Source organism: Ruegeria sp. I1, assembly GCF_056532675.1.
In genome coordinates this window covers 57,672-171,424 of sequence record NZ_JBQFNM010000006.1, presented here as the reverse complement: position 1 = coordinate 171,424, position 113,753 = coordinate 57,672, and the positions used below count along the sequence as shown (strand labels likewise).

Here is a 113,753-nt window from a genome sequence, read left to right as displayed (position 1 = left end):
GCTGACCCTGGAAGGTGAGCTAAACAAGCTTGCCGCTAATATCTCAATCGGGCGCAATATGGCCGGTGTGCATTATTACTCTGACTACTATGACAGCCTGCGCATGGGTGAAGAAATCGCGATTGCCATGCTCGAGGAACAGGCGATCTGCTACCCGACTGATCCCTTTGTCCTGTCGGTTCCCACGTTCGACGGTCCGGTGCGCCGGATTGGAAACCGGTAACCAGAAGAAGGTGCCCCCGTTTTTTTCGGGGGCACTGTTTCATTGGCCGATAAGTTGAAAAAACTCAACAAGTTGGCCGTTTGGGTCAGTGATCTTGAGCAAATGAATGCCAGGTTCTTCAATGATCTCGGGCGCCTCAGCGCCTGTGTTTTGAATGCGGGTACGTAGCGTGCTTAAGTTGCCTGAACGAATATACGGGACCGCGCCGGTGCCTGCTTGGGCGTCAGGCGCGAATCTATTGCGTGACACGATCGCGAACCAACCGCCCGATATATCGAAGGCGACAAACCCCTCTAGTTGGATCATCGGATCCCGCGCGAATAGCGTGCGATAGAACGTTTCGGATTTTTGCATGTCATTGGTGTGCACATAAGCACCCATGGCCAAGAGCGCCACGTCTTGGGCAGCTGAACCACCGCTGCCCGCACAGAGCATTGCAAGTGTCATAGATAGGATGTGCTTCATTCATTTATCTCCTGTTTCAGGTCTGATCTGATATCTACACACCCTCTGCTGACAGCATATTGTCACCATAATGTCAGCATGGATATCTTACCCCACAAGGAGAGTGGAATCAGACGCGGTGATAGGCTGTTTGAGATCATTGAAATTCTGCGACGAGCTAAGGTTCCGATCTCGGGGCAGGCGATTGGCGCTGAGCTTGGAGTGACCAAAAGAACCATCTATCGCGACATCGCTGCCCTGATGGCCCAGGGCGTACCAATTCAGGGCGAAGCCGGTGTTGGCTATGTACTGGAGGCTGGCTTTCACATGCCGCCTCTAATGCTGACTTCGGACGAGATCGAAGCGGCAATTCTTGGCGCGCAATGGGTGCGGACGCGTGGCGAGCCAGAGCTGGCACTGGCTGCGGAAAAGTTGTTGTCAAAGATCGAAACGGTCAGCCCGGCACGGTTCGAGGCGTCGTTTGCGGCCCCCATCCTAAGCGTCGCGCCTGTTGATCCTGTGTCAGAGGTCTTGTCAGCGGCTGACATTCGCCAGGCCATCCGGCAACGTGCGAAGATTTCGCTGACCTATCGTGACAGCAAGAATACTCTGACGGACCGGGTGATCTGGCCGATCCTACTGGGCTATCGGGACGCGGGCCGGATCATTGCAGCTTGGTGCGAACTTCGAGAGAGGTTTCGATACTTCAGAACCGAACTGATCGTTCAAGGACAGATTTTGTCGGACAAAGTCCCTCGTCGGATGGACCTCTTGCGGGCCGAATGGCGCGCAGCGATGGAGGCTGAGCGCAAGCGGTACACCCTGGGGTCAAGCAGTTAGCCACCGGGTGTGCACCAGGTCGAGTATGCTGACATCAATGCCTGCAACTCTTCGGGTCTGGTCGGATACCTGTCGTAGCGATGGACAGAGGGAGTGTTGGACCATTCCAACTTGTCTTCGCGCATAACCTCAAGAAAAGGTTCAAACTTGTCTGCCTCGTCCAACACGGATGTGCGCAGGTTGATCCGGTCTGTTTGGCCGACCTCGGAATAGACAAAGCAAAGGCAGGAACGGCAGTAGAAATGCCGTCGCTCAGCCGAGTGTCGCCCGCCTGTTACCAGCGCGCCGGTGCATTCAAAGCTGTCGCGCGGAAACATCGTGGTCAACGAAAATGCGCTGGCGGTGAGTTTCTGGCAGTCGGCGCAATGGCAAGCCACTGTCAGCAGGGGCGGGGCCGTGATGTTTACACGCACTGCGCCGCAAAGACACTGGCCAGTATATGGGGGTTTTGGAATGCCCATATCAAACGGTTCCTTTTTCTAGGGTGAGGGTGCCCGCTAGCGAATGGGAGAGCTGATATCCACGGCTGTTCCGGTGGGGTCGCGCAACATCAGGCGTCGCTGGCCGTAGAACAGATCGGTCGGGGGCTGGATAATCTCGGCCCCGTTTGCAATGGCTTTGCGATACAACTCCTCGACGTCGTCGACGACGAAGGTGAGGATCGCACCAGCGGGCGGCCACGCCAGAATATCTGGAACCGACTCGTGATCTTTGTCAAGAATGCCCAGCTCGAATCCGGGCAGACCATCATCGGACAAAATGATGAACCATCCAAAATCACCGCTGCGTGTCAGGCCAAGCAGATCTTCGTAGAACGCGGCCGTCGCAGCGACATCATGGGTCAGGATGTTGGTAAAAGCTCGTTTCATCAAAAGGACCTTATGCAAATAGTTCAATCTAAATGGATTTGATCCCACCCATTAAAGGGTGGGACCGTGTATCATTCAAAAGCACTATAGGCCGTCATCACCTGACTGGAACTGGTATCTCGCAGGGCTACGATCTTCTTGTACTCGTCCGAGGTATTCCACCGTTCCAAGGTTTCGATGTCAGGGAAGCTAACAACAACGACCATGTCACCCTCGGTATCCGTACCGTTGAGTGTGGCACTCCGCATCCCTTTGAACAGGGCTTTGGCGCCGTATGGGCGGGCGATCTCTTGAGTCTTGGCCATATAGTCCCGAAATCCGGCAGGATCGGTTACTTTGATGGTCGATATCATTAGTGCAGTCATGTCAGGCGACCTCTCTGGAGCTTAGAACATTGGAAACGGCATGGGTGCGGCGCCAGGCGGGGTCGTCCTGACTGAATTTAGGGATTGCGATCGAAACAAAATCACGGTCATTCGCAACCTGGTCCAGATCGGGTGGCTGGGTGAGCAACATTCTGACAAAGCCGCCCATTGCCGCGATTGTACGTGATGTGCTGCGGAGCAAATCCGGGCGTGCAGCGACTGTTCGCTTTGCGATGGTCAAAAAACTCTCAGGCTCTCGTCCACCTAACCGTGCGACAGCGTCCGTTGGCGCGTTCACAGCAAAAGTTCCTCGCCTGTATTCTTCGCAATAAAGAGCGAGCTGCGAGGCCGCGGCTTCGGAGTAATTTGACGGGGGCATCGCTTTGAGCGCTTTCAGCATCATTCGTTCCGAGATATCCATGTACCGCACGCGACGCCCAAGTGCTTCACCAATGTCATTAGCAATCTGGTTTGGAGAGATCAGCTCGGGCCCCGTGGGTCGATAGGTTTGACCACTATGTGTTTCTGGATCCAACAAGGCAGCAACAGCGACACGCGCAATATCCTCGTTCGAGGGTGGGGCGTTTTTGCAGGTCTCTCCGTCGCCCAACGGCATCGCGAGTATCCCGAGATGGGCTGCCAGCCCAACACCCATAAGATAGTTGTCCGCAAACCAGCCCGGATTGATCGTGGTCACGCTCATTTCTGGGCGCATGCCAATCAGTATGTCGCTGATATACACCTCGCGCGTGAACAGAGATGGATGATCAACGCTTGAAAGCCATTGCCCAAGTGTGACCACATGCTCGATCTTGGCTTCAAAGGCTGCCGCAGTGAAGGCAGCATTGAAGTGTAATCCGTTAGGAGCGGTCGGGGCACATTGATAGGCGCGTTGCACACCTTGCATGGCTGTGCGCAAATCGCTCATATCATACTGATTACCAACGAAAACCTCAGCGCCAGCCGCTTTCAGACGATCTGCGCGATGATCTCTGGAACGCACAAAGGCTCGGACGCGGACACCCTTGGTAAGCAATTGAAGGGCTACGGGCAGGCCGGTTTTTCCAGCAGCACTTGTCACCAAAATCCTGGGCTGTGTTGACATTGCATCGACTCCATTCCATTCGATAGTTAAGGGAATAAAGCTGTTACTTTAAAAAATAAAGTAACGAAATCGTGAGGTGTGCAATGGCTAAGCCACGCTCATATAAACTGCTCTGTCCAATCGCACGCGGTTTGGATCGCGTGGGTGACAGATGGACGTTGTTGATCTTGCGAGACCTGCATGCCGGACCAGCGCGATTTACCGACCTGCAAAGCGGGCTCAGCGGGATCGCTGCAAACCTGCTGACCGATCGGCTTGCAAAGCTGGTCGCAGATGGGCTGGTTGCCAGACGCGATGGCCCCCATGGTGCGATGCTGTATGAACTGACAGATTTAGGGCGCCGGACAGGCAACCTGATTTTTGAGCTGGCGATGTTTGGTGCACTGTTTCCCAATACGGGCGAAATTGTCCGACCCGGAAACCTGCGTACAGTCGCGGTAACGCTCAACGCTGCCGCACAACGTGTTCACACTGGGGATTTGAGTGTGGTGGCAAGCCTTGTCGTGGATGGCGAAGCGTTTGAACTGAAGGCCTCAGACGGATCTGCAAGTGTATCTTATGCAGAAGCAACAAACCCTGATGTCGAGCTGCGTACCAACTATGCCTCTTTGCTGGCGCTGTCAGAAGGTGAAATGACCCGGCAATCCTTTCTAACCGACCATTCCGCGATTGAAGTAAACACAACCGGAAAGGATCAGGCTTTGCTAGAGCTTATGAGTTTGATTCTGGGCGTGTTTCAGCAACATGCTTAGTCCGCTAGTAGATCGTACCCCGCAGTCAGCTGACAGAAGCGAATGCATTCAAGGTGCCGCGCGTTTCTTCATCTGCGGGAAACAACAGCTCGATATTCAGATCGGCGACCACAATGTCTTCTGCGGTGCGAAACTGGGAAAAGGTGGAAAACAGGCTGAGGCGCAAGCCACCAGCTCGATATATTGTGGGGATCACAGGTGGCAAAGGTCCGGTAGGTCGCCAAGCTGCAATGGCCGGATCGGCGGCCAACCGCGCAACAGCTTCGTCCAGTTCGGATACTCCGCCAGCTTGTAAACTCTCGGATCGTAGACGGACCATCGTATGATGGCCAACCTCTCCCCAGTTTTCGATAATACTGGGTCCCCAATTAGGGTCGCAAATTGCTTTAAGCAAGCTATCGCCCTCGGACAGTCCAGCAACCTTCAACAACGCTCTTGCCGCTGTATTGAGATGTCGCAATCGCCAAAGCCCATCCAGAACTATCGCGGGGTAGGGATCGTGTCTGAACAGAAGATGTGTGATTGCATCATTGATGGGTTTCAGCAAGGCGCTGTCGGGGGATTCCTGCCTATAGAGGGCGGCAAATCCGGCCCCGTACAACAGGCGATTTCGCTCGGGTCTGGGGACATCCAGAACCTCGGACAGATGCAGAACCATATCGCGGCTGGGTCGGGCGCGACCGGTTTCCAGAAACGAAATATGACGCGCTGAAACATCCGCAAGACCTGCCAGTTGCAGCTGGCTTAGTCCACGGGTGCCGCGCCAGCCTTTCAGCAGCGAACCGAACTGTGCCAAAAACTGTCCTCCTTCGCTGTTATGCGCCGACTAAATCACAACCCTTACCTAACAGGTAATTGCTTACATTACCTGTGCGGACTTAGATCTCAATCATCGATTTAGAAAGAAAGGACATGCCATGGACCTGCAAGAGAAGCTTTTGAAAACCGGGGCCGGGTTGGTGATTTTGTTCGGCGGCGTCATCTGGATGGGGGCACATCCCGCTATGGATGCTGTGCCAACCTTTTTTGGCGATCTGATCTTTTGGCCGCTCGATGGCGCGCAGAGACTTACGTCCGAGGGGGCAAGACTGCTCAGCGCGATCGGCGGGGGGATCATGGTCGGTTGGGGTATCCTGCTCTGGGCGCTCGCGGGCGAGGGGATGCGCATTGCGCCTGCATTCTCAAAACGGGTCATCCTTCTATCGATCTGGACATGGTTCTGCGTCGACAGCCTGGGGTCTGTGCTGGCGGGCGCGCCGTTCAATCTGATCGGCAACCTGGTGTTCCTGGGGATGTTCACCATTCCGTTTCTGGACCGTTTCGCCTCAAAGGGTGCATCGACAGCAAAAGCCAGCTAAGGGCATTTCCAGCCGAGGGCCTCATGGACGTTCTGTTTCATGGGCCCAGATGCCGGTGGGTGATGTCGATATCAACGACGCACGGCGCAGAAACCCCAAGTTTTTCTGCCAGCCGGCGCGAAAATGAAACGGTCATGACGGCGGTTTGATTGATCCGTGTGTCACTGGCGACAAGGGTCTTAAGCTCAGTGGTGCTGGTTACTGCACCGAACATAGTACGCTCGGTTTCGACCACTGTGCCGTGCCACTGATTTGGGCCTTGTTTGGTCCAGCGCACATCTGCATCCAGCACGCGGTTAAACTGTTTGAAATCAAACGGGGCCTTAAAGGTCATCGAGTCGTGATACAGGATTTCGGTCTGGGGCCCGCTTTTGATCTCTTGCTGAATCTCAGGTGTGCAGCCGTTGACCTGACGAACGGTTGTCGCGCCTTGCCAGACACCATCTTTGGGCCGGATATCAGCAGCTAAGGCCTTTTGCGCCGAGGCGATGCCAAAAGCCAGCAGCATTGCAAGCAACAGCAGCAGGGCTTTTTTGGTGTCCGTATCCAGAACACGACCGGATTTGTAACGTCTTTGAATGAAAATGCGTTTTCTGTGCTTATGTTGCACGTTTCTACTCCTTTGTTTCATGGCCCCTGCGTAATCACGCAGTGGTGGGGAAACGCTAAGCCGAACAACATGTTTTAAGCGTCTCGACCCATCGGCGAGAACAGTTCGGGATGTCCCGTTCGACCGGACGGGACGGCAATCATTCGGATGAAGGATAGTTTGATGCTGCGTCTGATCAGGGCGTTTTGCCGATGCGCCTGCGATGGGGTGCATTTCGAAACGCTTTATCAGTCACAAGCCCGACGGTGCCTGACCGTCATCAAAACAGTAAGAAGATTGAGGAAATTCATGACATTGAATTCTCGTAGTTGCGGAAGGTTTGCCGCAATTGGATTTGGCGTTGTGCTGAGCAGCACGCCACTTTCCGCCCAGGTCGCCAACACTCTATCGGCTTCGGACAAAGACTGGGCATTTTACATCGGCGCAGGCGGTGGATTGGTCCCCGAATATCAAGGATCGGATGAATACGAACTGGCACCGCTGGTCACCTTTGAAGGCGTCTGGCGAGATAGGATTGTAATCTCGGATCAGGGGCTGGGCGCCTTTCTGTACGATCAGAATGGGTTTCGTGTGTCTGCGGCTGTTGGCTATGGCGGCGGACGGGACGAAGACGATAGCAACGATCTGAAAGGATTGGGCGATATCGACAATAGCGCTGTGCTGTCGCTGGGTACTCAGTTCGATCTGGGTCAAAGCCTGACCGCGACGGCGGATGTCAGGAAGTTTCTGGGTGGCTCGGAAGGTACTGTTGTGTCACTGGGTCTGCAAACGCAGGTGCCGTTTGGCGTGATCCGTGGTGCGCTGGCCCCCACAGGCCGACCCTATAGCGACGAAACCAGCCAAAACGGCGTTGTTCTGATCGGCGGGGTCTCTGTCGATTGGGCGGATGAGGACTACAACCAAAGCTTCTTTGGCGTGACCTCAGCGCAATCTGCCCGTTCAAGTCTGCGCCAATACAGGGCGGAGTCTGGTGTAAATGCGCTGAATGTCGAACTTGGCGTCAGCAAACAGATCGGCAGAAGCTGGGGTGTTACCGGCCTATTGGCCTATTCGCGCCTGCTGGGAGACGCGGCGGACAGCCCGATTGTGAAATCCAAAGGAAACTATGCAGCCGTCGTGTCAGTCGCCTACCAGTTCTAAGACCTGATAAACGATACCTCGTCGACTGAGCCAGCGCGGTGATCGTGCTGGTTCAGTTGCTTCCCAGACTAGTTGCGTACGTCAGAAGGCGTTTTCCCAGTCTCGCGCTTAAAAGCCTTGTAAAAGGCTGAGCGCGAATTGAAGCCAACATCATACGCGATGTTCAGAATGGTCTCGTCGGTCGAGGTCAATTGCTCGATTGCGTCATTGATCCGCCATCGGTTGATATAGTCAAAGAATGTGCTGTTCAGTTTGGCATTCAACGTTTGCGAAACATAATGCGATGTGACCCCGATATGTTTGGCCAGATCCCACAGGCTAAGGTTCGGTTCGCGGTACAGCAGGTCCTGGCTCATTGCCGTTTCGATCTTCTTCGCGATCCGCGCGGCGCGTTCTTCGTCAAGGGCTGATTTCTTGTATTTGCGCCCTGATGGCTCGTCGGGGTCGGGTGGGTCTGTCACTGGTGTTCGGGACAGGCCTGGGCGTTGGCGCAACCCCCATATGCCAATGACCCAGAACAGAAACAGCAGGGCAAGGCTTTCCAGGAAATCAAGCAACTCATCTTGTACCTCGAACCCGACAGCCTCGGACACTGTAAGTATGCTGACGGCCGCCGACAGAAACCAAAATGACATGGCTGCGAAAGTAATCACCCAAACCCAAGTCAGCTCTCGGTTCTCGGTGCTTGCAAAGACTTCGCGCAACCGTTTGCGGTAGATCATCAGCATTCGGATGATCAGGATCAGGTAAACGGCCATTATGATCCGGAACAGTACGTCAGCGGTCAAAACCGCCAAGGCGATCAACACAAACCGCAACAACCGGGGATCGTCCTCAGGTAGGTCAACATCGCTCAGATCCGTTGGCAGAAACATCAGCGATGACATGAGCAGCCCGGATATGATGATCGGGGGTAGGTGATACCGCAGCCTAGGCTTGGGCGCTTCATCCGCTTCGCTGGTCAAGGCGCGGACATAAAGCCAGAAAAGAAAGGGGCTTGCGAAATCAAACAGGACGACAAGCACGCTAACGCGCATCACAAGATTGAACTCGTCCTCACTTCCCGACGCGTCGGCGATCAAAGCGCCAATAGAGGACAGGCCTTGTATAAGAAACAGTGCGGCCAGGGGCATGAACACACCGGTATCGCGCTTTCGTAGAAACAGCAGGTTAGCACAAAACAGGCAGAGCCCGATAAAGGCGGTATCAACGAATTGGGTGGCGGATTCCAATATTACTTACTCTCTGAAAATCGACCACGGATGGTCTTGCGCTGCAGCCTCTTCATGCCCTCTAAAGCATGCGATCTGACATCTACCAATTTCATGGGATTTGTCGTCTCTTTTGATCGGACAGGACGTTTGAGACTGCGTTAGACAGGTTTAATCTAAATTCTTGCGCGGCCGTTCGGCGCGCTACGACTTGGCGTGGCGTGCCAGAAACTGCGAGAACCGGGCCAGCCCGGCTTTCAAATCTTCGGTTGGGTTGGTGTATCCAAGCCGCAGCCAGCCCTCCATGTCCATTGCGCTGCCCGGCGTCAGCATCACACCTTCTTCTTGCAACAGCGTCACGCATAGATCGCGCGAAGACATTGGTAGTTCGTATTTCAACAAGGCCGTAGTGCCGGATTTTGGCGGCACCCAGCTAAGCAGCGGTTCGTTTACGATCCAATCCTGAACGATCCGCAAGTTTTGGCGAGTGATCCGGTGCGCCCGCGCCAGTATCTTGTCGCGATGTTCCAGCGCCATGGCGGCTAGCATTTCGTCGATCTTGCCGACCGATATCGTGTTGTAGTCCCGGTGGATCATCACGTCATGCAGCATCTCTTTGGGTCCGGCGATCCAGCCAACCCGTAACCCGGCCAGCGAATAGGCCTTGGACATGCCTGCCGTGCTGATCCCTTTTTCGTACAGGTCTGCGACTGCGGCGGTGAAGCCGTCGCCTGTCTGATCTGTTCCGCGATAGACCTCGTCACAAAGCAACCAGGCATCGACACCACGTGCGATTTCGACGATTTGTTCCAGCAATGTGCGATCCATCAGCGCCCCTGTCGGGTTATTGGGATTGTTGATCACAATCAGGCGCGTATCGGGTCGCACCATCGCCCGCAACTCGTCCAGTTCGGGCAAAAAGGCGTTTTCGGACCGCAGATGCAGCAGTTCGATTTCGGCACCAATGCTTTCGGGAATGGAGTAGTGCTGCTGATAGGTGGGTATCACGGAAACCACGTGATCACCACGCGATACCAGCGTCTGATGCACCAGAGAGTTCGCGCCGATGGTCCCATGCGTTGTTAGGATGTTATCCCGGCCCTGTCTGTCATACAGGCCACAGATCGCATCGCGCAGGCGTTCTGACCCTTCAATTGCGCCATAGGTCATCTTCATGGATGACAGATCGTTCAGAATGCTGTTGTGCTGACCCGCCATGTCGAACAGTTCGCCCAGCGTGATGGACTGGACGCAGGTCTCAGCCAGATTGAGTTCGCAGGTCGTCTCGAACTCATTCATCCACATCTCAACACCAAAGGGTCTGATTTCCATTGGGGCTCTCCTACTTTTAGCATTTGGGGCGATGGCACGTAACGGACGCACGGTTATGAAGATGTCTTATACCGCCAAACCAGCCAAGCGGAAGATTGCGGGTTTGTGCCTGAAATGTATCCCGGGGTTTTACTTCACAAACCCGGATCCGACCCGGACATCGAGATGTCTGTTTTGAAACTGAAAATGTCGCAAGTCTCTCAGCATATGAACTGCGCGACTCTATCCTGTGCATGTGAGGTGCCGCTGTTTGAGTCTCAGACAGCGGAGAATTGGGAAGCCGGTGAAATTCCGGCACTGCCCCCGCAACGGTAAGGAAGGTCAGGTTCGGCAATCAACCACTGGGACGAGGATCCCGGGAAGGTGTCGCAACCGGGCGCAAGCCCCTTTCAAGTCCGGAAACCAGCCTTGCAGATATGTCAAACCGCGGGTGGCGGTGGGGGCACATGTTTCGGACGTGATCCTCGCGCGCCTCCGGACGGTTCCTCCTTGTCATCTGCCCAAGCAATGCCGCGGGGCGCGGCAGGAGAGCCAGAAATGAACAGCATTCAAAGCCTGTTGGCACGTCGCATCCCTGATCACGCGCTCGAGCAGGCGTTTTATACAGACCCCCAGGTATTTCAGGCCGATCTTGAAGCCATCCACTATCGCGATTGGCTGTTTGCCATTCCGGCCTGCGAGCTGGTGAAAGCAGGGGACTACGTAACCTATACTGTGGGTGCCTACCGCGTTGTCATTGTGCGTGGTGCCGACAACCAAATCAGGGCATTTCACAACACCTGCCGCCACCGTGGTTCGATCATCTGCAAGGCTGCAAAAGGCAATGCGCCTAAGCTGGTTTGCCCCTATCACCAATGGACCTACGAGCTCGATGGTTCATTGCTGTGGGCGCGCGATATGGGGCCGGATTTCGATCCGAAACAGCATGGGTTGAAGACCGTCCATTGCCGTGAGCTTGCCGGGTTGGTTTACATCTGTCTTGCGGACAACGCCCCAGATTTCGACATGTTTGCCAATACCGCGCGCCCTTATCTGGAGCCGCATGATCTGGGCAACGCCAAAGTGGCTTTTGAAAGTTCGATTGTTGAGAAAGGCAACTGGAAGCTGGTTTGGGAAAATAACCGCGAGTGTTACCACTGCGGTGGCAACCATCCCGCGCTATGCCGCACATTCCCTGATGATCCTGCAGTCACAGGGATCGAAGGGGGTGAGACGCCGCTGCATATGCAAGCGCATTTTGACAGGTGCGAAGCCGCCGGGATGCCCTCGCAATTCTACCTGCATGATGACGGACAATTCCGTATGGCTCGGATGCCTCTGAAAGAAGGAGCGCAAAGCTATACGATGGATGGAAAATCCGCCGTGCGGCGCTGGCTTGGCCGATCGCCTTTTGCGGATGCAGGTGCGTTGTTGAAATTTCACTATCCAACCACCTGGAACCACTTTCTGGCTGATCATTCCATCGTGTTCCGCGTCACACCAATCAGCCCGACTGAAACCGAGGTCACAACCAAATGGCTGGTTCACAAGGATGCCGTTGAAGGGGTCGATTACGATCTGAAACGTCTGACCGAGGTCTGGATTGCCACCAATGACGAAGACCGTCAGGTGGTCGAGGATAATCAACTGGGTATCAACAGCCCGGCCTATCTGCCTGGCCCGTATTCGCCGACGCAGGAATCTGGTGTGCTGCAATTCGTGGATTGGTATTGCAACACGTTGGCCGGTCGGTTGGCCCCCGAAACAATCGCGGCGGAGTAAAGGTGATGAAAGATCTCAACGCGGTTGCGAATATCTGGCAGGACAGCGAAACACTGGAATGCGTCTCGGTCGTGCCCGAGATGGCCAATACGGCCAGTTTCACCTTTCGCGCTCCGTCTGGGTCGATGTTTGCGTACCATCCAGGGCAGTTTCTGACCCTTGAAATCCCGGCTCCTGGGCAGCCGGGTGGGGTTGTGCATCGCACTTACACGATCTCATCTTCTCCCTCGCGGCCACGGTCGATCACCATCACTGCCAAGGCCCAGCCCGACAGTATTGGAACGCGCTGGATGCTGGACAACCTGCAACCCGGCATGCGGATCAAAGCCATCGGACCAGCCGGGTTGTTTTCGAATGTTGAAAGCACCGCTGGCAAATATCTGTTCATCTCTGCCGGGTCCGGGATCACGCCGATGATGTCGATGACCACCTGCATGTGGGATGAGGGGCGTGATCTGGATATTGTCTTTATCAACTGCGCCAAGCGACCGTCCGAGATCATCTTTCGCCAGCGGCTGGAACACATGGCCAGCCGAACCCCTGGCCTAGATCTGAAATTCGTTGTTGAAGAGCCCGACCGCTATCGCCCTTGGACGGGGTATCAGGGGCAGTTCAACCAGTTGATGCTGGGCCTGATGGCGCCTGACTATTTGGAGCGTGAAGTCTATTGCTGCGGCCCGGAACCTTTCATGCAGGCGGTACGCGATGCTCTGGTCGGGCTGGGCTATGATATGGACAACTATCATCAGGAAAGCTTTGGTGCCCCGGTTGAAACCGAGGCCGATCAGCCAGAGCTGGATGATGTTATCCCAGATGATGACAGCAAGGCTGAGATTGTGTTTGCAAGCTCCGGCGTGACTGCCAAAGTTGCCGAAACCGACACGGTTCTGGTCGCTGCACGGTCGGTTGGGTTGAACATCCCCTCGGGCTGTACGTTCGGCGTTTGCGGGACCTGCAAGGTTAGAAAAACAGCAGGTGAGGTGCATATGGTTCACAATGGTGGGATATCCGAAGACGATATCGAAGCCGGTTACATTCTTGCCTGCTGTTCCAACCCGATCGGTAAGGTAGAAGTAGAGGTTTAGTCTCAAAACCGCCCCGGGATGCGCCCCGGGGCGGTTTGTTTATTCGGTCTATGACACGGTGAACTGCCCCATCATGCCGCAATCTTCATGTTCCAGGATGTGGCAGTGATACATATAGGGCGCGTCAGAAGGCGCATTATGGTCGAACCGCACCAGAACTTCGGACCAGCCATCCTCGACATGGACCATATCTTTCCAGCCTTGCGCATAGGCGGGGGCGGGGCCTCCGTTTTGTGCGAGAATGCGGAAGGAACAACCGTGGATGTGAAAGGGGTGAAGTTGATCATCAACTGAGATACGCCAGATTTCGGTATCGCCTTTTCTGACCGTCTCATCAATCCGGTCCATTTTCATTGGTAGCCCGTTTATGGCCATCGCTCCGGCATCGCCGCAGAAATTGTCCCAAGCCAGCGCAAGTGCGGCAAGATCGGCCCCGACATTCATGTTCAACTCAAAGGATCGCGTGACTGTCGCCTCAGAGGGTTGGGCAGGGGAGAGATTGGCAAGTTTGGTCGGCATTGACCCGGTGAAACCGGTCTTTGCGGTTCTCGCCAACCGCAAAGCAGTCACTGTTTGGTTCCCTCCAAAAAGGTTGGCAAAGAACCCACCACCGTTCCCGTTCAGATTGACATTCAAGGCGTTCGCCTCAAGCGCGCTCATATCCACGAGCACCTCATACCTTTCACCAGGCGACATCAGGATGCTCTCCGCCTCGACCGGTGCGGGCAGAAACCCTCCGTCCGATGCGATCACAGTGATTGGCCCGGTTTCCATCGACAATCCAAGGAAACGCGCGTTACAGGCATTCAGAATGCGAAGCCGTACAAGGCCGGTCGGAACCGCTTGCGCAACGGGTGCGACGGCGCCGTTGACGATAAGGGTTTCGCCTTCAAAGCCATCCTCAAAAACGGCAACAGATACCTTGTAGCTCATGCGCCCTTCTGCATCGAACATCTTATCCTGCAGGATCAGCGTGAAGTCATCGACGCCATAGGTCTGTGGCAAATCGGCTGAAAGGCTGTCGTCATCTTCGACCAACAGGACACCGGCAAGCCCTTGATAGGTCTGGCGTGCGGTTTTGCCATGCATATGCGAATGAAACCAGTTCATCGAAGCGTGCTGAACAATCGGCACATCCGGCGACCAGACGCTGCCATGTGTGATCTCTTGATGCGGCCCGCCATCCACTTCTCCCGGAATATGCAGCCCGTGCCAATGAAGGGTCGAGGTGTCACCTATGTTGTTAACTACGTCAAAGGGCAGGGTTTGGCCTTGTCTAACCTTAAGAACCGGACCGAGGTAGCTGTTATTTATCCCGAAAGTCGCGCTTTGCGCGCCAGTGCCAAAGTCGTGCGTCGATGGGTTCAGCGTCAGCGAAATGCGTTCTTCGATCCCGTTTGTTAGGTCCGTCATTGGAATTAGTGGCAGGGCGCGCAGGACAGATTGGGCCCAGGCCATGCCATCGCCTGCAGCCAAGGCAGTCGCCCCAGACGTTTTCAGAAATGTTCTGCGATCCATTGAAGTCACCAATCAATATCAACTAAGATTGATGAAATAGGTGCGAAGGCAAATTGTCAACCGTGATTGATAAACATGACAATGACTTTCTGGGCCAGAACATCAAAGGCATGATGATGACTTTGATCGCCCATTGGAACGCGCGTATGGATGATGCGCGGGCACAGACAGAGTTTGCCGCGATACGGCCCGCAGATATGCAGGTCTTTGCCCAGCTGCGCGGGCGCACGGTCAAACTCTCTGTCATTCATCGAGAGATGGGGTTTTCCCGTCAGGCTGCACAGCAGGCGGTTGACCGGTTGGTCGTGCAGGGCATGGTTAGGGTTGATGCGGGGCCTGACAGTAAGCGCGACAAAGTAGTAACGATAACTGAAAAAGGTCACCGCTGGCGCAAATGCGCCGCAGATCAGATCAGAGAGATTGAGGCGGAAATCGCCGAGACCTTGGGGGCCGATAGCAAAGAGCATTTGCGCACTTTGCTAAAGGAGCTTGTCGCAACCACCCAAGCTTAGGGGCGGCCATTCCGGGCAATAGCTAGCGCCTTATCTGGTCGCTTCGAACAAGCCTCGGATATCTTGTGCCGTGAGCGGGACTGGATTGCCGCCTACGCTTGGGTCGCGCAAAGCGGCCTCGGTCAGCGCATCGAAATGCGGGTCTTTGACACCCAGTTCGGTCAGCGTAAGCGGAATGTTGAATGACGCATTGAAGTCGTCGACAAAAGCACAGAACCCGTCAAACCCGCCGTCAATCCCCAGATAGGCGGCCGCCTGATCAAACCTCGTGCGGATGGCGTCGGCGTTGAACTTCAAAACAGCGGGCATAAACACGGCATTGGTCGTGCCGTGGTGAGTATGATGAACTGCGCCAACGGGATGGCTGAGCGCGTGGATCGCTCCCAAGCCTTTCTGAAACGCCGTCGCGCCCATAGCCGCCGCGCTCATCATCTGGCCGCGTGCTTCCAGATCGCTACCGTCTGCATAGGCACGGGGCAGATACTCTTTGACCAGACGCATCCCCTCCAGCGCGATGCCTTGGCTCATGGGATGATAGTGCGGGCTGGAATAGGCCTCGACACAATGGGCGAAGGCATCCAGCCCCGTCCCGGCGGTGATGAATTTTGGCATGCCAACGGTCAATTCCGGGTCCATGATGACCTGAGCAGGCAGCATCTTGGGGTGGAAGATGATCTTCTTTTCATGGCTTTCTGAATTGGTGATCACGCTGGCACGCCCAACCTCTGATCCGGTTCCTGCCGTGGTGGGCACAGCCACAACGGGCGCGATCGCATCTTCATCCGCGCGAGTCCACCAATCGCCGATATCTTCGAAATCCCAGATGGGTCGTGTCTGACCTGCCATGAAGGCAACGGTTTTGGCCAGATCAAGGCCGGATCCACCGCCAAAAGCGATCACCCCGTCATAGCCGCCCGCATTATAGGCTGCCACACCGGCTTCGGCATTTAGATCCGTGGGGTTGGCGTCAACTTCGGCGAAAAGCCCAGTGCCCAAACCGGCGCTTTCCATCAGCGTCAGGGTTCGCTTGGTGATCTCATTCTCGGCCAGGCCCCGATCTGTGATCAGCAGGGGTTTCATAATGCCAGCCGCCGCGCAGGCCTCGCCAATCTCGGCGATGCGGCCAGCACCAAAGCGGATGGGATTAGGATAGCTCCAATTGGCGGTTTGGGTCATGATTTCAGCTTCTTCAAGTGGTAGGATTTGGGGCGGGTGACAGCGTGAAAGCCGAGAGCTGACAGGCCTGCACCGCGCCCGGTGTCTTTGCATCCGGTCCAGCACAAAGCAGGGTCCAGATAATCGCAACGGTTCATGAACACGGTGCCGGTTTCCAACTGGCGACCAATCGCCTCTGCTGCGTCGGCATCGCGGGTCCAGAGCGAGCAGGTCAGGCCAAACTGACTGTTATTCATCAGTTCAATGGCTTCGGCGTCATTTTGCACGGGCATGATACCCACTGCAGGTCCAAAGGTCTCATCCCACATGATCCGCATCTCGTGGGTCACGTCCGTTAGGATTTGCGGGGTCAGATAGGCGCCGCCATCATCGGCGGGCATGGTTGGGATATGGGCCGTTGCACCTGCTGCGATTGCCTCATCAATCTGGGCGCGCGCCTCCTGGGCGAACCGTATGTTGGCCATTGGGCCCAGTGTGGTTTCCGGGTTGCGCGGATCACCCAGCACATAGGTTTTCACCAACGCAACCGCCTTTTCGACGAAAGCATCAAACAGGCTGTGATGCACATATATCCGTTCAATCCCGCAGCAGCACTGACCCGAGTTGAACATCGCCCCGTCGATCAGCGTCTCAACCGCTGCATCGAGGTCCGCATCGGCACGCACATATCCGGGGTCCTTGCCGCCGAGTTCAGTTGCAACTGCCGTGAACGTTCCCGCTGCAGCGCGTTCCATGGCGCGGCCCCCGCCGACTGAACCGGTGAAGTTGACCAATCCGAAATGGCCTTCGGCAATCAGGGTCGAGGTTGTATCATGATCCAACACCACATTCGTAAACACGCCTTCGGGCAGACCAGCGACCGCGAAGGCCTCGGACAGATGTTCCCCAACCAAAATGGTTTGCGACGCGTGTTTCAGAACCACCGCATTGCCAGCAATCAGCGCGGGTGCAATCGTGTTGATTGCGGTCATGTAGGGATAGTTCCAAGGGGCCACGACGAAGACAACACCCTGCGGTTCCCGCTCGATCTTGCGCAGGAACTCATCCGAGTCTTCGATCACAACTGGGGCCAGCGCATCTGTTGCAATCGACGCCATGTAATAGGCGCGTTCTTCGAACCCGCCGAACTCACCACCATAGCGTACCGGGCGGCCCATTTGATGCGCAAGCTCAGTCACCATGCGATCGGTGGTTTCACCGATGTAAGCAACGGCTTTGTTCACAAAGGCGATGCGATCCTGCAAAGGCAACGCGGCCCAATCCCGCTGCGCCGCCTTCGCGCGCGCAATGGCATCCCGTGCGGCGTCTGCGGATAAGCATTCCCGTTCAGCATAGACCGAGCCGTCGATGGGAGAAGTACAAGTGATCTTGCTCATCTGTCAGGCCTTCTCAAAACCACGGGCGATTTCCCAGTCGGTGACAATACGGTCAAATTCTTCCTGCTCCCATTCGGCCGCGCGGGTGTAGTGATCGATCACATCATCCCCCATTGACGCGCGTAGCATGGATGAGTTGCGCAGAGTTTCGGTGGCTGCTCGCAAGGTGCGTGGGATTTCGGGAACGCTGTCATCCTCGTACATGTCACCTGTCGCGGCATCGGCTAGGGTCAGCTTGTCCTCGACCCCTTTCAGCCCGGCGGCCAGCAATGCGGCTTGGGTCAGATAGGGGTTAATGTCCGATCCTGGGATGCGACATTCAACCCGAACGGCCTTGGTATCTGCCCCACAGAGCCGGAAACCGGCAGTGCGATTGTCCACGGACCAGGCGGTTTTGGTCGGCGCAAAGGTGCCTTTTGCGAAGCGCTTGTACGAGTTGATGTAGGGCGCGAAGAAATAGGTACAGTCTGGCGCATAGGCGATCAGCCCGGCCATGAACTGCCGCATCAGGTCAGACATCCCATGAGCGCCATCGCCTTGGAACGCGTTCTCCGCGCCTTGCCAAAGCGACATATGCACATGCGAGGCGCTTCCGACGCGATCTTGATGCCATTTGGGCAGGAAACTGGCGGAATGACCCTGTTGCCAGGCGATCTCTTTCGTGGCGTGTTTTGCAATCGTGTGGTGATCAGCGCAGAGCAGCGCCTCGGCATATTTGATGTTCAGTTCTTCTTGACCAACCTCGGCCTCACCTTTGGAGTTTTCGATAGGAATTCCAGCGGCATACAAGTGATTGCGAAGGGGGCGCATCACATGTTCTTCCTTGGTGGTCTGAAGGATATGGTAGTCCTCGTTATACGGCCCCAGAGTGGTCAGGTCGCGGTAGCCTTCGGCGCGCATCTCATCAAGCGGTTTTTTGAAGATAAAAAACTCCAGCTCGGTGGCCATTTTGGGGGTCAGGCCCATACTTTCCGCACGGGCGATTTGTTGTTTCAAAACCTGTCGGGGTGCGTGTGACACTGGTGCGTGGCTGTGGTGATCCAGAATATCACACAGAACCATTGCCGTTCCCTCCAGCCACGGCACAGGCCGTAGAGTCTTCAGGTCAGGCTTCATCACATAATCGCCATACCCCTGGCACCAACTGGTCGAGGCGTAGCCATCCGGTGTCGCCATCTCAAGATCAGTGGCCAGAAGGTAGTTGCAGCAATGTGTTTCCTCATGGCCGCTTTCAAGGAAGTTCGACACATGGAACCGTTTACCCATAAGCCGGCCTTGCATGTCGACAAAGCACACTAGAACAGTGTCAATCGCGCCAGAAGCGGCCTGTTCTTTCAGTGCATCAAAGGTGAGCGGAGAGGTCATTTGGCAATCCTTGAATAGGGCAGGCAGCGCCCCGAACCTGTCGGGGCGCCGGTTGGTTTAGCCGTAACGATAGGGGCGTCCGGCTTTTTGCATATCCGCGTTATACTGGCGGAAAATGTCAACGATCTTGGCCTTGGTGGGGCTTTCGGCGGCAATCTCATCCCAGAATTCGACAGCCGCGTTTTCGACCTGCGCCCATTCCTCATCGGGGATTGAGGTCAGCTCCATCTTGGTGCCGTTGACCCGTAGGTTGGCTTCGCCGCCCCAATACCACCATTGACGGTAATAATGGCTTTGCTCCATGCAGACCGCAAGCAGGGCTTGCAGGTCTTCGGGCAACTCGTTCCAGCGATCCATATTGGCGAAGAAGTGGCCGATCCACGCGCCCGAGATGTTGTTGGTCAGGAAGTAGTTGGTCACATCAGCCCAGCCAACTGTGTAGTCCTCGGTGATGCCGGACCACGCGATACCATCCAACTCACCGGTTTGCACTGCAACTTCGATATCTTCCCAAGGCAGCGTCACGGGGACCACGCCAAACTGGCTTAGGAACCGACCCGCAGTTGGGAAGGTAAAGACCCGCTTGCCCTTGAGATCTTCGAGCGAGCGGATCGGGTCTTTTGTGGCAAAGTGGCACGGATCCCAAGCCCCAGCCGAGATATGTTTGACGCCGACTTTGGAGTATTCCTCGTCCCAGATCTCTTTCAAACCATACTGGTTGAACAGAACCGGCACATCCAGTGAATAGCGCGAGCCAAACGGGAAATAGCCGCCAAACACGGTCACTTCGGTGGGTGACGCCATCGAGTCATCATCGGACTGCACAGCATCGATTGTACCGCGCTGCATCGCCTGGAACAGCTCACCTGTAGGGACCAGCTGATCTGCAAAGAACAGCTCGATCTGCATGCGGTCGCCTGCGATTTTGTTAAAGGTCTCGATTGCCGGAACCACCACCTCGGCCGCCAGTGCAGCGCCCGCATAGGTCTGCATCCGCCATGTGATCGTCGATTGCGCCAGAGCCGGAGCAGCCAGCGCGGCAGGTGCGGCAACGGCGGCACCTTTGATAAACTTGCGTCTTGTGGTCATGTGAACCTCCTTGTTCAGTTGCACTCGATCTTGCAGTGCGCTCTTGTCGGCGCTTAATTTCCGTAAACTGTTTGTGGCAGCCAAAGGGCGATCTGGGGGAAGATCATGATGATCGTTAGCGCCCCCACCATCACCGCCACAAAAGGTATGATGGATCGATAGATATCATTCAGCGTGATGCCCGGGGGCGACATCGCCCGCATCAGGAACAGGTTATAGCCAAAGGGCGGTGTCATATAGGCGATCTGCGTAGTGATCGTGTACAGCACGCCGTACCATATCAGATCGAACCCAAGCGCACCCACCAGCGGGATATACAGTGGCGCTACAATCACCAGCATCGCTGTGTCGTCCAGAAACGTGCCCATCAGAATAAAGCTGAGCTGCATCAGGATCAGGATCATCCACGGGGACAAGCCCAGACGTTCGGTAAACAGGCTTTCGATGGCCTTGACTGCGCCCAACCCGTCGAACACGGCCCCGAAGGCCAGGGCGGCAAGGATGATCCACATGAACATGCAGGTGATCCCAAGCGTGTTACGCACCGAAGTTTCAAACACCGTCCAGTTCATACGCCCTTTCAGAACTGCAGCGACAAAGGCAGTGATTGCCCCAATGGCAGAGCTTTCGACCAGAGAAGTCCAGCCATTCACAAAGGGGATCATCATGGCGAAGAAAATCCCGAACGGTAGAAGACCGGATAGCAACAAGCGATACTTCTCGGCCTGCGGCATCGCACGCTCTTCTTCCGATAGGACCGGTCCAAGATCAGGGTTCATGCGGCACCGCACGGCGATGTAGATCACAAACATTGCGGCCATCATCAGGCCGGGGATCACACCTGCCAGCCAAAGCTGGCCAACCGGCTGCCGTGCGATCATCGCATAAAGGACCAAAACGACCGAAGGCGGTACCAGAATCCCGAGGCTCGAACCAGCCTGAACAACGCCCGTGACCATACGTTTGTCATACCCGCGACGCAAAAGCTCGGGCAGGGCGATGGTGGCTCCGATGGCCATGCCCGCAACCGACAGCCCGTTCATCGCCGAAATCAAAACCATCAGCCCGATGGTTCCGATGGCCAGACCACCGCGCAGACCACCCATCCAGACATGGAACATCCGATACAGATCGTCGGCGATGCGGCTTTCCGACAGGATATAGCCCATGAACACAAACATCGGCACGGTCAAAAGCGGATACCAGCGCATTAGCTTGATGGATTGCGAAAAGGCGATATCGAACCCGCCCCGATCCCCCCACAACATCAACGCGGCAATCACCGCGACAAATCCGATTGCCCCAAAGACACGCTGACCGCTGAACAGCAGCACCATCATCGAGGCGAACATCATCAGGGCAATGAACTCGTAACTCATGCTGTTTCTTCGCCCTTAAGTCGTAAGATATCTTTGGCCAGTTCCGACAGCGCCTGCAGCAGCATCAGGATGATCCCGACACACATCACAGTCTTGATGGGCCACAGATACGGGCGCCAGATCGTGCGGCTGCGTTCAAGTGTTCCAACCTCTTCCGAGCCGGTCACAAGACCCGCGAAGAAAGCGAGGGGTTCGGTGCCCCAATAACCTAGTGAATACGCGGTCGAACTGATCCCACCCCACAGCAGAACCAGCAGATACGCGATCAGGCAAAGCACCATGATCGCATCGGTTGCGGCCTTTCGGCGAAGCGACCAGTTGTCATAAAACAAGTCCATCCGCACATGGCTGCCCATCTGGATGGCGTAAGGCCCGCCCAGAAAAAAATAGGCAATCATGGCGAATTGAGCGACTTCGAGTGTCCAGAGTGATGGCTGGTCAGAAAACTTGCTGATGGTCGACCACAAAAGGACGGCCATCATGGCAAAGATGCCAAACATGATCACACGGCCGATACCGTAGTTCAGCCGGTCGATCACTGCGATATAGGCCTTTAGAAGCTTCATCGCGAGGCACTCTCGACCGAGGATTCCGAGCAGATTTTCATCACTTCGCGCAGCCAATCCGCCAACACATTGCCCATCTGTTCGCATTGTTCAGGTGTTGCGATCAGATCATTTCGGATTTCGATCATGACGTTCAGCAGACCCCGGGGCAATGCATGATGCCGCAGCGTATGTGTGACGCCATCCGCCGGTCCGTAAGGCGCATTGCGCTGAACATCATACCCAGTTGCCACGTCGAGCATCGCATCCGCCAATCGGCTGTCTGTGTCGTGCAGGATTCCGATTTCAACTGATCTGCTCTGGCCCCTGTAGACCGGTGTGAAACTGTGGATGGTCACAATCGCCGTGTGATGATCACGAGCATTCAAGGTTCTGGTCAACAACGCCTCGAAGGGGCGATAGAACTGAGCGGTACGCGCCTGTTTTTGCGCCGCAGTCAATCCCTTGTTCCCTGGTACTAACGTATCTTCGCTACGTTCGGGCATCGCGCTTGCTGCCTCAGGCGGACGATTGCAATCGTAGATCAGTCGCGAGACGGTGCTGTAAACCAAAGACGCGTCCAGACGCTCTGACATTGATCGCGCGGTCTGCAAGGCACCGGGATCCCAGGCGATGTGGCTTTGCAGCGCATTCTTATCCAGCCCGAGGGAGTGAAACTCAGATGGCATGTGCGCGCTGGCATGTTCACACACCAATAGGACAGATGACGACCCTTCGGGTTTTTCGACCCGCGGTGCAAACTCAGCATCTGTGGTGCGCTGTTCCAATCAGAATCCCCCGTTCTTTGTAAAGTTTTCTTCAACAGCGTTTCCTCTGTCAACAAATTTATGTAAATATTCGTACAGGATGAGGATGAGTGGTAATATTTTGACTATGTCGAATGCTGTAGATACGATGGACAGAAGAACCAGTCAGGGTGACCATGCAGACCATCGCTGAACGATTGCAGGATAAAACCGGCGACCTGACCCGGTCGGAGCTTCAATTGAGGGATGTGATCCTCAGAAACTATCCGGCGTCCGGGCTTGGAACTATCACCTCACTGGCGGAGGAGGCCAAGGTTTCCACCCCCACAGTTGCGCGCTTGGTGCAGAAGCTTGGTTTCGCGGGCTTTCCCGAGTTTCAGCGCGGGTTGCGGGATGAGCTGAACGAAAAGATTTCCAGCCCGCTTACTAAGCGTGAAAAATGGGTTGATGACGCGCCTGACGCGCATTTGTTGAACCGGTTCACCAAGGCCATCATCGACAATATCGGCCAATCCATGGCCAAGATTGACCCCGCTGCGTTTGACACCGCCTGCGATATGCTAAGCGATACGAAGCGAAAGGTCTTTATCGTCGGCGGTCGGATTACACGTACACTGGCAGACTACTTCTTTCTGCATTTTCAGGTCATCCGGCCCGATGTGACCCTGATTGCGTCAAACTCAAATGCCTGGCCGCACTATGCGCTGGAATTTGACGAAGATGATGTGGTCGTCATCTTTGATGTGCGGCGATACGAAAACAGCACGCTGAAACTGGCCGAGCTTGCCCGTGAGCGGGGGGCACAGATTATCCTGTTCACGGACCAATGGATGTCACCAATTTCGGACTTGGCACATGTTGCGTTTAGCAATCAGATTGCAGCGCCGTCAGCCTGGGATAGCAACCTGACAACCATGTTGATATCCGAGATCGTGATCGCCGAAGTGCAGGAGCGTAACTGGGACACCACCCGCGCCCGTATGGAAGAGCTCGAGGAAATGTTCGATCGAACAAAGTTCTTCCGTAAGTTTTGAAGGCCAGAGCATTGTGTTGGGCCACTTACAGGCCACATCACGCGTATCAAACGGGCTTTATGTGCGTCTTTTGTGCAAGCCATTGGCAGATTTTCGCCAGAGGGTTTGCAGAGCTCTTTTCTTTACAGCTCGGATCGCCCAGAAATCTTAAGGGATTCTAAACAGGTGATGAAGTTTCGTGCAGGACAACGCCCGGAATATGAATGCGATCTGGCAGTATATTTCCGTTCCCACTCGGGCAATTGCAGCGCTCGGGCTTGTTGTCCTGGTCTCAGCCTGTTCTCAAAACTCACCTTATAGCGGTCTCAATCCTGAACGTCAGTTCATGGCACTCCAAGAAGTCGAACGAAAACAGGCGCTCGGACACAGAGTTTGGTGCGTTCCCTATGCACGAAACCTGAGTGGTATCCAGATTCGCGGCAACGCCAAGGACTGGTGGGGTAAGGCGCACAAGACTTACGATCGGGGTGCAGACCCGACTGTGGGTGCGGTAATGTCATTTCGGGCGACGCGCGGAATGTCTTTGGGCCATGTCGCGGTTGTGTCAGAGATCGTTGATGATCGGCAAGTTATTATAAATCACGCCAATTGGCACCGCAACAAAGTGTCGTTGAAAATGGGTGTGCGGGACGTGTCTAAGAATAACGACTGGACACTGGTCCGTGTCGAAAGCCAGCCCGGTCGCTACGGCAAACCATATCCGGTGAACGGATTCATATATCCGAAAGCTGACGAGTAGTTTAACCTACACTGATTTTGAAACTGCGGGCAGCCTTTGCTGTATTTGCCCTGGGCGTCAGTCGCTCATAGCCAGTCGAAAATCTGAGACGTTGAAATCAATCAATCCGACATCTCGGTGACGTGGGTCATCATGCCGTCTAGGCGCGTATCAAGGCTCTGAGAATGCAATCGCAGCATTTCCAGGCTGGCTTTTAGATCGCCCTTTTCGATATCACGTGCGATCACGACAATGCGGCTTGTCGTGTCGCCTCCGGTCCATGATTTTAGCGGCACCGGAGCGTCGAAAATGTGCTGCACCCCATGAAAAACAAAGGGCCATTCCATGCCTTGAACATGAATGATGCCTTTCATGCGCAGAATGTCTGGGCCTTTGAGTTCGACCAGCGTTTCCAGCCAAAGATCAAAAACACGTGCGGGTATAGGATCGGCGACCTCGATTGAAGCTGAACCTATACGACTGTCATGGTGGAAATGAGTGCCCGAGGGGGGCAGGGGTATGGGCTCAGATGTGATCACCTTTGGTGCAAACCCTGACAACCCAGCCAACGGGTCGGGCTTTGGTTTTTCTGACCCAAGCCAATCCGAAAGATCATCCGGTGTGGCGCTGCCGCGCATCGCAGATAAGCCGAACAGCGCGCCGATCGGAACCTGCCCATGCCGGGCGGTTATGCGTTGGGCGGTTCCGTTGATCCCTCTCAACCTAGCTGTGAACCGTTTGAGGTCGGTCGGGGTTACAAGATCGGTTTTGGTCAGGACGATCAGATCGGCCATCGCGATCTGGCTGACCGCTTCAAACTGCGCATCAAGGGTGCGAGGGCCGGTTGCCGCATCAGCCAAGGAGACGACGCCATCCAAGCGGAAGTTTGGTGCGATTAGGTCGTCGATAACCATTGTATGCAAAATTGGACCCGGATCAGCGATCCCTGTGGTTTCGATGACCACGCGATCAAAGCGAAGTTCGCCTCGTTCTCGGCGGACGAACAGGCGGGCGAACGTATTCGCCAAATCGCCCCGGATCGAACAGCACAGGCAACCGGATTGCATCAACACCACATCCTCGGTCGATTCCTCGATTAGATCATGGTCCAGTCCCGCATCGCCAAACTCATTCATGATCACCGCTATGCGACCGGCTTCTGGGTCGCGTATAAGATGGTTCAACACTGTCGTTTTGCCCGCGCCCAGAAAGCCGGTGAGCAAGGTGACTGGTATGCGATTGTCAGGGGTCGCCATCTGAGATGTTCCAATTGTCAACGGATGCGGATTCTGCAATTGACAGATATGAAATATTATAACGTTCGACAAGCGGCGTGATCATAAAACGCGCCGGTCACATGCGGCTCAAGAGGCTAGAAAACGGGTGGCTAAACAGGGGTGCATACATATCATCTCAATGTCCTGCATAGGCCGACCAGATGCCGAATGCGCCCACTATGATCAGGCTGATCGCCCAGGCAACATCCAGATTAAACCAGCTTTTCGAGATGAATTTGAGGCCGAGCCAATGATAGACGAACACAGCGATCAACGCTCCGGCTGACGTCATGGCAAGGGTATGAACCGCAGCCACTGTGAAGGCCGTAAAGACATCATTGCTCATCAGGGTTTGCGCTGCAGCATGGCCCGTCGTGGCCACATTGCCCGGCTCAAGCAAACCACAAATTCCCAGATATATCGGAACCAGCATCAGCCCTGCGCCGTGTGCCATCGCGGCCAGAAATGACCAAAGCGCCAAACGCGCCGGATGAACACGGGCCAATATCTTGGGGTGTTTTCGATTGATCAACAGGTAAATACCCATAGCAATCACGATCACGCCGGCACCCAGGCGGATTTCGGTTTCGCGCTCGACGAGAATGATCATCAGCGAGAACGGCAGCAGAATACCGATCATCGCCAGGAAATGCCCCAGCGCTAGCATCAAAAGCGCCTTGGCCATGGCCGTGGGCTTACGCTCCATCAACGCAGCGGACACTGCTAAGGGCCAGCCCATGCCGGGGTTTATTCCATGATATAAGCCAGAGAAAATGACGGCCCACCAAAGGGCCGTCAAAGTCAGATCTTCCATCCGAACTTACACGGAAGGATAGCAGAAGCTGTCAGTCGAGCAGTCGCCGCCTTCCAGACGAATCTGGTGCGCGCGCGTGTTCTCGGGGAAGTTGATGTAGAAATCTGGATCCAACGCAAAGCTGCCATCGTCTCCCACGTTGGCCATCACCATCTGGCCGCCTTCCTGATGCGGATAGAACTGGTTATCCCAAGTTGAATAGAGCGAGTTGGTCCAATACACACGTTTGCCGTCCCGGCTGATCTCAACCATTTGCGGGCCGTAGATAAAGTCTTTGCCATTGGGATGCTTGGTCTCGCGCGCGATCCCACCCAGTTCGACCTTGCCGTTTAGAACTGGATTGAACGGATCAGAGACATCGTATTGGTGCATCTCACCCAGACCCCAGCACGCGACATAGAGGTATTTGTCATCCAGGCTGAGGTCGATATCGGTGACCAGAGGCGGCACAGCACTGAACCCTTTCAGTAGTTCGGGCAGATTGTCCGGGTCTTCGGGGCGGGGATCAATGGTGATCACCTTCTTCGAGTTCCAGGTCCCGTCATCTTCGCGCCACCATGTAAAGATCGCCCCTTGCAGATTGGTGGTATCCACCACAACACCGCAGAACCCATAAGACTTTGTCGGATCATGGGCCGGGCGGATTTCCAGAGCCATCTGGTAGTTCTCGCCAAAGTCGATGGTCTGGATGTTCTTGCGTGCCCGCAGGTCCCAGAAATGGATCGAATGCCCGTATTTGTTACTCAGCAAATCCTCGGGTACAACGCCGCCTTCAAACTGTGGCGGCAAGCCCCATTCTGAACTGACCATGTAGTCTTGCGGCAGGTTCCACCAGAAATCATAGTGCTTATCTTGCTTGCCACGATCCATCTCGTAGCGCCCGATGATATCGAAGGTTTCGCAGTCCATGATGAAAATGCCCGGAGGTCCATCTATGCCATCGGGGCCAGCGCCACCCAAGGTTGAGACATAAATCCCCTCAGGACCACAATGGATCGTGTGGGGCCGCGAGTAGCCGGTTTTGGCAAAGACTTCCTCGGGCTCTATGATTTTGTGAATTTTGGCCTTCAGCGGCTCTTTGACGTCGAAGATGTAGATGCGGCTTGATCTGATACCTGGCACGATCAGATAGCGCCGCTCCAGAAAGGCATGACCTGAGAGCGGGGACAAGGACGAAGAACAGGCGTTCCAGCCGAAATGATGAAACTCGTCTCCGGTCGTGGGCGTCATGACCGTATGCACAATTTGTCCATAAGTGTCCGAGCCATTTCGAAGATCGATCACGGCCAGCCCATCGTGATGGCTGGCGTCTTTGCCCAGCATAATGGTGAAGGCAAAATTTTCGACCGGCGCTTCCATCGCCAGTTTGGGTGACGCGTGAAACGTCGGATCTGGTCGTAAGTTCATGGTAGTCCTCCCTTTTGTTTACCCCACCTCACTGGGGTTCGCCTGTAGGTCTTGATGAATCTCTGCTCTAGACACCTCCAACATTGCACAGTTGGATCGCGCCGCTGACCTTTGTGGCTAGGTCTTTGAGTTGCTCCCCAATTTCTTGTCTGTAGTCAGTTCCAAATCGTCGTACCGGCCCAACGGCGCCGACGCTGAATGTGACCCCGATCCGGCCAACAGCCACTGGGGCCGCAACGCTGGCGATGCCAATATCAATTTCCTGGTCGCAATCGGCAAAACCCTGTTGCTGGATCACCTTGAACGCCTCAATCAGCTCTTCGCGCGTCGTTTTGGTATGATCTGTAAAGGCCCTGAGCGCGCCGTTCAGGATGGTGTCCTGAAAACCCGGCTCGGCAAAGGCCGCTATCGCCATCGAGCAGGAACACGCATGCAAAGGGCGTTCCCCGAGGCCAGGATGCACAAATGCACGGGCCGGGTCTTCGGGGGTTTCGACATGGATGATTTCGATCTTGCTGTCTCGAAATCGGGCCAGAAAAACCGTTTCGTTGAAGGTCGTAGCCGCCGCGCGCAATGCCGGGGCGGACACGCGGCGCACATCGATATCGGACTTGCCGAGCAACGCGATGCGGATCAGGCGATCACCAATCACATAGCGCCCATCTCCGATTGGATCCTCAATCAGGCCCTGGTCTAAAAGCGATTGTACCTGCCGGTAGCATGTTGGTTTGGGAAGGCCGCTGGCCATCTGCACCTCAGCAACCGAAACAGGCCGACCGATGACGGCGATAGTTTCTAGCAAGCTGATCAAACGCTCTAGGTGCATATAGTCGGGATACCATCGAATGGTGAGACTCGTTCTCATTTAACGAGACATCACCCACCGAGATCAAGCTTTGTTTGCCATATGATCAAAAACCGGTTTGTGAATGTTCGAACCGAACGCCCTGAAACCGGTTGATGCTAGTTGATACGCAACAAAAGCTTAGGCTTGTCGTAGTCGGCATGCGATATAGCATCTGTCAAAGACCGATGTTGACAACGCGCGCATAGGTAATAATTTTAGTTAATAAAATAATAAGGGGGAGATCGCCGTGTATCTCGGTCTGGACTTGGGCACCTCAGGGCTCAGGGGTGTTCTTATTGAGGAGGCTGGCACCGTCATCGGCAGTGCCGAACACGAGATTGCTACCTCCTATCCGCAATCCGGATGGTCCGAGCAGGCGCCTGAGGATTGGATCGATGCCTGCAGAGCGGTGATTGCCCAGATCAGGGCAGAGCATGAAACTGAGTTTTCCAAGCTGCGCGGGATTGGCCTAAGCGGTCATATGCATGGGGCAACCTTGTTGGATAACGATCTGAATGTGTTGCGCCCCTGTATTATGTGGAACGACACGCGTGCCGCGCAGGAAGCAGCCAAGTTGGACCAGATCGCAGACATGCGGGCCATATCCGGCAACATTGTCTTTCCGGGCTTTACAGCGCCCAAGCTGGACTGGGTGCGGACGCATGAGCCGGATGTCTATGCCAGAGTAGCTAAGGTGCTCCTGCCCAAAGACTATCTAAGGCTTTGGCTGACTGGTGAGTGCATCAGTGACATGTCTGATAGCGCCGGCACGTCATGGCTAGATGTCAGCACCCGCACCTGGTCAGAAACCGCACTGCGGCTAAGCCATATGCGTTTGGACCAGATGCCCCGGCTGGTTGAAGGCAGCGAAGCGGGCGGAGAACTCAGGTCAGAGCTGAGGCAAGACTGGGATCTTTCGGGGCAGGTGGTTATTGCTGGTGGGGCAGGGGACAATGCAGCCGCGGCCTGCGGGATTGGCAGTGTTGAAGATGGGGGAGGTTTTCTGTCGCTTGGCACTTCGGGCGTTTTGTTGGTGGCCCGCGACAGATACGCACCCAAGCCCGAGACGGCGGTCCATTGCTTCTGCCACGCAGTGCCCGGCCGGTGGATTCAGATGGGGGTCATTCTGTCTGCGACCAACTGCATGAACTGGTTATCTCGAAATCTTGGGCAATCCGTCGGTGACTTGGCCGACGCGTTGCCCAGATCCCCCAAAGGGCCATCCGTAACTCGCTTCTTGCCCTATCTGTCCGGAGAACGAACACCGCATAATGATAGCGTCATCCGAGGCGCTTTTCTGGGCCTTGATGTCTCCTCGGGCCCCGTTGATCTGACACAAGCGGTAATGGAAGGCGTCGGTTTTGCCATGCGAGATTGCCTTGAAGTGCTCAGAAGCACGGGAACCGAGCCCAGCAGCCTGATGGCCGTTGGCGGTGGGGCGCAATCCCAGTATTGGCTGGAAACACTGGCGACCGTGTTGCAAATACCCCTGGCTCTGCCAAGAGGCGGCGAATTCGGTGCGGCAACTGGGGCTGCACGCCTTGCAATTTGTGCAGCCAGTGGTGCTGAACCCACCGATGTTATGTCGCCGCCTGAGGTGGGCAGCATTATCGAGCCACGCGCCGATCTATTTGCCGCATACGAGCAGGCGTACCAAAGCTATCGCCAATATTATGCGGCGCTGGCTCCGCTTGCGCAAAGATGACCGGACAAGTGATCCAGCAAGCCACCCTCGAAAGTGGTGAAATGCGCGTGTGCCTGCTGAGCTATGGGGCGATCACCCAAGGCTGGTGGTACAAGGGCATCCCTATGATCCTGGGCTATGATGATCCGATGGATTACCTGCCGGATCGTAATTATCTGGGCGCCATCGTCGGTCGCGTTGCCAACCGCATCGCAGGTGCGTCATTTGCATTGGACAAGGCGCGGTTCGCGCTGGATGCAAATGAAGGCCAGAACATTCTACATGGTGGGCGCTTGGGCCTTTCGCACCAACATTGGACCCTCACTCAGGTTGCCGAGAATGAGGCAGTGTTGCGCCTAAACTCACCGGATGGAGATTGCGGCTTTCCAGGGCAGGTGCAGTTCGAACTGCGCGTCACACTCGAATATCCACGTCTGAACTATTCGATTCTTGCTCATACGGATCGTCCAACACCGATCAGTATCGCGCAGCACAATTACTATTCGTTGGGCGGCACAATGGGCGTTTCCGATCATCTTCTAAAACTGGCCTCAGCCCGATATCTGGACACCGACGATCAGGGAATAGCGTTTGGCCCGGTGTCTAAGACCGCCGGGGGCTCGATGGATTTCAGCTCTGCCAAAGCTATCAAGGAAGCTGGGGCAGATTTGGATCATTTCTTTGTGTTCGGAACGGCCGCCAAACAACCCGTCGCCGAAGTCATCGCGCCGAATGGGTTGAAACTGAAGCTCTGGTCCGATCAGCCCGGTGCTCAGATTTACACCGGCGGAGGTCTGTCTGACCCTTTCGCTCCCAGAGCGGGCCTGTGTATCGAGCCATCGGGATACCCCAATGCGCCGAATGTTACGACCTTTCCGTCAATTATATGTACTCCCAAACGTCCCTATCGCCAGACCCTGACCTTAGAAATCACCGAGGGCGCAGCATGAGATTGATCGCAACACTGGCTGTCGGGGGTTTTGTCTTCGCATCAGCCGCAAACGCAACATCGCTCGATTTGGGTCCGCGCCCAGTATTTGTTGAACCCGGTCTCGAAGCCGTCGAATTGGGCCAACTACTGTTCTACGACCCGATCCTGTCGGGCAATAGAAACATAAGCTGTGCGACCTGTCATCATCCTGACCTCGGAACATCCGATGGTTTGTCGCTGGGGATCGGCGAAGGGGGTGTGGGTCTAGGGCCCGAACGCGCGCTTGATCCGAACAACTTACCCGAACAGCGCATTCCGCGAAATTCGCCCGCGCTTTGGAACCTCGGCGCGGCCGAATTCAAGACGTTCTTTCATGATGGTCGGCTTGAGGCTGATCTGACTCAGCCAAACGGCATCCGCACTCCACTGGGCACGAATATGCGACCCGGGTTCCAATCGGCATTGGCTGCGCAGGCGATGTTTCCTGTGCTGTCACCGGATGAGATGGCAGGTCACTATTCTGAGAATGATGTCAGTCAGGCTGTGCGTCTTGGCCTGATAACTCAGGAAGGCGGGGCGTGGGACCTGATCGCAGCCCGCGTTGCGGCGATACCAGAATATCAGGCGCGGTTTGATCGGGTGTCGCCCGGAGAGGAAATCACCTTCACCGCCATCGCCAATGTGATCGCGAATTTCATCGCCTTCGAATGGCGCGCTGACAACAGCCCCTTTGACCGGGCCATGCGTGGTGAGGAACCTCTGACACCAGATGCGCAACTGGGGGCCGATCTTTTCTACGGTCAGGCAGGATGCAGCACCTGCCACGCGGGCTGGTTTCAAACGGATCACAGCTTTCATGCTATTGCCATGCCTCAGATCGGGCCTGGAAAAAGCGCGCGATTTGAAAGCCATGTCCGCGATGACGGTCGGTTACGTGTCACAGGGGGCGAAAGTGATGCCTTCGCCTTTCGCACGCCGTCGCTGCGCAATGTGACACTGACGGCACCTTATGGTCATAGCGGTGCCTATGCGCGACTCGAAGATGTGGTGCGTCACCACCTTGATCCGGAAAGAGCCTTGCGCAGTTACTCGGCTGATATGGCTCTGCTGCCGACGTTTCCCGGGGCGTCTGATCAAAAGGCTTTGCTGGACCCGGACCACGTAGACGCGATAGCCAGCGCAAATGAATTGGCAGAGGTCAGCCTGACGGATGAGGAGCTCAATGCAATTCTGGCCTTCCTGACCAGTCTTGAGGACCCTGCGGTGCGGCTCGGTATCCCGGATCAGGTACCCAGCGGGTTGCCAGTCGACCGCTGACTAACGTTCGATCCGAATGCTCTGGTTGGCTTCAAACGCTTGCCAGTCTCCGATCTGCCCATCTGGCCAGATAACTCGCGCTTTGACTGTGTTGGTCGCGCCCAGACCAAAGTGATGCGGTCCGGCGATACCGCTGGCATGCCCGCCGCCGACGGTAATTTCACGGGTCTGTAGGCCTGCAGGCGTCTTTATCTCGATAAACCCCCCCACAGCAAACCGGTTTGAACGGTCCTGAGAAACCTCGACCAATAGCCAATTTCCGTTCTGGGTTTGGCTCTCATACAGCTCAAGCGCCGAGCCTCGATTGACAACCACCAGATCTAGCCAGCCGTCCATGTTGAGATCCGCCAAAGCCGCACCGCGCGACTTTGCCATCGAGGCGATGCCTGCCGCCACCGACGCTTCTGCGAACTGACCCTGCGGTTCCTGCAGAAGCAGGTTGTTTGGGTCGTTCAGAGCCGCATCGGGCATCTGTTCCACATTGCCTTTGGCCACGAAAATATCATCCCGTCCGTCGTTGTTGACGTCCCCGAATTGTGCGTGCCATCCGGTTGAAGGGCGACCATCCCCACCCGTATGGGGCCGATGGGCCGTTGTGCCTCGATCATAGGTCGCGTCGCTCCAGGTCGGCCCCTTGGCTTCGGGGTCGAACATCTGCAATTTCTGATCACCCATTGAGGTGAGATAGACTTCTGGGAAGCCGTCTCCGGTCAGATCACGCGACGCGATGCCCATGCCCCAGATTGAATAGGGCAACCACCCATCCTCGGCAGAGTAGAGTGTGGGGTCTGGTTCCATTGCCCATAGCTGCTCCTGACCTCCCTTTACATAGTAGTGGCGATCATTGCTGACACGCAGGTCCGCGCGTCCGGCCCGAGACCAGTCGGAGAACAGAACTGATAGAGAACAATAGCCCGGCTCCAGATGCGCCGGTGGCAGATAGCTGTCGCCCTGTGGTCGGTACAAAACCGTTGGGCCGCAGGCTTCGAACGGACCATCTGGATTGCTGCGGTCGACATATGTGCCAAAGGCAAGGGTTGGTAGGCTTTGCCCATCCTCCCAAGTCGCTGAAAACCCGGTTGTCCAATGATCGTCTGATTGGAACCCAAGCGTGGTGAAAGGGCTGAATCGACAATCCGCCGCGCCCTTCAACAGCAGATCGGGGCCGACTCGCAGTATGGCGAGGTCCAGAATGCCATCGCTGTCGATATCCAGCGGATAGGCGCCAGTTACACCCGTTAGTTTCAGTTCTTCGGGCGTATTGGCATCGTATGAAATGCTGCCTGATGAAATATTTCGAAACAGCTGCGACGGGTTCTCGCCCCCTGCTGCGAACAGCTCAGGAAGTTGATCCCCATCGCAGTCAACGACGGCCACTCCGCCACCTACAAAATGCTCCCACCCGCCATCGTAGATATGGTTTGCAATCTCGACCGGTGTGAAATGCGGGGTTTGCACCTCCGCCTCTAGTGCCGAGGGCAACATCAGAAGGACAAACAGCTCAGGACGCATGTGCAGGGATGTCCTTGACCTTGAGAATCGAGACCTGCTCGATCGCATAGGCCGCTGCGCCCTTGGCCCACATCTGATCACCCCAATGGTGTACTTTGATCTCGGGCAGAGGGGTATCCACATTCACAACGCCGCTGCGGATACGGGCCATCACCTCATCCGAATAGAGATGCTCCAGCCCTTTTTGACCGCCAGACAGAATGATGCATTCGGGGTCAAACAGATTGATCAGATTGGAAATCCCCAGGCCAAACATCTGGCCCGCACGTCCAAGAACCGAAGCGGCCATTACATCACCGCTTCGCGCTTTGTCGTAGATATCGGCAACAGTCTTTGGGCTTTGGTTTTGATCCACAACTGTCATCTCGCGGATCAGTGCGTAGTCGCCTACATAGGCCTCAAGGCACCCGCGCTGGCCGCATTGGCATAGCGCACCGTCTAGCTGCACTTTGGCATGCCCGAATTCCGCCCCGCAGCCCCTTTCTCCGCGATAGAGCTTGCCATCTAGAACGATGCCAAGACCCACACCATGTTCGATGGTTACGACAAGGAAGTTCCTTAAGCCTTTGCCGTAGCCAAAATGCTGTTCGGCCTTGGCGACAAGATTGGCGTCGTTTTCGATAAAGGCTGGGCAGGGGATCTCCTTTGGGAGGATCTGACTGAAATCGATGTTTCTTTCCGTCAGGGATGACGACCAATGGACAAAGTTGTTTTCTGCATCAACAAGCCCAGCAACGCCAATTGAGACCCCGGACAAATCCTCTAGCGTTTTGCCAATTTGTGCGCTGGCTTCTTGCAGTGCGTCGCGAATAGTCCTGACAAAAACCTCGGGCGCCATCTGTGCGTCGGCCAGCGGATGGTTGTACGAAGCCAAAGGCGTGCCCTGAAAATCAACCAGGATCACCGACATCGCATGACGCGCAACCTTGAGCCCCGCCACAAGGTAAGATCCTCCATCCAGTTGCAGCAAAACCCGCGGGCGGCCCCGCTTGGACGATTTCAAGGGTGGATCGCCTGGAACCTCTTTGATCAAACCGGCTGAAATCAAGTCTGCAGTGGCTGATGTAACCGTGGCAGGGCTGGTCTGAAGCGCACTGGCAATATCGATGCGCGAGACTGAATCCCGGCTTCGGATATGGTCGAGAACCCGCATGCGGGTCGTGTTTCGCTGTTCTATCGAAGTTTGAGAAGCTTTGCTTTTCAGCATCTTGCCCATCCGAATCTGATCTTCCTATCAATTTATGGGCATTTTTGAGTTTCGAACAGACTAAATATTTTACTGACTGAAATAAATATGCTACTCCCGATTCTGAAAGCCACGAATCGACTTCGAGATGGCTTGGAAAAACGGGAGGAAATCATGAAAAAACTTCTCAGCCTTTCGGCTGCGGTTGCATTGATGGGATCGGCGGCCTTCGCTGAACCGGTTGTCGGCGTAAGCTGGTCCAACTTTCAAGAAGAACGTTGGAAGACCGACGAAGCTGCCATCAAGTCGGCGTTGGAAGCCGGTGGTGCTGAATACATCTCGGCTGATGCACAATCGTCTTCGGCAAAACAGTTGTCTGATATCGAAAGCCTGATCGCTCAGGGTGTAGACGCTCTGATCATTCTGGCGCAGGACGCACAGGCCATCGGCCCCGCCGTTCAGGCCGCCGCCGATGAAGGTATTCCTGTGATCGCCTATGACCGACTGATCGAAGATGATCGCGCCTTTTATCTAACCTTTGACAATGTCGAAGTGGGTCGGATGCAAGCACGCGCGGTTTTCGAGGCAATGCCCAAGGGCAACTATGTCATGATCAAAGGCTCGCCGACCGATCCAAACGCAGACTTCCTGCGTGGCGGTCAGCAAGAAATCATTGGCGCGGCTGTCGACAGCGGTGACATTGTGATCGTGGGTGAGGCCTATACAGATGGCTGGCTGCCCGCAAACGCGCAGCGGAACATGGAGCAAATCCTGACCGCCAACGAGAACAACGTTGACGCGGTCGTCGCCTCGAATGACGGTACTGCTGGTGGTGTTGTCGCGGCACTGACAGCGCAAGGGATGGAAGGTATCCCTGTCTCAGGTCAAGATGGCGACCACGCTGCGCTAAACCGCGTTGCCTTGGGCACACAAACTGTATCAGTTTGGAAAGACGCCCGTGAGCTGGGTAAAGCAGCCGGTGAAATCGCTGTTGCGCTCAGCAGCGGAACTAGCGCTGGGGATGTCGACGGCGCAGTTAGCTGGACCTCGCCCGGTGGCACCGAAATGACATCTGTCTTTTTGGCCCCGGTTCCGATCACCAAAGACAATCTGAGTGTTGTTGTGGACGCCGGTTGGATCTCGCAGGACGCCCTATGCCAGGGTGTCGAGAACGGACCTGCACCTTGTAACTAAACCTAAATTCCCTGGCCCTTTTGCTTGGGCCAGGGACCTTTGCTGATATTGAAAGATCGGAAATGACCGAAACTTCGTCTCAGCCGGTACCCCAAAAAAACAAGCCCAACCTGTTCCAGCAACTGGAACTGGATATGCGGCTTTTGGGTATGATCGGCGCCTTTGTCATCCTGTGTATCGGGTTCAACATCGTCACGGATGGGCGATTTCTGACACCCCGAAACCTGTTCAACCTGTCGATTCAGACCGTCTCGGTCGCCATCATGGCCTGCGGCATGGTATTCATCATCGTGACCCGCCATATCGATCTATCTGTCGGTGCGCTGCTGGCGACAACTTCGGCTGTAATGGCAATGACCCAGACGGAGCTGTTGCCGCATATGTTGGGGTTGGGGCTGAACAACCCGCTGACATGGGCGATTACGATCGTTGTTGGGCTTCTTGTAGGTACGCTGATCGGTGCTTTTCACGGATGGATGGTTGGCTATCTGACCATACCGGCATTTATCGTAACACTGGGCGGCTTTCTGGTTTGGCGAAACGTGGCTTGGTACATGACCAGTGGCCAGACCATCGGACCGCTGGACAGCACCTTCCTGATGTTTGGCGGAACCAATGGGACCTTGGGCACGACTGTCAGTTGGCTGTTCGGACTGTTTGCAACTGTCATCGCAATTTGGGCCTTGTGGAGCGGGCGTCGCGCCAAAGCAGCGCATGGGTTCCCAGTCAAACCAGTCTGGGCGGAATCAACCCTCGCTGCGATCATTGCCATCGCCATTCTGGGATATGTGTTCATCGTAAACAGCTATGCCATCCCGACCCGCAGGCTGGAGCGTATGTTCGAAGCACGCGGAGAGATCATGCCAGAGGGGCTGGTTGTTGGATATGGCATCCCGATCTCGGTCCTTATTCTGATCATCGTCGCGGTCAGCCTGACCGTGGTGGCGCGCAAAACACGGTTCGGGCGGTACATCTTCGCCACCGGAGGCAACCCGGACGCAGCCGAGCTTTCTGGCATCAACACCCGGTTGCTGACAGTGAAAATCTTTGCCCTCATGGGGTTCCTCTGTGCCGTCTCAGCGGTCGTTGCGTCGGCCCGGCTGGCCAATCACTCGAACGATATCGGCACGTTGGATGAACTGCGCGTCATCGCTGCTGCTGTGATTGGCGGCACGGCACTGTCGGGTGGGATCGGTACGATCTATGGTGCCATTCTTGGAGCCCTGATCATGCAGGCGCTTCAGTCTGGCATGGCCATGGTGGGCGTCGATGCGCCTTTCCAAAACATCGTTGTCGGCAGCGTGTTGGTGCTGGCGGTCTATATCGACATCGTCTATCGCAAGCGATTGGGGGCTAAGTGATGCAAGCTCAGGAAACGCAAAAAACGACCCCGAATACCGGTCGTGGATCCGGTGCCGCACCCTTGGTCGAGATGCGGGATATCTCCATCTCGTTCGGTGGGATCAAGGCTGTCGATCAGGTCTCGGTCGATCTTTATCCCGGAGAAGTTGTTGGACTGTTGGGCCATAACGGGGCCGGAAAATCGACTCTGATCAAGGTTTTGTCTGGTGCTTACCAGATGGACCACGGTGAGATTTTGATTGACGGCAATTCCGTCGAGATCGGCAATCCACGGGACGCGCGGGCCAACAATATCGAGACGATCTACCAGACGCTGGCTTTGGCCGACAACCTGGATGCCACCTCAAACCTGTTCCTTGGGCGTGAAATGGTAACGCCTTTGGGTCTGGTCAATGACGCGGCGATGGAAGCAGAATGCCGCAAGATCATGGCGCAGCTCAACCCGAACTTTCAGAAGTTCAACGATCCGGTTTCGGCTCTGTCCGGTGGGCAGCGTCAATCCGTGGCTATCGCGCGCGCTGTATACTTCAATGCTCGTATTTTGATTATGGACGAGCCGACCGCCGCACTGGGTCCGCATGAGACTCAGATGGTGGCCGATCTGATCCACCAGCTCAAGGCCCAGGGGATCGGGATTTTCCTGATTGACCATGATGTGCATGCAGTCATGGACCTGTGCGACCGCGCATCGGTTATGAAGAACGGCAAGCTGGTCGGAACCGTGGATATTGCGGATGTCACCGATGACGATCTGCTGTCGATGATCATTCTGGGCAAGAAACCCGGCGAAAAGGCAGAATGAGGTGAAGGATATGACAAGCGGATTCTTCGACGGGATCGGGCCGGTTGAGTTTGGTGGTCCGGACAGCACAAACCCGCTGGCCTTCCGTCACTACAATCCAGACGAAATTGTCCTGGGCAAGCGGATGGAAGATCACCTTCGCTTTGCGGTCGCCTGGTGGCATTCCTTTGCTTGGGAGGGCGGTGACCCCTTCGGCAGCGCTACCTTCACACGACCCTGGCACCCGCAGGACGATATGGGCCGAGCCCGCCTGAAAGCGGACATCGCATTTGAGATGTTTGATATCCTTGGTCAGCCCTATTTCTGCTGGCACGATGCAGATGTCAGGCCCGAGCAGGGGAATTTCGCCGATAATCTGAGAACGCTTGAAGAGATCACGGACTATATCGGTGAAAAGATGCAGGCGTCGGGCACGAAGCTGCTGTGGGGGACCGCCAATATGTTCAGCCACCGGCGCTGGATGTCGGGGGCAAGCACGAACCCTGATCCTGAGGTGTTTGCCTTTGCCGCAGCCACAGTGAAATCCTGCATCGATGCAACCCACAAACTGGGCGGAGAGAACTATGTGCTGTGGGGGGGACGCGAAGGGTATGAAACCCTGTTGAACACCGACATGGGCACCGAGTTGGACCATATGGGCCGGTTCCTGAATATGGTGGTCGAGTACAAACATAAGATCGGTTTCAAAGGTGCCATTCTGGTCGAGCCCAAACCTCAGGAGCCCTCAAAACATCAGTATGACTATGATGCGGCCACCTGCATCGGGTTCCTCAGGAAATATGGTCTCGAAGATGAGGTGAAGCTGAACCTGGAACAGGGCCATGCCATCCTCGCCGGTCACAGCTTCGAGCATGAGATCGCAGTTGCCACGGCAGAAGGGATGTTGGGGTCCATCGATATGAACCGGAATGATTATCAGTCAGGCTGGGACACGGATCAGTTCCCCAACAACACGCCCGAAGTTGCGTTGGCCTATTACTACATCCTGAAATCAGGCGGGTTCACTTCGGGTGGTACGAATTTCGACGCTAAAATTCGCCGTCAATCTATCGATGCCGATGACCTGATTGCCGCACATGTAGGGGGGATGGACATCTGTGCCCGCGGCCTGAAGGCCGCAGCTGCGATGCTCGAAGATGGCGGGCTGGAGGCGGCCTTGTCCGAAAGATATGCGGGTTGGGACGCACCCGAAGCCCAAGCCATGCTGACCAGTACTCTGGACGACATCACCGCGCGTGTTTTGTCTGATGGCGTTAATCCGGCCCCAAGGTCCGGGCGTCAGGAGAAGTTGGAAAACTACGTCAATCGGTTCGTTTGAAACCGAAACAGTGCGCGTCACATAAGGCGCGCACCATCGGCATCAAAGCGATAAACTCGACCGGGTTCATATCCGAAGCGGATCGTTTGACCTGCACCAACCTGGTGCTGGCCGAACAGGCGCGCGGTGATCTGGTGGTCTTGCATCATCGCGATGACATTGGTGTCGCCGCCCAAATGCTCGACATGGGTGACATCTGCGGTAACCGGGCCGTCATCTGACAAGAAAAGATCCTCAGGCCGGATACCCGTTGTCACATCCGCGCCCTCGCCGATCAGGCTGGCTGGGAAGAAGTTCATCGACGGCGCGCCGAGGAAACCAGCCACAAACTGGTTCGCCGGATTGTTATACAGTTCCATCGGACTGCCAATCTGTTCAACACGCCCGTCGCGCAGGACCACGATCTTGTCGGCCAGCGTCATCGCCTCGGTCTGGTCATGGGTGACGTAGATCATCGAGGCATCGAGTTGTTGGTGCAGGTTGGCGATTTCCAACCTTGTGTTCATGCGCAGGGCGGCATCCAGATTGGATAGCGGCTCGTCAAACAGGAACAGTTTGGGTTCGCGAACGATGGCGCGACCGATGGCCACCCGTTGGCGTTGACCGCCAGACAGCTCGGACGGGTAGCGGTCGATATAGGGTTCAAGGTTGAGCATCTTGCTGGCTTTGGTGACACGCTCTTCGATGACCTGCTTGCTCTGACCTTCCTGTTTCAAAGCCAAAGACATGTTCTTGCGCACATTCAGGTGGGGGTAGAGCGCGTAGCTTTGGAACACCATCGCGATGCCGCGTTTTGAAGGTGGGGTTAGGTTCATCAGCTCTCCGCCGATGCGCACTTCGCCCGAGGTCACATCCTCCAACCCTGCGATCACGCGCAGCAGGGTGGATTTGCCGCAGCCCGATGGGCCGACGAAAACGACAAATTCGCCGTCTTCCACCTCGATATTGATGTCCTTCAAGACCTCAACAGTGCCGAAGGACTTGTTCACGTTTGTAAGCGTCAGGGCGGTCATGGGCGTGCCTCTTTCAGCGAAATAGGTTGGCCGGTGCGGATGCTTTCATCTGCAGCGAGGCAGATGGCCAGCGATTGCACGGCGTCGTTCATGTGGCGGGTCAGGTCGATGTCTTCAGCAATGGCGCGCAGCATATAGGCTTGTTCCGCATCGCAGAGTTCCTGATGGCCGGGTTCATCGGGCATGTTGATTGTCTGGTCGCCCTCGGGGCGGTGGACCAGAAGGCCGCCCACCTTGGTGTGACCGTCTATATCGGCCGATGCGCCCTTATTGCCATCGGTGATCGAGACCGATCCGTTGGGCGACACTATGTCTTTCACGAAGAACGCCGTTTCCGACATCATTGGACCCCAGCCTGCTTCGTACCAGCCGACTGAGCCGTCCTCGAAGACCACCTGAAACTGGCCGTAGTTATACATGTCTTCGGCGATCTCATCGCTAAGGCGCAGGCCCATGCCATGCACGCGCACGGGATCGGAGTCGGTGATCTGGCACATCACGTCGACATAGTGCACACCGCAATCGACGATGGGTGAGGTTGTCTCCATGAGCGCCTTGTGTGTCTCCCACTCAGCGCCTGACGATTGTTGGTTCAGGTTCAGGCGGAACACATATGGTCCGCCAAGGTCGCGCGCCTCGGAGATCAGGCGCATCCACGACGGGTGGTGACGCAGGATGTAGCCGACGACCAGTTTACGTTTGGTTTCAATGGCTTTCGCGACGACGCGTTTGGCATCAGCCACCGTGGTCGCCAGTGGTTTTTCAACAAAGACATGTGCGCCGGCTTCCATTGCGGCGCAAGCAAAATCGGCATGGCTGTCGGAATAGGTGGCGACAACCACCAGATCCGGGTTTGTATCGGCCAGAGCAGCCTGAAAATCCGAATACGCGGGATAACTCGCAAGATCGGGATGGTCCACGTGACCGGAACGGTTCACCAGACCTACGATCTGCGGGTCCGGGTGGTGGTGATGGGCCAGGGCGTGGCTCAGGCCCATATTGCCGAGACCGGCGACCAGAACCCGGGTCATTTGACAGCTCCTGACGTGATGCCCCGGATCAGCTGGCGCGAGAAGATAACGTAGAGCACCAGCACCGGCAGGATCGCCATGGATAGTGCCGACAAAACCGCGTTCCAGTCGGTGACGAATTGGCCAATGAAGACTTGGCTGCCCAGTGTCAGGGTCTTGGTCTCCTCAGCCGGGGCAAGGATCAACGGGAACCACAGGTCATTCCAGATCGGGATCATGTTGAACACGGCGACCGTCGCCATGGCGGGGCGGACAAGCGGCAGGACCAGCCGGAAGAAGATCGTGTATTCCGACAGTCCGTCGACACGGCCCGCGTTTTTCAGGTCGTCCGAGACCTGCCGCATGAACTCGGATAAGATGAACACGGCCAGCGGCAGGCCTTGTGCGGTGTAGACCAAGATCAGCGCCCAAAGCGTGTTCACCAGCCCAGTCGCCACCATCATCTCGAGGATAGCAACGGTGCCAATGCGGATCGGGATCATGATCCCTAGCGCTAGGTATAGGCCCATCAGGGTGTTGCCCTTGAACTTGTACTCGCTCAGCGCAAAGGCGGCCATGGCCCCAAACAGCAGGACAAAGGCAAGCGATACAACGGTGACGATCAGCGAGTTCTGAAAGTAGAGGAAGAAATCCCCCTGTTTCATCACGGTCTGATAACCGATCAGCGAGAAACTCTCAGCGTCGGGCAGGGCGAGAGGCTCGCGAAAGATCGAGCGGCGGGTTTTGAAGCTGTTGATGATGATCACAAAGACCGGGAACAAGGCGATCAACGTGTAGAGGATCAGCGCCCCGTGCATGGCGGCTGTGTTCAGCGGGTTATGGCGTGCTTTGTTCATCCGTTCGCCCTCACAGCTGATACCGGCGCATCCGGGTCTGGATGCCGAAGAGGTAGATACAGACCCCCACAAGGATGATCGCGAACATGGCCCCAGCGATGGCCGATCCCATGTGCGGATCACCCAGTTGCAGCTGGAAGCCAAAGAAGGTGCGGTACATGAAGGTGCCGAGGATATCGGTCGAGAAATCCGGACCCGCCAGCGCGCCTTGCGACACGTAGATCAGGTCGAACGCGTTGAAGTTGCCCACGAAAGTGAGGATCGAGATGATCCCGATCGAAGGGATGATCAGCGGTAGCTTGATTTTCCAGAAGGCTGAGGCTCCGGTAATGCCGTCGATCTCTCCGGCTTCAAGGATCTCTTCGGGGATCGACAGCAAGGCGGCATAGATCAGCATCATCGGGATGCCAACGAATTGCCAGACTGAGACCAGCGCCAACGTGGTCAGGGCGTATTCTTCCTTGCCCAACCATGGCGCAAACAACGACTTAAGGCCAATAGCGTCCAGCATCGAAGGCGCGATACCCCACAGTGGCGACAGGATCAGTTTCCAGGCAAAGCCCACGATCACAAAGCTGAGGATCGTCGGGATGAAAATCGCAGACCGGTAGAGCGCCGCAAACCGCAGGCGGGGATGCGAAAGTAGTGCTGCCAGAGCGATACCGATGGGGTTCTGAACCAGCATGTGGATCAGGAAGAACCAGAAGTTGTTGCACAAAGCGTTCCAGAACTGCTCGGACCAGATCGGATCGAAGAACAACGTGCGGAAATTCTGCAGGCCTACGTAGACGCGTGTCTGATCAACCTCGGTGAACAGTGCAAGGCGCAATGTATTGAACAAGGGGAAGATCATCACCGCCGTGTAGACCAACACCGCAGGGGCGAGGAAAACGGCGATGTGCCAGCGAAAGCGGCGGGTTTGCATGAGATTCTCCGGGAAAAGGTCCGGACGCGACGCGGGCCGCGCCCGGTTAGAGTGAGTGGCTTAGAGCTTACTGGTGCGGTGCGTACCAGCTGGCCAAACCGTCCTGCAGTTTCTGACCAAGTGCTTCTGGTGTTTCGGCGCCTTTGATAGCGGCCACGGATGCACCCCAGGTCTCGTTTTCCAGGTTCGGCGTGCCGCGCGACAGGATCTGGTAAGTTGAACGGATGGTGCTTTCACATTCCTCACGCCAACCGACAATTTCCTTGGCCAGCGGGTCTTCCAGTTCAACCGGAGTGCTGGAGAGCGGAAAGAAACCGGGCAGGGCGTTTCCGAAGATGCTGGCAAACTCGGGGCTTGCGACCCAGGCCAGGAATGTGCGTGCCGCTTCCTGGTTTTCGCTGGCCGCGTTCATGCCGATGCCGATATCGGTATGGTCCGAAATATAGCAGGTGTCGCCTGCATTCTGGACCGGCGGCTTAAATGCACCCATTTCGAAGTCGGCCTGCGTGTTGAAGCCCGAAATTTCCCAGCTGCCCGCAGGATAAACCGCAGCGCGGCCCAGCGTGAACAGGTTCTGACTGTCGGGATAGGTTTGTGCCTCATACCCATCGCCCAGATAATCGGCCCACTTGGCCAGCGTCGCATAGGGGGCGACCCACTGAGTATCGGTCAGTTTCTGATCACCTTTGATCAGAGCAAGGCGACCTTCTTCACCTTTCCAGTAGTTTGGACCGATGTTGTTGTAGCCCATGGTGGCGGCTTCCCACTGGTCGTTGGTCCCCATCGCCATTGGGATATAGGTGCCATCTTCCTTGATCTTGTCGAGGGCGGCAAAGAACTCGGCCTCGGTGGTGGGCACTTCGATACCCAACTCGTTGAACGCGTCTTTGTTATAGATGAAACCGTGGATCACCGACGCCATCGGAACGCAGAAGCTGGCTGATGCATCATCGGTCTGCCAAGCAGATTTTGCCACGTCCGAGAAATTGCTCATCGCATCCAGATCGGACAGATCAGTCAGATGACCCGCTTCGTAAAGCGCCAGCGATGCATCGAACGGACGGCAGGTGATCAGATCACCGGCAGAGCCGGCTTCGAGCTTCGAGTTCAAAACAGCGTTGTATTCCGCGGGGGCCGACGGGGAAAACACGACTTTGATGCCGGGATTGGCGGCTTCAAAAGCTGGGATGATCTTTTCCTGCCACAGGGCAAGGTCATCGTTGCGCCAGCTTTCAATCGTGATTGTTGCATCTTGTGCATAAGCACCACTTGCGACAAGCGCGGTGCTCATCAGGGCAAGGCTTAGGACATTACGTTTCATTTGGTTTCTCCCAGTTTGATAGTTTCGTTATCTTACTTCAGTCGGTTCATGGCAGGGCGCAAATGGCCTTCTGTCTCTGCCAGCAGCGCCTCAGCCGCCTTGACAGATTTGGCACCTGCAGCAACAAGCGCTGCGCTTTTCAGTACGCCACTGGTGGACCTGAGTGCTGCGTCAGCGGTTTCGGCGGTCACGCCCGCCAACTGGCAGACAATCCCGTTGGCGCGCGCGCGCAGCTTGTCATTATCTGCACGTAGATTGATCATCATGCCGTCCTGAATGTGTCCAAGCTCGACAGCCATAAGCGTCGACAACATGTTCAACGCTATTTTCTGCGCGGTTCCCGCACCCATTCGGGTCGAACCGGAAATCAATTCGGGCGGCGTAGGCAGCAAGACGGCATGATCCGCCAGTTGCAGCAATAGTGATCCCGCATTATTGGCAATCCCGATGACTGGCACGACTTTGGCCAGCGCCATCTTGGCCGCGGCAATCGTATAGGGTGTCGTTCCGCTGGCTGAAACCGCTATCAGAGTGTCATTTTCCTGCAAGTCGGCCAATTCATCTTCAAGCGCATCAACCGCATCCTCGACGTCACCGGGCATTTCAGCCGTTGTCGGCAGGCCGCCGGCCATATGGATGGTGATTTGTGATGCTGGGATTGAGAATGTGCCCCCCAGTTCCAACGCATCTGACGCGGCCATCAGGCCGGAAGACCCCGCCGCAAGATAGCGAAGCTTACCGCCCGACCGGATGGAATTTGCCATCGCCTGTGCGCCACCACACAATGGCGCCAAGGCCTCCAACGGAGCCTTCGCCGCCAATGCCTGCGAAGTTGCCAGCAGGTTTGCCACCTCGATCAGCGGACGGGTATCCAGCCCGTGTGCATCCTGATGCAGTTGTTCCGTTACTGGCGTGTTCACGTGATTCTCCCCCAAGAGTTCCCACGATCATACCTTTTAAATACCATTAGTCTACCATTTATTTCACTACCCTTTATTCGAGTATTATTTGGCCATAATTGCGCGTTTGGTTATAATTGGGACTTTGTTTATGGAAAAAGGTATTATATAGGTCTTTATATGACTCGATCTTTAAAATCACTGATTCTGGCTGCTGACGGGGGTGGAACACGCTGTCGCCTTGCCCTTTGCGACGGGAAAACGCGCCACAAGGTCGAGGTTGGTGCGGCTAATGTGTCTACTGATTTCGACGCCGCCCTCGGTGAATTGCAGCGGGGACTAGGGGCTCTGGTATCTCAGTCCGGCCTCTCCGTTAATGACATCATGCACGCGCCAACCTATCTGGGCCTGGCCGGGATCACGGGGGATGCGATCGCGCAAAAACTGGCGTCGGCTTTGCCTTGCCGCCACGTGCGTATCGAAGATGACCGCGGCGCCGCCTTGCGCGGGGCACTAGGTCCGGCAGACGGGTTTGTTGCGCATTGCGGAACGGGGTCGTTCATCGCGACTCAACAGGCTGGCACAGTCCGATTGGCCGGAGGGTGGGGGCCGGTGCTGGGTGATCAGGCCTCGGCGCAATGGATCGGAAAACGCGCGCTGTCCAAGGCTTTGGATCATGTCGATGGCGTAAGTACATCTTCGCAGCTGGCGCAGGATTTACTATCTCACCACGGGGGCGCACCGGGGTTGGTCAAAGCAGCGGCTCAGATGACGCCAACCGAATTCGGCGCAATCGCCCCTAAGGTGACGGAACTGGCCAGCCACAAGGATGCGCTTGCGGTCGCACTTTTACAGGACGGCGCCGATTATCTGGCAGGCATGATGAGAAAGATGGGCTGGCGCTCGGGTCTGCCAGTTTGTCTGACCGGGGGCATCGGACCGCACTATGCATCCTATCTGCCTCAGGACATGCAAGCCGCGCTGACCCAGCCTTTGGGCGATCCATTGTCTGGCGCATTGGCTTTGGCGCGTGCCTTTCAGGAGGAGATCGAACATGAATGTAGCTGATTTCCTAAGACCCGAAGGATGGCTGGGCCAAAACGCAGGCCCGCGCTATGTGCAGCTACGCCAACGATTGGAACAAGGTATTCAGGATGGTATCCTAGCGCCTAACAGTTCACTTCCGCCCGAACGAGAGATTGCTGAACTGACCGACCTATCGCGCGTGACCGTGCGCAAAGCCATTCAGGAGCTGGTGCGTAAAGGTGCGGTTGAACAGCGGCAAGGTTCGGGCTCATTCGTGCGCGAACCCGTTGCGCGGGTCGAACAGTCCCTGTCTCATCTGACCTCTTTCACCGAAGACATGGAAAGGCGCGGCCTCAAGACCACCTCGACCTGGCTGGAGCGCGGGATTTTCCTGCCATCGCCCGAAGAGATGATGGCCCTTGGCCTGTCAACCAACGAACAGGTTGCCCGCATCCACCGCCTGCGCGCAGCGGGTGGGCGGCCAATGGCGCTGGAGCGCGCGGCGCTGCCGCTGGACATCCTTCCAAATCCGACCGAGGTGACCGGATCGCTCTATGCTGTTCTCGAACAAACCGGGTTTCGACCGGTGCGCGCGATCCAGAAAATCTCGGCTATCAACCTCGAAGCGCCCGAGGCCGAGCTGCTGGATGTTGCCGAAGGCACCGCCGGGCTTCGGATTCAACGTACCTCTTATCTGGAAAGCGGGCGGGTCGCTGAATTGACTCGCTCAATCTATCGCGGCGACGCCTACGACTTTGTAGCCGAATTGCGCCTGTCTAATTGAAAGCCTGGGATCATGTCTGACAAAACCACTCAAATGCGACGGGAAATCAACGAGATACCCGACGCCGTTGATCGCCTTCTGACCGAAGGCGCAAGCCGGATTGCACAATCGGCTGACGAAATCCGGGCCCGTGATCCACGGTTCCTGATCTCAGTCGCGCGGGGGTCTTCGGATCACGCCTGTAGCTATCTGAAATACGCATCCGAGCTGCTGTTGGGCTTGCCCATGGCCTCGGTCGGGCCATCGGTCAAATCGATCTACGGCGTCGATATGCGTTGCGAGGATTCAGTTTGCATTGCGGTCTCACAATCCGGGCAAAGCCCCGACATCGTACAGCTCACACAATCCGTGACATCCGGCGGTGCCTATTCGGTCGCCATCACCAACAACACGGCCTCCGCTCTGGCCGAAGCGTCCACCGCGACGCTACCGATCCATGCGGGTCCCGAGCTGAGTGTTGCTGCAACCAAGACATTCGTCACTTCTTTGGTCGCAGGCCTGTGGCTGATCGCGCAGGTGAAACGCGACGAGCCATTGTTGCGCGCCATTCATGGCCTGCCGGACAGCCTGTCAGCGGCGATTGCATGTGATTGGAGCGCGGTAGCTGATGCGGTGGATGGCCGTTCGCTGTTTACGCTGGGGCGCGGCCTGTCGCTGGCGATCTCGAACGAAGCTGCTTTGAAATTCAAAGAGACCTGCCAGATTCACGCTGAAAGCTATTCGGCAGCCGAAGTTCTGCATGGCCCTGTTTCCATTGTCGATCAGGGCTTTCCGGTGCTGGCCTTGTCCTCAGGGGATGCGGCTGAATCCAATCTGGCAGAGGTTGCGGATAAGCTTGCCGCTAAAGGGGCGGAAGTTTTCGCCACCACCAGCCGCGTAAAGCAAGCAACGGTGCTTCCGCATGTCAGAACTTCGCATTGGATGACTGACCCGATCCCCACAATTGCGTCTTTCTATGGAATGGTCGAAAGCGTGGCCACCCGGCGTGGGGTCGACCCCGATATGCCACGCCACCTGAAGAAAGTTACGGAAACGGTATGACCGACGCTTCGATCACCTTTTCAGGCGGCCCGATCTTCGACGGAAGCGACCTGCATGTCGGTTACGCTGCGCGGTTCCGCAACGGTGTGTTGGACGCATTGATCCCCGAGGCGCACGCCACCGAAGACCAAATCGAGGATTTGGCAGGGCGCATCCTTAGCCCCGGTTATGTGGATCTGCAGGTCAATGGCGGTGACGGTGTCATGTTCAACGACGATCCATCCGTTGACACACTCAGCCGGATCGCAAAGGCGCATCGTGGATTGGGCGCGACCCGTATCCTGCCTACCCTGATCACGGATACGGCCCAGAAAACGCGGGCTGCAATTGAGGCCGCAATCAAAGCCGTTCAGGCGGGTGTTCCGGGTATCGCTGGCCTGCATCTGGAAGGCCCGCATCTGTCGGAACGGCGCAAAGGGGCGCATGACGCAGCCCTGATCCGCCCGATGGAGCAAACTGATCTTGAAGCCATCGTTTATGCGGCAGGACATTTGCCCGCTTTGGTGGTTACGGTTGCCCCAGAAACGACAACGCCTGAACAAGTCAAGGCACTGGCGCAGGCTGGCGTGATTGTCTCGCTCGGCCACAGCGATGCGTCCTTTGACACCAGCATGGCCTATGCCCAATCGGGCGCGCGCTGTGCCACACATCTGTTCAACGCGATGAGCCAACTTGGCAACCGAGAGCCAGGCCTGGTCGGTGCCGCCCTGGCCAGTGGAGCGATGTCAGCGGGGTTAATTGCGGATGGCGTGCATGTTCATCCCGAAACCATGCGCGCCGCCTGGGCTGCCAAGCAGGGGCCGGGCTGTATTTTTCTTGTCAGCGACGCGATGGCTGTTGCAGGGACAGATCTGACAGAATTCCAGTTGGAAGGCCGCCCGATTCAGCGTAGAGATGGCAGGCTGACCTTGCAGGATGGAACTCTGGCCGGGGCCGACCTGTGTCTGACGCAAGCGGTGAAGGTTCTAACTGAACAGGTCGATATCCCATTGCCACAGGCTTTGGCCGCAGCCACCAGCGTGCCGCATCAGTTCATTGCGAAGCAGGGCGACAGGATATCGATGGACCTATCACACATGATCCTGATCGCGCCGGATTTGTCGGCGGCCCAGCCGGTTCTGGCTTGATCGACCCTTTCAGGGGTCGATCACCGACCGACTATCAGCCCATTACCGCACCATCGTGAGCTTATTCCAATCGGCATAATCGGGGGTGCCTTCGCCCTTGATCTCACCCGCGTATCCGAACTCAACCATATGGGTCATCGTTGTGGTCTCGGTTGCAAAGATCACCGCGTAGCTTTCCGGCAGGTCCGAAGACGACAGAAAACGCGTCGCCGAGAAATCAGCCCATCCGGCGTGATTGGTGCCTCGGGGGGCCGAGAAAGGCACACCCAGCAGGGACCCCGTCAGCGGCAAATGGCAATGCCCGTGGAATATATGCCGGATTTTAGCCTTATGCGGCGCGATCGTTTCCGCAAACAAATCTGCATCCAGCAACATGATCTCATCCATCGGCGCAACTTCGATTGGAACCGGGTTATGATGCATGAAAATCCAGATCGGACCTGGCAAGGTTGCCAACTGACGAGAGAGCCAATCCGCTCGTTTCGCGCAGAAATGACCTGCATGCGTGTTCGGGCCCCAGGTGTCCAAAAGCACCGCGTGGCCCAGGCTCAACGGGACAGTGCGATGCACAAATCCGCCTTCCCCTTCCAGTTCAGGGAAACAGCGTAGAAAGGTCGAACGGTCGTCATGGTTGCCGATCAACAGCTCGACCGGAAGTGGGATGCTTCCTATCCGTTCCTTGAGCAAGGCATAATCAGCGGCTTCGCCCCAATCGGACAGATCACCCGTGATAAACAGCGCCTCTGCATCGCTGTGGCTTTGCATCGCGTGATCCAGCGCTTTGTTCAGATTGGCCAATGGATCGCGGCCGCTGATGGTATCGCCCGGCGTTGTCAGGTGGATATCGGTGAACTGAAGCAGCTTCATAGTTGGCGCCTTTTAAGTGATATTGTAAAAAGAAGTGGCCCGCGCCAGCCTATGGCGCGGGCCTTGAGTTTTAGGACCCGGAGGGCAGCAGATCCTGCACTTCTTCAGTCAGGTCTTGCTGCAACTCTTCCATGTCATCATATTCGCCGGTCACGATGCCTTCGATCCCGTCATAGATGACCTGCGTTGCGGCCAGACCGTTGTCGCCCGGATAGGCCTGCCATTCACGCAGCAGGGGCAGCTGACGTACAGCTGTCGCCTTGGCCGGGTTCTCGGCGTAGAAATCGGCCAGAATGATCTCATTGGCGGCCTGGTTCGGTGGCATGTAACCGGTGGTCCGCGCCACATCGGCGGCACCTTCACCCGATGTGATGAATTTCAGCCATTTCCAAGCGGCTTCCAGCTGGGCTGGGTCTTCAGATGTCGACACCAGCAGGGCCGAGTTTCCGCCCGCGGGCAAACCCATTGGCCCCTCGGCTGTGAAACCCGGATACTCGTTCGTTACCAGAGTGAAATCACCCATCGCGCGCTCAACCGCGCCAACGGCTGATGTGGACCAGTACATCATGCCAATCTCACCGGCCGAGAAAGAAGCTAACGCGCCTTTCCATTCCAGGTTCTGCATTTCGCAGCCCTGAAACAGGTCTTTCATCGTGTTCAAGGCTTGCAGGCCTTCGGGTTCGTCCAGAGTGAAGTCGGTGCCCATGACGGTGGGTTTGTCCTGGCTCCACATCATGGCTTGCAGGAACCAGTTGCCGGTGATGTTCCAGCCCCAGAACATGGGGTTTTCGACACCGGCTTCTTTCAGGCGGCCACAGGCTTCGATCACTTCGGCCCAGGTTGTGGGCAGGTTGGTTTCGTCATAGCCAGCCTTGGCCATGGTCTCCATGTTGTAGTAGCCAACCGGCAGCGAGATCGAGAAGGGCAGGCCGTAGACATCTTCGTTGAAAGTGCCAAGGTCCAGCATCGCCTTGTGATAGCCGTCTTTGGCAAAGTCGGCCTCTTGCGCGATGAAAGGCTCTAGCGATTTTGCGATGCCTTTTTCCACCAGGATCGCCTGACGGTTCAGGCCTTGCATGGTCACGTCTGGCAGCGTGCCGGCAACGGCTTCGCGCAGGATCGTGTTGGTGCCGTCTTCATAGCTTTCGTAAGTAGCCCGCATCTTGATTTCGATGTTCGGGTTTTCAGCATAGAATTTCGGCAGGATTTTTTCGTAAGTGACGTCAAAGAGATGGCTATAGGGATAGGCGAACTCGACGACGATCTTGTCTTCAGCGGTGGCTGCCCCTGCGGCAAGTACCAAAGCCATTGCAGTTGTGAGGGTTTTCATTACTCTCTCCAGTTGAACTGAGGGGTCTGACGGTTTGGCGATTGGCAGCCCCTGGTGGGTATCCCGATTTGGGATGTCGTGGTGGGGCGGGAATTTCCCGCCCTACTTCATTCCGGATAGTGTTATCCCTTCGATAAAGCGGCGCTGCGCCAGTAGGAAAACAACGATCAGCGGGGTTACGATAATGCAGGCCGTGGCCATCATCGGGCCAAAGTTGTCGCCATCCGCATCCCCCTTGAATTCTCGCAGGCCCAGCGGTGGCGTGAACAGCTCGCGATTGCCGGTGATTACGATGCGGGGCCAGAAATAATCATTCCAATGCGCGACAACCGAAAAGATGCCAAAGGCCAACAGGGCCGGGATGGCCGTAGGCAGCATGACGTTCCACACGATGGAATATTCGCTCATCCCGTCCATCCGGGCGGCATCGATCAGATCGTCCGGAACGGTCATAAAGAACTGGCGCATCAGAAAGATCCCGAAGACCGAGATGGTCCAGGGCACAATCAGCGCCGCATAGGTGTTCGTCAGTCCCACCTTGGCCAGCATGATGTACAGCGGCAAGGCGATTGCGTGCACAGGGATCAGAAGGCAGAACAGCACCAGCGCAAACACCGCCTCGCGCCCCCAGAACCGTAGCTTGGCCAAAGCATAGGCGCAGGGCAGGGCGACGATAACCTGGATCAGAAAGATCGACAGGGTCACGAAGATTCCATTGGCCAAATAGCGCAGCAAAGGCGCTTTGGCGAAAGCGGTTGTGTAGTTGTAGATGGTTGGATTGACCATGCAATCCGCCGCAGCATTGCCAAGCTTGACGCAGAAATCATCCCGGAACGGTTGCTGGCTACCTAAGAAACCACCCAGGTTCTGCATGATCTCATGCGGCGCTTTGAACGAGTAGCTGACCATCACGTAGAAGGGCAGCAAGACAACGATTGCACCCAGGATCAGGATGACATGTTTGATCGTCTCGGCGGTGGAAAACCGAAACCCGATCTCGGGTAAGGCGGTGGTGGGGGTGGAAGTTGTATCAGACATAATGGGTCCTCCGGTCCACCAGCCAGCGCTGCACCAGCGTCAGGAACATGACAAAAGCCAGGAACACCACGGTGATGGCAGCGCCGATCCCCATCAGGTTTTGCTGGATCGCTTTTTCGTAGATCGCGAACATCATCACATAGACCGATTTCGACGGCCCACCGCCTTGCGGATAGAACGCCTCGACAGTGTCAAAGACCTGAAAGGATCGGATGAATGAGATTGTGACGACAAACACTGTTGTGGGGCCCAGCATCGGCCAGGTCACCAGTCGGAAACGCTCCCACCCAGTGGGTGCGCCATCCATTTCGGCCGCGTCATAAAGCGATGGCGGGATCGAGCTGAGCCCGGCCAGATACAAGACCATGTTAAAGCCGAAACCCTGCCAAACGCCGATGAACGCAACCGTCCAGATCGCATAATCCCGATCAGTCAGCCAAAGCGGGAAGGTCTTGGCGCAGCCTTGCGCGTACCAGCCCCAGGCCTCAAGCCAGGTGCCGCATCCTTTTTCCAGCGTGGCATTCACAATGCCGATGGTCGGGTGCAGGGCAAATTCCCACACGATGGCCATGGCGATCAGCGCGGCCATGACCGGCAGAAAGTAGATCGTCTTATAGAGGTTCCCAAAGCGGGTGAGCGAATGGATTAGGAGAGCTGCACCCAATCCCAGCAGGACTGTCAGTGGTACAACAACAAAGACGTATCGGAACGTAGCCCCGAACATCTTTTCATAGCTACGCCGGGTGAAGATTTTCTCGAAATTCTCCCATCCAACATAGTCCATGCCTGCATTGCCCAACGAGTAATTGGTAACGCTCAGCACACCCGCGATGCCGATAGGCACAATCAGGATCACGATCATCAAGATCAATGCCGGGGCGATGAACCAAAGATAAGCGCGCGAACCGGGCATCAGGCGACCTCGAGCATTGTCTGCTCAGGCAGTCGTGCACCGCTGCCGTCAAACATCATGATTTTGTCCCGGATCGCAGAAAACCGGAGGGTTTGCCCAATCTCAGCGCGCGTGTCCGGAGCGGCCCGTACCACGATCTTTTGCTCTAGCCCGTTGACACCCAGATGGATGAACAGATCAGAGCCTAAGTTTTCCCGATGGGTCACGACCCCAGAGAACGCGCCTGCGGGATCAATGCTTAGGTGTTCAGGCCGGATACCCAGTGTGACTGGACCTGCCTGGGCGTTGGTGCCCAACAAACTGACATCAAGTGCCCGCAATGCACCGGCGCCGTCTATCTCGGCAGGCATGGTGTTGATTGCGGGTGATCCGACAAAGCGGGCAACGGCTAAGGATTGTGGATTGCGGTAGATATCATCTGGTTTGCCAAGCTGCAGAATATGACCATCCATCATGACGGCCATCCGATCCGACATGGTCAGCGCCTCGGCCTGATCATGGGTGACATAGACAAAGGTTGTTTTCAGACGGCGGTGCAGATCAGACAGTTCTGCCCGCATATGAACCCGCAAGGCTGCGTCCAGATTGGACAGTGGTTCATCCATCAAAAAGGCAACCGGATTGCGCACCATGGCCCGTCCCAAAGCCGCGCGCTGACGTTGACCACCCGACAACTGGCCCGGTTTGCGATCCAACAGGTTTTGGATCTGCAAAGTTTCAGCCGTTTCATTGACCTTGGCCCGAAGCCCGCGGTAAGCCGAGCGGGCAATCAAGGGCCCCAGCACAGGCAATCGCCCGGCTGTCCCGATGTCCCGCAGTTTGAGCGGGGTCATCATGTTTTCCGCAACCGTCAAATGCGGATAGAGCGCATAAGATTGGAACACCATCGCCAGATTACGGCTGGCCGGGCGCATCCGGGTTACCTCCTGCCCGTCAATCATCACCTGGCCCGCCGTTGGAGCCTCGAGCCCCGCAAGAATGCGGAGCAAGGTGGATTTACCGCAGCCGGACGGTCCCACAAGGGTCAGGAACTCACCCTCTTCGATTTCGAGATCGACACCCTGAAGCACAGGTGTTTGCCCGAATGTTTTCTGAATACCTTGAAGGCTAATTTGACCCATAGCGCGGCTACCCCAACTGACCGCGCGCAGCTTAAGAAGTTCATGTCTCGATTCTGTGACGACATATAAGTGTTGCTTATGCAGGCTAAACTGCGCGGCGACATGAACATAAATCCGTATCAGTTCAAAGCCTTCGCCTATGTCGTGCGAGAAGGCAGCCTGACCAACGCGGCGCGCGCGCTGGGTGTGTCGCAATCCGCTGTTTCACAGCATATTGCCAAGCTTGAGGCACATGTAGGTGCACGTCTGCTGGTGCGGGCTCGCGATGGGATCGAGTTAACCGCAACAGGGCAAGAGTTCTTTGATCTCGCCGACAGGTTTGCGACGCTGCACACGATCATAGAAGAAAAGGTTCAGGGCTTTTCGGAACTGGAACGCGGCCATCTGAAGATAATCGCAAACGCTCCGCAACCAGCATTGGGTTTGATCGCCCGCTTCGCCGACACATACCCCAATGTCGATATCGACTTTGCGCTATGCGATTGGAGCAGCGCCATTGAGTTGCTACAGAAACGCAAGGTGGATTTTGGCGTCATCACCGAACCTACAATCAGCACGGAGTGGTATCTTCAACCGCTCTGCACATCTCGCTTTGTGCTATATGTAAGGGAAACGCATGACTGGTCGCGGCGCAAAGTGCTAAGCCTCACCCAGATCGTGGATGAAACGCTTTTGTTACCAGAAAGCGGATCGCTAACGCAAAGGGTCGTAACCAGGGCGTTGGACAAACTGCAACTGGCACCGCGCCGGATTGTCAAAACCACCACATTTCCGGTGATGAAAGAGGCGATCATGGCCGGATTGGGCGTTGGCATCTTTCTGGAAAACAGCGCAGGGTCCGAGGCCGGGCTGACTCAGGTCCCGATCCGGGAGTTGGAGAAGTACTACGAAACCAGTCTGGTCGTGCCACGTCATAGAATGGATTTGAAACTGGTGCGAAGTTTCTGTCAGGTTTCCGAAGATCAGCCTTGACCATTTTCAAGCCAAAACCGGTCTTCCCGGTTCAGGTGTTCGTCCATGATGGCGTCGTAAGCGGCAAGTTCCTGATCCGATAGTTGGCCATGCCATTTACCGCTGGAACCGCTGTGAAAAAACTCTGTATCTGACTTGAAGAAGCCTTTTCCCCCGCTGGGGGCATACCGTTCGGCATTCTCTTTCATATGGTCGAATGTCGCGGCCGCGATGAGCTGTTGCATCACCGAGTTTGAATGCGGCGTATTCAGAAGTTCCGAAAGCCGCGCGAACACACCTGCCAAATCTCGTTTCATATCAGAATAGTGAAACAAAGAGACATTTGGCCGACCAGACATGGCCTTTGCCGCTTTGTAGTGTTGCAGGATATGCGCAAGCGGCATGGCGTCTGTATCGAACCCTTCGGCACCACCATCCAGAAACCGGCGGAATGTGATACCGTCGTCATCATGTTCAGGATACCAGTGATCGAACCACGGTATGGGAATGTTCCGAATGTGATTCCGGAATGAAAAATGCGCGTCCAGCGGATGCCGGAACACGCAGAAATAATGCGCGTGATCATCCAGCGGCAGGCCATCCAGTGGAGTATGGCTTTTCATACTGCGGCGGCAGGTCATTGCCTCAAGCCGTGCGGCAATCTCGGGCATTTCGCGCAGGCGGATGTCGACCCAAGGCATCTTGATCGACAGCTCTGTTTCGACCTCGGAATCGCCCGAAAGCAACAAGGCCACGATGGTCTGCATCCAGGTTGTGCCGCATTTCGGGGGTGTCACAACAAACACATCATCAGGTCGAATATTGACCATATCCCAGCGCCTGTTGTCTGTCAGGGGACCTAGATAAAGCTTTCGATGCGTCAAGCGTGCTACCTCCGCCTAATGACTTGGCTAATAGAACCGGTCTGCGACCCATACCGGTGCGATCAAATGGAGCGTACCAAATCTAGAAGCTCCGATAGGTCCCGGCAACACGTTCGCGGTTTGGGCCCGCCAGGGCAACCAAACACAAGTCATGACCTAGATGTTTTTCATCAACAGCAGAACATCCCCAGAATAGTAAGGCGGGCAGGGGTGCAGACGCACGGGCTCGCGCGCCACCAGCGTATATCCCAGCCTGTCATACAGTCGAACCGCGCCCGTGTTCTGGGCGTAAACCTGAATGCTCATCTTGCTGAATCCTTGCCTCTTCGCCTGGTCTTCGGCTGCGGCCATCAGCTGTGTCCCGATGCTCTGGTTTCGTCCTTGAGGGAAAACGGCCAGCGCGTTGATGAACCAGGTATCGATCGACAGCTTTTCAAGTGCCACAAACGGCGCAATCGGGGCAGGCAGGTCGTCTGGGTTGTCGGTTGGCGCCTCGGCAATCGCGTAGCTAAGAACCATGCCTAGGGTCTGTCCCCCACGCTCCGCAACCAGCGCATTTGTATAGGAAAAGCCGCCGGTTTTGCGTTTGGCACGCTCGATACCAACTTCTAGCGGTGTTTGCCCTTCGATGCAGGAACGGGTCCACAGCCAATTCGGGATACCTTCGCCCGCAAAGTTGATCAGCTTGGCGAGGTGTTCCGCATCAGAAATATCCGCTTGGCGGATCAGGGTTTGATTTTGAATATTCATCTTAGCGCTCTTTGTGAAACAATTGATTTGATCGGACCAGCATTCGGCCCGATCGTTCTTTTTGGAAAGGCTAGGTCGATGGGCTCAGGCCGTCGTCAAAGATCGGGCCCACGGGCACGCCCGAGTCCCATTCCAGATGATCCGTTTTATCAATCTGGTCAGTGCCATAGCTGGCGTGATCCGGCCCTGATGCGGGATCAGGCGTGCGGTCTTCAAACACATAGGTCGCACTCAGCCCCCAAAAATCGTTGAAACCAAGCGTTGTCTGGATCAACCCACCATTGATGTTGGCGAATTCACCTGTTGCGCCAGTCACAGGCCGCAGGTTTGGTTGCCCTATATCCGCGATCTCGGTGCCTTGGGTCACGACTGTTGTGCCATCATCGAAGGCAAAGGTTTGGCGACTGATGATCCAGACTCCGGTGGTGGCATTGGCACCTTCGCCAACGAAATACCCGTCACATGTCCAAGTGCCCAGAACCAGATCGGGAAAGGCGGGGCTGCCATCTTCAAGAACTCCAACAGTGCCTTCGGCAAGCGTGCCCGCAGGATAGATATAGCCCTGGCTGACAAAGGCATTGCCATGTGCAGGCATGCCGTTTTCGTGCAAAGGCGCGGTTGCCATATGGATACGTGTGTGATCCTCGGCCACGTCAAAGGCCAAAGGCGCTTCGGCCTTGGCATAGGTGGCCAGTGACAACATCAGCGCGGTCGAAGTTAGAAATGTCTTGAACATTGGTTTTCCTTTCAGGGAGGTAGATTTGAGATAGCTCAGGCCGCAGGACGCGATGGATCATGCCCCGCGATGCAACCCACATGCCGGTGGTCGGTGCCGCAGCAACCGCCCAAAACCCGGATATTCGGAAGATGCGCCAAGAGATCGGCGCTCAGTTGCCCCAGTTCGACCGGATCGCCATCGTCCAGAACCTCCGCCGCGTCGAGTTCCGCGTGACTTTGACGAGAGGCATTGGCGCGAACGCCACCGATCCGAAGCGCCCAGTCTGCACCCGCATCGAGCACGTCGCGAAAATGGTCCGGATGCGCGCAATTAATCATGTAGTAAAGCGGGCCCTCGTTAGTTGCCGCATCCACTTCGGCAATCGCGTCTTGCAGCCTTTGTCCGGATGGCAGCCGGCCATCCGTTTCCAGCGTAAACGCGATGACGACAGGTAGATCGATTTCCTTTGCAGCTTGCACGATCCCGATGGCCTCAGCGGCGTGGGTCAAAGTCATCGCGCTGATCATGTCGACCCCGGCCTTGCCCAAAACCTGAATCTGAGGCGCGTGGATCAGCAGCGCCTCTTGCGCCGAAATCTCGGTATCTGGCGCATAAGCATCGCCTGCTGGCCCAACTAAGCCGTTGATCAGAATGGGGCAACTCTCGGTCTCGTGCCGCGCGCGCAGGTTGGATACGAAGGAAACCGCGCGGGTATTTGTATCCATCACCTGTTTCAGCGTCTGACCCAGCGGTCCGGCCCATGCGGTTCCTGCACGCCAGGTTGGCGCATCCAGAATGAATCCGCGCCCAGTTGATTTCGCAATATCGATGAAACGGGTGAAATATGCGGCCAGATCCGCACGCCCCTGTTCTGTATCCAACAATACGGCAGCAGAAAAACAGGGCAGGTCATAGCCTTTGTCGAAAATCAAAAAAGTCTCCAACCCTCCATCTGAAAGGAAGAAGCGTTGCGTGTCTTTGAAAGCGTTCAGTCGCATCGAAGCAATCCTTGTCCGTTGATGCGAAAGTGGTACTCTTGAACCCGACCGGGCTGATAGTTGCCGCGTGGTTCGGTTGCAGTGGCTAATTTTTTGCTGTCATTTCAGGCAGTAACCCAAAATGTGACCGCCAGGCCAAGCTTGAAGGTCCAGTGAACTGGACTCGCAGTACAGTAGGGAGGGGCGCAATGGATCAAAAACTGGACACACGCAGCCGAATCCTCGACATTGCTGAGGCTTCGGTGCTGGAAAAGGGGTTCGAGGCGACCTCGATCGAAGAAATCGTCGCCGGTGCAGAGATCTCGCGCGGTGGGTTTTTCTATCACTTCAAGGATAAGAACGCTTTGGCGCGGGCCATGCTGGAGCGCTATATCGAAGTCGAGAACAAGCTTTATGATGATCTGTTCGCCCGCGCGCGCGAGTTGAACGACGACCCGCTGCATTGCATGCTGATTGGTCTGAAACTCTTGGCGGAGATGCTGGAAGAAATGCCATCCGGTCACCCTGGATGCGTTATTGCATCAACCGCCTATCAGGATCGACTGTTCGATGAGGGCGTGCGCGAGCTAAACCGTCAGGCCATCCTTGGCTGGCGCAAACGGTTTCGGGCAATGTTCGAAGAGATTGCCGAGATTTACGAGCCGCGTGAAACCGTCAACATGGATGCGCTTGGCGATATGGTCTCTGGCGTGGTCGAGGGAGGGCTTGTGCTGCAACGGGCCTTGCGAGAACACAACAACGCCTCGGAACAAATCATGCTGTTCAGAACTTATCTGAAGCTGCTGTTTGCTCCCAATTAGTGCAGAGGCTAGAGCGTCCAACCTCCGCTCAGCACCATTTGCTCATCCCAGAATTGCTTCGACCTTAGCCAGTGTTGCCGCGTTCACCGCAACACCCTCGGTCTGAGCGACGATACGTTTTGAACCGCGACCGTCCCCTGGCAGATGCGCTCCTTCTTGCGACCGTATCGCCTCGATCAGATTTGAGATCCCGGCATCGAACGCGCCACCTGCGGTTGCGACAGGATCAATCGCTATAAAGAACTGACCGGTTTTTGGCGGGCCGCCTGCGGTTCCTGAAAACGGTGAGGCGTTGATGCCCAGTGTGGCGCCTGTCATTGCGGCGGCCAGAAGCTCGACCATCAGCGCGACGCCAACGCCTTTGTAGCCGCCCGAAGGCGCCATGGACCCCTTGAGGCCGACTTCTGGATCGGTGGTTGGATTGCCGTCGGAATCCAGCGCCCAGCCGACCGGGATCGGCTTGCCTTCGCGTGCGTGTTTCATCACCTCACTTTTGGCGATGGTGCTGGCGCTTTGGTCGATCAATAATGCAGGCTGGCCATCTGGGCCCGGTGCCGCGATTGAGAACGGGTTGGTGCCGACAACGGGTTTTGAGCCTCCTGATGGCGCGATTGATGCCGGGGCGTTGGTAAAGCCCAAACCAACTAGACCAGCCTGAGCCAGACGAAGCGTATGATAGCCCAGAACCCCGCAGTTATAGCTGTTTCGAATGGCCAAGACCGCGACGCCCTGTTCGCGGGCAGCAGGGATCAGCGCCCCGAACCCCGTGTCTATCGCGGAATGCGCAAAGCCGGTGGCGGCATCTACCGCCACAACACCCGGTTTCGGACGCGACAATATCGGCACCGCCATCCCATCGACCTTCCCACATTGCACATGTTCGCAATAGATCGGGATATAGGCCAGCCCGTGACTGGCAACACCATCCGCTTCGGTCGCTGCCGTGGCTTGCGCCAGGGGACGGGCATTCGCCTCAGAGGTCCCGGCTGCCACAAGGGCGCGGAACGACAGGTCTTCGATTTCTGCGAGGGTCAGGGTGCGAGTTTCGGTCACGTGTGTCTCTCTTTAGTCATTGTCGGAAAGCCCGGCACCGGCACCCAGCAAACGGGATTCCTCGGTTGCAGGGGCATAGGTGCGGTGGGCGAAGGTAAGTAGCGTCTCCCAATCCTTTTGGGTCGGAACAGCGCGCGTATGCGGGTCAAGGGGTAAAACCGGTTCTGTGCTGCGTTGAACCATAACGCGTCGTGCCTGGGCCGCAGGCATATCGAGTGCCGATAGAGTAACACCATCCGTGATGGTGTGAACCCGATCAATCTCAACGGCGATGGCACAATTCAGCGCTCGTGCGGCATAAGACGCAAAAGGCAATATCAAGGCAGAGGCTGCGAGATCATGGATCTCAACCGGGCCGTCGCCCAACATGTGAACACAGTCTGAAAGCAAGGGACCGACTGAAAGCGGACAGAGGGCTGCGTCGCCTTCCCAAATTCCTTCAATTTTCTTAGGGCGGTGTAAATCGGGATTGGATGCGTAGCCAAGGCTCAACAACGTTGCCAGCGTTCCGGCCCCATCCAAGCCTTTTTCACAAAGCCATCTTGTTGCTTTGGCCGCTTCCTCGGCTTGGCCCCAAGAATATCCCGCACCACGGGTGGCGCGTTTGGCAGTCGCCTCCATCTCGTTCAATGAAAAGTTCATGCGGGTTCCTGCGGATAAACCCATAGGTCGGCGTTCTCAGCGGTCAGTTCTTCGGGATAAGGCGCGCCGGAATACATGCAGATGCGCACCCACCGATCCGAGCGCGGATCGAAATGCGTCGCGCCAAAGAAAGACAGTTTTGCCCGCAACATATCGATGGGCAACACTGCGTCCCCGATCGTATTGTCGCGGATTTCCCCATACGGTGTGGAACGCGCCAGTTGCGCGCGACGGATCGTGTGGCGGTGTTCGGGGTGGCGCAGCAAAAACTCGGCAATGGTCTGGCTGTCATCCCAATCGTTCAGCGCTCCATAAGCCGCAGCAGCATCGCGCGCTGGGGCAAGGGGTTGTTCATACGCCTCGATAGGTTCTTCGAACCGTTCACCCAGTCGGGGTTCCAGCTTTTCTTCGGACACGTACCAGGCGCGGGCACAGTGTTCCCGAGCCGTCCAATCCAGATCAAGCGCCCATCCATATGTTTCTTGGATTAGACCACAGGCTTGGCCGATGGACATTCTGCCATTGATCACAAAAGCCTCGGTCCGGCTGTCCGCCATGCAGGATGTCAACCCGTCAACAAGACCCGGATAGGGTTCGAGGATAAGCGAAGCCACAAACTCCTGCCCTTCCTCACTCAGCGCGGTTTCAGACCAACTGACGAGTCGATCCCACGGACTAACGCCACTCAGGTCATCATCGTCCAGATAGGCCGCAATCGCCTTAAGATCGGCGTTCAAATGCGCGAGTTTTTTGATCTGTATCGGATGTTCAGACTGCCACCATGAAATCGACAGCTGGCTACGACGGAACAGGTTGCGGAACTGATCTACTTCGTCCCGCGTTGCTGTAGCGACCGAGCGGACACGAGCGATCGCCTCTTCCCGTGCCATGATCCAGTTGTTGAACAGAACCGGGTGGTTGACGATGAAGGGGGCCATGCCCAACCCGGTGGAGTTCCCGATCCCCAGCCAACGCGCGATCTCGGGGTCCAGTTGCGCGGCCTGATCGCCGCCTTTGGCATTGGCCATATGCTGTACCAGATCACGCACAAAGGTACGGGTCAGAAACACGGACAGCATCTCAACCTGAAACGGTGCCTGCGCCTCGGGGCGATTGGCGACCCTTTCCCGATCAGCCGCGCCGAATTTGCCCGATCCGTAGACAGCAGTTGTACGCATCAAGTAACCGACCTGATGTATCTGCGACAAATCGGGTTGCTGCCCAGCTGCCAGGGCATCCACAACATGTTTCCACAGCCGGACAGACCGGTTGGCGCGGGACAGGGACAATTCGCTCTCGCTGACGCGTCCGGCCTCTTGCAAGGGCACGTTTCGAGACAAACGGTCGATATCGGCCTGGGTCGGGATGCCATCAAACAGGGTGAAGGTGGCGTCCCAGGCTTCGGCGATTACGCGGTCGGATCGTTGTTCCGGAGGCAGATCATGGGCAAAGGCCACCAGAGAATAGGCCCGTTCCGGCCCCTGCGCTGTATAGACGGCACGGCCAACCCCATTGGCGTCAATGTCAAAAACCGGACGTGTGAAAGACCAATTCTCCTGCGCCAGACGGCGCGTCAGCTGTCGCATGAAGCTTAATCGGCATTGATGCAGCGACCCCAGCCGCGACAGGCGCATGACCGTTGCTGGGTCTCGTCTTTCGATCTGTGTCTCGGTCTGAGTTTCCATCCCATCACCCCTGAGCGACGAAGTTTTCGGCAAAGAACCGGTACCAGTTGCCTCCCATGATCCCGGCCACTTCGTCGCTATTCAAGCCGGTTGCACGCAACCCGTCCTCGATATTGCCAAAGTCACGGTTGTCGTTGAACCAGTGTGGCATCGGGGGGAAACCTGCATTGCTTGCCGACCCTTCGCCATAGTCAATTTCTTTGGTCCAGCGTCCAACGCGCATCCATTCGACCACGCTGTCGGGCTGATCCTGGCACAGGTCCGTGCCGATCCCCAAATGTTCGGCGCCGAACTTCTCAGCCGTCCGTGCGATCATTTCGCAAAAGCTTTCCAGCGTGCAGTCAGACTTGTCTTTCAGGTGATGAGGATAGACCGAAAACCCGAGCATCCCACCATTTTCTGTCACCGCACGGATCACCTCGTCACGCTTGTTGCGCAAAGCGGGTGACCATTCGTGCGGATTAGCGTGAGTGATGGCGATGGGACGCTCGGACAGGTCGGCAGCCTCGATGGTCGACCGATCCGCAGAATGGCTCATGTCGACAACAAGACCTACACGATTCATCTCTTTGATCACCTGCTTGCCCATGCGGGTAATGCCGGTGTCCTCGGCTTCATAGCAACCCGTCGCGAGCAGGGATTGGTTGTTATAGGTCAGCTGCATGAACCGCGCGCCTAGATCATGCAGGATTTCCACCAGGCCGATATCATCTTCGATGGGTGAGGGGTTCTGGAAGCCAAAGAAAACCGCCGTCCTGCCAGTTTCTCGCGCTATGTCGATATCGCTGGCCCAGCGGCCTTTCATGATCAGTTCCGGGTATTGTTCGAACCAGCGGTTCCACTTTTCAAAGTTCAGAACCGTTTCGCGGAAATTCTCATGATAGGCGATGGTGACATGGATCGCGTCCACGCCACCTTCGCGCAACTGCCGAAAGATCTTTTCGGACCAATTGGCGTATTGCAGCCCGTCGATCCGCATCACATCGGCTTTCCAGCGCTGATATAAGCGGTTTTGACCGTGGTGTAGAACTCGGCCGCGGCCTTGCCCTGCTCGCGGGGGCCATACGAGCTATCACCACGGCCACCGAAGGGCACGTGATAATCTGTGCCTGCGGTGGGCAGGTTCACGGTCACCACGCCAGTGAGCGCGTTGCGGCGGAAATGGGTGGCACGCGCCAGGTTCTGCGTGACGATGCCTGAGGTCAGTCCGAAATTGGTGTCATTGACGGTGGCCAGTGCCTCATCATAGCTACCCACCTTGATGACCGATGTCAGCGGCGCAAACATCTCTTCCCGGTTGATGCGTATGTCATTGGTTGTGTTCAGGAACACGCCGGGTGACATGTAATAGCCGTCATGGGGCATGTCCAAACGTTGGCCGCCACAGGCCAGTTCAGCCCCTTCGGCTTTACCCAGATCGACATAAGCCAGGTTTTCTGAGAGCTGCTGTTCGCTGACAACCGGGCCCATCTGGGTGCCATCTTCGAGCGCATGACCAACCTTCATCGCCTGTGTACCAGCGACCAGTTTTTCAACAAAGACATCGTGAATGGCCGAATGCACAATCAGTCGCGACGATGCAGTGCATTTTTGGCCGGTGCCCCCAAAAGCCCCACCCAAAGCCAGCGAGACGGCAAGGTCGAGATCGGCGTCATCCATCACAGCCAGCGCGTTCTTGGACCCCATCTCCATCTGCACTTTGGTAAGGTTCTGAATGGCTGCCGAGGCGATTCCTTTGCCCACCGGAACCGAACCGGTGAACGAGATGGCGTTGACCTTGGGGCTTTCGACCAACCGCTGACCAATCGACCGACCCGAGCCCATCACGAGGCTGAACAGGCCCTTGGGAATGTCCTGACGGTTGATGATTTCGGCCAGGGCGACGGCCGAGGCCGGGGTGATGTTGGCAGGCTTCCAGACCACAGCGTTGCCATAGCACAGCGCCGGGGCGATCTTCCATGACGCGGTTGCGGTCGGGAAGTTCCAGGGGCTGATCACGGCGACGACGCCAACGGCCTCGCGGCGCACATCAATTTCGATATCCGGGCGCACGGAATCGGCGTTCTCACCAATCTGGCGCAGGCATTCGGCGGCATAGTAGGTAAAGAACTGACCGGCCCGGAATACCTCGCCCTTGCCTTCGGCGAGCGGCTTTCCTTCCTCGCGGCTAAGAAGCGTGCCCAATTCTTCGGCGCGGGCCATCAGTTCATTGCCGATATTCATCAGAACGGTCTGCTTGCGCTCCAGCCCATAGGCGGCCCATTCGGCCTGCGCTACACGCGCCTGGTCCAGCGTCGCTTCCAGCTGATCAGCACTGGCCTGTGCGTAGTGTCCGATCACGTCGGTCAGATCAGACGGGTTGCGGTTTTCGATTTCGCTTTCGCCGGCCAGCCATTCGCCGGCGATCAGGTTCAGATTGGTCACAATGGGCCCCAGCTCAAAGAAAGTTTGATGCAGAATGGACTCGGCGGGCAACATCAGTCAAACTCAAATAAGTTAACCTGACTTCAGAAAAGCTGAAATATGGCCATAAAAATTGAAATGCTGCGCTGTTTCTGTGCCGTTGCGCAAACCGGCAACCTGTCCGAAGCCGCCGACAGGCTGGGGCGCACGCAATCGGCTGTTTCGATGACCCTCAAGCAATTCGAAAGCCATCTGGGCAAGAAGCTGTTTGTCGGTGAACGTAAAAACCACCTGTCCGCACTGGGTGAGCAGGTATTCGAGATTGCCCAGAAACAGGTGCGCCAGTTCGACCAGACCGTGCAGTCGATCGAGGCCGCGGCAGATGCCTCTCACGGGTTGATCCGCATCGCATCGGTCCCTTCGGTTGCGGCGCTGATCTTCCCTTCGGTCCTCGAACACATGACACAGCGGTTTCCGGGCGTGAAGGTCGAGCTGCGGGATACAGACACGCAACAGGTTCTGGACGCGCTATCGGAAGGCAAAGCCGATATTGGCATTGCATCGGGCTTCCACCCGCTTAAGGGCATCAACGCGATCCCCTTGTTCGAAGACCAGTTTGGTCTGGTCTGCGCCTCGGATCATCCTTTGATGGCGCAACCTGAATTGCCGACCGTTGAGGATGTGATTGCCGCCTCATTCGTTCGCAACGCACTGTGCGATCTGATCCAGACGCCAAAATTTGTGACGGCCATTGCCGACGCCGAGGTCACCATTCACAACACCCATTCGCTGATCACCATGGTTCGCACTGGCAAATGGGTCACCATATTGCCCCAAACCGTTGCGCGCTTCATCCCGGAAACCACAGCGTTCCGCTTGCTGTCTGACCTGCCGGACAAGCGACAGGTGTATCTGTACAAAAAAGAAAAATCACGGTTCAAACAGCTGACCAACGAATGCAGCGCCTTCATTCTAAGCCAAAAACTGGGCTGAGACGCTAACACGGCGATCCGACATCAGGTCGCAAAAAGACAAGTCTAGACCGCATTTCATCTAAGCCATCCTCTCTCGAATCGCGCATGTTGTTTTCAAACTGACACGAGTGAGCCATGCAATACTCCGGATTTCGGATCATCAAAGAAGCGTTGACAGGGCACAAAGGCTGGCGACCAGCCTGGCGCGATCCCGAGCCCAAAAGCGAATATGACATCATCGTCGTGGGTGGTGGCGGCCACGGGTTGGCCACAGCTTACTATCTGGCGAAGGAATTCGGCGAGGCGCGGATCGCCGTGCTGGAAAAAGGCTGGATCGGCGGCGGGAACGTTGGGCGAAACACAACCATCATCCGCTCGAATTATCTGCTGGATGGGAATGAGCCTTTCTATGAATTCTCGCTGAAACTGTGGGAAGGGCTGGAACAGGATTTCAATTTCAATGCCATGGTTAGCCAGCGCGGTATTCTGAACCTTGTGCATACCGACGCGCAGGTCGATGCGGCGCGGCGGCGGGGCAATGCGATGATCCTGAACGGATCGGATGCCGAGCTGTTGAACACCGAAGGCGTTCGCGCAATGTACCCGTTCTTGAACTTCAACAACGCGCGGTTCCCGATCAAAGGTGGCCTGTTGCATCGGCGTGGCGGCACAGTGCGTCATGACGCGGTGGCCTGGGGCTATGCGCGCGGCGCAGATATGCGCGGCGTAGATATTATTCAGAACTGTGAAGTGACCGGCTTTCGCATTGAAAACGGCAAGGTAAAGGGGGTTGAGACCTCGCGCGGGTATATCGGGGCCAAGAAAGTCGGCGTGGCCGTTGCGGGCTCGTCCAGTCGGGTGATGCAGAAGGCGGGGATGCGTTTGCCCATCGAAAGTCATGTGCTGCAGGCGTTTGTGTCCGAAGGGCTGAAACCGATAATCCCGGGTGTGATCACCTATGGTGCCGGGCATTTCTACCTGAGCCAATCCGACAAGGGCGGTCTGGTCTTTGGCGGCGATATCGACATGTACAACACCTATGCCCAGCGGGGAAACCTGCCGGTGATCGAGCATGTCGTGGAAAGTGGCATCTCACTGATCCCGGCCCTGGGCCGGGTGCGTCTTTTGCGGGCCTGGGGCGGTGTGATGGACATGTCGATGGATGGTTCACCATTCATTGATCGCACCGGAATCGACGGGCTCTATTTCAATGGCGGCTGGTGCTATGGTGGCTTCAAGGCTACGCCAGCCTCGGGCTGGTGCTTTGCGCATTTGCTATCGACAGACCGCCCGCATGAGGTGGCGACAGCCTATCGTCTGGATCGGTTCCGCACCGGGCACATGATTGATGAACGAGGGGCGGGCGCGCAGCCCAACCTGCACTGAGGGAGCCGACATATGATTATCGAACATCCTCTTCTCGGCCCCCGCGATGCGCAGGAATTCGTGTATCTGGGCGACGCGGCGTTGATCAACCGACCCGACTGGCAGGCCGATAACGCGCACGAAGCGTTTCATGACTATCTCTACTTGCGCGATAACCCGGCGGGTGAGCATCGGGAGCTTTGGTATCATGAACAAGGTGACCGGTCGTGGCTGGTGGTCACGCGCAACACGCTGACTCATGAAATTACCAAAGTTGAACTGGCCCGCGACGTGGCCCGGACACGGGGGCGTGGCAGATGAGCGGACAGATCAATCGACTAAACGGTGGTCTGGTCGACCACGGGAAAAGCCTGAACTTCACCTTTGATGGCAAAAGCTATCAAGGGCTTGCAGGCGATACGCTGGCCTCGGCCTTGCTGGCCAATGGCGTGCGCCTTATGGGCCGATCGTTCAAATACCATCGTCCACGCGGTGTGCTGACCGCTGGGTCTGAAGAACCCAACGCGCTGGTCGAACTGCGCCAGGGCGGGCGGCAGGAGCCAAATACACGCGCGACTGTGGCTGAGCTATATGATGGGCTTGAGGCGCAGTCTCAGAACCGCTGGCCGTCACTTCAGCGCGACGTGATGGCGGTGAATGACCTGTTCAGCAACTTCCTGACGGCGGGCTTTTACTACAAAACCTTCATGTGGCCCAAGGCGTTTTGGGAGAAGCTGTACGAGCCCATCATCCGCCACGCCGCCGGGCTGGGCAGCGTGTCGGGCGAAGATGATCCAGACCTATATGACAAAGGCTTCCTTCATTGCGATCTGCTCGTGATCGGGGCAGGTCCTGCGGGTCTATCTGCCGCCCTGACGGCAGGCCGCGCCGGGGCGCGCGTTATTCTGGCGGATGAAGATTTTGCCCTGGGTGGACGGCTGAACTCCGAGAGTTTTGCCATCAATGACATGGCGGGGTCAGCTTGGGCGGCTCAAACCGTGGCCGAACTCATGTCTATGGACAATGTCCGCCTGTTGCCACGCACCACGGTGATCGGTGCGTTTGATCATGGAATCTACGGCGCGGTCGAGCGGGTGGCCGACCACAAACCGCAACCCGGTGCGGCAGAGCCACGTCAGATCTTCTGGCGGATTTATTCGAAACGGGCGGTTCTGTGCGCAGGTGCTACCGAGCGCCCCATCGCCTTCCCCAACAATGATCGACCAGGCATCATGATGGCGGCTGCTTTGCGCTCGTATGCCAATCGCTGGGCGGTGACGCCGCATGAACGGGTGGCGGTCTTCACCAATAACGATGACGGGCATCGCACCGCTGCGGACCTTATGGCAAAGGGCGTCAAAGTTGCCGCGGTGATCGACACGCGAGCCGATGCGCCAGCGGTCACGGGTGCCGAGCTGTTTGCCGGGGCTCAGGTCATTGGCAGCAAAGGGCGGCTCGGCCTTGAGACCATTACGATCCAAACGCAGCAGGGCTTTACCACGGATGTTATCTGCGGTGCGCTTGCTGTTTCGGGCGGCTGGAATCCGAACGTTCATCTGACGTGCCATCAGCGTGGGCGGCCTGAGTGGAACGAGGCTCTGGCTGCGTTTGTGCCGGGTGAATCTCTTCCGGTTGGCCTGTCTGTGGCTGGTGCAGCCGCAGGCGCACTGTCGACCCATGGCGCGCTGGAAACCGGGGCCGCCCGTGCAGTCGAGGCGCTGGCTGATCTGGGCATTCAGACCACGCCGGGCGATCTGCCGGAAGCTGAGGATGCGCCGGTCAACCTGGAGCCCTTCTGGTATGTGAAAGACGGCAAAGGCCGGGCCTGGATCGACCAGCAGAACGACGTGACCGTCAAGGATGTGAAACTGGCGCATCAAGAGAACTATGTCTCGGTCGAGCATCTGAAACGCTATACGACCCTTGGGATGGCAACCGATCAGGGCAAGACCTCGAATATGGGCGGTCTGGCGGTGATGGCCGAGATGACCGGCAAGTCGATCCCCGAGACCGGGACGACGATTTTCCGACCACCCTATACGCCGGTGGCCATGGGGACGCTAGCCGGACGCGCCATTGGCAAGCATTTCCATCCAACCCGCGAGACCCCAAGCCACAAATGGGCAGTCGAGCAGGGCGCGGTATTCACGGAAGCGGGCGACTGGCTGCGTGCGCAGTGGTATCCGCGCAAGGGCGAAACCCATTGGCGGCAATCGGTGGATCGCGAGGTTCTGGCGACCCGCAACTCGGTCGGCATCTGCGATGTGACCACGCTGGGCAAGATCGACGTGCAAGGTGCGGATGCGGCGGAGTTTCTGAACAAGATCTACTCGAACGGTTTCGCCAAACTGCCTGTCGGCAAGGTGCGTTATGGTCTGATGTTGCGTGAGGATGGTATCGCCTATGACGACGGCACCGCCGCGCGGTTTTCCGAGGATCATTTCGTTGTCACCACAACCACGGCAAACGCAGTTTTGGTCTATCGCCAGATGGAATTTGCGCGGCAATGTCTGTGGCCCGATCTGGATGTTCAACTGATCTCAACCACCGAGGCCTGGGCGCAATATGCTGTTGCCGGGCCAAATTCGCGCAAGCTGCTGCAAAAACTGGTTGATGCCGAGTTCGACATCTCAAACGACGCCTTCCCGTTCATGGCCTGCAGCGAAATCACGGTCTGCGGCGGCTGCCGCGCGCGGCTGTTCCGTATCTCGTTCAGCGGTGAGCTGGCCTATGAGATCGCGGTGCCGACCCGCTATGGTGACGCCCTGATCCGGGCGCTGATGGAGGCAGGAGAAGAGTTTGATGTGACCCCCTATGGCACCGAAGCCCTGGGTGTTATGCGGATCGAAAAAGGTCACGCGACAGGCAATGAGATCAATGGCACGACAACGGCGCTGAACCTCGGCCTTGGGCGGATGGTCAGCAAGAAGAAAGACTGTATCGGCAATACGCTCAGCGAACGGGGCGGGTTGAATGAACCGGACGCGTTGCGATTGGTGGGGCTGAAACCGGTCAATGCCACACAACCCGTCACTGCGGGTGGGCATCTGATGAACAAGGATGGGCCGGTCGATGCAGCTCATGATCAGGGCTATGTCACCTCGGCGGCGTATTCGCCAAACCTGGGTTCCTCGATCGGGCTTGGTTTCCTGAAAAACGGAGCTGACCGGATAGGAGAAGTCATCCGTCTGGTTAATCCTCTGGAAGGGTCCGAGACTGAGGTTGAGGTCGTCAGCGCCCATTTTGTCGATCCGGAAGGGGAGCGTCTTCGTGCATAAACTGAAAGCCATCACCGCACTGGGTGCGCGTGAACCAAAGCTGTCGACCATTGGTGATATCACCCTGAGCGAGGTTGCCGACCGCGCTTTGGCTTCCGTGTCAATGCGATTGGGTCAGGACGCCGAATTCGCCAAACGGGCAAAAGACACGCTGGGTATCGAACTCCCCGACCCTAGTAGTGCAGAGGTCGGGTCGCCGTACTCCGCCTTTTGGGTTGGTCCTGACAGTTGGATGATCGACGCGAGCTATGCTTCACATCACGCCATTGCCGCAGACCTCAAATCTGCCTTGCAGGACACGGCCTCGGTGGTTGAACAAACCGATGGCTGGTGCCGGTTTGATGTAGCAGGCGCCTCTGCCTGCGATCTGTTCGAGCGGCTGTGCAACGTAGATATTCGCGCTATGCAGGCCCAGAAAGCGACCCGTTGCGCCATTCATCACATTGGCTGCTACCTGTGGTGCATCGAAGCCGGAACACGATTTGCGGTTTTGGGGCCAAGGTCCTCGGCAGGTTCGCTGTATCACGCATTGGAAGAGGCGGCGCAGTCGATTGGGGCGCGCTAAACCGCATTCAGTGCGGGAAGCTGTCGCGCGTATGCCGGAACTGATTACGCGCCTGACGATCCTGGCGGGGTGAGGCGCCAAATTGCTCGGCATATTGCCGCGACATTGAGGTCGGATTGGTATACCCAACCGCCTGCGCGATCGATGTGAGCGAATCCTGCGTGTAGATCACCAGTTGCCGCGCTGCTCGCAGGCGTAGCTGCCGATAGTATTCACCTGGGCTTTGACCCACCGCTTGGCGAAAACTGCGCTCCAAATGGCGCGCAGATACACCAACCTGCTGCGCGATTTCGCGCGTTGTCAGCGGAAACTCAAGGTTCTCGGAAAACAGTCGAACCGCATGTGAGACCACGGTTGGCAGATGATCAGCGGTTTCATCGGTCTGAAAGGTCGGGGTTTTCTGGCGGATATTCGGGCTGCGGATCGCGGGATGCTGGAACCAGCACGCAACCTCGGTCATGATTGCATCACCCAAGGTTGTTTCGATCATATGCAACGTGAGATCAAAGGCCGCTGCCGCGCCCGAGGCCGTAAAGCTGCGCTGGTTCACGGCAATCACATCATCGCTAACCTCGATCTGAGGAAAAGCGTGCTCGAACGCGGTACGATATAGCCAATGGACAGAACAGGTTTGCCCGTCTAGGACACCGGACTTGGCGAGTGGAAAGACTCCTCCGCTGATTGCGCATAGCCTGGTGCCGTGGCGCGACAGGTAGCGCAGCTTGGCGGACACGTCATTTGGCGCATTAAACTGTCCGTCGGGTTCGGACAAGACAACAAGAAAATCAACGCTTTCTATAGCGTTCAACGCGCCGCCAGCTTGAAACTGAATGCCTGCACTACAATCAACCGACGCGCCATCCTCGGAATACAGTGTCCAAACAAACAGTTTTCTCTGTGCGATTTCATTGGCCGCGCGCAACGGTTCGATCACTGATGACAGACAGGCCATCGGAAAGCTGGGCAGAAGAAGAAAGCCGACGGAAATCTCTTCGCGCCCTTCCAGGCCCAGGTCTTTCAGGGGTGGCGCTGTTTGGGGCATGTCAGCCTCCGTTACTCGTAGTCTGGGCCTAAACGTCACAAGACTGTGTCGGCTTTATACCTAGATGCAAAAAATATTCCCCTCAAGACCATCTACCCAAGGTAGACCACTATGTGACATGGTTGGGCGTGGCTAACAAATAACATCAATGGAGCGGAAATAACTTTGGCTAAGATAAGCGAAGACAACGCGACCCTTTCGCAGAATCCGCACCGGCTGCGCGACAGCGGTGAGAAGAACCTCGAAACCGCGATTGGCCGCGAAATCAAAGCGCTTCGATTGCAACAGGGAACTACGATATCCGAGTTATCTGCCCTGACAGGCTTGTCGATCAGTATGCTGTCCAAGATTGAAAACGGGGCAACGTCGCCTTCTCTGAGCACATTGCAAGCACTGGCAGATGCGCTGAGTGCCCCGATTACGTCGTTCTTTCGCCGCTACGAGGAAACCAGAAACGCCGTGCACACCAAAGCAGGCGAGGGGGCCGAGACCGAGCGGGCCGGAACGCGGGCCGGGCATCAGTATAACCTGCTGGGACATCTGGGCGCGAATGGCAGCGGCGTTGTGGTTGAACCCTATTTGATTACGCTGACCGAGGAATCAGACCGTTTCCCAACCTTTCAGCATGACGGGATCGAGATGCTGTACATGCTGGAGGGTGAGGTCGACTATCGCCATGGCGATGAAATCTACCCACTCAAACCCGGCGATACGTTGTTCTTTGATGCCGATGCACCTCATGGGCCGGAGGTTCTGGTGAAACTACCCGCGAAATATCTGTCGATCATCTCATATCCTCAAACCGGCTAAATCCGGCCTTCAATTTTCGTAGATCGCGTTGAAGCGTCTGAGATTTTAGCAACTCAATTATTCCTGTCAGGAATATTAATTTCTTGGTGTTGCTATTAGTGAGGCGCGCTGCTATCTTCCGTTCGACAGAATTTCAGAGGATCAAGCGGATGTGCGGAATTGTCGGTCTGTTTCTCAAAGACAAAACGCTGGAACCTGAGCTGGGGACAATGCTGACGGATATGCTGGTCACAATGACCGACCGCGGGCCGGACAGTGCCGGTATCGCCATATACGGAACCGAGGCCGATGGGCGCGCAAAGCTGACGGTTCAGTCGGATGTACCTGATCAGGATTTTCCAACCCTGGCCGCCGATCTTGGTACCGCAATCGGCACCGATATCTCGCTGCGGGCGAATGACACTCATGCGGTTCTGAGCCTCGAGAGCGCCAAAGTCGAACAGGCCCGCCAAACCGTGCGAGAGCTGCGTCCGGGCCTGCGCGTCATGTCGGACGGCGAAGCGATTGAGATCTATAAAGAGGTTGGGTTGCCTCAGGAGGTTGCGGATCGTTTCGGACTTACAACAATGGGCGGCAGCCACGGTATCGGGCATACTCGTATGGCCACCGAATCCGCCGTCACCACGGAAGGGGCCCATCCCTTCAACACGGGCGCAGATCAGTGCCTTGTTCATAACGGCTCACTGTCCAACCACAACGCGCTGCGCCGAAAGCTGAAGCGTGAAGGCGTGCGGGTCGAGTCGATGAACGATACCGAGGTTGGCGCGGCCTACCTGACCTGGAAGATGCAAAACGGGGCAACGCTGGGCGAGGCACTGGAAAGCAGTCTGGACGACCTCGATGGGTTCTTCACTTTTGTTGTTGGAACCAAGGACGGGTTTGGTGTCGTTCGCGATCCGATCGCATGCAAACCAGCAGTGATGGCCGAGACCGATCAATACGTGGCCTTTGGCAGCGAATATCGTGCGCTGGTAAACCTGCCGGGCATCCAAGCCGCCAAGGTCTGGGAGCCTGAACCCGCAACCGTCTATTTCTGGAGCCACTAGCATGCAGGTCTATGATGTCGAAGAAAGCGGTCTGCGCGGCTTGAACGCGGCCTTGCAGGCACAAAGCACTGAGACCAATCAGACCAGCTGGGAGGTGCAGAACCCCAAAGGCAGCCACGCTATTGCGGTGGGTCTGAATGCCCCGATTGAGGTCACGGTCAAAGGGTCCACTGGGTATTACTGCGCAGGCATGAACCAGCAGGCGATCATATTGGTCGAAGGCTCGGTGGGTCCGGGTGTGGCTGAGAACATGATGTCGGGCACCGTGATCATCGAAGGGGATGCCAGCCAATATGCGGGCGCAACCGGGCATGGCGGGTTGCTAGTGATCAAGGGTAACGCGAGCTCACGCTGCGGGATCTCGATGAAAGGCATCGACATCGTGGTGCATGGCAATATCGGCCATATGTCCGCCTTCATGGCGCAGGCGGGGAACCTCGTGGTTTGTGGTGATGCGGGCGATGCGCTGGGAGACTCGCTTTACGAGGCAAGGCTATTCGTTCGTGGCTCGGTCAAAAGCCTGGGCGCGGACTGCGTCGAGAAAGAGATGCGTCCAGAGCATCTGGAGATTCTGAAGGATCTGCTGGACCGCGCAGGCAGTGACGCCAAGCCCGAAGAGTTCAGGCGCTATGGCTCGGGTCGCAAGCTCTATAACTTTGACCTCGACAACGCCTATTAAGGAGATCGGAATGAAAGACACGGATCAAAACACCCCGCGTACCATGCCGATCCAATCGGCGACGTTTTCAAATGAGGTCAACGCTGAAATCCGGCGTGCAGCAGCCACCGGTATCTATGACATTCGCGGCGGTGGAGCCAAACGCAAGGTGCCGCATTTCGACGATTTGCTGTTTCTGGGCGCATCGGTCAGCCGCTATCCGTTGGAAGGCTATCGCGAACACTGCGATACCTCGGTCACCTTGGGCACGCGCTTTGCCAAGACCCCCATTCAACTGGACATTCCCGTCACCATTGCGGGTATGAGCTTTGGGGCGCTGTCCGGCCCCGCGAAAGAAGCCTTGGGCCGTGGCGCGTCGATGGCAGGCACGTCCACCACGACCGGCGACGGGGGTATGACTCCCGAAGAACGCGGTCATTCCTCGAAACTGGTCTATCAGTATCTGCCCTCGCGCTACGGCATGAATCCCAACGACCTGCGTAAGGCGGATGCGATTGAAATCGTTGTGGGGCAGGGTGCAAAGCCCGGCGGCGGCGGCATGCTATTGGGTCAGAAGATCAGCGACCGCGTCGCCGAGATGCGCACACTGCCCAAGGGGATCGACCAGCGCTCAGCCTGTCGTCACCCGGACTGGACCGGGCCGGATGATCTTGAGATCAAAATCCTTGAACTGCGCGAAATCACCAACTGGCAGGTGCCGATCTACGTCAAGGTCGGCGCGACACGTCCCTACTATGACACCGCACTGGCGGTGAAGGCTGGGGCCGATGTGGTTGTGATGGACGGGATGCAGGGCGGTACCGCTGCCACGCAGGACGTGTTCATCGAACATGTCGGCATCCCGACGCTGGCCTGTATCCGCCCCGCCGTTCAGGCGCTGCAGGATCTGGGCGTGCATCGTGAGGTCCAGCTGGTGATCTCGGGCGGTATTCGCTCGGGTGCAGATGTGGCCAAGGCGATGGCTCTGGGCGCTGATGCGGTGGCCATTGGCACAGCGGCCCTGATCGCTTTGGGCGACAACGATCCCAAATGGGAGGCCGAGTATCAGAAGCTCGGCACTACCACCGGGGCCTATGATGACTGGCATGAAGGGCAGGACCCGGCGGGCATCACCACGCAGGACCCGGACCTCGCCGCACGGCTGGACCCCGTCGAGGCTGGGCGACGGCTGCGCAATTATCTGAACGTCATGACCCTTGAGGCGCAGACCATTGCCCGCGCCTGTGGCCATAACAGCCTGCATAATCTGGAGCCCGAGGACCTCTGCGCCCTGACGATGGAGGCAGCGGCCATGGCAAAGGTGCCGCTGGCGGGCACCGACTGGTACCCCGGAAAGGCCGGGTTCTGATTGAACAAACACCAAGGCGCGGCCCCAACGGGCGGCGCCTTTCTTCTTTTGATCCAACAGGGAAAGGAAAGCCGACCATGACGACAGATCTGGCTGCTTTCGCCGCAAAAAAAGGCGTCAAATATTTTATGATCTCGTTCACCGACCTGTTCGGTGGGCAGCGGGCCAAACTGGTTCCGGCACAGGCCATAGCCGAGATGCAGGAAGAGGGCGCAGGTTTTGCCGGCTTTGCCACTTATCTCGACATGACCCCCGCGCACCCGGATATGCTGGCCGTGCCCGATCCGACCTCAGTGATCCAACTGCCCTGGAAGCCCGAGGTCGCTTGGGTCGCCGCCAATTGCGTCATGGAAGGCGAGGATGTCGCCCAGGCCCCGCGTAACGTGCTGCGCCGCCTAATCAATGAGGCCGCTGCCGAAGGTATGCATGTCAAAACCGGCATCGAGGCTGAGTTCTTCCTGCTGACCCCCGATGGTGAACAAATCAGTGACCCGTTCGATACGGCCGAAAAACCCTGTTACGATCAGCAAGCTGTCATGCGCCGCTATGACGTGGTGCGCGAGATCTGCGACTACATGCTCGACCTCGGTTGGGGCCCGTACCAGAACGACCACGAGGACGCCAATGGCCAGTTCGAGATGAACTGGGAATTTGATGACGTTCTGCGCACAGCCGACAAGCATTCTTTCTTCAAGTTCATGACCAAATCTGTGGCAGAAAAGCACGGCTTCCGCGCCACCTTCATGCCCAAGCCTATCGAAGGGCTGACCGGTAATGGCTGCCATGCTCATATCTCGGTCTGGGACGCGCCGGGGGCAGGTTCGAAAACCAACGTGTTTGCGGGTGAGGGCGACGGTCCGACGGGAGAGGTTGGCCTCAGCGAGAAAGGCAAGCACTTCCTCGGCGGTATCATGAAGCACGCCAGCGCTCTGGCGGCGATCACCAACCCGACGGTGAATTCGTACAAACGCATCAACGCCCCACGCACCATGTCGGGCGCGACCTGGGCCCCCAATACCGTGACCTGGACCGGCAACAACCGCACCCACATGGTCCGGGTGCCCGGTCCGGGCCGGTTCGAACTGCGCCTCGCTGACGGTGCCACCAATCCCTATCTGCTGCAGGCGGTCATCATAGCGGCAGGCTTATCAGGTCTTCGCTCCAAAGCCGATCCGGGACCGCGCTATGACATCGACATGTATGCCGAAGGTCACACAGTCGAGAACGCACCAAGATTGCCACTGAACATGCTGGATGCTCTGCGCGAGTATGACAGGGACGCCGATTTGAAAACCGCGATGGGCGAAGAGTTTTCTGCAGCATACCTGAAGATGAAACATCAGGAATGGACCTCATTCGTCAGCCATTTCTCTCGCTGGGAGAAAGAGCATACGCTGGATATCTGACCAGAAGCGTGCCGCACCAATCATCCAAACCAATGGCTGTGGATCATGGACCTGACGCGAAAAGCCGTTCCGCGATTCTCGTGGTGTCATCCAGATGCCGCTCGACCGCCTTGCGGGCGGCGGCAGGATTGCCCGAGATGATGGCCTCGCAAATCTGTTCCATATGCGCGATACCGGGCTGATCTCGGTCTTTAGACGACAGGGTCATCATGCGTAGGCGGCTGATCCGCCCATTCAGGCGCTGGACGATGTCCCAGGCGATATGATGCCCCGCGCCGTCAAAAATCTGGGAATAGAAATCTGCCGTGGCGCGAAACACCGTACCAGACGTGTTGTCCTTGAACCCACGTCTGAGGCGATCCAGCGCCTGGTTTAGTGCCTTTTCACGTTCCGATGTCATGTTACGTGCGCAGTTCTCGGCTGCGGCAGTTTCCAGCATGCGGCGGATGTCATAGATTTGACGTGCATCGTCCCAAGTCATGATCGCCACGATCGGTCCGCGCCCTGGCAGAATCTCCACCAGGCCCTCAGCTTCGAGATACCGGATGGTTTCCCGCACCACTGTCCGGCTGACGCCCAATTGATCACAAAGCGGACGTTCCACCAGCCGTTCACCTGGCTCGAACGCGCCTTCGATGATCGCCTCGCGCATCCGTTCTTGCACCATGTCGCGCAAGGTGGCCGGAGGGTGATCTATTTTCATCAGTTTCGATGCTGCCATAGCCAAAGCAGTAGCGGTTTGGCGATTTCCATACAAGGTATGATTGACAGATTGTATGATGGTATACCATCTTCTTCTATATCGAATCGCAAGGACCAACCACATGCCCGCCGAAATCCGCAAAACCCTGCTGCATGTCGAAAACACCCTGATCGAAGGGGGGAAGGTGGCGGAAACCCCGCTGAAGATGATTGCTGCCGTTGCAGTCATCAGAAACCCCTGGGCCGGGCGCGGTTTTGTGGACGACCTAAAGCCAGAGATCCACGATTGCGCGCCGGGATTGGGTAAGATGCTGACCGACATGGTGCTGGAGGCTGCTGGCGGTGGCGACAAAGTCGAAGGCTATGGCAAAGCCGCGATTGTCGGCGTGAATGGCGAGGTCGAGCACGGCTCGGCCCTGATCCACACGCTGCGGTTTGGCAATTTCTACCGCGAGGCCGTGGGCGCGAAATCCTATCTGGCATTCACCAACACACGCGGTCCGGCCAATGCCGAGATGCAAATCCCGCTGATGGACAAGAATGATGGTGGGCGGCGTAGCCACTACCTGACCATTCAGCTGCAGGTGGCAGATGCCCCCGCACCAGATGAGATCATGATCGCATTAGGGGCCTCCATCGGGGGCCGTCCGCATCACCGCATTGGCGACCGGTATCAGGATCTGAAGGAACTGGGTCATGACGTCGACAACCCTGCAGCTGTCTGAACCCTTCGGGCAGGTCTCATACCGCGAGGCGGGACAGACCCATGCGCGGGTTCGCGCACCCGTCGTGCTGATCCACGGGGTTGGCATGCAGTCGGCGGCCTGGACCCCGCAGATCCAAGCGCTGTCGAAGACGCACCATGTGGTCGCTCTGGATATGCCGGGACACGGGGGCAGCGACCCGATCCCCGCAGGCTCGGAGCTTCCGGTCTTTGTTGGTTGGCTGCGCGCCGTTGTCGATGCGCTTGAGCTAAAGCAGGTGAACCTGACCGGTCACTCGATGGGTGCCCTGATTGCAGGCGGTTTTGCAGTTTGCCACCCCGATCGCGTTGCGCGCGTTGCACTGCTGAACGGCGTATTCTGTCGCGACACAGCGGCCAGTGATTCAGTCGTCGCACGGGCTGAACAGATCAGGGCTGGATCGTTCGATCTGGAAACACCCTTGCAACGCTGGTTTGGGGATACCCCCATGGAAAAACAGGCCCGAAAGGATGTGGCAGGGTGGCTGTCGGAGGTGGATATCGCCGGCTACGCAACAGCCTACGATGCGTTTGCCCGTGGCGATGCGCTTTATGCGGAACGGTTTGACAAGATCACATGCCCTCTGCTGGCTTTGACCGGTGAGGACGATCCGAACTCCACCCCCGCAATGTCGCATGCGATGGCCAGTGCGGCCCCCAATGGCCGCGCCGTGATCATCAAAAACCACAGGCATATGGTAAACCTCACGGCACCGGATGAGGTCAACGCAGCCCTGACCGACTGGTTGCATATGCCAACTGAACAGGACGTGCTGACATGATTGAATTTAACCCAAGCACACTCGATGACCCGCGCGCGCTACGCAACGCCTTTGGCAGTTTCATGACAGGGGTGACTGTTGTCACCACCCATGACGATGCTGGGGAACCGTTGGGCTTCACCGCGAACTCGTTCACTTCGGTCTCGCTGAATCCGCCTTTGGTTCTGGTTTGCGTGGCCAACACCTCCAGCAACTACGAAAGCTTCGCCGCAACGAAGCAATTTGCCATCAACATCCTGTCCGAGGCACAAATCGAAGTGTCCAACACCTTTGCCCGCCCAGTCGAGGATCGGTTTGCAGCCGTTGACTGGCAGCCGGGACCCCATGGTTCGCCCATTCTGAGCGATGTCTCTGCCTGGTTCGACTGCGTCATGCATAAGACCGTTGATGCTGGCGATCACCTGATCCTGATTGGTCAGGTCAAAGCTTTTGATCAGGATATCGCGCCGGGTCTGGGTTATGCGCGTGGCGCCTATGTCACACCAGCGGCCGAGGCGCGGGCACTCAGCAAACGGTCTGACATGGTGGTTTCCGCCTTGATCGAGAGGGATGGCGAAATCCTGTTGCAAGATGATGGCAATGGTCACCTGACCATTCCCAAAACCGATGATGTGGCGGGCGGTGCAAATGCTGCACTCGCGCAGCTGATCCGGGAAAGCGGCATCCACGCCGAGCCCGGGTTCATTTACTCGGTTTTTCAGGATGAAGCGCGCAAACAGCAACATATCTCGTTCTTGTGTCAGGCAGACAGCGGCGACCCGGCAAACGGTATTTTCACCGAAATCACCGCTACAACGCTGATGGATGTCTCCGACCCTGCACTCTGTACGATGTTGGAGCGGTTTGCGGCGGAAAGTCAGCTCGGGAACTTTGGGGTGTATTACGGCAACGAGGTCAGCGGTGAGGTCAAGCCGCTGTCCGGCAGGAGGTAAAGGCGCATGAAATTCTCGCTCTTTGCGCATATGGAACGGATCTCGGAAGATCAGGACCAGAAGCAGCTTTATGATGAGTTCATCCAGCTGTGCAAAATCGCTGATGATGGTGGCATGCACGCGGTCTGGACCGGTGAACATCACGGGATGAATTTCACCATCGCGCCGAACCCGTTCCTGAATCTGGTCGATGTGGCGCGCCATACCAAAAACGTGCGGCTTGGTACGGGTACGATCATCGCCCCGTTCTGGCATCCGATCCGACTGGCGGGTGAAGCGGCAATGACGGACATCATCACGGATGGCCGTCTGGATCTGGGTATCGCGCGGGGCGCTTACAGCTTTGAATATGAACGGCTGATGCCCGGTATGGATGCCTGGGAAGCCGGGCAGCGGATGCGCGAGTTGATCCCGACCGTTCAGAACCTTTGGCAAGGGGATTACGCACACAAAGGTGAGTTCTTTGAGTTCCCAAAAACAACCTCAGCCCCGCAGCCGGTGCAACAGGATGGACCCCCGATCTGGGTTGCGGCACGCGATCCGAACAGCCACGAGTTCGCAGTGTCAAATGGCTGCAATGTGCAGGTGACCCCGCTGTGGAACGGCGATGAAGAGGTCACAAGCCTGATGTCCAAATTCAACGACGCCTGCGCCAAATTCCCCGACATTCCGCGCCCGCGTATCATGCTGCTGATGCACACCTATGTGGCCAGCGATGAGGCGGATGTGAAACAGGCGGCGATCGAGTTGAACCGGTTTTACAACTATTTCGGTGCCTGGTTCATGAACAAGCGCGAGATTACACAAGGCCTGATCGATCCGCTGACCGAGGAAGAGATCGCAGCGCATCCGTTTTATTCCCCTGAAAACATCGAGCGCGATCTGGTCATCGGCACGGTTGACAGTGTTATTGACCGTCTGCGCAATTATCAGGCGTTGGGGTATGACGAATACTCGTTCTGGATCGATTCCAGCATGCCGTTCGAGCGCAAGAAAGCCTCGCTTGAGCGGTTTATCAAAGACGTCATGCCGACGTTTCAATAAAGAGGTGCCGAAAAATGCAGCGGTTTCAACAGTATATTGATGGCGCATTATCGGACGGTGCGGCACAGTTTGACAGTCTGGACCCGGCAACCGGCGCGGTTTGGGCAAAAATGCCCGAGGCCAGAGCGGAAGATGTCAATCAGGCTGTCGAAGCCGCAGATCGTGCGTTTTGCGCACCTGACTGGGCGGGGATAACAGCCACTGCTCGGGGTAAATTGCTGTATCGGCTGGCTGATCTGATCGCAGAAAACGCCTCGCGTCTGGCCGAACTGGAGACTCGCGATACCGGCAAGATTATTCGCGAAACCTCGGCCCAGATTGCCTATGTCGCCGATTACTATCGCTACTACGCCGGACTGGCCGACAAGATCGAAGGGGCGCATCTGCCCATCGACAAACCGGATATGGAGGTCTGGCTGCGCCGCGAACCCATCGGCGTGGTGGCGGCTGTGGTGCCCTGGAATTCGCAACTGTTCCTGTCGGCGGTCAAGATCGGCCCTGCCTTGGCGGCAGGCTGCACGGTTGTTCTGAAAGCCTCGGAAGAGGGGCCAGCCCCGATGCTGGAATTTGCCCGCATCTTCGATCAGGCGGGCTTTCCGAAAGGCGTGCTGAACGTCATCACCGGCGGGCCGGTCGTCGGCGCCACCCTGACCGGCCATCCGAAAGTGGCGCATGTTGCCTTTACCGGCGGGCCGGAGACCGCGCGCCATATCGTGCGAAACTCGGCTGAAAACCTGGCCTCGACCTCTCTGGAGCTGGGTGGAAAATCACCGTTCATCGTGTTCGAAGATGCCGATATCGAAAGCGCCGTAAACGCGCAGGTTTCGGGGATTTTCGCGGCAACAGGGCAGAGCTGTGTTGCCGGTTCGCGGCTGGTGGTGCAGGCCTCGATCAAGGACGAATTCCTGTCGCGGCTCAAGGCCAAAGCCGAAGCGGTCGTGATCGGCGCGCCCGATGACATGAGCACAGAGATTGGCCCGCTTTGCACCCTGCGCCAGCGCGATCACGCGGTCGACCTGATCCAGCGCTCAATCGCACAGGGGGCCATGCTGATCACTGGAGGGCACCCGATTGACCGGGATGGGTTCTATTTTCCACCCACTATTCTGGATTGTTCGGACGTGCCGGACGCCGATAGCCTGACAAACGAATTCTTCGGCCCGGTCTTGTCGGTTGTTTCGTTCGAGACCGAGGCCGAAGCCATCAACATTGCCAACGATACACAGTTCGGCCTGGCCTCGGGCCTGTTCACGCAGAACCTGACACGTGCGCATCGCATGATCCGCGCCATTCGTTCGGGCATCGTCTGGGTCAATACCTATCGTGCCGTCAGCCCCATCGCCCCGTTCGGAGGCCACGGCCTGTCCGGTCATGGGCGCGAGGGCGGCCTGCAAGCGGCGCTGGATTATACCAAGATCAAATCCGTCTGGCTGCGCACCAGCGACGACCCGATCCCGGACCCGTTTGTCATGCGCTGATGGCGAATGCGCCCAAATGCCTCTGTCACTTTCAGGCAGATTTCTGATCGAATGTGATCAGGAAACAGGCCCCTTCCTGGCTTGGACCCACGCTCAACTCTGCCTCAACCGCCTCGGCGGTGGCTTTGACGATATTCAGGCCCATGCCGGTGCCGCCACTGTTCCGGCGCGTTGTGAAAAAGGGTTGCAGCACCTTCTCGACATTCCCCTCGCTGATCCCCGGACCATCATCCTCGATTCTAAGACCCGCCTGATTGATACTCAGGCGCACACGGCCTGCGCCATGTTGATGCGCGTTCTGCAACAGGTGGGTCAGCATGATCGACAGGGTGCTTTTATCGACCGGCAGAGGCTGGATGTTGTTTTCAATCTCCAGCGTCAGTTGCGGAAAGGCCTGCCTCAACTCGGCGGCGATATCTTCCAGACAACAGGTTCCGGTCAGGGCGCTCTGATCGGCCAGGCTGAAGGCGCGCATGTTTGACAGCAAATCCTCCATCCGCGTGCTGCTTTTGTCCACAGCATCCAAGAGCCTGTGCTTTTGGGATTTGGGCAAACCGTCGTCGCGCAACAGCTCAGCCGCGCCTTTCAGCGCAGTCAGCGGCGATTTCAGCTCATGGGTCACATGGGCCGTATAGGTTTTCAGCGCATCCTGTTTACTTTGCAGACGCTCAGTCAGAGACTGAAAGCTGCGGCTCAGATCCTCAAGCTCACGCGTGCCCAGTTGATCGGGCGGCTCCCACGGTTGGCCTCCGTACCCGGCGGATTGGCTGCGCTGAATCAACAGCCGAATGGGCTGCGTGATGAAGCGCCAGAAAACATAGCCGATCAGCGCGGTCGACAGCGCGACAAAGGCCGCCGCCTTGATCAGATTGAACCGCTCACCATAGAGGAAACGGAAAATATGGTTCGGTGTCCGGCTGAGATAGACAGCACCAATCAGCGTTTCGCCGTTGAATACCGGCATGGCAACAAACACCCGCACACGCGCGCCGCGGCTCAGAGTATAAAGGGCAGGGGGCCGGTCCTCGCGCAGTCGTGTCCGCGCGACCGAGGCCGTTTCGCCAGACAGGGCAAGCTGCACCTCAGCCACATGGCCCAGTCCCTTGTCGATCTCGGCGGTACCGGCAAAAACATTGCCATCGGTGTCCAGAAACCGATACCCGACCAGCGTGCGCGCCTGTGCCGCGTCAGAGATACGGGTCAGTGGCGCAGCGATCGCCTGATATACCCGTCCGGATGACGCAGAAACCTGCGTCGCATCCGGGCGCGGCGGCAGGATCGTCTCTCGATTGACCGACAGCGACGGGAAGACCGGGTCATAGCTTGCGCCTGGCCCCGTGTCGGACGTTTGCGACCCTGTTTGCTCGGCATAAAGCTCGGCAAAGGTGGCAGACATCACCGCCGCTTGGGACAGCAGGCTTTCCTCGGTTTGTTGTACCAGCTGACTGTCGTAGAACCGGAACAGGATCAACCCGGCAAACGGTAAACACAGGACTATTGCCAGCACCAGCAGAACCACGGTCCAAAGGCGGGGGCGCCATCTGCGCGCTAACCGGAGGTGCATGAACCCATCCTGAGGCCGACACCATGCACCGTCACGATCCCCTCGGCGCATCCGACAGCAGTCAACTTGGCCCGGATGTTGCGGATATGACTGTCGATGGTCCGATCCGAGACGTGAATGTTATAGCCATAAAGCGCGTCCACCAAATGCGCGCGCGACAGAACATGATCGGGACGGGCCATCAACGTCGCCAGCAATCTGAATTCCGACCCGGTCAACGCCACGTCAGTCGCGCCAAACCGACAGAGATGCCGGTCAGGATCAAGCGCCAGATCACCGTGCACCAGCCCCTGTTCCGTCGGAGCGCTGGACGATCCAGTGCGCTTCAGGATGGCCCGGATGCGCGCCACAAGCTCCCGCGGCGAGAATGGTTTGGTCAGATAGTCATCAGCACCAATTTCCAGGCCGACAATCCGGTCAACCTCATCATCACGCGCCGTCAGGAACAGGATCGGCACATCCGAGGTTTTGCGGATTTCGCGACACACTTCTAACCCGTCTTTCTCAGGCAGACCAATGTCCAGAACGATCAGGTCAGGGTTTTCTGTTTGGCTGCTTTGAAGCGCTGTGACGCCATCAGTGGCAAACAGGGTCTCATAACCGGCTTTTTCAACCGCGATCCCGGTCACGTCCAGGATATTGGGGTCGTCATCGACGACAAGAATGCGAGAGGGCATCAAACGCGGTCCTTTAGATGTGTTGCTGATAATAGGCTTGGATTCGCCATCTCCGAAAGCCCCATTCGCGCCATGTGTCGATACGGTTTCGGTTTAGGGCGTAGCGCATAGATCTGCCACACAGCTGTTGGTTGGTCTCAAGCTCGTAGGCGTGGATGACGGGGTAAGCGTCAGTGCCCAGGTTGCAAATGTAGTAACCATCGCGTGAAGCAACATCTCCGTGACGCAGGTTGTAGTTGGCAATGATTTCAGCAAAATTTACAAAGCAACAGGCATATAATGTGACCAGCGTCGCCACAAAGCACCGCCGCAGTAGCCAGACACGGGTTTGACCCAGGTGGATTTGCAACAGGGTCAGAACCAGCCCAATCATCACCAGCGCCATCCAGATGAAGGCGGCGACCCGCAAATGGGTCAGTGCGTAGGCCTCAACATAGAATTGCAATCGAAAGGCTGCGGTCACCACCAGAAACACGTTCTGCGCAAGCCACAAATAGACCAGCGCCCGCAGCGTTGCGTCGGTTCTGATCATGGAGTGGGTTGCCAAGGTGAACAACCCTGCCAGCAAGGCGGTCACGACCAAGGGATAGGCGCCCCGGTGGGCATAGGTCGCATAGCTCATTCCCTCGGGCAGCGCGACGCCACCGGTCAGGATGCCAAGGTCCATGACCGTCTGCACAAGAAACAGAAGATTGAACAGCATCAACGAATTGCGCACAGACGCCGGGTTGATCAAGAAAGTGGATCGGGCAGGCCCGGCCATCGGAGCAACAGGTTGGCGGGTCCTTGGACCCAGCCACGGGTCGCTGAGGTTCAGGTAAGGCCAGATCAGACAGGCACATATGCCCCAGAACAAGGCGCGAAACCAGAACTCGCTTGCAAGCAGATACCCCGGATCAAGCGCCTCAATCACGTTTTCAAGCACTGGGTTTGCGATGGCCAACAAGGCCAGAAACACCACCCCCATGATCAGCGGCAACAGCAATGACGCTGCGTGGCTTCGCAGACCCGTGCCCAAATTGACATCGTGTTTTTCCGACAGGACGTCTCGGATCAGCATAGCAGCGCCAATAGTCGGCAAGCGGAACGCCAACCGCACTGCTGCGCCTTCATTCGACTTTCCACCATAAACAACCCAAACCGCCAGACAGATAACGCCGCCCAGACTGAACAGCACCGACAGGAATTGAAGATCAATCGCCACCGGCAGATTGCATAACGCAGTAAATCCGATTGCCCAAATCCATTCCGATCTGCTGGGCCGTTCGCGTTTGGCAAACATGATCGCAGCTGACAGAACCACCGCAAACACCGCAATCGAAATGCCCAGTGGCTGCTTCCAAAACAACCAATCCGCTAATGTGATCAGCGCCGCCAACACCGGGATCGCGTGCTGAATACGAACCGCGCTAAGCAATGGGCCGTTTGGTTTTGTGCTGCGAGGGTGATCCTGCTGCGTTGTGGTGATCGTTTCCAACCACCACGCATCACGTTTGATGCGGTCGGGAACGCCTTGGATGATCAGCTCTTGCCTCATGTTCTGCCCCTTGTTTGCCAGTCTGATTGTTGGCAAACCTGCCCATGCCAAATGCAGCTTTACCGATCTGTGCGCGTAGGGATCGGGGGGCTTTCGTGCAGGTTTCGTGCAGGTTGGGAAAGACGGTCCGGCGTAGAACAAACCCTGTCATCCAGAACCGGACTTGCCGAAGAATCGGCATCGATCCCGAAATATCGAGTAACGTCGATACATAAGTCACTAATATTTAGTGAATTGACGTTCGCGTAACTTAAAGTCTGGAAATTTCCTGTAACTTCTGCAAGATACGTCGACACGTTTGGAAATACGCTCTTCCAAAAATATGGATTCGGTGGGGTATTGCCGATATTCTGGCGCAAAGAGCGAGCGTCAGCAGGGGGACACTAACATGGGCGAGGGGTCATGACAAAACTTGTCACCCATTCAACCCGTCTTGGCAAAGTCCTTGCCCAGGCTGGGCTGGAAGAGTTTTTGCCCCGATTTGCCGAAGAAGAAGTCTCGGATGATATTATCGATGATCTGACCGACCCTGATCTGCGCGATCTGGGCCTGACGGTTGGTCAGCGAAAGCGCTTTCGCCAAGCTCAGATCGCATTGAAAACATTGGATATTGCGGATGACCCGCAGGTTTCTCGCGTGGCCGAACGGCGCCAGTTGACGCTGGTATTTTGCGATCTGGTGGGGTCAACCCAACTGGCTCAGCGTTATGATCCAGAAGAACTGATGCAAATCATGACGCTGTATCTGGATACCGCCATCGGTACGATGAAACGGCATGGTTGCCACCTGGCGTATCGCCAGGGCGATGGGATCATGATGTATTTCGGCTACCCCAAAGCGATGGAAGATGATGCCGAACGCGCGGTTCGGGCCGTTCTGGAAACCATCGAGGCCGTACAGAATCTGGATACGAAGTTCGGCGAAAACCTGAATTTGCGCGCGGGTATTGCCACAGGCCTTGTCGTTGTGGGTGTCGTCACCTCAAAAAGCCTGGGGACAGAGGATTTTCTTGTCGGTGAAACTGCAAACCTGGCCTCGCGCCTACAAGGGCTTGCCAATCCGGGTGAGGTAATCGTTTCTTCGGAAACGCAGCAGCTGACCAAAGGCACGTTCGAATTCGAGCCGCGCGGCAGTCACGAACTCAAAGGGTTTCAGAACGAACGCACCGTGTATCGCGTGGTGTCCGAGACACTGTCATCCAGCCGCTTTGATGCGCGTTCAGGGCCATCGGCTGTGACCCTTGTTTCTCGACAGAACCATCTGTCAACGCTGACGGACCTGTGGGAGCGTGCGAAGGCTGGCACGGGTCAATTGGCCTTTGTTGGCGGCGCGCCGGGAATTGGCAAGTCGCGTTTGATAAAGTCACTGTCCGAGACGCTGGGCACTGAACCCATTACGTTGCAATGTGTGCCGCATCTGGCCAGCTTGCCACTGCACCCGCTTCAGGGAAAGCTGCGCAGCCTGTCACGCCATGGATCTGACGAAACAGACGTTCGCGCTGCGATCTCGAAGTTTGCTGAACGCTCGTCCCGGCTGACCGAAGCAGATGTTCCCCTTTTGGTGGACCTTGCGGGACTTACTACGGAAACACCAATCGAATCCGACCCGATGAAAAAGGCGCGCATGTCGTTGGACATGTTGATCCGATGCACGGCCAGCATCTGCGACTACAACGGCTCGATGCTGCTGGTATTGGAAGATGTGCATTGGGCGGACGCCACAACACTAGACGCGCTGGATGCGCTGTTCGGCGTTTTGGAACAATTCCCGATCCTTGTGGTCATGTCACACCGCCCGGAATACCAACCGCCCGAGCATTTCACTGGTCGGGCAGAGTTCATTGACTTGACCCCGCTGGGCAAAACCGAAGCATCTGAACTGGTGCGCCGCGTAGCGGAACCGCGCAGCCTGCCGGTGATCCTGATCAGGCAGATCATCGAGAAGGCGGATGGCGTTCCGCTCTATATCGAGGAAATGACCAAGGCCGTTCTGGATCAGCTGCCACAGGACGCGCCGATCGATACCGCTGTTCTGGATGCACTGAGCATCCCGACGACCCTGCAAGATTCGCTGATGTCACGTCTTGACCGCATGGAAAATGCGAAACCGATTGCACAGCTTGGGTCGGTGATCGGCCGCAGCTTCACCGCGCCGATGATCCGTGCTGTTGCACCGGATGATACCGATGTGGATGCGGCTCTGATCCAGTTGATGGCCGCCGGGCTGGTGCTGGCCACAAGCAAGGCAGGCACCGCCACATATACATTTAATCACGCGCTTGTTCAGGATACCGCCTATAGCTCGTTGCTGCGTGATGACCGCGAGAAGATCCATCTGAAGATTGCTCGGGCTCTGTTGGACGGTAACAAGGCCTTTGGCACACCCGCCCCCGATACGGTTGCCCACCACTGCGATCTTGGCGGGCTGAATGATGAAGCGGTGACGCATTGGGTCACCGCCGGGGAACAGGCGCTGTCGCGGCTTGCGAACCTACCTGCCATATCGGCCTTCCGGGCCGCACTGCGGAACATCGAAACGCTGCCCGGCGCCGCCGAACGGGATGGGCTGGAATTGCGCGTTCAGATGAACGTACTGCCTGCCTATATGGCGATCTACGGCTGGTCCTCGGATCAGGTTGCCCAAACCGCCGCACGCGCCATGGAACTAGCGCAGGCGCTTGGCGACGGCGAAACGCTGTTTGCGGCCACCTTCTGCCGCTGGACCCATTTCTTCGTGGCTGGCGAAATGAATCGCGCGATGGAAATGGGGCAGGCGCTTGATGGGATGGCAAGCGTGGCAAAGGACCCCGTTACCAACGTTCTTGCGGCGCGCGCACTGAGTTTCACACACTACTTTCAAGGTGATTTCGAAGCGTGCCAGGCTCAGGTCGCACGGGGGCTTGATCTGATCTCGCCGGAACTGGATGCTGCGACGCTTCCAATGACGCAGTCCTCGACCGCCGCGTCCCTGCATGCGATCCGGGGCTGCCTGTTGTGGCAATTGGGCCAGTTTGACGAGGCCGAAGCCGCCCGTCTGGAATCTATCGAGATTAGCCGATCCCTGAAACACGCGCCCAATCTGGTTTACATCATGGGCGCTTGTTCGATGTTCCTGCCTTATGCGGGTGAATGGGAACGGATGGACAAAACGATGAAAGAAGCCCGTCAGATAGCGGATGAAGAAGGGTTTCTGTATCTGCACGCGATGCAGGACATCTATATGGGCCTTGCGCAGGCGGGAATGGGCGATGTCGACGGCGGTGCAGCGCGGGTTGAGACCTATATGGACATGGTCTCGAACGCGGGTGGCAATTTTACCTTCCCGCAAAACCAGATCGTTTTGTCAGAACTGCAAATCGATCAGGGCAATATCGAACAGGCGCTGGACCGGCTTGAACGTGTTTGCCAGCCCGGATGGACCCGTGGTGAGCTGTTGAACAAGCCTGAATATCACCGCGTCCGGGCCAAGGCCTTTGCCGCTCTGGGCGATATAGACAAAGCTATGTCCGAAGCGGAAACTGCGCTACAATTGGCCCAAGATACTGGTGCCATTGTATTAGAAGATCGTGCCCGGCGGCTGTTGGAAACGCTGAGCGCTGAAACAACAATTGATAAAGCTGCCAATATTAGTTGAGCAGTCCCAACAGGAGGGATTTTTGATGACCGAAGCACTTGATTGGAGTCAAGAGCAGTGGAGCACTGTTAGTCAGGTTGTTCACGATGAAGCGCTGCGCGCGCGTGTTGCGGCCAGCTTCCTGCCGCTCTATGGGCCTCTGCCTGCCGACACTCAAGCTGTTCCCTTGAACAGTCTTGAACTTGCCGCATCGCCGGGTGGGGCGGCGAAGCGCTTTGTCGTGAATGACTACGACACAACCCGACTGTCGACAGTGTCAGTTAATGTTTATCTTAAAAACGCCCAGATGTCGGATCCTGAATTGTCGGCAGCTCAGATCATGTTCCGCCGCGCTGCCGCAGTAGTTGCCCGCGTAGAAGATCAGATTGTTTTCAACGGCCAACCCGGCACCGGTAAAGGCCCGACCCCGGCAGGTCCCGAAAAGCTGCCCGAAGTTTATACGGTCAGCGGTGGCGGCAAGTATGATGGCCTGCTGCAGGAAGGGGTAAAAAACCCGACCACAGGCACCAAAGCCGGGGCCACCCCGACTGGGGACGAAGTCTTTCAGGCGGTTGTTGCCGGGATCAACAAGCTGGAGACCGAAGGGCATCTGGGGCCATTTGCCTGTGTGATGGGCAACACTCTGTTCCGGGCGGTCACGACGCCTTTGCCAAACTCGATGGTTTTGCCGCGCGACAGCATTCTGCCGTTCCTGGATGGTCCACTGCTGCGCTCGGGCGCTATTCCAGAGGACAAGGCCATTCTGGTCTCGCTGCAAGGTGCACCGATTGAGATCGTCGTGCCATCGGATATCTCGGTGAAGTATCTGCAAACTTCGGCCGATGGTGACAATATCTTCCGTGTCCAGCAGAAGTTCCGCCTGAGGGTCAAAGAAGGCGAGGCCGTCACCACAATCTCGTTCTGATCTGGACATGGTCATGCGCGAGTTCACCGATAAAGGGGTTACTCTGCGTTGGTCCGAGGCGGTCACGCAGGTGGCCAGTGGTGTACAACGGGTTCTGGTTGAGGCCGGACCCGCCGTGTCATCGCATGACACGCTGCGTCTGATCTTCTCAGAAAACGGCGGGACTGAACGCGCGGTCCGGGGGTGGCCTGTAGGCTGTGATCCGCAGACTGGAATGCAGCAATTTGCGGCAGCTTTGCCAATGGCTATGAAAGGGCACCCTTTGGCGTGGCGACCGGTTCTAACCGCGAGTGGACGAGAGATCGACCCGGGCCAACAGACGATGACGAAGCCTGAACCTGCCAAGATAACAAAGGTCGATCAGCCGTCACCGTCTCTGGAACATATTGCGCATTTCGTTGTGCCCTTTGAGGCGAATTTCCATGCAACGGGCGAAACTCCGGATGGCATTTGGCTGCATTTTGCCATCCGCGAAGGGGGCACCGTAACAGGCCTAAAGCTGAACGGCACAATAGAACCCGTTGGCGGTGATTGGATGCAGGTCCGACCAGACGGTGTTGGGAGCCTGCATGCCAAAGCGATGATCAAACCCTCAGATGGTGGCGCGCCGATCATGTTCGATGACAGCGGCATCTGTGATTTTGGGCAATCTGGGTTCGCTGCGCTTTGCAAGGGGCAGTTGCCCGCCACCGCCCCCGTGCGCATCGCCTCACGATATCTGACGTCAAACGCGCGCTATACCTGGTTGAACCGGGTGCAGGGATTTGGGATTGGACAGGCCAGCCTGTCTGATGTGACTCTACGTTTTGACGTCTATTCCGCGAAAGGAACATCCGATGACTAAGAAGGTCGTCATACTGGGCGGAGGCGTGGGCGGGATGAGCGCCGCGCATGAGCTGATCGAACGTGGCTTTGAAGTTGAGGTTCACGAACGTCAGCTGATTGCAGGCGGCAAGGCTCGCAGCATTCCCGTGATGAAAAGCGAAGATGATCGCGGATCAAAGGCCAAGCATATCAAAGCGCTGCAGCAATGGGTTGATATGGATGGCGCTGATTTCCCGCCCGGCGTCAAACGACCATGGCTACCTGGGGAGCACGGGTTCCGGTTCTTTCCAAATTTCTACCGGCATATCACCGATACGATGGCGCGCACGCCCTACTACGACAAGGGGACCTGTTACGACAATCTAATGCCGACAACCCAAGTTCTTGTCTGCCAGTTTGACAAGCCCGGCATCATCGTACCCGAGCGGTTTCCACGATCTTTGAAAGAATTCGCCGACGCGCTTAAGACGTTCGCCTATACGATCTCGCCTCGAGACCAGATTGGTTTCGAAGATGTCGAGCATTTCCTTAGCTGCATGTGGCGGATCGCCACTTCGTGCAAAGAGCGCCGCGATGACGAATATGAGCGCACCGGCTGGTGGGATTTCATAGGGGCCGAGGAACGGTCAGAGGCGTATCAGAAATTCCTGGCCATCGGCCTGACGCGATCACTGGTGGCGGCCAAGGCGAACACGGCCAGCACAAAGACCGTCGGTGATATCGCCATCCAATTGCAGATGGGCATTGCCACACCCGAGCCTCATTGTAACAGGCTGCTGAATGGGCCGACCAATCTAGTCTGGATACAACCCTGGCTCAACTACCTTGAAAGCAAAGGGGTGGTCTACAAGTTCGACTCGAAAGTAACTGGGATCGAATGCCAAGACGGGCGCGTTGTCAGCGCAACGGTCGAACGCGATGGGCGGCAGGAAACCGTGACCGGAGACTGGTTCATTAGCGCCTTGCCGATCGAACGGATCGCCCCACTTGTGACCCCTGCCATGACAGCCATTGATCCCGCCTTGGCCAAGTTGAAATTGCTGGCCGAAAACGTGCAGTGGATGAATGGCATCCAGTATTACCTGACAAAAGATGTCGAACTGACTCATGGTCATGTGATCTTTATCGACAGTCCTTGGGCTTTGACCGCCGTGTCGCAAAAACAGTTCTGGCCCGATATCAACTTCGAGAATTGGGCCGAAGGTAAAACCAAGGGCTTGCTGTCCATCGATATCTCGGAGTGGGATAGGCCCGGGATGAATGGCAAGACCGCGCGCAACTGTACCCGCGACGAAATTGCGGATGAGGTCTGGGCCCAACTCAAGCGCAGCCTCAATGTGGATGGCCAGACCATTCTGCGGGACGAGGATATGCACTATTGGTTCCTCGATCCCGATATTGTGGCCGACCCGGAACATCCCTCTCGCATGACCAATGTCGAGCCATTACTGGTCAACCGTATCAATACATGGCGCCTACGCCCGAACGCGGCCACGCTGATCCAGAATTTCTTTTTGGCGTCAGACTATGTGCGTACCTATACCGATCTCGCCACTATGGAAGGCGCGAACGAGGCAGCTCGGCGGGCGGTCAACGGCATATTGCGGCGCAGCGGTTCGGATGCCGAACGCTGCAAAATTTGGGATCTGCATGAACCTGACATCCTGCGCCCGTTGCGTGCCTATGACTACGCGCGGTATCAGGCCGGCTTACCGTGGGATGAGAGGTTTTCAGAGGCAGTTCAAGCCTCGTTGCGGTCTGCACAGGATACTACCGGCACGACCGGCGGTGGCGAGGGACCGTTGGCTGCGGTGGGACCAGCGGCCGGTGAGTACTCGAAACCTGGTGGAATTGTCGAAGAACCTGCCGTGGCAGACGCGCTGCGTATGGTCTGCCCACCAGAAGCACTATACGATCTGATGGCGTCTTATGTGCCCGGCGTCGACATTCCGATACCCGGTGCTGAACAGGCTGAAACAGCGGCCCTGGATGTCGTCGGAAATAGTGCCGAACCCTCGTCTTTGCCCGGGGTCAATCGCGTTATGGGAACGTCTTTGAACTCAAAGTCTAACCCGAAGGGCGGCCGCGCAGGTGGCACCTCAGGTCGCAAAGTCACTATTACGCAGAAGGGTTGAACCCGTGGGCGCATCAACCGCGCAATTGGATCCGGCAGCAACGCAGGGCTTTCTGGAACAGCTGACCCAATATGGGGATCAGGCACGTCAGGCATTGCTGGCGCGGTTGCCCATGACCGAGCCGCAGGATTATCTTTACGGCCCGATGCGCGACTATATCGAGACCTCGGGTAAAGGCTTGCGCCCCGCGTTGCTGCTGGCCACGTGCGAGGCGTTCGGCGGTAAAACCGATGACGCCATGGTCTCGGCTGCAGTGATCGAACTGCTGCACAATGCCTTTCTGATCCATGATGACATCGAAGATGTCAGCGACTTTCGGCGGGGCAGGGAGTGCATGCATAAACGCCTTGGCGTACCGATGGCCATCAATACCGGCGACGGTATGCAGGCGATGGCCTTACGCCTGCTGCGCGACAATCTTGACCCCCTAGGCCCCGAAACTTCGGCTCGGGTTCTTGACGAATTCGACCACCTGTTGATGCAATCCATTGAGGGCCAGGCGATTGAACTGGGCTGGATCCGCGACAACCGGCTGGATGTGACCCCGGCCGACTATCTGAATATGTGTTTGAAAAAGACCTGCTGGTACAGCTTCATTCACCCAATGCGGATTGGGGCACTGATCGCACGACCGGAAGATGTCGCCTCGGGCAAGCTCAATCTGGACGATTTCAACGCGTTTGGCTTCTTTCTGGGTGCTGCCTTTCAGATACAGGATGATGTTCTGAACCTTGTCGGCAGTCAGGACAAATATGGTAAGGAAATCGGCGGCGATATCTACGAAGGCAAACGGACCTTGATGCTGAGCCAGTTGAGCCAGCATGGTGAAACGCGCGAGAAAGACCGGCTGACTCAGTTCCTGTCCAACCCCAGGCAAAACAGGTCACCCCATGATGTAGACTGGGTACTGGATCGGATGCATCACTATGGATGCGTCGAATATGCCCAACGTGGCGCAGATGATCTGTTGCAATCCGCCCGTCAGGAATTCGAACATGTCTTTGCCGGTGCCGAAGGCGGGCCGCGTGCTTTCCTGGGTCAGTTCATGGATTATCTTGTCGAAAGGCAAGTCTAGCGGGTAAGATCACCCGTCCACAATCTCGAAGATCACCACCATGGCAGATGTCTCTGACCCGAAGCTGTGAACCCGCCCGTGATAACGGCCCGGTTCGGCCAGATCATGCACCGTCAGTATGACGCGCACTTCACCCACTTCGCCCGGTGCAAGCCGCACCGCTGGTGGGTCGACACGCAGCCGATCTGCTGGGATCACAGCTCCTTCCTCATTGGTCAGGTCACCGGGTTCAAACCGCAACTCCACCGTTTCACCATCAGCAGGGGCGGCAACCGATAAAACAATTGTTCCTTTGCTGCCGGGAGTGCAAACTGTGCGGCATTGAAACGGCCCGTCCAGCGGCAGTTTCTGACCACTTTCCGCATCCAATACGCGCCGGGCCAGTTCAGTTATCGGTGTCTGATCCAACACAGGCGCAGTCGGGGCGACGGCGTCAATCATGCTGGCATAAGGTTTTCGCTCAAAATAAGGCATGTCTAAATGTGCACCGGTCGCGACGCTCAGTAAATAGGATTCTCGCTGAATTTACATGGGAATTGCGGTTTTCAAACGTGCTCGATCAGTCCAGTCTGACGTGACAATTACCGCAGTTCTTCAACGGTGACTTTACCGCTTGGCCGCACATCGATCTCAAAATGGCGGGCTTGCACAACATCCTGCACGGCGGGCGGCACAAAACAAACCCAGTTCTCATGGCCCGGTCGGCGTACACTTTCGTACCGGATACCCACGCGCGCTACTGCAGACCCTGTCTGGCGGACATATTCGCCAAAACGTTGAGGGGTAGGATAGGTCGCATCATCGGGGTCATGAAACTCGGGGTGTCGACCGAAAACATCGATAAAAGTTCCGATCAGCCGCGCCTCATACTCCCGATAGGACTCGCGCTTATGGTTCAAACCAGACAAGGTGATTTCCTTGCGCAACCCATTGGCGACCTCGAGCACCGAGGTCATCAGATCAGTTGCAGCATACCATGCCCCCAAGACCACTGAGGTAAAGCGCATGCCCGTGACCGACCCGTGCAGAAACGAGGACATGACAATGCTGGCATTCGGTCGACCATAGACCCATTGCGACCGATCCAGCCGCGATAGGCGCGTGGCCACCAGCCGGTCATTGGTCCAGCCTTCAAGCTCAAAGATATCCGCCAGATCGTCCTCGCTGGTCACGGCCTCGAAGGCTGGAACAGGGGGAAACCGGGTTGGGATGATACGACGGGTTGATGTTGGGGCTTGCGCGCCGGGATAGGCGGTCAAATCCCAACTCACAGAAAGACCACATCGTCTTCGGTAACCGGCTCGAAACTGCCCTCGGGCGCACCATGACCCATTTCACCCCCGCGCCAGGCATCCAGATACCGGCGCACATTCATCATTCCGTCCTGCCCGCCGCCGACGATCAGGTCCAGCGGCGAGGACCCGGCAAAGATCGTGCCCTGATGCGGGCTGCTCAGCCATTTCACGGCCTGATCCTGATCCAGAAACAAGATCGCCAGGGCCTTGTAGATTCCCAGAACAGCTGAAACGCGTACCAGAGTGTCAAAGGGCAAAGAAATCGGTTTGTGATCCACAGCTTTCTTGATCCAGGCATGATAGGTCGACCGACCAGGATGCCCCAGCGCCGCGATCCTTTGTGCCTCGCTCAGCCCCCAAGCATCGGCGATGTTACGAAATGTACGCAGCCCTGGCCCGCTGAGACGCGCGCGATCAGCCGTGCCAACCGGGATCAGTAGCGGGGCTGTTGCAATATCTTGCGGTAGGGTTGCGATTTCCATGGCTCAGTGTCCAATCTTGGATATATTGTCTATATATAGACAATTTGTTTGGAAATCAACCATCGCGCGCGTTGACCACGCAGGCCGGTTTGTCTATCCCGTCTAGGCTGAAGGACGCAAATACAAAGAAATTGGGCGATCGCTTGAACAAAATCAGCCTTCTGGACCATGCAATCCTGATGATCGGCGCGGTTGTGATGACTGGTCCAATTGTGGTTTTGGGCTGGCAACTGGTGGCCAGCGTCGGTGTGGAACAACTGGGGGCGCTATTCACTAATCTGTGGGTCAACGGCGTCAGTAGCAATGCGATCAGCGCCGGCGCAATGCTGTGGAACTCGTTGGTTGTGGCCATTGGCGTTGCCATTCTGAAATGCGTTGTTTCCATGCTGGCGGCCTATGCTTTGGTGTTTTTTCGCCTGAGGTGGAGCAACCTGATCTTCGGAGCAATCCTGTTGGCTATGTTCTTTCCAATCGAAAGCCGTATGCTGCCTACGTTTGCCGTGACCAGCGATTTAGGACTTCTTAACTCCTACGCCGGGATGATCCTGCCTATCACCGCCAGCGGGCTGGGCGTGTTGGTTCTGAACCAGTTTCTGCGGCAGATTCCTGTGGAATTGATGGAGGCTGCCCGAATGGACGGTGCAGGGCCAATGCGTTTTTTCCGCGATACGGTTCTGCCCTTGTCGCTTCCGATGATTGCTGCCCTGTTTGCGATCCTGTTTGTATTCGGCTGGAACCAATACGCCTGGCCAATCATCATCATGACCACCAGCCTCACGCATAGCACTCTGGTCAGCGGGATGACCTATGCCGGGGTGGGCAGCCCATCCGGAATGGCGCTGGCCTTGATGGCCTTGGGGCCACCGGCCATTATCCTGCTACTGGTTCAGCGCCAGCTCGTGCGGACCCTGACCGCTGGAATTCATTAACAGCGAAGCGGCTTAGTTCAGAACCAGGTCAGCGCGGCGCGAGTTTGATAGAATGCGTTTTGCGTTAGGGATGTCATTGGCGAATGCTCGATCTCTGGCGTCGTCCGGGGGTAGACCATGATCCAACCAGCGTTGTTGAAGCCTCAACTCCAGAGTTTTCAAATCAACATCGAGGAAAACACTCAGCGCCCAATGCGCGGATAGATCGGACCAGCTGGGTTCTTGCAGCAACAAATAATTGCCTTCGACCAGAACAAGCTGTTGATCGGGTGTCACCAACGCACGGGCGGCGATGGATTTGTCGATCTCGCGGTCAAACTCCGGGACCGCGACCTCGCCCTCGGCCAGCAATCGCTGCAACAAGGCTTGAAACCCTGCTACATCAAATGTCTCGGGCGCACCCTTGCGAGGAAGCAGATCGCGAGCAGAAAGAATGGCGTTGTCATAGTGAAACCCGTCCATCGACACGAGGCCTGTGGCGATCCCTTGTTGTTGCAAAAGATCACGCGTCAACGCAGCGACAGTTGACTTCCCTGCCCCTGGCGGACCGGCGATAGCAACCAGATTTCGTGTCTGAGACCGTGGTAGCGCCCGGACCGCTTCGGCAATACGATGCGCCAGTGTCAGCGCGCTAGAGCTGCCGTTGCTCACGCCGCCACGCCTTCACGCGGGGGTTCTTTGGCACCGGTCATGAAGGCCACCGCGTCCGACATGGTGTGGTCTTTGGGATCAATGACACAAAGCCGTTTGCCAAGACGATGAACATGGATGCGGTCAGCGACCTCGAAAACATGGGGCATATTGTGGCTGATCAGAATGATCGGAATGCCGCGCGATTTCACATCCTGGATCAGCTCCAGAACCCGGCGACTTTCTTTGACGCCAAGTGCCGCTGTCGGCTCGTCCAGAATGATGACCTTCGATCCAAAGGCTGCGGCCCGCGCGACGGCGACGCCCTGACGCTGACCGCCCGACAGCGTCTCAACCGCCTGATTGATGTTCTGGATGGTCATCAGGCCCAGTTCGCTCAGCTTGTCGCGTGCGAATTTTTCCATCGCGGGCCGATCGAGCATGCGAAACAGCGAGCCCATCGGGCCCTTGCGCCGAATTTCGCGCCCCATGAACATGTTGTCAGCAATCGACAGGGCGGGGGACATGGCCAGCGTCTGATAAACCGTTTCAATCCCTGCTTCGCGCGCGTCGATGGGCGAGTGAAACTGGACCTTCTGCCCATCCAACCAAACATCGCCTTCATCTGGAGTGACCGCACCCGAAACCGCCTTGATCAGCGTGGACTTACCTGCGCCGTTATCCCCGATCACCGCCAGGATCTCACCCGGCATCAGGTCAAAGTCACACTGGTCCAGTGCTGTGACCTTGCCGTAGCGTTTTACAAGGTTGCGTCCTTTGAGAATGGGTTCCATCAGGCTGATACCTTTCTGATCCATTGGTCGACCGCGACCGCTGCAATGATGAGGATACCAATCAACAGGAAGGTCCATTGTGCATCCGCCCCTAGTAGGCGCAGACCCAGCGTGAACACCCCAACGATGAGCGCCCCGAATAGCGACCCTAAGATCGAGCCACGTCCACCAAACAGAGAGATGCCCCCGATTACGACCGCTGTTATGCTTTCGATATTCGCCAGTTGGCCCGAGGTCGGCGATACGGAACCGATGCGACCAATCAGGGCCCAGCCCGCAAAGGCGCAGATCAGACCGGATAGCATATAGACGGACATCAGGGTGCGATGCACATTAACACCGGACAGTTCAGCCGCTTCAGGATCATCGCCCACTGCGTAAACATGTCGCCCCCAGGCCGTATGCCTGAGCGCGTAGGCCAGCACCAATATAAGCACCAACATGAAGACCACGCCGACCGTAAAGACGGCACCGCCTATGTTGAACTTTTCGCCAAATATTTGAAGGATTGGCGCGTTTGCCTCAATCTCTTGCGAGCGGATTGTCTCGTTTTGAGAATACAGGAAATTTGCCGCCAATACGATCTGCCACATGCCCAGCGTTACTATGAAAGGCGGCAGTTTGATCCGGCTGACCAGATAGCCATTGATCGCGCCGATCATCGTCCCAACCGCCAGGCCACAGACAATCGCGACTGTGGGTGGCAGTCCGTAGCGAAAGGTGAATTGCCCCATCACCACCGATGACATGACCATGATCGCACCCACGCTCAGGTCAATGCCGGCGGTCAGGATGACAAGGCTTTGCGCAGCGGCAACTATGCCAACAATCTGCACTTGTTGCAGGATCAGTGTCAGCGCGAAGGGTGAGAAGAATTTCGACCCCAAAAGCAACCCGAATATGATAATGGCAACCACAAGGACGATCAGCGGAACAAGTGACGGATTCACGTGCAGGAAATGCTGAACCGTCCCGACAAATCCCCGGTGATGATCTTCAAACTCAGCGACCTGATCCGGGCTGCCCTGTGCAGCAGATTCGAAATCATCGGAGTGTCGTGGTGTATCGGACATAAATGGATCCCCCAAGCGTCAAGAGCCCGTCTGCGGACCACTTTAGCAAGTTTTTGGGTGAGAATGAGATGAGATGGCAGGAGGCCACTTCGCAGCCTCCTACATGATCAGTTTAACCCCAGCAGAGGTTCATGCCTTCTTCGATCGTGATGGACTCAACCCCATCCGCGGCTTCGCCTGTTACAAGCGCCACGCCGGTGTCAAAAAAGTCCTTGCCCGGTGTGTTTTCAGGTTTCACGCCCTCATCGGCCCATTTCTTGACAGCCTCGACACCAAGCGAGGCCATCAGCAGCGGGTATTGCTGCGATGTTGCGCCGATCACGCCATCCGCCACGTTCTGAACGCCAGGGCAACCGCCATCGACAGAAACGATCAGCACGTCATTCTCACGTCCAATGGCTTTGAGCGCTTCATACGCGCCCGCGGCAGCTGGCTCGTTGATCGTATGGACCACATTAATCGTCGGATCTTTGGCCAACAGGTTCTCCATCGCGCGGCGACCGCCTTCTTCGTTACCAGCTGTCACGTCGCTGCCAACCAGACGCGGATCATCCTCATCGCCAATCACATTGGGATCGGCCAGATCAACACCAAACCCCTGCAGGAAACCCTGATTGCGCAACACATCCACAGTAGGCTGGCTTACAGCCAAATCCAATGTGGCGATCTTGGCGTCATTTGCGGCATCGCCCAGCGTTGCTTTGGCCCATTGACCAATCAGAAGCCCGGCCAGGAAGTTATCAGTAGCAAAGGTCGCATCCGCTGAATCAATAGGCTCCAGCGGGGTATCCAGTGCAATTACCAGAACACCCGCATCCCGCGCTTGTTGTACGGCGGGAACGATCGATGAGGTATCAGAGGCCGTCAGAAGAATGCCTTTGGCGCCGTCCAGAATGCAGGTCTCAATCGCCTGAACCTGGGTCTCGTGGTCGCCATCCACCTTGCCGGCAAAGGCTTTGAGCGTCATGCCAAGTTCTTCCGCTTTGGCAGTTGCACCCTCTTTCATCTTCACAAAGAAGGGGTTGGTATCGGTCTTGGTGATCAAACATACGGTGGTGTCTGCAAACGCACCGCCCGCCGTGACGGTCAACGCCAAAGCTGTCGCGCCTGCGAAAGTCGCAAGTTTCATGAAATATCCTCCCAGTTTCTCCCATGCCGTGTTGGCATATGCGCAATCGGCCGGGTCGGGCCTGATCGTGCCCCAAAACCATCACAAGAATCTCAAAATGAGTCAATAAATAAATCACTCTTATTTATTATTGACAGAATGACCACCTATTCTCATCCTTTGGCAGGGGAGGAATAGCCGTGTCAGTCGAGGTGTCACAAAGCAGCACGCCTTCGGATCGGGTTTCCGAAGTGCGTGGGACCAACCAAAGCGGGATGCGGGCTCGTAATGAGCGTTTGGTCCTGACCCTGGTGCGCAGGCATGAGGCCTTGGCCAAAGCTGAAATCGCGCGCATGACGGGCTTATCCGCACAAACCGTCTCGGTGATCATGCGGCAGCTTGAAAAAGACGGGCTCTTGCTGCGGGGCGAGCCTTTGCGGGGCAAGGTAGGCCAGCCATCAATCCCGATGCGACTCAACCCGGATGGGGCTCTGTTTTTCGGGCTGAAAATCGGGCGACGCAGCACTGAGCTGGTATTGATCGACTTTCTGGGCCGGGTGCTCATGCATGAGCGGCAAACCTATGAATACCCGCAACCACAGGCAACGTTGAGCTTTGCCAAAAAGGCCTTGGACCAGATGATGTCCGCGCTGACAAGCGAAGCCCAAGACCGCATCGCCGGGCTGGGAATCGCCATGCCGTTTTATCTGTGGGATTGGGCCCAGACGTTGCAGGTGCCGCAAGAAGAAATGGACCCTTGGCGCACAGCCGACATCCAGTTGGAACTGGCGGATATCTATGATTTTCCGGTGTTTCTACAAAACGACGCCACTGCCGCTTGCGGGGCCGAGCTTGTATTTGGGCCAACGGGTGGCCCACGTGATTTTCTGTATTTCTATGTCGGATACTTCATTGGCGGCGGCATAGTCTTGAATGGCGCTATCTATTCGGGCCGTGGAAATGCGGGTGCTTTGGGTCCGATGCCAGTTTCAATCGGGACCGGTGACGTGAAGCCTTTGATCGACCTCGCCAGCCTCTATACCCTTGAACGCACCATTGCGGGTGCGGGTCAAGCAGCCGGACTGATTTGGGAGACAACCGATCACTGGGACATCCCAAAGGAAGAGCTGAACAGCTGGCTCCACAATGCGGCGATTGGGCTGGCCCATGCCATTGTGTCATCGTGCAGTCTGATCGATTTTGAATGTGTCAAAATCGATGGCTGGATGCCCGCCGATGTCAAAGAGCAGCTGATTGCAAAGGTCGAATCACAAATCCTGCGCCTCAACCTTACTGGTTTAGAGCGGCCTGTGATTGCAGCTGGTACCGTGGGTCCGAATGCGCGATCGCTCGGTGCGGCCAGTTTACCTTTGTCCGAGCGGTATTTGGTAGAAGCATAGACCTACCAACAAGAAACCAGACTGCAAGCGACACGAAACTTACACCAAAAGAGCCGGATTCAAGATTCAACTTGATCATTATGGAACGTTCCAGTAGACATATTACTGGAACGTTCCAGTGATGAGGATTGCAATGAACTGGGCTTTTGTGGGGGCGAGCACGATTGCGTCACAGCATATGTTGAACGCGGTGAGAAAGCAGCCTGGCAATGATGTCACTTGGGTTGTCAGCACATCACCTGATCGGGTGGGGGGCTGGGCCAAGGATCACAGCATTGCAAACGCCACGACCAGTCTAACCGAAGCGCTCGCTGACCCGGGCATAAAGGCGGTCTACATCTCATCAACCAATGAAAAGCACCATGCCCAGGCTATGGCTGCGATTGCCGCCGGCAAGCATGTTCTATGTGAAAAACCTCTTGGCATGACACAGGCTGAAGCTGTCGAAATGGTCCGTGCGGCAGAAGCCGCTGGTGTCACTTTTGGCACCAACCACCACCTGCGCTGCTCGGGCACCCACCGCGCCATCCGTGATCTCATCGCAGATGGCCGGGTTGGTAAGGTACTTTCACTGCGCATTCATCACGCGGTTCACCTCCCGGGTCATCTTCAGGGCTGGCGGATAAACGACGCAGGTGCTGGCGGCGGAGTAATTCCTGATATCGTCGTGCATGACGCGGACGTAACCCGGTTCTTGCTACAGGAAGACCCGGCGAGCGTTGTGGCGCAAATGATCAGTTCTGGCATGGGGCAGGGGGTCGAGGATTCCTGCATGTCGGTCTGGACCATGCCCTCCGGCGCTATGGTAATGAGCCATGAGAGCTTTACCCATCCCTTCGCGGGATCGGGGCTTGAGGTACACGGCACCGAAGGATCGATCTTTGCCAAAGGTGTCATGACGCAGCAGCCGGTTGGTGAAATAACCCTCGTCACGGAAGCAGGCAGCGAGGGTATCCAATACTCCAACCATGACCTTTACGTGCAGGGCGTTTCCGAATTTGTCGCCGCCTCCGCAGGGAAAGGACGCCCTGCCGCGGATGGCCCGGATGGGGTCAAATCCCTGTCCGTCGCGCTGAGCGTGCGCGAAGCGGCGGCAACCGGTCAGCGCGTTGACGTCAACTATGGTGGCTTCTGATGACCAAGCTTGTTTCTGCATCCGACGCCGTATCCCGCATCCCGGATGAGGCGATTGTTACCGTCTCATCCTCGTCAGCTTTGGGGTGCCCCGATCTGGTTCTGAAAGCCGTGGGTGAGAGGTTTCGGGCCGAGGGGCATCCGCGCAATATCACAACGATGCACCCGATTGCCGCGGGGGATATGTATGGCGTCAAGGGCATGGAATATCTGGCGCAGGACGGGTTGCTGACCCGTGTGCTGGCCGGATCATACCCATCGGGGCCATCCAGCCTTGATATGCCCGAGATCTGGAAGATGATCGTCGAAGATCGCGTGGCCGCCTACAACGTGCCCTCGGGGATCATGTTCGACATGCATCGCGAGGCTGCGGCCCGGCGTCCGGGCGTTCTGACTCAGGTCGGGCTGGATACGTTCGTGGACCCGATCCGCGAGGGTTGCGCGATGAATGCGCGCGGGGCCGCTTCGCCCATCGTCGCGCGCGCCGAGTTTGGCGGCCAGACCTGGCTGCACTTCCCGAACATCATCCCAAATGTTTGCATCCTGCGCGCCACGACGGCGGATGAATTCGGCAACCTGACCTATGAGCATGAAGGAGCCTATCTGGGCGGGCTGGAACAGGCCATCTGCGTGCGCAACCACGGCGGTCTGGTGATCGCTCAGGTTCAGCGGGTGACCGCTGAAGGCAGCCTGCGTCCGCATGACGTGCGCGTGCCGGGCCATCTGGTGGATCTGATCGTCGAGGACCCAGATCAGAAACAGACCACCGAAACGCCCTATGACCCCGCCATCTCGGGCCAGATAATGCGCCCGTGGGACAGTTTCTCATTGGCCGAACACGGGGTTGAGAAGGTAATTGCGCGCCGGTCTGCGATGGAATTGCGCGCGGGGATGAGCGCAAATCTGGGCTTTGGCATCAGCGCCATGGTGCCCCGCGTTCTGCTGGAGGAAGGGCATCCCAAGGCCGTCACATGGGCCATCGAACAAGGGGCCGTCGGGGGTGTTCCGCTGACCGGTTTCGCCTTTGGCTGTGCGTCCAACGCGCATGCCTATGTACCCTCGCCGCAGCAGTTCATCTACTTTCAGGGCGGCGGGTTCGACATGTCCTTCCTGTCCTTCCTTGAGGTTGACGTGGACGGCAATGTGAATGTCTCGAAACTGGGCAAGAAGCCTTATTTGACCGCCGGGTGCGGTGGGTTTGTCGATATCACCGCAGGCGCGAAAAAAATCGTGTTTTCGGGCTGGTTCGAGGCTGGCGCCAAGATCGACCTGGGTTCGGACGGGATCAGCGTCGCGGCCCCTGGCAAGTTCACCAAGATGGTGGATCAGGTGGAACACGTCACCTTCTCGGGCCGCCGGGCGCGCGAGCTTGGGCAGGATGTTATCTACGTGACCGAGCGCTGTGTCATCCGCCTGACCGATCAGGGGTTGGTCGCGACCGAGATCATGCCGGGCATCAACGCGCAGCAGGATATCGTGGCAGCGTCTGAGGGTCGTGTGACAGTCGCCGAGAACGCGACGTTGATGCCAAAGTCGCTGTTTAGCGAAGGCCCAATGGGACTGACGGTATGAGCGGGATAGGCTTTCATATCGACGGGGCGACGGCTGTCCTGACGCTGAACAACCCGTCCAAGCTGAATGCGCTGACCATCGACATGCTGGATGCGCTTGAGGCGCATGTGCAGCAGGTTGAGCGGGACAATTCGATCCGGTCTCTGGTGCTGACAGGGGCCGGGGACAAGGCATTCTGCTGCGGCGCGGATATCGGTGCCTGGGGGGGTCTTAGCCCAGCAGAGTTTGCACGCCATTGGGTGCGGGACGGGCACCGGATTTTCGACCGCCTCGCACGGCTTGGTAAACCAACAATTGCCGCGATCAACGGCCATGCCTTTGGCGGTGGGCTCGAGCTGGCCAGTTGTTGCGACCTGCGCCTGATGGCCCCTCGTGCAACTCTGGCCTTACCTGAAGCACGGATCGGGATCGTTCCGGGTTGGTCAGGGACGCAGCGTCTGGCGCGGTTGATGCCGGAAGGGGCCGTAAAGGAGATGGCTTTGTTTGGTCGTCGCCTTGGTGCCGACCGCGCGGTTGCCCTGGGCTATGCCGCCGAAATGGCCGACGATGTCCTGGCCCGCGCTCTTGAGATCGCAACCGAGGCGCAGGCCCTGTCCCCGCGTGCAACCGAGATAGCCAAGAACATGATTCATGCACCGGTCGGCGAAGACTCGGCTGCGGCAATCGAGGCGCTTGGCAGTGCCGCCGCTGCCGCCTCTGCCGACCGTGACGAAGGCGTCGCGGCCTTCATGGAAAAACGTAACCCTCAGTTTTCAGGGCTTTGACGCATATGAAAGACCTCACGATCAACCCTGCGATCCCCTTCGATCTGCCCCAATTGTTTGAGGGCCGCCACCTGATCAATGGTGAATGGCAGGACAGCGCGTCGGGCGAAACGTTCGAGCGGATATCGCCGTCGCACAGACATGTGGTTAGCCGCTCGGCCTCGGGCAGTCAGGCCGAAGCAGAAGCGGCGATCCTGTCCGCCCGCGCAGCGTTTGACAGCGGCGTCTGGAGCCGCGCTTCGGGCAAAGACCGTGCCGAGGTGCTGCTGAAAGTGGCCGATCTGATCGAACAAAACGTCGACCGCATCGCCCTGATCGAGACACTGGAAAGCGGCAAGCCGATCAGCCAGTCCAAGGGTGAGGTAGGAGGTGCAGCCGATCTATGGCGCTATGCAGCGTCGCTGGCCCGCAGCATCCATGGTGACAGCCACAATACGCTGGGCGCAGATATCATGGGCGTTGTACTGAAAGAACCCATCGGTGTCGTGTCTATCATCACGCCGTGGAACTTCCCATTTTGGATTCTCAGCCAGAAACTGCCCTTCGCGCTGGCGGCAGGGTGCACAGCGGTGGTGAAACCCTCCGAGATGACGCCCTCGACCACCTTGATGCTAGGTGAACTGTTGATCGAAGCCGGCTTACCAGCAGGTGTTTGCAACATTGTTCTGGGCTATGGCCAACCGGTCGGCAGTACACTGTCCTGCCATGAGGCCGTAGACATGGTCAGCTTCACTGGTTCAACCACAGTGGGCAAAACCATCAGCAAGACCGCCTCGGATACTCTGAAGAAAGTTGCGCTGGAGCTGGGTGGCAAGAACCCACAGGTGATCTTTCCCGATGCCAAACTGGATGCAGCCGCGGATGCAGTGGTGTTTGGCGTCTATTTCAATGTCGGTCAGTGCTGCAACTCCAGCAGTCGCATCATCGTGCATGAGGATATCGCGCAAGCCTTTACCGACAAGGTGATCGCGCTGTCGCGGAAGGTGAAATTTGGCGACCCGCTGGACCCGAGCACGCAGGTCGGGGCGATTGTCACGCCCGAACACAACGCCAAGATCGATGCTTATGTCAAAGAGGCTCGATCCGCAGGCGCAACAATTGCCTTGGGCGGCGATCCATTGAACGTTGAGGGGTTGGGCAACCAATTCTATCAGCCGACCATTATCACCGATGTTCAACCTGATATGCCCATCGCACGCGACGAAGTCTTTGGCCCCGTGCTGTCTGTACTGACGTTCAAAACGCTGGACGAAGCCATTGAGATCATGAATGATAGCGCTCTCGGTCTTTCGGTAGGGATCTGGAGCGAGAATGTCCATACTTGCCTCGACTTTGCCCGTCGCGCCCAGGCGGGGACGGTCTGGACCAATACTTGGATGGATGGGTTCCCCGAGGTCGCCTTCGGTGGCTACAAACAATCCGGCCAGGGCAGGGAGATCGGGCAATATGGGTTCGAGGAGTTTTTTGAGGTCAAATCCGTGGTGATGCGCATCGGCGACAGCCGGGCGCCCTGGGTGCCACAGGATTGAAATACGCGCCACGCGGCGCAGGAATAACAAAGATCGCATTAAGGGAGGAAACGAAAATGCGTAACATGCTGAAAACAAAGTCGGTCATTGTGGTCGGGCTTCTGTGCACGTCCAGCCTGGCACAGGCGGAAGAGGTTGAGGTTTTGCACTGGTGGACCTCGGGTGGTGAAGCTGCCGCGCTGAACGTCCTTAAAGATGACCTGTCCGGTCAGGGCGTTGGCTGGACTGACATGCCGGTTGCCGGTGGTGGCGGTGAGCAGGCGATGACCGTTCTGCGCGCCCGTGTGACTGCTGGAAACGCTCCAACCGCCGTTCAGGGTCTGGGTTTTGACATTCAGGACTGGGCCGCACAGGGGGCCTTGGCCGACCTGAACGATGTGGCCGCCAAGGAAGGCTGGGACGCGGTCGTGCCGGATGCGCTGAAGGCCTTTGCCAAGCATGACGGCAAATGGGTCTCGGCCCCTGTGAACGTGCATTCAACCAACTGGGTCTGGGCCAACAAAGCGGTTCTGGATGCAAACGGCATCGCGCAGCCCACTAATTGGGAAGAATTTGTGGCTGCTGTTGAAGCGCTGAAAGCTGCTGGTGTGACACCAATTGCCCATGGTGGTCAGGCCTGGCAGGACGCGACTATTTTCGACGCTGTGGCCATGTCGACATTGGGTCCGGATGGCTACAAAGCTGCTTTCATCGATCTGGATGAAGAAGCCCTGGGTGGTGACGCCATGAAAGAGGCGTTCGACCGCATGGCCTTTATCCGCGACAATGTGGATGAGAACTTCTCGGGCCGCGACTGGAACCTGGCGACTGCAATGGTCATCAATGGAGAGGCCGGCTTCCAGATGATGGGAGACTGGGCGAAGGGTGAGTTCCTGAATGCCGGCAAAGTGCCCGGTCAGGACTTCCTGTGCTTCCGCTTCCCCGGCACGGCCGATCAGGTCACCTTCAACGCCGACCAGTTCATGATGTTTGATCAGGGTGGTTCGGTTTCGGCAGAACAGGCGGCTCTGGCAAGCGCGATCCTGTCTCCGTCGTTCCAGTCCGCGTTCAACGTAGTAAAGGGCTCGGTTCCCGCGCGGACGGATGTCAGCGATGCCGACTTTGACGATTGCGGCAAACAGGGAATGAAGGATCTGGCGGCGGCTGCATCCTCGGGCAACCTGTTCGGATCGATGGCCCATGGTCACGCAGCCCCTGCCTCGGTCAAGAACGCGGTTTATGACGTCGTGACGGCGCATTTCAACGGCGAATATGACAGCGAAACCGCTGTAGTCGAACTGGTCGACGCCGTGTCCATCGCCAAGTGATCACCTGATCCTCCCGACGGGGCGGCGACCGTGCCGCCCTGTCACCAGCGGGCACACCCCGCACCTCAGACACTTCCCCACTTGCAGGAGGGCGCGCCATGGCTGGCTCAGCCGACGCGGATTTCAAAACACGCCTTCAGAACTGGATCCCCAAGTTGGTCCTGTCCCCATCGCTGGCGATGATGCTGGTCTTTGTGTACGGGTTTATCCTGTTTTCGGTGTACCTGTCCTTTACCGATAGCCGCATTCTGCCAAGCTTTGGCTGGGTCGGCTGGGAAAATTACGACAAGCTCTGGCGGCTCAGTCATTGGGAAACCTCGCTTATCAATATGGGCATCTTTGCCGGGCTCTACATCGTGATCTGCACCTGTATCGGGCTGGGTCTGGCGATATTCCTTGATCAGAAAATCAGAGGTGAGGGGCTTTTGCGCCCGATTTACCTCTACCCAATGGCGCTGAGTTTCATTGTTACCGGCACCGCGTGGAAATGGTTCCTCGACCCCGGGATCGGGCTGGAAAACGTCATGCATTCATGGGGTTGGACCAGTTTCGAATTTGACTGGATCAAGAACCGCGACTACGCGATCTATACGGTTGTTCTGGCGGCCGTCTGGCAAACCAGTGGATTTGTCATGGCCATGTTCCTGGCTGGTCTGCGTGGGATCGACAACGAAATCCTGCGCGCGGCGCAGATGGATGGGGCCTCGAACTGGAACCTCTATCGCCGGATCATCATCCCGCAGTTGCGCCCCGCCTTCCTGTCGGCCTTCGTGATCCTCAGCCACCTTGCGATCAAGACCTTCGACCTTGTGATCGCCCTAACCGGAGGGGGGCCGGGCAGGGCAACGGAACTGCCGGCGACCTTCATGTATTCCTACACCTTCACGCGAAACCAGATGGGGATCGGCGCGGCCTCGGCCACGATCATGCTGATGACCATCGCGGCGATCATGATCCCCTACCTCTACGCCGAATTGCGGGAGAAACGCTGATGTCCCAGGCAACTCAGGATACCGCAATTCGCACAGGCCGGGTCACGCGCACGCTGATTTATCTGGTGCTGGTTCTATTCGCCTTGTTCTACATGTTGCCGCTTTATGTGATGTTGGTGAACTCGGTCAAACCATTGGCAGAGATCACCGGTGGCGGAATGATGAACCTGCCACAGGTCTTCACGCTGGAGCCATGGTTCAAAGCATGGTCCTCGGCACAGATCGGCGTCGATCCAACGGGACTGCGGCCGTATTTTTGGAATTCGATCAAGATGGTGGTCCCGGCTGTCATGGTCTCGACCATCCTGGGGGCGCTGAACGGCTATGTGCTGACCAAGTGGCGCTTCAAGTACGATACCATTTTGTTCGGCCTGATGCTGTTTGCCTGCTTTATTCCGTTTCAGATCGTTCTGATCCCGATGGCGCGGATGCTGGGTCTGATGGGTCTAGCGGGCACAACCTGGGGTCTGGCACTGGTGCATGTGGTCTACGGGATCGGCTTCACCACGCTTTATTTCCGCAATTACTACGCCGTCTTCCCGACCGAATTGATCCGGGCCGCGCAGATCGATGGGGCCGGGTTCTTCCAGATTTTCTGGCGCATCTTGTTGCCAAGTTCCGGGCCAATCGCGGTGGTGTCGATCATCTGGCAATTCACCAACATCTGGAATGACTTCCTGTTTGGTGCTTCGTTTGCCGACGCCAACAGCCAGCCGATGACCGTGGCACTCAACAACCTCGTCCAGTCATCGCACGGTGTCAAAGAATACAACGTTCATTTCGCAGCGGCCATTCTTGCCGCCATGCCAACTCTGCTCGTCTACATCGTGGCCGGACGGTACTTCGTCCGCGGCCTGATGGCGGGTTCCGTGAAAGGATAAGGCCTGATGGGTTTTCTGGACATAGACAACGCGACCAAGTCCTACGGATCGGTCGAGGTTCTGCATAAGGTCGATATCTCGGTGCAGGAGGGGGAATTTCTGGTGCTGGTGGGCCCCTCGGGCTGTGGCAAATCCACTCTGCTGAACATGATCGCCGGGCTGGAAGAGATCACCAGCGGAGAGATACGTATCAAAGATCAGGTGATGAACGGGGTGCACCCGTCGAACCGTAACATCGCCATGGTGTTCCAAAGCTATGCTTTGTATCCGAACATGACGGTCGGGCAGAACATCACCTTCGGGCTAGAGATGCACGGCGTTCCAAAGTCCGAACGCGACAAGGCAATGCACGAGGTCGCCACCCTGTTGCAGATCGAGCAGCTGCTGGATCGCAAGCCCGGTCAATTGTCAGGCGGACAACGCCAGCGCGTTGCCATGGGGCGCGCGTTGGTGCGGGAACCGGATGTGTTCCTGTTTGACGAGCCTCTGTCCAACCTCGACGCCAAACTGCGCGTCGATATGCGGACCGAGATCAAGAAGCTGCATCAGAACCTTGGCACCACCATCGTCTACGTGACCCACGACCAGATCGAGGCGATGACCCTGTCCAGCCGGATCGCCGTGATGAACGGAGGCTACGTGCAGCAGCTGGGAACCCCCCAGGAAATCTACGACACGCCGGCCAATATCTTTGTGGCAACCTTCATGGGCTCACCCGCGATGAACGTGATGCCTGCGAAAGTGGCCGTGCTGAACGGTCGTCCTCATGCCGAGGTTGCCACCCATGACGGAACGATGGCGCAACTGCCGTTCAGCCAGGACAATCTGGCCGAATGGGATGGGCGCGACATCTTGCTCGGCATCCGTCCGGAAACCATCACCGATATGGATGGTGCAGACCGGAAATCCACGAACATCGCGCAGATGACCAACCGGATT

108 protein-coding genes and 1 riboswitch (2 of these 109 cut by a window edge) are annotated in these 113,753 nt (G+C 56.9%); of the genes, 53 read left to right on the top strand and 55 right to left on the bottom strand.

Features of this window, described 5'->3' with window-relative positions:
• Positions 1–223, top strand: the final stretch of a protein-coding gene (locus ACR0DH_RS13100) for a vanadium-dependent haloperoxidase (protein ID WP_480549696.1). It extends 1,577 nt beyond the left edge of the window; only the last 223 of its 1,800 coding nucleotides appear in the window; its start codon lies off the left edge, out of view; the stop codon is at positions 221–223.
• Between the two features lie 39 nt (positions 224–262).
• On the opposite strand, the gene ACR0DH_RS13095 is transcribed toward ACR0DH_RS13100, so the two are convergent.
• A complete protein-coding gene (locus ACR0DH_RS13095) occupies positions 263–688 on the bottom strand; it encodes a VOC family protein (RefSeq protein ID WP_480549694.1) in 426 nt (141 codons plus the stop codon).
• A 78-nt stretch (positions 689–766) separates the two neighbouring features.
• Between ACR0DH_RS13095 and ACR0DH_RS13090 the strand changes: the two genes are divergently transcribed.
• Entirely contained in the window at positions 767–1,507 is a 741-nt protein-coding gene (locus ACR0DH_RS13090) for a helix-turn-helix transcriptional regulator (protein WP_480549692.1), read from the top strand.
• On the opposite strand, the gene ACR0DH_RS13085 is transcribed toward ACR0DH_RS13090, so the two are convergent.
• The 4 genes from ACR0DH_RS13085 to ACR0DH_RS13070 form a co-directional block, all read right to left on the bottom strand.
• A complete protein-coding gene (locus ACR0DH_RS13085) occupies positions 1,504–1,968 on the bottom strand; it encodes a GFA family protein (RefSeq protein WP_480549690.1) in 465 nt (154 codons plus the stop codon). The genes ACR0DH_RS13090 and ACR0DH_RS13085 overlap by 4 nt on opposite strands.
• 36 nt (positions 1,969–2,004) lie before the next feature.
• Positions 2,005–2,376 (bottom strand): VOC family protein, encoded by a 372-nt coding sequence (locus tag ACR0DH_RS13080; protein WP_480549688.1) that lies wholly within the window; start codon positions 2,374–2,376, stop codon positions 2,005–2,007.
• Between the two features lie 71 nt (positions 2,377–2,447).
• The gene (locus ACR0DH_RS13075) at positions 2,448–2,741 is read right to left on the bottom strand and encodes a DUF1330 domain-containing protein (RefSeq protein WP_480544627.1); all 294 of its coding nucleotides are present in this window, start codon (positions 2,739–2,741) and stop codon (positions 2,448–2,450) included.
• A gap of 1 nt (position 2,742) precedes the next feature.
• Positions 2,743–3,846 carry an NmrA family NAD(P)-binding protein gene (locus ACR0DH_RS13070; protein WP_480544628.1) on the bottom strand — a complete coding sequence of 368 codons (1,104 nt, stop codon included), beginning with the start codon at positions 3,844–3,846 and terminating at the stop codon, positions 2,743–2,745.
• Between the two features lie 83 nt (positions 3,847–3,929).
• Here ACR0DH_RS13070 and ACR0DH_RS13065 point away from each other — a divergent pair, with 83 nt between their 5' ends.
• On the top strand, positions 3,930–4,598 hold the full coding sequence (locus ACR0DH_RS13065) for a winged helix-turn-helix transcriptional regulator (protein WP_480549686.1): 669 nt from the start codon (positions 3,930–3,932) through the stop codon (positions 4,596–4,598).
• 25 nt (positions 4,599–4,623) lie between these two features.
• On the opposite strand, the gene ACR0DH_RS13060 is transcribed toward ACR0DH_RS13065, so the two are convergent.
• The gene (locus tag ACR0DH_RS13060; protein ID WP_480549684.1) at positions 4,624–5,394 is read right to left on the bottom strand and encodes a helix-turn-helix domain-containing protein; all 771 of its coding nucleotides are present in this window, start codon (positions 5,392–5,394) and stop codon (positions 4,624–4,626) included.
• Between the two features lie 121 nt (positions 5,395–5,515).
• Between ACR0DH_RS13060 and ACR0DH_RS13055 the strand changes: the two genes are divergently transcribed.
• Positions 5,516–5,956, top strand: coding sequence for a hypothetical protein (locus tag ACR0DH_RS13055; RefSeq protein WP_480549682.1), 441 nt, complete (start codon positions 5,516–5,518; stop codon positions 5,954–5,956).
• Positions 5,957–5,993: 37 nt separating this feature from the next.
• On the opposite strand, the gene ACR0DH_RS13050 is transcribed toward ACR0DH_RS13055, so the two are convergent.
• Positions 5,994–6,566, bottom strand: coding sequence for a hypothetical protein (locus ACR0DH_RS13050; protein WP_480549680.1), 573 nt, complete (start codon positions 6,564–6,566; stop codon positions 5,994–5,996).
• Between the two features lie 288 nt (positions 6,567–6,854).
• On the opposite strand from ACR0DH_RS13050, the gene ACR0DH_RS13045 reads away from it, so the two are divergent.
• Entirely contained in the window at positions 6,855–7,706 is an 852-nt protein-coding gene (locus ACR0DH_RS13045; RefSeq protein ID WP_480549678.1) for a MipA/OmpV family protein, read from the top strand.
• A gap of 68 nt (positions 7,707–7,774) precedes the next feature.
• On the opposite strand, the gene ACR0DH_RS13040 is transcribed toward ACR0DH_RS13045, so the two are convergent.
• Both ACR0DH_RS13040 and ACR0DH_RS13035 read right to left on the bottom strand, forming a co-directional pair.
• The gene (locus ACR0DH_RS13040) at positions 7,775–8,938 is read right to left on the bottom strand and encodes a helix-turn-helix domain-containing protein (protein WP_480549676.1); all 1,164 of its coding nucleotides are present in this window, start codon (positions 8,936–8,938) and stop codon (positions 7,775–7,777) included.
• Positions 8,939–9,121: 183 nt separating this feature from the next.
• Positions 9,122–10,249 (bottom strand): aminotransferase, encoded by a 1,128-nt coding sequence (locus ACR0DH_RS13035; protein ID WP_480549674.1) that lies wholly within the window; start codon positions 10,247–10,249, stop codon positions 9,122–9,124.
• 221 nt (positions 10,250–10,470) lie between these two features.
• Positions 10,471–10,674, top strand: a riboswitch (cobalamin riboswitch).
• Positions 10,675–10,786: 112 nt separating this feature from the next.
• Between ACR0DH_RS13035 and ACR0DH_RS13030 the strand changes: the two genes are divergently transcribed.
• Positions 10,787–12,010 (top strand): aromatic ring-hydroxylating oxygenase subunit alpha, encoded by a 1,224-nt coding sequence (locus ACR0DH_RS13030; RefSeq protein WP_480549672.1) that lies wholly within the window; start codon positions 10,787–10,789, stop codon positions 12,008–12,010.
• A gap of 5 nt (positions 12,011–12,015) precedes the next feature.
• Complete coding sequence (locus tag ACR0DH_RS13025; RefSeq protein WP_480549670.1) at positions 12,016–13,095, top strand: FAD-binding oxidoreductase; 1,080 nt, start codon at positions 12,016–12,018, stop codon at positions 13,093–13,095.
• Positions 13,096–13,143: 48 nt separating this feature from the next.
• On the opposite strand, the gene ACR0DH_RS13020 is transcribed toward ACR0DH_RS13025, so the two are convergent.
• Positions 13,144–14,613 carry a multicopper oxidase domain-containing protein gene (locus ACR0DH_RS13020; protein ID WP_480549668.1) on the bottom strand — a complete coding sequence of 490 codons (1,470 nt, stop codon included), beginning with the start codon at positions 14,611–14,613 and terminating at the stop codon, positions 13,144–13,146.
• Positions 14,614–14,675: 62 nt separating this feature from the next.
• Between ACR0DH_RS13020 and ACR0DH_RS13015 the strand changes: the two genes are divergently transcribed.
• Positions 14,676–15,125 (top strand): MarR family winged helix-turn-helix transcriptional regulator, encoded by a 450-nt coding sequence (locus ACR0DH_RS13015; RefSeq protein WP_480549666.1) that lies wholly within the window; start codon positions 14,676–14,678, stop codon positions 15,123–15,125.
• Between the two features lie 30 nt (positions 15,126–15,155).
• Here ACR0DH_RS13015 and ACR0DH_RS13010 read toward each other — a convergent pair whose 3' ends face one another.
• The 7 genes from ACR0DH_RS13010 to ACR0DH_RS12980 are packed head-to-tail and all read right to left on the bottom strand — an operon-like array spanning position 15,156 to position 22,843.
• Positions 15,156–16,301, bottom strand: coding sequence for an iron-containing alcohol dehydrogenase (locus tag ACR0DH_RS13010; RefSeq protein ID WP_480549664.1), 1,146 nt, complete (start codon positions 16,299–16,301; stop codon positions 15,156–15,158).
• Positions 16,298–17,677, bottom strand: a complete 1,380-nt coding sequence (locus ACR0DH_RS13005) for an aldehyde dehydrogenase family protein (RefSeq protein ID WP_480544642.1) — start codon at positions 17,675–17,677, stop codon at positions 16,298–16,300. Before ACR0DH_RS13005 ends, ACR0DH_RS13010 begins: the two co-directional genes overlap by 4 nt.
• Positions 17,678–17,680: 3 nt before the next feature.
• Entirely contained in the window at positions 17,681–19,042 is a 1,362-nt protein-coding gene (locus ACR0DH_RS13000) for a glutamine synthetase family protein (protein WP_480549662.1), read from the bottom strand.
• 57 nt (positions 19,043–19,099) lie between these two features.
• Entirely contained in the window at positions 19,100–20,131 is a 1,032-nt protein-coding gene (locus ACR0DH_RS12995; RefSeq protein WP_353009925.1) for a TRAP transporter substrate-binding protein, read from the bottom strand.
• Positions 20,132–20,184: 53 nt separating this feature from the next.
• Positions 20,185–21,510: a TRAP transporter large permease gene (locus tag ACR0DH_RS12990; protein WP_480549660.1), complete on the bottom strand. Its 1,326-nt coding sequence runs from the start codon at positions 21,508–21,510 to the stop codon at positions 20,185–20,187.
• Complete coding sequence (locus ACR0DH_RS12985; RefSeq protein ID WP_480549658.1) at positions 21,507–22,076, bottom strand: TRAP transporter small permease subunit; 570 nt, start codon at positions 22,074–22,076, stop codon at positions 21,507–21,509. The genes ACR0DH_RS12990 and ACR0DH_RS12985 overlap by 4 nt, the downstream gene beginning before the upstream one ends.
• Entirely contained in the window at positions 22,073–22,843 is a 771-nt protein-coding gene (locus ACR0DH_RS12980) for an N-formylglutamate amidohydrolase (RefSeq protein WP_480549656.1), read from the bottom strand. Before ACR0DH_RS12980 ends, ACR0DH_RS12985 begins: the two co-directional genes overlap by 4 nt.
• A 155-nt stretch (positions 22,844–22,998) precedes the next feature.
• On the opposite strand from ACR0DH_RS12980, the gene ACR0DH_RS12975 reads away from it, so the two are divergent.
• Together ACR0DH_RS12975 and ACR0DH_RS12970 are read left to right on the top strand one after the other, a co-directional pair.
• Positions 22,999–23,856 (top strand): MurR/RpiR family transcriptional regulator, encoded by an 858-nt coding sequence (locus ACR0DH_RS12975; protein WP_480549654.1) that lies wholly within the window; start codon positions 22,999–23,001, stop codon positions 23,854–23,856.
• Positions 23,857–24,055: 199 nt separating this feature from the next.
• Positions 24,056–24,595 carry a CHAP domain-containing protein gene (locus tag ACR0DH_RS12970; RefSeq protein ID WP_480549898.1) on the top strand — a complete coding sequence of 180 codons (540 nt, stop codon included), beginning with the start codon at positions 24,056–24,058 and terminating at the stop codon, positions 24,593–24,595.
• A gap of 101 nt (positions 24,596–24,696) precedes the next feature.
• Here the strand turns inward: ACR0DH_RS12970 and ACR0DH_RS12965 are convergent, their stop codons facing one another.
• The 4 genes from ACR0DH_RS12965 to ACR0DH_RS12950 form a co-directional block, all read right to left on the bottom strand.
• On the bottom strand, positions 24,697–25,830 hold the full coding sequence (locus ACR0DH_RS12965) for a CobW family GTP-binding protein (protein ID WP_480549652.1): 1,134 nt from the start codon (positions 25,828–25,830) through the stop codon (positions 24,697–24,699).
• A gap of 157 nt (positions 25,831–25,987) precedes the next feature.
• Positions 25,988–26,665, bottom strand: a complete 678-nt coding sequence (locus tag ACR0DH_RS12960; protein ID WP_480544649.1) for a hypothetical protein — start codon at positions 26,663–26,665, stop codon at positions 25,988–25,990.
• Between the two features lie 6 nt (positions 26,666–26,671).
• A complete protein-coding gene (locus tag ACR0DH_RS12955; RefSeq protein WP_480499126.1) occupies positions 26,672–28,072 on the bottom strand; it encodes a selenium-binding protein SBP56-related protein in 1,401 nt (466 codons plus the stop codon).
• 67 nt (positions 28,073–28,139) lie between these two features.
• Complete coding sequence (locus ACR0DH_RS12950; protein ID WP_480544651.1) at positions 28,140–28,937, bottom strand: IclR family transcriptional regulator; 798 nt, start codon at positions 28,935–28,937, stop codon at positions 28,140–28,142.
• A 229-nt stretch (positions 28,938–29,166) separates the two neighbouring features.
• On the opposite strand from ACR0DH_RS12950, the gene xylB reads away from it, so the two are divergent.
• Genes xylB through ACR0DH_RS12935 form a run of 3 tightly spaced genes read left to right on the top strand, consistent with a single transcriptional unit; the run spans position 29,167 to position 32,851 of the window.
• Positions 29,167–30,624, top strand: a complete 1,458-nt coding sequence (xylB, locus tag ACR0DH_RS12945; RefSeq protein ID WP_480549650.1) for a xylulokinase — start codon at positions 29,167–29,169, stop codon at positions 30,622–30,624.
• Positions 30,621–31,553, top strand: coding sequence for an aldose epimerase family protein (locus ACR0DH_RS12940; RefSeq protein ID WP_480549648.1), 933 nt, complete (start codon positions 30,621–30,623; stop codon positions 31,551–31,553). Before xylB ends, ACR0DH_RS12940 begins: the two co-directional genes overlap by 4 nt.
• On the top strand, positions 31,550–32,851 hold the full coding sequence (locus ACR0DH_RS12935) for a cytochrome-c peroxidase (RefSeq protein WP_480549646.1): 1,302 nt from the start codon (positions 31,550–31,552) through the stop codon (positions 32,849–32,851). Before ACR0DH_RS12940 ends, ACR0DH_RS12935 begins: the two co-directional genes overlap by 4 nt.
• Here ACR0DH_RS12935 and ACR0DH_RS12930 read toward each other — a convergent pair whose 3' ends face one another.
• Together ACR0DH_RS12930 and ACR0DH_RS12925 are read right to left on the bottom strand one after the other, a co-directional pair.
• Positions 32,852–34,363 carry a CRTAC1 family protein gene (locus ACR0DH_RS12930; protein ID WP_480544655.1) on the bottom strand — a complete coding sequence of 504 codons (1,512 nt, stop codon included), beginning with the start codon at positions 34,361–34,363 and terminating at the stop codon, positions 32,852–32,854.
• Entirely contained in the window at positions 34,353–35,570 is a 1,218-nt protein-coding gene (locus tag ACR0DH_RS12925) for an ROK family protein (RefSeq protein ID WP_480549644.1), read from the bottom strand. Before ACR0DH_RS12925 ends, ACR0DH_RS12930 begins: the two co-directional genes overlap by 11 nt.
• Positions 35,571–35,723: 153 nt before the next feature.
• Here ACR0DH_RS12925 and xylF point away from each other — a divergent pair, with 153 nt between their 5' ends.
• The 4 genes from xylF (at position 35,724) to xylA (ending at position 40,225) form a co-directional block, all read left to right on the top strand.
• Positions 35,724–36,743 (top strand): D-xylose ABC transporter substrate-binding protein, encoded by a 1,020-nt coding sequence (gene xylF, locus ACR0DH_RS12920; RefSeq protein WP_353009964.1) that lies wholly within the window; start codon positions 35,724–35,726, stop codon positions 36,741–36,743.
• Between the two features lie 62 nt (positions 36,744–36,805).
• On the top strand, positions 36,806–38,104 hold the full coding sequence (locus ACR0DH_RS12915) for a sugar ABC transporter permease (RefSeq protein ID WP_480544657.1): 1,299 nt from the start codon (positions 36,806–36,808) through the stop codon (positions 38,102–38,104).
• Positions 38,104–38,907: an ATP-binding cassette domain-containing protein gene (locus tag ACR0DH_RS12910; RefSeq protein ID WP_480549642.1), complete on the top strand. Its 804-nt coding sequence runs from the start codon at positions 38,104–38,106 to the stop codon at positions 38,905–38,907. Before ACR0DH_RS12915 ends, ACR0DH_RS12910 begins: the two co-directional genes overlap by 1 nt.
• Before the next feature lie 10 nt (positions 38,908–38,917).
• Positions 38,918–40,225 carry a xylose isomerase gene (xylA, locus tag ACR0DH_RS12905; RefSeq protein WP_480549640.1) on the top strand — a complete coding sequence of 436 codons (1,308 nt, stop codon included), beginning with the start codon at positions 38,918–38,920 and terminating at the stop codon, positions 40,223–40,225.
• Positions 40,226–40,242: 17 nt separating this feature from the next.
• Here xylA and ACR0DH_RS12900 read toward each other — a convergent pair whose 3' ends face one another.
• From ACR0DH_RS12900 to ACR0DH_RS12875, 6 genes are all read right to left on the bottom strand, one after another.
• Positions 40,243–41,238, bottom strand: coding sequence for an ABC transporter ATP-binding protein (locus ACR0DH_RS12900; protein WP_480549638.1), 996 nt, complete (start codon positions 41,236–41,238; stop codon positions 40,243–40,245).
• Entirely contained in the window at positions 41,235–42,269 is a 1,035-nt protein-coding gene (locus ACR0DH_RS12895; RefSeq protein ID WP_480549636.1) for a Gfo/Idh/MocA family protein, read from the bottom strand. The genes ACR0DH_RS12900 and ACR0DH_RS12895 overlap by 4 nt, the downstream gene beginning before the upstream one ends.
• On the bottom strand, positions 42,266–43,105 hold the full coding sequence (locus ACR0DH_RS12890; protein ID WP_170393445.1) for a carbohydrate ABC transporter permease: 840 nt from the start codon (positions 43,103–43,105) through the stop codon (positions 42,266–42,268). Before ACR0DH_RS12890 ends, ACR0DH_RS12895 begins: the two co-directional genes overlap by 4 nt.
• Positions 43,106–43,115: 10 nt before the next feature.
• Entirely contained in the window at positions 43,116–44,030 is a 915-nt protein-coding gene (locus tag ACR0DH_RS12885; protein WP_480549634.1) for a carbohydrate ABC transporter permease, read from the bottom strand.
• A 67-nt stretch (positions 44,031–44,097) separates the two neighbouring features.
• Positions 44,098–45,351 (bottom strand): ABC transporter substrate-binding protein, encoded by a 1,254-nt coding sequence (locus ACR0DH_RS12880; RefSeq protein ID WP_480549632.1) that lies wholly within the window; start codon positions 45,349–45,351, stop codon positions 44,098–44,100.
• Positions 45,352–45,383: 32 nt separating this feature from the next.
• Positions 45,384–46,271: an N-acetylmuramic acid 6-phosphate etherase gene (locus ACR0DH_RS12875; protein WP_480549630.1), complete on the bottom strand. Its 888-nt coding sequence runs from the start codon at positions 46,269–46,271 to the stop codon at positions 45,384–45,386.
• Positions 46,272–46,430: 159 nt separating this feature from the next.
• Between ACR0DH_RS12875 and ACR0DH_RS12870 the strand changes: the two genes are divergently transcribed.
• Genes ACR0DH_RS12870 through nagA form a run of 4 tightly spaced genes read left to right on the top strand, consistent with a single transcriptional unit; the run spans position 46,431 to position 50,228 of the window.
• The gene (locus ACR0DH_RS12870) at positions 46,431–47,318 is read left to right on the top strand and encodes a glucosamine kinase nucleotide-binding domain-containing protein (RefSeq protein ID WP_480549628.1); all 888 of its coding nucleotides are present in this window, start codon (positions 46,431–46,433) and stop codon (positions 47,316–47,318) included.
• A complete protein-coding gene (locus ACR0DH_RS12865) occupies positions 47,305–48,060 on the top strand; it encodes a GntR family transcriptional regulator (protein ID WP_170535234.1) in 756 nt (251 codons plus the stop codon). Before ACR0DH_RS12870 ends, ACR0DH_RS12865 begins: the two co-directional genes overlap by 14 nt.
• Positions 48,061–48,072: 12 nt before the next feature.
• Positions 48,073–49,101: an SIS domain-containing protein gene (locus tag ACR0DH_RS12860; RefSeq protein ID WP_480549626.1), complete on the top strand. Its 1,029-nt coding sequence runs from the start codon at positions 48,073–48,075 to the stop codon at positions 49,099–49,101.
• Complete coding sequence (gene nagA, locus ACR0DH_RS12855) at positions 49,098–50,228, top strand: N-acetylglucosamine-6-phosphate deacetylase (RefSeq protein WP_480549624.1); 1,131 nt, start codon at positions 49,098–49,100, stop codon at positions 50,226–50,228. Before ACR0DH_RS12860 ends, nagA begins: the two co-directional genes overlap by 4 nt.
• 42 nt (positions 50,229–50,270) lie before the next feature.
• Here nagA and ACR0DH_RS12850 read toward each other — a convergent pair whose 3' ends face one another.
• The 5 genes from ACR0DH_RS12850 to ACR0DH_RS12830 all read right to left on the bottom strand — a co-directional run bounded on the left by ACR0DH_RS12850 (position 50,271) and on the right by ACR0DH_RS12830 (position 55,497).
• Entirely contained in the window at positions 50,271–51,095 is an 825-nt protein-coding gene (locus ACR0DH_RS12850; protein WP_480549622.1) for a metallophosphoesterase, read from the bottom strand.
• 70 nt (positions 51,096–51,165) lie between these two features.
• On the bottom strand, positions 51,166–52,425 hold the full coding sequence (locus ACR0DH_RS12845) for an extracellular solute-binding protein (protein WP_480544672.1): 1,260 nt from the start codon (positions 52,423–52,425) through the stop codon (positions 51,166–51,168).
• A 102-nt stretch (positions 52,426–52,527) separates the two neighbouring features.
• Positions 52,528–53,463, bottom strand: a complete 936-nt coding sequence (locus tag ACR0DH_RS12840; protein ID WP_480544674.1) for a carbohydrate ABC transporter permease — start codon at positions 53,461–53,463, stop codon at positions 52,528–52,530.
• A complete protein-coding gene (locus ACR0DH_RS12835) occupies positions 53,456–54,376 on the bottom strand; it encodes a carbohydrate ABC transporter permease (protein WP_480544675.1) in 921 nt (306 codons plus the stop codon). Before ACR0DH_RS12835 ends, ACR0DH_RS12840 begins: the two co-directional genes overlap by 8 nt.
• A complete protein-coding gene (locus ACR0DH_RS12830; RefSeq protein WP_480549620.1) occupies positions 54,376–55,497 on the bottom strand; it encodes an ABC transporter ATP-binding protein in 1,122 nt (373 codons plus the stop codon). Before ACR0DH_RS12830 ends, ACR0DH_RS12835 begins: the two co-directional genes overlap by 1 nt.
• 78 nt (positions 55,498–55,575) lie before the next feature.
• On the opposite strand from ACR0DH_RS12830, the gene ACR0DH_RS12825 reads away from it, so the two are divergent.
• Complete coding sequence (locus ACR0DH_RS12825; protein WP_480544677.1) at positions 55,576–56,469, top strand: LysR family transcriptional regulator; 894 nt, start codon at positions 55,576–55,578, stop codon at positions 56,467–56,469.
• On the opposite strand, the gene ACR0DH_RS12820 is transcribed toward ACR0DH_RS12825, so the two are convergent.
• The 4 genes from ACR0DH_RS12820 to ACR0DH_RS12805 all read right to left on the bottom strand — a co-directional run bounded on the left by ACR0DH_RS12820 (position 56,460) and on the right by ACR0DH_RS12805 (position 59,798).
• A complete protein-coding gene (locus tag ACR0DH_RS12820) occupies positions 56,460–57,278 on the bottom strand; it encodes a sulfotransferase domain-containing protein (RefSeq protein WP_480549618.1) in 819 nt (272 codons plus the stop codon). The two genes, ACR0DH_RS12825 and ACR0DH_RS12820, sit on opposite strands and share 10 nt — an antisense overlap.
• Positions 57,279–57,488: 210 nt before the next feature.
• The gene (locus tag ACR0DH_RS12815; RefSeq protein WP_480549616.1) at positions 57,489–58,082 is read right to left on the bottom strand and encodes a GNAT family N-acetyltransferase; all 594 of its coding nucleotides are present in this window, start codon (positions 58,080–58,082) and stop codon (positions 57,489–57,491) included.
• A gap of 70 nt (positions 58,083–58,152) precedes the next feature.
• Positions 58,153–58,818 carry a hypothetical protein gene (locus tag ACR0DH_RS12810; RefSeq protein WP_480549614.1) on the bottom strand — a complete coding sequence of 222 codons (666 nt, stop codon included), beginning with the start codon at positions 58,816–58,818 and terminating at the stop codon, positions 58,153–58,155.
• 35 nt (positions 58,819–58,853) lie between these two features.
• Positions 58,854–59,798: a homocysteine S-methyltransferase family protein gene (locus tag ACR0DH_RS12805; RefSeq protein WP_480549612.1), complete on the bottom strand. Its 945-nt coding sequence runs from the start codon at positions 59,796–59,798 to the stop codon at positions 58,854–58,856.
• A gap of 188 nt (positions 59,799–59,986) precedes the next feature.
• Between ACR0DH_RS12805 and ACR0DH_RS12800 the strand changes: the two genes are divergently transcribed.
• Positions 59,987–60,598: a TetR/AcrR family transcriptional regulator gene (locus ACR0DH_RS12800; RefSeq protein ID WP_480549610.1), complete on the top strand. Its 612-nt coding sequence runs from the start codon at positions 59,987–59,989 to the stop codon at positions 60,596–60,598.
• 42 nt (positions 60,599–60,640) lie between these two features.
• On the opposite strand, the gene ACR0DH_RS12795 is transcribed toward ACR0DH_RS12800, so the two are convergent.
• From ACR0DH_RS12795 to ACR0DH_RS12775, 5 genes are read right to left on the bottom strand one after another with little or no spacing between them, the layout of a single operon-like run.
• Positions 60,641–61,651 (bottom strand): Ldh family oxidoreductase, encoded by a 1,011-nt coding sequence (locus ACR0DH_RS12795; RefSeq protein WP_480549608.1) that lies wholly within the window; start codon positions 61,649–61,651, stop codon positions 60,641–60,643.
• Positions 61,652–61,663: 12 nt separating this feature from the next.
• A complete protein-coding gene (locus ACR0DH_RS12790; protein ID WP_480549606.1) occupies positions 61,664–62,293 on the bottom strand; it encodes a DUF3726 domain-containing protein in 630 nt (209 codons plus the stop codon).
• A complete protein-coding gene (locus tag ACR0DH_RS12785) occupies positions 62,290–63,978 on the bottom strand; it encodes a hypothetical protein (RefSeq protein ID WP_480549605.1) in 1,689 nt (562 codons plus the stop codon). Before ACR0DH_RS12785 ends, ACR0DH_RS12790 begins: the two co-directional genes overlap by 4 nt.
• A 4-nt stretch (positions 63,979–63,982) precedes the next feature.
• Complete coding sequence (locus tag ACR0DH_RS12780; protein ID WP_480549896.1) at positions 63,983–64,957, bottom strand: membrane dipeptidase; 975 nt, start codon at positions 64,955–64,957, stop codon at positions 63,983–63,985.
• The gene (locus tag ACR0DH_RS12775; protein WP_480549604.1) at positions 64,957–66,456 is read right to left on the bottom strand and encodes an aldehyde dehydrogenase family protein; all 1,500 of its coding nucleotides are present in this window, start codon (positions 66,454–66,456) and stop codon (positions 64,957–64,959) included. Before ACR0DH_RS12775 ends, ACR0DH_RS12780 begins: the two co-directional genes overlap by 1 nt.
• Before the next feature lie 45 nt (positions 66,457–66,501).
• Here ACR0DH_RS12775 and ACR0DH_RS12770 point away from each other — a divergent pair, with 45 nt between their 5' ends.
• The 5 genes from ACR0DH_RS12770 to ACR0DH_RS12750 all read left to right on the top strand — a co-directional run bounded on the left by ACR0DH_RS12770 (position 66,502) and on the right by ACR0DH_RS12750 (position 72,563).
• Positions 66,502–67,374, top strand: coding sequence for a LysR family transcriptional regulator (locus ACR0DH_RS12770; protein WP_170535202.1), 873 nt, complete (start codon positions 66,502–66,504; stop codon positions 67,372–67,374).
• 116 nt (positions 67,375–67,490) lie between these two features.
• Positions 67,491–68,741: a sarcosine oxidase subunit beta family protein gene (locus ACR0DH_RS12765; RefSeq protein WP_480549602.1), complete on the top strand. Its 1,251-nt coding sequence runs from the start codon at positions 67,491–67,493 to the stop codon at positions 68,739–68,741.
• A 12-nt stretch (positions 68,742–68,753) separates the two neighbouring features.
• Complete coding sequence (locus ACR0DH_RS12760) at positions 68,754–69,041, top strand: sarcosine oxidase subunit delta (RefSeq protein ID WP_480549600.1); 288 nt, start codon at positions 68,754–68,756, stop codon at positions 69,039–69,041.
• Positions 69,038–71,998, top strand: a complete 2,961-nt coding sequence (locus ACR0DH_RS12755; RefSeq protein WP_480549598.1) for a sarcosine oxidase subunit alpha family protein — start codon at positions 69,038–69,040, stop codon at positions 71,996–71,998. The genes ACR0DH_RS12760 and ACR0DH_RS12755 overlap by 4 nt, the downstream gene beginning before the upstream one ends.
• Entirely contained in the window at positions 71,991–72,563 is a 573-nt protein-coding gene (locus ACR0DH_RS12750) for a sarcosine oxidase subunit gamma (protein WP_480549596.1), read from the top strand. Before ACR0DH_RS12755 ends, ACR0DH_RS12750 begins: the two co-directional genes overlap by 8 nt.
• Before the next feature lie 7 nt (positions 72,564–72,570).
• On the opposite strand, the gene ACR0DH_RS12745 is transcribed toward ACR0DH_RS12750, so the two are convergent.
• The gene (locus ACR0DH_RS12745; protein ID WP_480549594.1) at positions 72,571–73,605 is read right to left on the bottom strand and encodes a GlxA family transcriptional regulator; all 1,035 of its coding nucleotides are present in this window, start codon (positions 73,603–73,605) and stop codon (positions 72,571–72,573) included.
• A gap of 165 nt (positions 73,606–73,770) precedes the next feature.
• Between ACR0DH_RS12745 and ACR0DH_RS12740 the strand changes: the two genes are divergently transcribed.
• The 5 genes from ACR0DH_RS12740 (at position 73,771) to glnT (ending at position 78,894) form a co-directional block, all read left to right on the top strand.
• Positions 73,771–74,415, top strand: coding sequence for a helix-turn-helix domain-containing protein (locus ACR0DH_RS12740; RefSeq protein WP_480549592.1), 645 nt, complete (start codon positions 73,771–73,773; stop codon positions 74,413–74,415).
• A 149-nt stretch (positions 74,416–74,564) separates the two neighbouring features.
• The gene (locus ACR0DH_RS12735; protein WP_480549590.1) at positions 74,565–75,461 is read left to right on the top strand and encodes a class II glutamine amidotransferase; all 897 of its coding nucleotides are present in this window, start codon (positions 74,565–74,567) and stop codon (positions 75,459–75,461) included.
• A 1-nt stretch (position 75,462) separates the two neighbouring features.
• Positions 75,463–76,140, top strand: coding sequence for a protein GlxC (locus ACR0DH_RS12730; protein ID WP_480549588.1), 678 nt, complete (start codon positions 75,463–75,465; stop codon positions 76,138–76,140).
• A gap of 10 nt (positions 76,141–76,150) precedes the next feature.
• The gene (locus ACR0DH_RS12725; protein ID WP_480549586.1) at positions 76,151–77,488 is read left to right on the top strand and encodes an FMN-binding glutamate synthase family protein; all 1,338 of its coding nucleotides are present in this window, start codon (positions 76,151–76,153) and stop codon (positions 77,486–77,488) included.
• A 77-nt stretch (positions 77,489–77,565) separates the two neighbouring features.
• Positions 77,566–78,894 carry a type III glutamate--ammonia ligase gene (gene glnT, locus ACR0DH_RS12720; RefSeq protein ID WP_480549584.1) on the top strand — a complete coding sequence of 443 codons (1,329 nt, stop codon included), beginning with the start codon at positions 77,566–77,568 and terminating at the stop codon, positions 78,892–78,894.
• 43 nt (positions 78,895–78,937) lie between these two features.
• Here glnT and ACR0DH_RS12715 read toward each other — a convergent pair whose 3' ends face one another.
• Entirely contained in the window at positions 78,938–79,597 is a 660-nt protein-coding gene (locus tag ACR0DH_RS12715) for a GntR family transcriptional regulator (protein ID WP_480549582.1), read from the bottom strand.
• Positions 79,598–79,718: 121 nt separating this feature from the next.
• Here ACR0DH_RS12715 and ACR0DH_RS12710 point away from each other — a divergent pair, with 121 nt between their 5' ends.
• The 5 genes from ACR0DH_RS12710 to ACR0DH_RS12690 are packed head-to-tail and all read left to right on the top strand — an operon-like array spanning position 79,719 to position 84,574.
• The gene (locus ACR0DH_RS12710) at positions 79,719–80,321 is read left to right on the top strand and encodes an amino acid synthesis family protein (protein WP_480549580.1); all 603 of its coding nucleotides are present in this window, start codon (positions 79,719–79,721) and stop codon (positions 80,319–80,321) included.
• A complete protein-coding gene (locus ACR0DH_RS12705) occupies positions 80,293–81,120 on the top strand; it encodes an alpha/beta fold hydrolase (RefSeq protein WP_480549578.1) in 828 nt (275 codons plus the stop codon). The genes ACR0DH_RS12710 and ACR0DH_RS12705 overlap by 29 nt, the downstream gene beginning before the upstream one ends.
• On the top strand, positions 81,117–82,052 hold the full coding sequence (locus ACR0DH_RS12700) for a flavin reductase (RefSeq protein ID WP_480549576.1): 936 nt from the start codon (positions 81,117–81,119) through the stop codon (positions 82,050–82,052). The genes ACR0DH_RS12705 and ACR0DH_RS12700 overlap by 4 nt, the downstream gene beginning before the upstream one ends.
• A gap of 6 nt (positions 82,053–82,058) precedes the next feature.
• On the top strand, positions 82,059–83,096 hold the full coding sequence (locus ACR0DH_RS12695; protein ID WP_480549574.1) for an LLM class flavin-dependent oxidoreductase: 1,038 nt from the start codon (positions 82,059–82,061) through the stop codon (positions 83,094–83,096).
• Positions 83,097–83,110: 14 nt separating this feature from the next.
• Entirely contained in the window at positions 83,111–84,574 is a 1,464-nt protein-coding gene (locus ACR0DH_RS12690) for an aldehyde dehydrogenase (protein WP_480549572.1), read from the top strand.
• Between the two features lie 31 nt (positions 84,575–84,605).
• On the opposite strand, the gene ACR0DH_RS12685 is transcribed toward ACR0DH_RS12690, so the two are convergent.
• From ACR0DH_RS12685 to ACR0DH_RS12675, 3 genes are read right to left on the bottom strand one after another with little or no spacing between them, the layout of a single operon-like run.
• Complete coding sequence (locus tag ACR0DH_RS12685; RefSeq protein WP_480549570.1) at positions 84,606–86,138, bottom strand: sensor histidine kinase; 1,533 nt, start codon at positions 86,136–86,138, stop codon at positions 84,606–84,608.
• Complete coding sequence (locus tag ACR0DH_RS12680; RefSeq protein WP_480549568.1) at positions 86,123–86,815, bottom strand: response regulator transcription factor; 693 nt, start codon at positions 86,813–86,815, stop codon at positions 86,123–86,125. The genes ACR0DH_RS12685 and ACR0DH_RS12680 overlap by 16 nt, the downstream gene beginning before the upstream one ends.
• 13 nt (positions 86,816–86,828) lie before the next feature.
• Positions 86,829–88,352 (bottom strand): DUF4153 domain-containing protein, encoded by a 1,524-nt coding sequence (locus ACR0DH_RS12675; protein WP_480549566.1) that lies wholly within the window; start codon positions 88,350–88,352, stop codon positions 86,829–86,831.
• Between the two features lie 402 nt (positions 88,353–88,754).
• On the opposite strand from ACR0DH_RS12675, the gene ACR0DH_RS12670 reads away from it, so the two are divergent.
• Genes ACR0DH_RS12670 through ACR0DH_RS12650 form a run of 5 tightly spaced genes read left to right on the top strand, consistent with a single transcriptional unit; the run spans position 88,755 to position 96,924 of the window.
• Complete coding sequence (locus ACR0DH_RS12670) at positions 88,755–91,985, top strand: adenylate/guanylate cyclase domain-containing protein (protein ID WP_480549564.1); 3,231 nt, start codon at positions 88,755–88,757, stop codon at positions 91,983–91,985.
• Positions 91,986–92,010: 25 nt separating this feature from the next.
• Positions 92,011–92,889, top strand: coding sequence for an encapsulin (locus ACR0DH_RS12665; RefSeq protein ID WP_480549562.1), 879 nt, complete (start codon positions 92,011–92,013; stop codon positions 92,887–92,889).
• A gap of 13 nt (positions 92,890–92,902) precedes the next feature.
• Positions 92,903–93,733, top strand: a complete 831-nt coding sequence (locus ACR0DH_RS12660) for a DUF3237 domain-containing protein (RefSeq protein WP_480549560.1) — start codon at positions 92,903–92,905, stop codon at positions 93,731–93,733.
• Positions 93,726–95,849 carry a hydroxysqualene dehydroxylase gene (locus ACR0DH_RS12655; RefSeq protein ID WP_480549558.1) on the top strand — a complete coding sequence of 708 codons (2,124 nt, stop codon included), beginning with the start codon at positions 93,726–93,728 and terminating at the stop codon, positions 95,847–95,849. Before ACR0DH_RS12660 ends, ACR0DH_RS12655 begins: the two co-directional genes overlap by 8 nt.
• 4 nt (positions 95,850–95,853) lie before the next feature.
• Positions 95,854–96,924 (top strand): polyprenyl synthetase family protein, encoded by a 1,071-nt coding sequence (locus ACR0DH_RS12650; protein ID WP_480549556.1) that lies wholly within the window; start codon positions 95,854–95,856, stop codon positions 96,922–96,924.
• Between the two features lie 9 nt (positions 96,925–96,933).
• Here ACR0DH_RS12650 and ACR0DH_RS12645 read toward each other — a convergent pair whose 3' ends face one another.
• From ACR0DH_RS12645 to ACR0DH_RS12635, 3 genes are all read right to left on the bottom strand, one after another.
• A complete protein-coding gene (locus ACR0DH_RS12645; protein ID WP_480549554.1) occupies positions 96,934–97,398 on the bottom strand; it encodes a hypothetical protein in 465 nt (154 codons plus the stop codon).
• Positions 97,399–97,505: 107 nt separating this feature from the next.
• On the bottom strand, positions 97,506–98,195 hold the full coding sequence (locus ACR0DH_RS12640) for an RES family NAD+ phosphorylase (RefSeq protein ID WP_480549552.1): 690 nt from the start codon (positions 98,193–98,195) through the stop codon (positions 97,506–97,508).
• Positions 98,192–98,701 carry an antitoxin Xre/MbcA/ParS toxin-binding domain-containing protein gene (locus ACR0DH_RS12635; RefSeq protein WP_480544713.1) on the bottom strand — a complete coding sequence of 170 codons (510 nt, stop codon included), beginning with the start codon at positions 98,699–98,701 and terminating at the stop codon, positions 98,192–98,194. The genes ACR0DH_RS12640 and ACR0DH_RS12635 overlap by 4 nt, the downstream gene beginning before the upstream one ends.
• 143 nt (positions 98,702–98,844) lie before the next feature.
• Between ACR0DH_RS12635 and ACR0DH_RS12630 the strand changes: the two genes are divergently transcribed.
• Positions 98,845–99,630: an ABC transporter permease subunit gene (locus ACR0DH_RS12630; RefSeq protein ID WP_480549550.1), complete on the top strand. Its 786-nt coding sequence runs from the start codon at positions 98,845–98,847 to the stop codon at positions 99,628–99,630.
• A gap of 12 nt (positions 99,631–99,642) precedes the next feature.
• Here the strand turns inward: ACR0DH_RS12630 and ACR0DH_RS12625 are convergent, their stop codons facing one another.
• From ACR0DH_RS12625 to ACR0DH_RS12610, 4 genes are all read right to left on the bottom strand, one after another.
• Positions 99,643–100,281 carry a nucleoside/nucleotide kinase family protein gene (locus ACR0DH_RS12625; RefSeq protein WP_480549549.1) on the bottom strand — a complete coding sequence of 213 codons (639 nt, stop codon included), beginning with the start codon at positions 100,279–100,281 and terminating at the stop codon, positions 99,643–99,645.
• Complete coding sequence (locus ACR0DH_RS12620) at positions 100,278–101,054, bottom strand: ATP-binding cassette domain-containing protein (protein ID WP_480549894.1); 777 nt, start codon at positions 101,052–101,054, stop codon at positions 100,278–100,280. The genes ACR0DH_RS12625 and ACR0DH_RS12620 overlap by 4 nt, the downstream gene beginning before the upstream one ends.
• Entirely contained in the window at positions 101,054–102,127 is a 1,074-nt protein-coding gene (locus ACR0DH_RS12615; RefSeq protein WP_480549547.1) for an ABC transporter permease, read from the bottom strand. The genes ACR0DH_RS12620 and ACR0DH_RS12615 overlap by 1 nt, the downstream gene beginning before the upstream one ends.
• A gap of 112 nt (positions 102,128–102,239) precedes the next feature.
• Positions 102,240–103,256: a substrate-binding domain-containing protein gene (locus ACR0DH_RS12610; protein WP_480549545.1), complete on the bottom strand. Its 1,017-nt coding sequence runs from the start codon at positions 103,254–103,256 to the stop codon at positions 102,240–102,242.
• Between the two features lie 254 nt (positions 103,257–103,510).
• Between ACR0DH_RS12610 and ACR0DH_RS12605 the strand changes: the two genes are divergently transcribed.
• From ACR0DH_RS12605 to ACR0DH_RS12565, 9 genes are all read left to right on the top strand, one after another.
• Complete coding sequence (locus tag ACR0DH_RS12605) at positions 103,511–104,635, top strand: ROK family transcriptional regulator (RefSeq protein ID WP_480549891.1); 1,125 nt, start codon at positions 103,511–103,513, stop codon at positions 104,633–104,635.
• A gap of 133 nt (positions 104,636–104,768) precedes the next feature.
• Positions 104,769–105,770 carry a Gfo/Idh/MocA family protein gene (locus tag ACR0DH_RS12600; protein WP_480549543.1) on the top strand — a complete coding sequence of 334 codons (1,002 nt, stop codon included), beginning with the start codon at positions 104,769–104,771 and terminating at the stop codon, positions 105,768–105,770.
• A complete protein-coding gene (locus tag ACR0DH_RS12595; RefSeq protein WP_480549542.1) occupies positions 105,770–107,341 on the top strand; it encodes an acyl CoA:acetate/3-ketoacid CoA transferase in 1,572 nt (523 codons plus the stop codon). The genes ACR0DH_RS12600 and ACR0DH_RS12595 overlap by 1 nt, the downstream gene beginning before the upstream one ends.
• Positions 107,338–108,105: an enoyl-CoA hydratase/isomerase family protein gene (locus tag ACR0DH_RS12590; protein ID WP_480544720.1), complete on the top strand. Its 768-nt coding sequence runs from the start codon at positions 107,338–107,340 to the stop codon at positions 108,103–108,105. The genes ACR0DH_RS12595 and ACR0DH_RS12590 overlap by 4 nt, the downstream gene beginning before the upstream one ends.
• A gap of 5 nt (positions 108,106–108,110) precedes the next feature.
• Positions 108,111–109,634 (top strand): aldehyde dehydrogenase family protein, encoded by a 1,524-nt coding sequence (locus ACR0DH_RS12585; RefSeq protein WP_480549540.1) that lies wholly within the window; start codon positions 108,111–108,113, stop codon positions 109,632–109,634.
• 65 nt (positions 109,635–109,699) lie between these two features.
• Positions 109,700–110,941 carry an ABC transporter substrate-binding protein gene (locus ACR0DH_RS12580; RefSeq protein WP_480549889.1) on the top strand — a complete coding sequence of 414 codons (1,242 nt, stop codon included), beginning with the start codon at positions 109,700–109,702 and terminating at the stop codon, positions 110,939–110,941.
• Between the two features lie 98 nt (positions 110,942–111,039).
• The gene (locus ACR0DH_RS12575; RefSeq protein ID WP_480544722.1) at positions 111,040–111,933 is read left to right on the top strand and encodes a carbohydrate ABC transporter permease; all 894 of its coding nucleotides are present in this window, start codon (positions 111,040–111,042) and stop codon (positions 111,931–111,933) included.
• Positions 111,933–112,814, top strand: a complete 882-nt coding sequence (locus ACR0DH_RS12570; RefSeq protein WP_480544723.1) for a carbohydrate ABC transporter permease — start codon at positions 111,933–111,935, stop codon at positions 112,812–112,814. Before ACR0DH_RS12575 ends, ACR0DH_RS12570 begins: the two co-directional genes overlap by 1 nt.
• Before the next feature lie 6 nt (positions 112,815–112,820).
• Positions 112,821–113,753, top strand: partial view of an ABC transporter ATP-binding protein gene (locus tag ACR0DH_RS12565; protein WP_480549538.1) — the 5' portion only. The gene runs 180 nt beyond the window's last position; the window shows 933 of its 1,113 coding nt (coding positions 1–933); the start codon lies at positions 112,821–112,823; the stop codon falls past the right edge of the window.

What these genes read in the sequence shown, in the direction of transcription:
- ACR0DH_RS12695 (WP_480549574.1), top strand. Translation starts at nt 82,059, where the DNA reads ATGAAATTCTCGCTCTTTGCGCATATGGAACGGATCTCGGAAGATCAG.
- ACR0DH_RS12890 (WP_170393445.1), bottom strand. Translation starts at nt 43,105, where the DNA reads ATGAACAAAGCACGCCATAACCCGCTGAACACAGCCGCCATGCACGGG.
- ACR0DH_RS13045 (WP_480549678.1), top strand. Translation starts at nt 6,855, where the DNA reads ATGACATTGAATTCTCGTAGTTGCGGAAGGTTTGCCGCAATTGGATTT.
- ACR0DH_RS12700 (WP_480549576.1), top strand. Translation starts at nt 81,117, where the DNA reads ATGATTGAATTTAACCCAAGCACACTCGATGACCCGCGCGCGCTACGC.
- ACR0DH_RS12800 (WP_480549610.1), top strand. Translation starts at nt 59,987, where the DNA reads ATGGATCAAAAACTGGACACACGCAGCCGAATCCTCGACATTGCTGAG.
- ACR0DH_RS12570 (WP_480544723.1), top strand. Translation starts at nt 111,933, where the DNA reads ATGTCCCAGGCAACTCAGGATACCGCAATTCGCACAGGCCGGGTCACG.
- ACR0DH_RS12885 (WP_480549634.1), bottom strand. Translation starts at nt 44,030, where the DNA reads ATGCAAACCCGCCGCTTTCGCTGGCACATCGCCGTTTTCCTCGCCCCT.
- ACR0DH_RS12715 (WP_480549582.1), bottom strand. Translation starts at nt 79,597, where the DNA reads ATGAAAATAGATCACCCTCCGGCCACCTTGCGCGACATGGTGCAAGAA.
- ACR0DH_RS12985 (WP_480549658.1), bottom strand. Translation starts at nt 22,076, where the DNA reads ATGAAGCTTCTAAAGGCCTATATCGCAGTGATCGACCGGCTGAACTAC.
- ACR0DH_RS13030 (WP_480549672.1), top strand. Translation starts at nt 10,787, where the DNA reads ATGAACAGCATTCAAAGCCTGTTGGCACGTCGCATCCCTGATCACGCG.
- ACR0DH_RS12575 (WP_480544722.1), top strand. Translation starts at nt 111,040, where the DNA reads ATGGCTGGCTCAGCCGACGCGGATTTCAAAACACGCCTTCAGAACTGG.
- ACR0DH_RS12620 (WP_480549894.1), bottom strand. Translation starts at nt 101,054, where the DNA reads ATGGAACCCATTCTCAAAGGACGCAACCTTGTAAAACGCTACGGCAAG.
- xylF (WP_353009964.1), top strand. Translation starts at nt 35,724, where the DNA reads ATGAAAAAACTTCTCAGCCTTTCGGCTGCGGTTGCATTGATGGGATCG.
- ACR0DH_RS12765 (WP_480549602.1), top strand. Translation starts at nt 67,491, where the DNA reads ATGCAATACTCCGGATTTCGGATCATCAAAGAAGCGTTGACAGGGCAC.
- ACR0DH_RS12830 (WP_480549620.1), bottom strand. Translation starts at nt 55,497, where the DNA reads ATGGGTCAAATTAGCCTTCAAGGTATTCAGAAAACATTCGGGCAAACA.
- ACR0DH_RS12860 (WP_480549626.1), top strand. Translation starts at nt 48,073, where the DNA reads ATGTCTGACAAAACCACTCAAATGCGACGGGAAATCAACGAGATACCC.
- glnT (WP_480549584.1), top strand. Translation starts at nt 77,566, where the DNA reads ATGACGACAGATCTGGCTGCTTTCGCCGCAAAAAAAGGCGTCAAATAT.
- ACR0DH_RS12590 (WP_480544720.1), top strand. Translation starts at nt 107,338, where the DNA reads ATGAGCGGGATAGGCTTTCATATCGACGGGGCGACGGCTGTCCTGACG.
- ACR0DH_RS13090 (WP_480549692.1), top strand. Translation starts at nt 767, where the DNA reads ATGGATATCTTACCCCACAAGGAGAGTGGAATCAGACGCGGTGATAGG.
- ACR0DH_RS12995 (WP_353009925.1), bottom strand. Translation starts at nt 20,131, where the DNA reads ATGACCACAAGACGCAAGTTTATCAAAGGTGCCGCCGTTGCCGCACCT.
- ACR0DH_RS13025 (WP_480549670.1), top strand. Translation starts at nt 12,016, where the DNA reads ATGAAAGATCTCAACGCGGTTGCGAATATCTGGCAGGACAGCGAAACA.
- ACR0DH_RS13010 (WP_480549664.1), bottom strand. Translation starts at nt 16,301, where the DNA reads ATGACCCAAACCGCCAATTGGAGCTATCCTAATCCCATCCGCTTTGGT.
- ACR0DH_RS12910 (WP_480549642.1), top strand. Translation starts at nt 38,104, where the DNA reads ATGCAAGCTCAGGAAACGCAAAAAACGACCCCGAATACCGGTCGTGGA.
- ACR0DH_RS12585 (WP_480549540.1), top strand. Translation starts at nt 108,111, where the DNA reads ATGAAAGACCTCACGATCAACCCTGCGATCCCCTTCGATCTGCCCCAA.
- ACR0DH_RS12710 (WP_480549580.1), top strand. Translation starts at nt 79,719, where the DNA reads ATGCCCGCCGAAATCCGCAAAACCCTGCTGCATGTCGAAAACACCCTG.
- ACR0DH_RS12685 (WP_480549570.1), bottom strand. Translation starts at nt 86,138, where the DNA reads ATGCACCTCCGGTTAGCGCGCAGATGGCGCCCCCGCCTTTGGACCGTG.
- ACR0DH_RS12845 (WP_480544672.1), bottom strand. Translation starts at nt 52,425, where the DNA reads ATGAAAACCCTCACAACTGCAATGGCTTTGGTACTTGCCGCAGGGGCA.
- ACR0DH_RS13085 (WP_480549690.1), bottom strand. Translation starts at nt 1,968, where the DNA reads ATGGGCATTCCAAAACCCCCATATACTGGCCAGTGTCTTTGCGGCGCA.
- ACR0DH_RS12810 (WP_480549614.1), bottom strand. Translation starts at nt 58,818, where the DNA reads ATGTTCAAGACATTTCTAACTTCGACCGCGCTGATGTTGTCACTGGCC.
- ACR0DH_RS12635 (WP_480544713.1), bottom strand. Translation starts at nt 98,701, where the DNA reads ATGGAAATCGCAACCCTACCGCAAGATATTGCAACAGCCCCGCTACTG.
- ACR0DH_RS13055 (WP_480549682.1), top strand. Translation starts at nt 5,516, where the DNA reads ATGGACCTGCAAGAGAAGCTTTTGAAAACCGGGGCCGGGTTGGTGATT.
- ACR0DH_RS12925 (WP_480549644.1), bottom strand. Translation starts at nt 35,570, where the DNA reads ATGCTGAAAAGCAAAGCTTCTCAAACTTCGATAGAACAGCGAAACACG.
- ACR0DH_RS12790 (WP_480549606.1), bottom strand. Translation starts at nt 62,293, where the DNA reads ATGAACTTTTCATTGAACGAGATGGAGGCGACTGCCAAACGCGCCACC.
- ACR0DH_RS13095 (WP_480549694.1), bottom strand. Translation starts at nt 688, where the DNA reads ATGAAGCACATCCTATCTATGACACTTGCAATGCTCTGTGCGGGCAGC.
- ACR0DH_RS12870 (WP_480549628.1), top strand. Translation starts at nt 46,431, where the DNA reads ATGACTCGATCTTTAAAATCACTGATTCTGGCTGCTGACGGGGGTGGA.
- ACR0DH_RS12775 (WP_480549604.1), bottom strand. Translation starts at nt 66,456, where the DNA reads ATGTTGCCCGCCGAGTCCATTCTGCATCAAACTTTCTTTGAGCTGGGG.
- ACR0DH_RS12915 (WP_480544657.1), top strand. Translation starts at nt 36,806, where the DNA reads ATGACCGAAACTTCGTCTCAGCCGGTACCCCAAAAAAACAAGCCCAAC.
- ACR0DH_RS12990 (WP_480549660.1), bottom strand. Translation starts at nt 21,510, where the DNA reads ATGAGTTACGAGTTCATTGCCCTGATGATGTTCGCCTCGATGATGGTG.
- ACR0DH_RS12850 (WP_480549622.1), bottom strand. Translation starts at nt 51,095, where the DNA reads ATGAAGCTGCTTCAGTTCACCGATATCCACCTGACAACGCCGGGCGAT.
- ACR0DH_RS12755 (WP_480549598.1), top strand. Translation starts at nt 69,038, where the DNA reads ATGAGCGGACAGATCAATCGACTAAACGGTGGTCTGGTCGACCACGGG.
- ACR0DH_RS12760 (WP_480549600.1), top strand. Translation starts at nt 68,754, where the DNA reads ATGATTATCGAACATCCTCTTCTCGGCCCCCGCGATGCGCAGGAATTC.
- ACR0DH_RS12735 (WP_480549590.1), top strand. Translation starts at nt 74,565, where the DNA reads ATGTGCGGAATTGTCGGTCTGTTTCTCAAAGACAAAACGCTGGAACCT.
- ACR0DH_RS12865 (WP_170535234.1), top strand. Translation starts at nt 47,305, where the DNA reads ATGAATGTAGCTGATTTCCTAAGACCCGAAGGATGGCTGGGCCAAAAC.
- ACR0DH_RS12815 (WP_480549616.1), bottom strand. Translation starts at nt 58,082, where the DNA reads ATGAATATTCAAAATCAAACCCTGATCCGCCAAGCGGATATTTCTGAT.
- ACR0DH_RS12615 (WP_480549547.1), bottom strand. Translation starts at nt 102,127, where the DNA reads ATGTCCGATACACCACGACACTCCGATGATTTCGAATCTGCTGCACAG.
- ACR0DH_RS12955 (WP_480499126.1), bottom strand. Translation starts at nt 28,072, where the DNA reads ATGAACTTACGACCAGATCCGACGTTTCACGCGTCACCCAAACTGGCG.
- ACR0DH_RS12940 (WP_480549648.1), top strand. Translation starts at nt 30,621, where the DNA reads ATGACCGGACAAGTGATCCAGCAAGCCACCCTCGAAAGTGGTGAAATG.
- ACR0DH_RS12895 (WP_480549636.1), bottom strand. Translation starts at nt 42,269, where the DNA reads ATGACCCGGGTTCTGGTCGCCGGTCTCGGCAATATGGGCCTGAGCCAC.
- ACR0DH_RS12970 (WP_480549898.1), top strand. Translation starts at nt 24,056, where the DNA reads ATGAATGCGATCTGGCAGTATATTTCCGTTCCCACTCGGGCAATTGCA.
- ACR0DH_RS12675 (WP_480549566.1), bottom strand. Translation starts at nt 88,352, where the DNA reads ATGAGGCAAGAGCTGATCATCCAAGGCGTTCCCGACCGCATCAAACGT.
- ACR0DH_RS13080 (WP_480549688.1), bottom strand. Translation starts at nt 2,376, where the DNA reads ATGAAACGAGCTTTTACCAACATCCTGACCCATGATGTCGCTGCGACG.
- ACR0DH_RS12930 (WP_480544655.1), bottom strand. Translation starts at nt 34,363, where the DNA reads ATGCGTCCTGAGCTGTTTGTCCTTCTGATGTTGCCCTCGGCACTAGAG.
- ACR0DH_RS13035 (WP_480549674.1), bottom strand. Translation starts at nt 10,249, where the DNA reads ATGGAAATCAGACCCTTTGGTGTTGAGATGTGGATGAATGAGTTCGAG.
- nagA (WP_480549624.1), top strand. Translation starts at nt 49,098, where the DNA reads ATGACCGACGCTTCGATCACCTTTTCAGGCGGCCCGATCTTCGACGGA.
- ACR0DH_RS12900 (WP_480549638.1), bottom strand. Translation starts at nt 41,238, where the DNA reads ATGACCGCCCTGACGCTTACAAACGTGAACAAGTCCTTCGGCACTGTT.
- ACR0DH_RS12840 (WP_480544674.1), bottom strand. Translation starts at nt 53,463, where the DNA reads ATGTCTGATACAACTTCCACCCCCACCACCGCCTTACCCGAGATCGGG.
- ACR0DH_RS13075 (WP_480544627.1), bottom strand. Translation starts at nt 2,741, where the DNA reads ATGACTGCACTAATGATATCGACCATCAAAGTAACCGATCCTGCCGGA.
- ACR0DH_RS12705 (WP_480549578.1), top strand. Translation starts at nt 80,293, where the DNA reads ATGACGTCGACAACCCTGCAGCTGTCTGAACCCTTCGGGCAGGTCTCA.
- ACR0DH_RS13005 (WP_480544642.1), bottom strand. Translation starts at nt 17,677, where the DNA reads ATGAGCAAGATCACTTGTACTTCTCCCATCGACGGCTCGGTCTATGCT.
- ACR0DH_RS12960 (WP_480544649.1), bottom strand. Translation starts at nt 26,665, where the DNA reads ATGGAAGATCTGACTTTGACGGCCCTTTGGTGGGCCGTCATTTTCTCT.
- ACR0DH_RS12645 (WP_480549554.1), bottom strand. Translation starts at nt 97,398, where the DNA reads ATGCCTTATTTTGAGCGAAAACCTTATGCCAGCATGATTGACGCCGTC.
- ACR0DH_RS12780 (WP_480549896.1), bottom strand. Translation starts at nt 64,957, where the DNA reads ATGCGGATCGACGGGCTGCAATACGCCAATTGGTCCGAAAAGATCTTT.
- ACR0DH_RS12835 (WP_480544675.1), bottom strand. Translation starts at nt 54,376, where the DNA reads ATGCCCGGTTCGCGCGCTTATCTTTGGTTCATCGCCCCGGCATTGATC.
- ACR0DH_RS12665 (WP_480549562.1), top strand. Translation starts at nt 92,011, where the DNA reads ATGACCGAAGCACTTGATTGGAGTCAAGAGCAGTGGAGCACTGTTAGT.
- ACR0DH_RS12880 (WP_480549632.1), bottom strand. Translation starts at nt 45,351, where the DNA reads ATGAAACGTAATGTCCTAAGCCTTGCCCTGATGAGCACCGCGCTTGTC.
- ACR0DH_RS12950 (WP_480544651.1), bottom strand. Translation starts at nt 28,937, where the DNA reads ATGAGAACGAGTCTCACCATTCGATGGTATCCCGACTATATGCACCTA.
- ACR0DH_RS12655 (WP_480549558.1), top strand. Translation starts at nt 93,726, where the DNA reads ATGACTAAGAAGGTCGTCATACTGGGCGGAGGCGTGGGCGGGATGAGC.
- xylA (WP_480549640.1), top strand. Translation starts at nt 38,918, where the DNA reads ATGACAAGCGGATTCTTCGACGGGATCGGGCCGGTTGAGTTTGGTGGT.
- ACR0DH_RS12595 (WP_480549542.1), top strand. Translation starts at nt 105,770, where the DNA reads ATGACCAAGCTTGTTTCTGCATCCGACGCCGTATCCCGCATCCCGGAT.
- ACR0DH_RS13070 (WP_480544628.1), bottom strand. Translation starts at nt 3,846, where the DNA reads ATGTCAACACAGCCCAGGATTTTGGTGACAAGTGCTGCTGGAAAAACC.
- ACR0DH_RS13000 (WP_480549662.1), bottom strand. Translation starts at nt 19,042, where the DNA reads ATGACCTCTCCGCTCACCTTTGATGCACTGAAAGAACAGGCCGCTTCT.
- ACR0DH_RS13065 (WP_480549686.1), top strand. Translation starts at nt 3,930, where the DNA reads ATGGCTAAGCCACGCTCATATAAACTGCTCTGTCCAATCGCACGCGGT.
- ACR0DH_RS13020 (WP_480549668.1), bottom strand. Translation starts at nt 14,613, where the DNA reads ATGGATCGCAGAACATTTCTGAAAACGTCTGGGGCGACTGCCTTGGCT.
- ACR0DH_RS12745 (WP_480549594.1), bottom strand. Translation starts at nt 73,605, where the DNA reads ATGCCCCAAACAGCGCCACCCCTGAAAGACCTGGGCCTGGAAGGGCGC.
- ACR0DH_RS12825 (WP_480544677.1), top strand. Translation starts at nt 55,576, where the DNA reads ATGCAGGCTAAACTGCGCGGCGACATGAACATAAATCCGTATCAGTTC.
- ACR0DH_RS12770 (WP_170535202.1), top strand. Translation starts at nt 66,502, where the DNA reads ATGGCCATAAAAATTGAAATGCTGCGCTGTTTCTGTGCCGTTGCGCAA.
- ACR0DH_RS12965 (WP_480549652.1), bottom strand. Translation starts at nt 25,830, where the DNA reads ATGGCGACCCCTGACAATCGCATACCAGTCACCTTGCTCACCGGCTTT.
- ACR0DH_RS12580 (WP_480549889.1), top strand. Translation starts at nt 109,700, where the DNA reads ATGCTGAAAACAAAGTCGGTCATTGTGGTCGGGCTTCTGTGCACGTCC.
- ACR0DH_RS12935 (WP_480549646.1), top strand. Translation starts at nt 31,550, where the DNA reads ATGAGATTGATCGCAACACTGGCTGTCGGGGGTTTTGTCTTCGCATCA.
- ACR0DH_RS12690 (WP_480549572.1), top strand. Translation starts at nt 83,111, where the DNA reads ATGCAGCGGTTTCAACAGTATATTGATGGCGCATTATCGGACGGTGCG.
- ACR0DH_RS12975 (WP_480549654.1), top strand. Translation starts at nt 22,999, where the DNA reads ATGCAGACCATCGCTGAACGATTGCAGGATAAAACCGGCGACCTGACC.
- ACR0DH_RS12600 (WP_480549543.1), top strand. Translation starts at nt 104,769, where the DNA reads ATGAACTGGGCTTTTGTGGGGGCGAGCACGATTGCGTCACAGCATATG.
- ACR0DH_RS12610 (WP_480549545.1), bottom strand. Translation starts at nt 103,256, where the DNA reads ATGAAACTTGCGACTTTCGCAGGCGCGACAGCTTTGGCGTTGACCGTC.
- ACR0DH_RS12670 (WP_480549564.1), top strand. Translation starts at nt 88,755, where the DNA reads ATGACAAAACTTGTCACCCATTCAACCCGTCTTGGCAAAGTCCTTGCC.
- ACR0DH_RS12730 (WP_480549588.1), top strand. Translation starts at nt 75,463, where the DNA reads ATGCAGGTCTATGATGTCGAAGAAAGCGGTCTGCGCGGCTTGAACGCG.
- ACR0DH_RS12680 (WP_480549568.1), bottom strand. Translation starts at nt 86,815, where the DNA reads ATGCCCTCTCGCATTCTTGTCGTCGATGACGACCCCAATATCCTGGAC.
- ACR0DH_RS12605 (WP_480549891.1), top strand. Translation starts at nt 103,511, where the DNA reads ATGCGGGCTCGTAATGAGCGTTTGGTCCTGACCCTGGTGCGCAGGCAT.
- ACR0DH_RS12805 (WP_480549612.1), bottom strand. Translation starts at nt 59,798, where the DNA reads ATGCGACTGAACGCTTTCAAAGACACGCAACGCTTCTTCCTTTCAGAT.
- ACR0DH_RS12785 (WP_480549605.1), bottom strand. Translation starts at nt 63,978, where the DNA reads ATGGAAACTCAGACCGAGACACAGATCGAAAGACGAGACCCAGCAACG.
- ACR0DH_RS12725 (WP_480549586.1), top strand. Translation starts at nt 76,151, where the DNA reads ATGAAAGACACGGATCAAAACACCCCGCGTACCATGCCGATCCAATCG.
- ACR0DH_RS12660 (WP_480549560.1), top strand. Translation starts at nt 92,903, where the DNA reads ATGCGCGAGTTCACCGATAAAGGGGTTACTCTGCGTTGGTCCGAGGCG.
- ACR0DH_RS12820 (WP_480549618.1), bottom strand. Translation starts at nt 57,278, where the DNA reads ATGGTCAATATTCGACCTGATGATGTGTTTGTTGTGACACCCCCGAAA.